Annotated in this window: 109 protein-coding genes, 1 pseudogene and 1 riboswitch (2 of these 111 cut by a window edge); of the genes and pseudogenes, 4 read left to right on the forward strand and 106 right to left on the reverse strand. The window is 45.7% G+C overall.

Annotated elements, in window-relative coordinates:
* From HP570_RS14625 to HP570_RS14650, 6 genes are all read right to left on the reverse strand, one after another.
* A protein-coding gene (locus HP570_RS14625; protein ID WP_173626195.1) for an IPT/TIG domain-containing protein crosses the window boundary here: on the reverse strand, positions 1 to 1,311 show its 5' portion. The gene continues 2,157 nt to the left of window position 1, outside the view; the window shows 1,311 of its 3,468 coding nt (coding positions 1-1,311); its start codon is at positions 1,309 to 1,311; its stop codon lies beyond the left edge, outside the window.
* Positions 1,312 to 1,522: 211 nt separating this feature from the next.
* Complete coding sequence (locus tag HP570_RS14630; protein ID WP_173626196.1) at positions 1,523 to 1,870, reverse strand: hypothetical protein; 348 nt, start codon at positions 1,868 to 1,870, stop codon at positions 1,523 to 1,525.
* Between the two features lie 20 nt (positions 1,871 to 1,890).
* The gene (fliS, locus tag HP570_RS14635) at positions 1,891 to 2,274 is read right to left on the reverse strand and encodes a flagellar export chaperone FliS (RefSeq protein ID WP_217364667.1); all 384 of its coding nucleotides are present in this window, start codon (positions 2,272 to 2,274) and stop codon (positions 1,891 to 1,893) included.
* A 10-nt stretch (positions 2,275 to 2,284) separates the two neighbouring features.
* Positions 2,285 to 3,757: a flagellar filament capping protein FliD gene (gene fliD, locus HP570_RS14640; protein WP_173626198.1), complete on the reverse strand. Its 1,473-nt coding sequence runs from the start codon at positions 3,755 to 3,757 to the stop codon at positions 2,285 to 2,287.
* 14 nt (positions 3,758 to 3,771) lie between these two features.
* Complete coding sequence (flaG, locus tag HP570_RS14645; RefSeq protein ID WP_254495296.1) at positions 3,772 to 4,128, reverse strand: flagellar protein FlaG; 357 nt, start codon at positions 4,126 to 4,128, stop codon at positions 3,772 to 3,774.
* Positions 4,129 to 4,265: 137 nt separating this feature from the next.
* On the reverse strand, positions 4,266 to 5,087 hold the full coding sequence (locus HP570_RS14650; protein WP_173626199.1) for a flagellin N-terminal helical domain-containing protein: 822 nt from the start codon (positions 5,085 to 5,087) through the stop codon (positions 4,266 to 4,268).
* Positions 5,088 to 5,330: 243 nt separating this feature from the next.
* On the opposite strand from HP570_RS14650, the gene fliB reads away from it, so the two are divergent.
* Positions 5,331 to 6,566 carry a flagellin lysine-N-methylase gene (fliB, locus tag HP570_RS14655; protein WP_173626200.1) on the forward strand — a complete coding sequence of 412 codons (1,236 nt, stop codon included), beginning with the start codon at positions 5,331 to 5,333 and terminating at the stop codon, positions 6,564 to 6,566.
* A gap of 105 nt (positions 6,567 to 6,671) precedes the next feature.
* Here the strand turns inward: fliB and csrA are convergent, their stop codons facing one another.
* The 31 genes from csrA to HP570_RS14810 all read right to left on the reverse strand — a co-directional run bounded on the left by csrA (position 6,672) and on the right by HP570_RS14810 (position 45,168).
* Positions 6,672 to 6,920, reverse strand: a complete 249-nt coding sequence (gene csrA, locus HP570_RS14660) for a carbon storage regulator CsrA (protein WP_173626201.1) — start codon at positions 6,918 to 6,920, stop codon at positions 6,672 to 6,674.
* Between the two features lie 4 nt (positions 6,921 to 6,924).
* Positions 6,925 to 7,344 carry a flagellar assembly protein FliW gene (gene fliW / locus HP570_RS14665; protein WP_173626202.1) on the reverse strand — a complete coding sequence of 140 codons (420 nt, stop codon included), beginning with the start codon at positions 7,342 to 7,344 and terminating at the stop codon, positions 6,925 to 6,927.
* Between the two features lie 14 nt (positions 7,345 to 7,358).
* Positions 7,359 to 7,931, reverse strand: coding sequence for a DUF6470 family protein (locus HP570_RS14670; protein WP_173626203.1), 573 nt, complete (start codon positions 7,929 to 7,931; stop codon positions 7,359 to 7,361).
* A 25-nt stretch (positions 7,932 to 7,956) separates the two neighbouring features.
* Complete coding sequence (gene flgL / locus HP570_RS14675; RefSeq protein ID WP_173626204.1) at positions 7,957 to 8,844, reverse strand: flagellar hook-associated protein FlgL; 888 nt, start codon at positions 8,842 to 8,844, stop codon at positions 7,957 to 7,959.
* A gap of 32 nt (positions 8,845 to 8,876) precedes the next feature.
* On the reverse strand, positions 8,877 to 10,337 hold the full coding sequence (gene flgK / locus HP570_RS14680) for a flagellar hook-associated protein FlgK (RefSeq protein WP_173626205.1): 1,461 nt from the start codon (positions 10,335 to 10,337) through the stop codon (positions 8,877 to 8,879).
* 13 nt (positions 10,338 to 10,350) lie between these two features.
* Positions 10,351 to 10,842 carry a flagellar protein FlgN gene (locus tag HP570_RS14685; protein ID WP_173626206.1) on the reverse strand — a complete coding sequence of 164 codons (492 nt, stop codon included), beginning with the start codon at positions 10,840 to 10,842 and terminating at the stop codon, positions 10,351 to 10,353.
* 18 nt (positions 10,843 to 10,860) lie between these two features.
* On the reverse strand, positions 10,861 to 11,136 hold the full coding sequence (flgM, locus tag HP570_RS14690) for a flagellar biosynthesis anti-sigma factor FlgM (protein WP_173626207.1): 276 nt from the start codon (positions 11,134 to 11,136) through the stop codon (positions 10,861 to 10,863).
* A gap of 99 nt (positions 11,137 to 11,235) precedes the next feature.
* On the reverse strand, positions 11,236 to 11,664 hold the full coding sequence (locus HP570_RS14695) for a TIGR03826 family flagellar region protein (RefSeq protein WP_173626208.1): 429 nt from the start codon (positions 11,662 to 11,664) through the stop codon (positions 11,236 to 11,238).
* 86 nt (positions 11,665 to 11,750) lie between these two features.
* A complete protein-coding gene (locus HP570_RS29635) occupies positions 11,751 to 12,644 on the reverse strand; it encodes a ComF family protein (protein ID WP_254495298.1) in 894 nt (297 codons plus the stop codon).
* Positions 12,641 to 14,626: an ATP-dependent helicase ComFA gene (locus HP570_RS14705; RefSeq protein WP_173626209.1), complete on the reverse strand. Its 1,986-nt coding sequence runs from the start codon at positions 14,624 to 14,626 to the stop codon at positions 12,641 to 12,643. The genes HP570_RS29635 and HP570_RS14705 overlap by 4 nt, the downstream gene beginning before the upstream one ends.
* Positions 14,627 to 14,770: 144 nt before the next feature.
* Entirely contained in the window at positions 14,771 to 15,145 is a 375-nt protein-coding gene (locus tag HP570_RS14710) for a glycosyltransferase family A protein (protein ID WP_254495299.1), read from the reverse strand.
* A 61-nt stretch (positions 15,146 to 15,206) separates the two neighbouring features.
* Positions 15,207 to 15,914 (reverse strand): response regulator, encoded by a 708-nt coding sequence (locus HP570_RS14715; RefSeq protein WP_015893575.1) that lies wholly within the window; start codon positions 15,912 to 15,914, stop codon positions 15,207 to 15,209.
* Positions 15,915 to 15,947: 33 nt separating this feature from the next.
* Positions 15,948 to 17,090 carry a sensor histidine kinase gene (locus HP570_RS14720; RefSeq protein ID WP_173626210.1) on the reverse strand — a complete coding sequence of 381 codons (1,143 nt, stop codon included), beginning with the start codon at positions 17,088 to 17,090 and terminating at the stop codon, positions 15,948 to 15,950.
* A complete protein-coding gene (locus HP570_RS14725) occupies positions 17,087 to 18,103 on the reverse strand; it encodes a polysaccharide deacetylase family protein (protein ID WP_173626211.1) in 1,017 nt (338 codons plus the stop codon). Before HP570_RS14725 ends, HP570_RS14720 begins: the two co-directional genes overlap by 4 nt.
* 148 nt (positions 18,104 to 18,251) lie before the next feature.
* Positions 18,252 to 19,457, reverse strand: coding sequence for a methionine adenosyltransferase (gene metK / locus HP570_RS14730; protein ID WP_217364668.1), 1,206 nt, complete (start codon positions 19,455 to 19,457; stop codon positions 18,252 to 18,254).
* 133 nt (positions 19,458 to 19,590) lie between these two features.
* Positions 19,591 to 19,692: riboswitch (SAM riboswitch) on the reverse strand.
* A gap of 61 nt (positions 19,693 to 19,753) precedes the next feature.
* Complete coding sequence (locus HP570_RS14735; protein WP_173626212.1) at positions 19,754 to 22,330, reverse strand: S8 family peptidase; 2,577 nt, start codon at positions 22,328 to 22,330, stop codon at positions 19,754 to 19,756.
* A gap of 179 nt (positions 22,331 to 22,509) precedes the next feature.
* Positions 22,510 to 23,505: an SLAP domain-containing protein gene (locus HP570_RS14740; RefSeq protein WP_173626213.1), complete on the reverse strand. Its 996-nt coding sequence runs from the start codon at positions 23,503 to 23,505 to the stop codon at positions 22,510 to 22,512.
* Between the two features lie 40 nt (positions 23,506 to 23,545).
* Positions 23,546 to 24,493, reverse strand: a complete 948-nt coding sequence (locus HP570_RS14745) for an SLAP domain-containing protein (protein WP_173626214.1) — start codon at positions 24,491 to 24,493, stop codon at positions 23,546 to 23,548.
* Between the two features lie 91 nt (positions 24,494 to 24,584).
* A complete protein-coding gene (locus HP570_RS14750) occupies positions 24,585 to 25,532 on the reverse strand; it encodes an accessory Sec system S-layer assembly protein (RefSeq protein ID WP_173626215.1) in 948 nt (315 codons plus the stop codon).
* A 631-nt stretch (positions 25,533 to 26,163) separates the two neighbouring features.
* Positions 26,164 to 27,570 carry a sugar transferase gene (locus HP570_RS14755; protein WP_173626216.1) on the reverse strand — a complete coding sequence of 469 codons (1,407 nt, stop codon included), beginning with the start codon at positions 27,568 to 27,570 and terminating at the stop codon, positions 26,164 to 26,166.
* Positions 27,563 to 28,510, reverse strand: a complete 948-nt coding sequence (locus HP570_RS14760; protein ID WP_309139199.1) for an NAD-dependent epimerase/dehydratase family protein — start codon at positions 28,508 to 28,510, stop codon at positions 27,563 to 27,565. Before HP570_RS14760 ends, HP570_RS14755 begins: the two co-directional genes overlap by 8 nt.
* Positions 28,511 to 28,530: 20 nt before the next feature.
* A complete protein-coding gene (locus HP570_RS14765) occupies positions 28,531 to 29,634 on the reverse strand; it encodes a glycosyltransferase family 4 protein (RefSeq protein WP_173626217.1) in 1,104 nt (367 codons plus the stop codon).
* A 61-nt stretch (positions 29,635 to 29,695) separates the two neighbouring features.
* Positions 29,696 to 30,781 (reverse strand): glycosyltransferase, encoded by a 1,086-nt coding sequence (locus tag HP570_RS14770; RefSeq protein ID WP_173626218.1) that lies wholly within the window; start codon positions 30,779 to 30,781, stop codon positions 29,696 to 29,698.
* The gene (locus HP570_RS14775; RefSeq protein WP_173626219.1) at positions 30,778 to 31,698 is read right to left on the reverse strand and encodes a glycosyltransferase family 2 protein; all 921 of its coding nucleotides are present in this window, start codon (positions 31,696 to 31,698) and stop codon (positions 30,778 to 30,780) included. Before HP570_RS14775 ends, HP570_RS14770 begins: the two co-directional genes overlap by 4 nt.
* The gene (locus tag HP570_RS14780) at positions 31,691 to 33,118 is read right to left on the reverse strand and encodes an O-antigen ligase family protein (protein WP_173626220.1); all 1,428 of its coding nucleotides are present in this window, start codon (positions 33,116 to 33,118) and stop codon (positions 31,691 to 31,693) included. Before HP570_RS14780 ends, HP570_RS14775 begins: the two co-directional genes overlap by 8 nt.
* Entirely contained in the window at positions 33,115 to 34,557 is a 1,443-nt protein-coding gene (locus tag HP570_RS14785; RefSeq protein WP_173626221.1) for a lipopolysaccharide biosynthesis protein, read from the reverse strand. The genes HP570_RS14780 and HP570_RS14785 overlap by 4 nt, the downstream gene beginning before the upstream one ends.
* A gap of 113 nt (positions 34,558 to 34,670) precedes the next feature.
* A complete protein-coding gene (locus HP570_RS14790; RefSeq protein ID WP_173626222.1) occupies positions 34,671 to 36,974 on the reverse strand; it encodes an O-antigen ligase family protein in 2,304 nt (767 codons plus the stop codon).
* 30 nt (positions 36,975 to 37,004) lie between these two features.
* Entirely contained in the window at positions 37,005 to 37,724 is a 720-nt protein-coding gene (locus HP570_RS14795) for a tetratricopeptide repeat protein (RefSeq protein WP_173626223.1), read from the reverse strand.
* A gap of 171 nt (positions 37,725 to 37,895) precedes the next feature.
* Complete coding sequence (locus HP570_RS14800) at positions 37,896 to 40,229, reverse strand: Ig-like domain-containing domain (RefSeq protein WP_173626224.1); 2,334 nt, start codon at positions 40,227 to 40,229, stop codon at positions 37,896 to 37,898.
* Positions 40,230 to 40,347: 118 nt separating this feature from the next.
* Positions 40,348 to 43,509: an S-layer homology domain-containing protein gene (locus HP570_RS14805; RefSeq protein ID WP_173626502.1), complete on the reverse strand. Its 3,162-nt coding sequence runs from the start codon at positions 43,507 to 43,509 to the stop codon at positions 40,348 to 40,350.
* 450 nt (positions 43,510 to 43,959) lie between these two features.
* Complete coding sequence (locus HP570_RS14810) at positions 43,960 to 45,168, reverse strand: TolC family protein (protein WP_173626225.1); 1,209 nt, start codon at positions 45,166 to 45,168, stop codon at positions 43,960 to 43,962.
* 272 nt (positions 45,169 to 45,440) lie between these two features.
* Here HP570_RS14810 and HP570_RS14815 point away from each other — a divergent pair, with 272 nt between their 5' ends.
* The gene (locus tag HP570_RS14815) at positions 45,441 to 46,100 is read left to right on the forward strand and encodes a YigZ family protein (protein WP_106779554.1); all 660 of its coding nucleotides are present in this window, start codon (positions 45,441 to 45,443) and stop codon (positions 46,098 to 46,100) included.
* Positions 46,101 to 46,489: 389 nt separating this feature from the next.
* Here HP570_RS14815 and HP570_RS30120 read toward each other — a convergent pair.
* From HP570_RS30120 to HP570_RS15080, 54 genes and pseudogenes are all read right to left on the reverse strand, one after another.
* Positions 46,490 to 46,582: pseudogene (locus tag HP570_RS30120) on the reverse strand (reverse transcriptase domain-containing protein); the annotation flags it as partial.
* A 69-nt stretch (positions 46,583 to 46,651) separates the two neighbouring features.
* The gene (locus tag HP570_RS14820; RefSeq protein ID WP_173626226.1) at positions 46,652 to 51,148 is read right to left on the reverse strand and encodes an S-layer homology domain-containing protein; all 4,497 of its coding nucleotides are present in this window, start codon (positions 51,146 to 51,148) and stop codon (positions 46,652 to 46,654) included.
* 174 nt (positions 51,149 to 51,322) lie between these two features.
* Complete coding sequence (locus HP570_RS14825; protein WP_173626227.1) at positions 51,323 to 52,423, reverse strand: glycosyltransferase family 4 protein; 1,101 nt, start codon at positions 52,421 to 52,423, stop codon at positions 51,323 to 51,325.
* Between the two features lie 27 nt (positions 52,424 to 52,450).
* Positions 52,451 to 53,188: a WecB/TagA/CpsF family glycosyltransferase gene (locus tag HP570_RS14830; RefSeq protein ID WP_173626228.1), complete on the reverse strand. Its 738-nt coding sequence runs from the start codon at positions 53,186 to 53,188 to the stop codon at positions 52,451 to 52,453.
* A gap of 70 nt (positions 53,189 to 53,258) precedes the next feature.
* Positions 53,259 to 53,717, reverse strand: a complete 459-nt coding sequence (gene fabZ, locus HP570_RS14835) for a 3-hydroxyacyl-ACP dehydratase FabZ (protein ID WP_173605649.1) — start codon at positions 53,715 to 53,717, stop codon at positions 53,259 to 53,261.
* Positions 53,718 to 53,892: 175 nt separating this feature from the next.
* Entirely contained in the window at positions 53,893 to 54,414 is a 522-nt protein-coding gene (locus HP570_RS14840) for a CDP-alcohol phosphatidyltransferase family protein (RefSeq protein ID WP_015893596.1), read from the reverse strand.
* 133 nt (positions 54,415 to 54,547) lie between these two features.
* On the reverse strand, positions 54,548 to 54,802 hold the full coding sequence (locus tag HP570_RS14845) for a DNA-directed RNA polymerase subunit beta (protein ID WP_015893597.1): 255 nt from the start codon (positions 54,800 to 54,802) through the stop codon (positions 54,548 to 54,550).
* Between the two features lie 35 nt (positions 54,803 to 54,837).
* Complete coding sequence (locus tag HP570_RS14850) at positions 54,838 to 55,686, reverse strand: flagellar hook-basal body protein (protein WP_173626229.1); 849 nt, start codon at positions 55,684 to 55,686, stop codon at positions 54,838 to 54,840.
* Between the two features lie 15 nt (positions 55,687 to 55,701).
* Positions 55,702 to 56,697: a flagellar hook-basal body protein gene (locus HP570_RS14855; protein ID WP_173626230.1), complete on the reverse strand. Its 996-nt coding sequence runs from the start codon at positions 56,695 to 56,697 to the stop codon at positions 55,702 to 55,704.
* A gap of 7 nt (positions 56,698 to 56,704) precedes the next feature.
* Positions 56,705 to 57,721 (reverse strand): rod shape-determining protein, encoded by a 1,017-nt coding sequence (mreB, locus tag HP570_RS14860; protein WP_015893600.1) that lies wholly within the window; start codon positions 57,719 to 57,721, stop codon positions 56,705 to 56,707.
* 81 nt (positions 57,722 to 57,802) lie between these two features.
* Positions 57,803 to 58,087, reverse strand: coding sequence for a sporulation transcriptional regulator SpoIIID (spoIIID, locus tag HP570_RS14865; protein WP_003388385.1), 285 nt, complete (start codon positions 58,085 to 58,087; stop codon positions 57,803 to 57,805).
* Positions 58,088 to 58,267: 180 nt separating this feature from the next.
* Entirely contained in the window at positions 58,268 to 59,002 is a 735-nt protein-coding gene (locus HP570_RS14870) for a M23 family metallopeptidase (protein ID WP_015893602.1), read from the reverse strand.
* Positions 59,003 to 59,089: 87 nt separating this feature from the next.
* Positions 59,090 to 60,106, reverse strand: a complete 1,017-nt coding sequence (gene spoIID, locus HP570_RS14875) for a stage II sporulation protein D (protein ID WP_015893603.1) — start codon at positions 60,104 to 60,106, stop codon at positions 59,090 to 59,092.
* A 175-nt stretch (positions 60,107 to 60,281) separates the two neighbouring features.
* Positions 60,282 to 61,598: a UDP-N-acetylglucosamine 1-carboxyvinyltransferase gene (murA, locus tag HP570_RS14880; RefSeq protein ID WP_064200416.1), complete on the reverse strand. Its 1,317-nt coding sequence runs from the start codon at positions 61,596 to 61,598 to the stop codon at positions 60,282 to 60,284.
* An 18-nt stretch (positions 61,599 to 61,616) separates the two neighbouring features.
* Complete coding sequence (locus HP570_RS14885; RefSeq protein ID WP_015893605.1) at positions 61,617 to 62,360, reverse strand: YwmB family TATA-box binding protein; 744 nt, start codon at positions 62,358 to 62,360, stop codon at positions 61,617 to 61,619.
* 97 nt (positions 62,361 to 62,457) lie between these two features.
* On the reverse strand, positions 62,458 to 62,688 hold the full coding sequence (locus HP570_RS14890) for a DUF1146 family protein (RefSeq protein WP_015893606.1): 231 nt from the start codon (positions 62,686 to 62,688) through the stop codon (positions 62,458 to 62,460).
* Positions 62,689 to 62,791: 103 nt separating this feature from the next.
* Positions 62,792 to 64,324 (reverse strand): NADH-quinone oxidoreductase subunit NuoN, encoded by a 1,533-nt coding sequence (nuoN, locus tag HP570_RS14895; protein ID WP_064200414.1) that lies wholly within the window; start codon positions 64,322 to 64,324, stop codon positions 62,792 to 62,794.
* A gap of 3 nt (positions 64,325 to 64,327) precedes the next feature.
* Positions 64,328 to 65,860 carry a complex I subunit 4 family protein gene (locus HP570_RS14900; protein ID WP_173626231.1) on the reverse strand — a complete coding sequence of 511 codons (1,533 nt, stop codon included), beginning with the start codon at positions 65,858 to 65,860 and terminating at the stop codon, positions 64,328 to 64,330.
* Entirely contained in the window at positions 65,853 to 67,766 is a 1,914-nt protein-coding gene (gene nuoL / locus HP570_RS14905; protein WP_173626232.1) for an NADH-quinone oxidoreductase subunit L, read from the reverse strand. The genes HP570_RS14900 and nuoL overlap by 8 nt, the downstream gene beginning before the upstream one ends.
* A 27-nt stretch (positions 67,767 to 67,793) precedes the next feature.
* Positions 67,794 to 68,105, reverse strand: coding sequence for an NADH-quinone oxidoreductase subunit NuoK (nuoK, locus tag HP570_RS14910; protein ID WP_007722089.1), 312 nt, complete (start codon positions 68,103 to 68,105; stop codon positions 67,794 to 67,796).
* Positions 68,102 to 68,611, reverse strand: coding sequence for an NADH-quinone oxidoreductase subunit J (locus HP570_RS14915; RefSeq protein WP_015893611.1), 510 nt, complete (start codon positions 68,609 to 68,611; stop codon positions 68,102 to 68,104). Before HP570_RS14915 ends, nuoK begins: the two co-directional genes overlap by 4 nt.
* 1 nt (position 68,612) lies before the next feature.
* Positions 68,613 to 69,026 carry an NADH-quinone oxidoreductase subunit NuoI gene (nuoI, locus tag HP570_RS14920; RefSeq protein ID WP_064200411.1) on the reverse strand — a complete coding sequence of 138 codons (414 nt, stop codon included), beginning with the start codon at positions 69,024 to 69,026 and terminating at the stop codon, positions 68,613 to 68,615.
* Positions 69,027 to 69,161: 135 nt separating this feature from the next.
* Positions 69,162 to 70,172 (reverse strand): NADH-quinone oxidoreductase subunit NuoH, encoded by a 1,011-nt coding sequence (nuoH, locus tag HP570_RS14925; RefSeq protein WP_173626233.1) that lies wholly within the window; start codon positions 70,170 to 70,172, stop codon positions 69,162 to 69,164.
* The gene (locus HP570_RS14930) at positions 70,169 to 71,317 is read right to left on the reverse strand and encodes an NADH-quinone oxidoreductase subunit D (protein WP_173626234.1); all 1,149 of its coding nucleotides are present in this window, start codon (positions 71,315 to 71,317) and stop codon (positions 70,169 to 70,171) included. The genes nuoH and HP570_RS14930 overlap by 4 nt, the downstream gene beginning before the upstream one ends.
* Before the next feature lie 3 nt (positions 71,318 to 71,320).
* Complete coding sequence (locus tag HP570_RS14935; protein WP_173626235.1) at positions 71,321 to 72,490, reverse strand: NADH-quinone oxidoreductase subunit C; 1,170 nt, start codon at positions 72,488 to 72,490, stop codon at positions 71,321 to 71,323.
* Positions 72,487 to 73,005 carry a NuoB/complex I 20 kDa subunit family protein gene (locus HP570_RS14940; protein WP_007725455.1) on the reverse strand — a complete coding sequence of 173 codons (519 nt, stop codon included), beginning with the start codon at positions 73,003 to 73,005 and terminating at the stop codon, positions 72,487 to 72,489. Before HP570_RS14940 ends, HP570_RS14935 begins: the two co-directional genes overlap by 4 nt.
* Positions 72,996 to 73,367, reverse strand: coding sequence for an NADH-quinone oxidoreductase subunit A (locus HP570_RS14945; protein WP_015893615.1), 372 nt, complete (start codon positions 73,365 to 73,367; stop codon positions 72,996 to 72,998). Before HP570_RS14945 ends, HP570_RS14940 begins: the two co-directional genes overlap by 10 nt.
* Before the next feature lie 342 nt (positions 73,368 to 73,709).
* Positions 73,710 to 74,450 (reverse strand): DUF6042 family protein, encoded by a 741-nt coding sequence (locus HP570_RS14950; protein WP_016740193.1) that lies wholly within the window; start codon positions 74,448 to 74,450, stop codon positions 73,710 to 73,712.
* A 221-nt stretch (positions 74,451 to 74,671) separates the two neighbouring features.
* A complete protein-coding gene (locus tag HP570_RS14955) occupies positions 74,672 to 75,070 on the reverse strand; it encodes a F0F1 ATP synthase subunit epsilon (RefSeq protein WP_016740192.1) in 399 nt (132 codons plus the stop codon).
* Between the two features lie 27 nt (positions 75,071 to 75,097).
* Complete coding sequence (atpD, locus tag HP570_RS14960) at positions 75,098 to 76,507, reverse strand: F0F1 ATP synthase subunit beta (RefSeq protein ID WP_015893618.1); 1,410 nt, start codon at positions 76,505 to 76,507, stop codon at positions 75,098 to 75,100.
* A gap of 48 nt (positions 76,508 to 76,555) precedes the next feature.
* Positions 76,556 to 77,419 (reverse strand): ATP synthase F1 subunit gamma, encoded by an 864-nt coding sequence (gene atpG / locus HP570_RS14965; RefSeq protein ID WP_015893619.1) that lies wholly within the window; start codon positions 77,417 to 77,419, stop codon positions 76,556 to 76,558.
* A gap of 74 nt (positions 77,420 to 77,493) precedes the next feature.
* The gene (gene atpA / locus HP570_RS14970; RefSeq protein WP_015893620.1) at positions 77,494 to 79,005 is read right to left on the reverse strand and encodes a F0F1 ATP synthase subunit alpha; all 1,512 of its coding nucleotides are present in this window, start codon (positions 79,003 to 79,005) and stop codon (positions 77,494 to 77,496) included.
* 42 nt (positions 79,006 to 79,047) lie between these two features.
* On the reverse strand, positions 79,048 to 79,575 hold the full coding sequence (locus tag HP570_RS14975) for a F0F1 ATP synthase subunit delta (protein ID WP_015893621.1): 528 nt from the start codon (positions 79,573 to 79,575) through the stop codon (positions 79,048 to 79,050).
* The gene (gene atpF, locus HP570_RS14980; RefSeq protein WP_015893622.1) at positions 79,572 to 80,075 is read right to left on the reverse strand and encodes a F0F1 ATP synthase subunit B; all 504 of its coding nucleotides are present in this window, start codon (positions 80,073 to 80,075) and stop codon (positions 79,572 to 79,574) included. Before atpF ends, HP570_RS14975 begins: the two co-directional genes overlap by 4 nt.
* A 113-nt stretch (positions 80,076 to 80,188) precedes the next feature.
* Entirely contained in the window at positions 80,189 to 80,410 is a 222-nt protein-coding gene (gene atpE / locus HP570_RS14985) for a F0F1 ATP synthase subunit C (protein WP_016740190.1), read from the reverse strand.
* Positions 80,411 to 80,467: 57 nt separating this feature from the next.
* Positions 80,468 to 81,283 carry a F0F1 ATP synthase subunit A gene (atpB, locus tag HP570_RS14990; protein ID WP_015893624.1) on the reverse strand — a complete coding sequence of 272 codons (816 nt, stop codon included), beginning with the start codon at positions 81,281 to 81,283 and terminating at the stop codon, positions 80,468 to 80,470.
* A gap of 68 nt (positions 81,284 to 81,351) precedes the next feature.
* The gene (locus HP570_RS14995; RefSeq protein ID WP_041749692.1) at positions 81,352 to 81,720 is read right to left on the reverse strand and encodes an ATP synthase subunit I; all 369 of its coding nucleotides are present in this window, start codon (positions 81,718 to 81,720) and stop codon (positions 81,352 to 81,354) included.
* An 11-nt stretch (positions 81,721 to 81,731) separates the two neighbouring features.
* The gene (locus HP570_RS15000) at positions 81,732 to 81,941 is read right to left on the reverse strand and encodes an AtpZ/AtpI family protein (RefSeq protein WP_081437281.1); all 210 of its coding nucleotides are present in this window, start codon (positions 81,939 to 81,941) and stop codon (positions 81,732 to 81,734) included.
* Between the two features lie 137 nt (positions 81,942 to 82,078).
* Complete coding sequence (locus HP570_RS15005) at positions 82,079 to 83,269, reverse strand: acetyl-CoA C-acetyltransferase (RefSeq protein WP_173626236.1); 1,191 nt, start codon at positions 83,267 to 83,269, stop codon at positions 82,079 to 82,081.
* Between the two features lie 96 nt (positions 83,270 to 83,365).
* The gene (gene bioC, locus HP570_RS15010; protein ID WP_173626237.1) at positions 83,366 to 84,202 is read right to left on the reverse strand and encodes a malonyl-ACP O-methyltransferase BioC; all 837 of its coding nucleotides are present in this window, start codon (positions 84,200 to 84,202) and stop codon (positions 83,366 to 83,368) included.
* Positions 84,171 to 84,908 (reverse strand): alpha/beta fold hydrolase, encoded by a 738-nt coding sequence (locus tag HP570_RS15015; protein WP_173626238.1) that lies wholly within the window; start codon positions 84,906 to 84,908, stop codon positions 84,171 to 84,173. The genes bioC and HP570_RS15015 overlap by 32 nt, the downstream gene beginning before the upstream one ends.
* A complete protein-coding gene (gene bioF / locus HP570_RS15020; protein WP_173626239.1) occupies positions 84,905 to 86,104 on the reverse strand; it encodes an 8-amino-7-oxononanoate synthase in 1,200 nt (399 codons plus the stop codon). The genes HP570_RS15015 and bioF overlap by 4 nt, the downstream gene beginning before the upstream one ends.
* 7 nt (positions 86,105 to 86,111) lie before the next feature.
* Complete coding sequence (bioB, locus tag HP570_RS15025; protein ID WP_087341750.1) at positions 86,112 to 87,107, reverse strand: biotin synthase BioB; 996 nt, start codon at positions 87,105 to 87,107, stop codon at positions 86,112 to 86,114.
* A 20-nt stretch (positions 87,108 to 87,127) separates the two neighbouring features.
* Positions 87,128 to 87,847, reverse strand: a complete 720-nt coding sequence (bioD, locus tag HP570_RS15030) for a dethiobiotin synthase (protein WP_173626240.1) — start codon at positions 87,845 to 87,847, stop codon at positions 87,128 to 87,130.
* Positions 87,848 to 87,852: 5 nt separating this feature from the next.
* Positions 87,853 to 89,235: an adenosylmethionine--8-amino-7-oxononanoate transaminase gene (bioA, locus tag HP570_RS15035; RefSeq protein WP_173626241.1), complete on the reverse strand. Its 1,383-nt coding sequence runs from the start codon at positions 89,233 to 89,235 to the stop codon at positions 87,853 to 87,855.
* Positions 89,236 to 89,660: 425 nt separating this feature from the next.
* Entirely contained in the window at positions 89,661 to 92,825 is a 3,165-nt protein-coding gene (locus HP570_RS15040; protein ID WP_173626242.1) for a phosphodiester glycosidase family protein, read from the reverse strand.
* A 223-nt stretch (positions 92,826 to 93,048) separates the two neighbouring features.
* A complete protein-coding gene (wecB, locus tag HP570_RS15045; protein WP_173626243.1) occupies positions 93,049 to 94,197 on the reverse strand; it encodes a non-hydrolyzing UDP-N-acetylglucosamine 2-epimerase in 1,149 nt (382 codons plus the stop codon).
* Between the two features lie 18 nt (positions 94,198 to 94,215).
* Positions 94,216 to 94,845 (reverse strand): uracil phosphoribosyltransferase, encoded by a 630-nt coding sequence (upp, locus tag HP570_RS15050; protein WP_015893638.1) that lies wholly within the window; start codon positions 94,843 to 94,845, stop codon positions 94,216 to 94,218.
* A 183-nt stretch (positions 94,846 to 95,028) separates the two neighbouring features.
* Entirely contained in the window at positions 95,029 to 96,279 is a 1,251-nt protein-coding gene (locus HP570_RS15055) for a serine hydroxymethyltransferase (RefSeq protein ID WP_015893639.1), read from the reverse strand.
* Between the two features lie 19 nt (positions 96,280 to 96,298).
* Positions 96,299 to 96,868, reverse strand: coding sequence for a TIGR01440 family protein (locus HP570_RS15060; RefSeq protein ID WP_064200391.1), 570 nt, complete (start codon positions 96,866 to 96,868; stop codon positions 96,299 to 96,301).
* Positions 96,869 to 97,324, reverse strand: coding sequence for a ribose 5-phosphate isomerase B (gene rpiB / locus HP570_RS15065; protein WP_007725502.1), 456 nt, complete (start codon positions 97,322 to 97,324; stop codon positions 96,869 to 96,871). It lies immediately after the preceding gene.
* 140 nt (positions 97,325 to 97,464) lie between these two features.
* Complete coding sequence (locus tag HP570_RS15070) at positions 97,465 to 97,935, reverse strand: low molecular weight protein arginine phosphatase (protein WP_172139183.1); 471 nt, start codon at positions 97,933 to 97,935, stop codon at positions 97,465 to 97,467.
* A gap of 33 nt (positions 97,936 to 97,968) precedes the next feature.
* The gene (locus HP570_RS15075; protein WP_041749695.1) at positions 97,969 to 98,529 is read right to left on the reverse strand and encodes a manganese efflux pump MntP; all 561 of its coding nucleotides are present in this window, start codon (positions 98,527 to 98,529) and stop codon (positions 97,969 to 97,971) included.
* 56 nt (positions 98,530 to 98,585) lie between these two features.
* Entirely contained in the window at positions 98,586 to 99,665 is a 1,080-nt protein-coding gene (locus tag HP570_RS15080; RefSeq protein ID WP_173626244.1) for an L-threonylcarbamoyladenylate synthase, read from the reverse strand.
* A gap of 230 nt (positions 99,666 to 99,895) precedes the next feature.
* Between HP570_RS15080 and HP570_RS15085 the strand changes: the two genes are divergently transcribed.
* A complete protein-coding gene (locus HP570_RS15085; protein WP_064200388.1) occupies positions 99,896 to 100,693 on the forward strand; it encodes a DUF3298 and DUF4163 domain-containing protein in 798 nt (265 codons plus the stop codon).
* A gap of 59 nt (positions 100,694 to 100,752) precedes the next feature.
* Here the strand turns inward: HP570_RS15085 and spoIIR are convergent, their stop codons facing one another.
* From spoIIR to HP570_RS15160, 15 genes are all read right to left on the reverse strand, one after another.
* Positions 100,753 to 101,511 carry a stage II sporulation protein R gene (gene spoIIR / locus HP570_RS15090; RefSeq protein WP_173626245.1) on the reverse strand — a complete coding sequence of 253 codons (759 nt, stop codon included), beginning with the start codon at positions 101,509 to 101,511 and terminating at the stop codon, positions 100,753 to 100,755.
* 111 nt (positions 101,512 to 101,622) lie between these two features.
* A complete protein-coding gene (gene prmC, locus HP570_RS15095) occupies positions 101,623 to 102,513 on the reverse strand; it encodes a peptide chain release factor N(5)-glutamine methyltransferase (protein WP_173626246.1) in 891 nt (296 codons plus the stop codon).
* Positions 102,497 to 103,573 carry a peptide chain release factor 1 gene (prfA, locus tag HP570_RS15100; RefSeq protein WP_015893647.1) on the reverse strand — a complete coding sequence of 359 codons (1,077 nt, stop codon included), beginning with the start codon at positions 103,571 to 103,573 and terminating at the stop codon, positions 102,497 to 102,499. Before prfA ends, prmC begins: the two co-directional genes overlap by 17 nt.
* A 236-nt stretch (positions 103,574 to 103,809) precedes the next feature.
* A complete protein-coding gene (locus HP570_RS15105; RefSeq protein ID WP_064200385.1) occupies positions 103,810 to 104,313 on the reverse strand; it encodes a hypothetical protein in 504 nt (167 codons plus the stop codon).
* 94 nt (positions 104,314 to 104,407) lie between these two features.
* Positions 104,408 to 104,983, reverse strand: a complete 576-nt coding sequence (locus HP570_RS15110) for a thymidine kinase (RefSeq protein WP_015893649.1) — start codon at positions 104,981 to 104,983, stop codon at positions 104,408 to 104,410.
* A gap of 28 nt (positions 104,984 to 105,011) precedes the next feature.
* On the reverse strand, positions 105,012 to 106,466 hold the full coding sequence (locus HP570_RS15115; RefSeq protein WP_173626247.1) for a cryptochrome/photolyase family protein: 1,455 nt from the start codon (positions 106,464 to 106,466) through the stop codon (positions 105,012 to 105,014).
* 86 nt (positions 106,467 to 106,552) lie between these two features.
* Positions 106,553 to 106,750 carry a 50S ribosomal protein L31 gene (rpmE, locus tag HP570_RS15120; protein ID WP_015893651.1) on the reverse strand — a complete coding sequence of 66 codons (198 nt, stop codon included), beginning with the start codon at positions 106,748 to 106,750 and terminating at the stop codon, positions 106,553 to 106,555.
* Between the two features lie 106 nt (positions 106,751 to 106,856).
* Complete coding sequence (locus tag HP570_RS15125) at positions 106,857 to 108,122, reverse strand: radical SAM family protein (protein WP_026043394.1); 1,266 nt, start codon at positions 108,120 to 108,122, stop codon at positions 106,857 to 106,859.
* A gap of 70 nt (positions 108,123 to 108,192) precedes the next feature.
* Positions 108,193 to 109,095, reverse strand: a complete 903-nt coding sequence (locus tag HP570_RS15130; protein WP_087341772.1) for a M23 family metallopeptidase — start codon at positions 109,093 to 109,095, stop codon at positions 108,193 to 108,195.
* A 75-nt stretch (positions 109,096 to 109,170) separates the two neighbouring features.
* Complete coding sequence (gene rho, locus HP570_RS15135) at positions 109,171 to 110,451, reverse strand: transcription termination factor Rho (RefSeq protein WP_015893654.1); 1,281 nt, start codon at positions 110,449 to 110,451, stop codon at positions 109,171 to 109,173.
* Between the two features lie 67 nt (positions 110,452 to 110,518).
* Positions 110,519 to 111,472 carry a class II fructose-bisphosphatase gene (glpX, locus tag HP570_RS15140; protein WP_015893655.1) on the reverse strand — a complete coding sequence of 318 codons (954 nt, stop codon included), beginning with the start codon at positions 111,470 to 111,472 and terminating at the stop codon, positions 110,519 to 110,521.
* Between the two features lie 28 nt (positions 111,473 to 111,500).
* The gene (locus HP570_RS15145; RefSeq protein ID WP_142498007.1) at positions 111,501 to 112,784 is read right to left on the reverse strand and encodes a UDP-N-acetylglucosamine 1-carboxyvinyltransferase; all 1,284 of its coding nucleotides are present in this window, start codon (positions 112,782 to 112,784) and stop codon (positions 111,501 to 111,503) included.
* Positions 112,785 to 112,863: 79 nt separating this feature from the next.
* A complete protein-coding gene (gene fsa / locus HP570_RS15150) occupies positions 112,864 to 113,508 on the reverse strand; it encodes a fructose-6-phosphate aldolase (RefSeq protein ID WP_015893657.1) in 645 nt (214 codons plus the stop codon).
* Between the two features lie 14 nt (positions 113,509 to 113,522).
* Positions 113,523 to 114,377, reverse strand: coding sequence for a class II fructose-1,6-bisphosphate aldolase (gene fba / locus HP570_RS15155; RefSeq protein ID WP_173626248.1), 855 nt, complete (start codon positions 114,375 to 114,377; stop codon positions 113,523 to 113,525).
* A 103-nt stretch (positions 114,378 to 114,480) separates the two neighbouring features.
* Positions 114,481 to 114,855, reverse strand: a complete 375-nt coding sequence (locus tag HP570_RS15160) for a response regulator (protein WP_007725537.1) — start codon at positions 114,853 to 114,855, stop codon at positions 114,481 to 114,483.
* A gap of 171 nt (positions 114,856 to 115,026) precedes the next feature.
* Here HP570_RS15160 and HP570_RS15165 point away from each other — a divergent pair, with 171 nt between their 5' ends.
* Positions 115,027 to 115,343, forward strand: the 5' portion of a protein-coding gene (locus HP570_RS15165) for a lipid II flippase Amj family protein (protein WP_015893659.1). Its footprint extends 478 nt past the window's final position; only the first 317 of its 795 coding nucleotides appear in the window; the start codon lies at positions 115,027 to 115,029; its stop codon lies beyond the right edge, outside the window.

Consider the following 115,343-nt stretch of genomic DNA (forward strand, 5'->3'; position numbering starts at 1 on the left):
ATATTGTCCTGAGCCTTTTTGACCATCTGTATTCAAAACAGTTACGGCTACATTCCCTTGGGGACCTGGCGGGGTAGTAACCACTATTTTATCTGAACTCAAGATTTGAACATTTTTTGCTGCAACTGCACCAAAATTCACAGTTGCTCCTGTTCTAAAATGCTTACCTGTGATAGTTACAGTTTCCCCACCATCTGGGTGTCCAACATTCTTTTCAATAGAAGTAATTGCTGGTGCTGGATACTTCACTTGAAGAGTTACATTTGGTATTGATTTTGTACGAGATGCGCCAGCATAGTCTTTATAGGAAACCATTGCATCATTCGTCGAAATGGATAAGATACCAACTTTATTAGGATCCTTTGGCTTTATCTTGTATTTGAAGGTAAGAGTATTATTCTTTAACTCAGTAAATTCCCATGTTAATGTATTCCCTTTTACAGTTGGTTTGGGAATATTATTATCGTAGGACCCTGGTACAATTTCAAAGTCTGGTGATACGATATCGTTTAGCACAACATCGTACGCAGATGCCATCCCAATTTCTTTCACGATCGCTGCGTATATTTCCTTCAAGCCTGAAGAACCTAACACGAAGTGATGATGAGACGATGTAGTCGCCATTTCTTTCAACAATTGATTGGGACCACTAGCATTTGGATTATCCGAAGATTTTAAGAGGGCAATTGTATAAAAAGTAATCCCAGCATCTTTTGCTGATTGTGCCCACTGTTTCGCATAGTCGTAGGCATTTTTTTGAGGCTCAGTTGCATCACCATCTGTCATAATGACAATAACGGGCCTTGCTTCTGGTCGATGATTCTCTAGTTCGGCCATAGCTTTTTCGATCGCATATCCAGTGGCAGTACTACCGTTTGCGGTAATGGTATCAACATATTCTTTTGCCGCTGAAGCATCTGTGGTCAATGGGAAAGTTTTTGTCAAACTCGACGAGCTAAAATCCACAATTCCCACCTGATGCTTTGTTAAATCCATCAAGTCAATAAAGCCTTTCGCTGCATCTTTAGCTGCTTTCATTTTATCTTCGCCGTTGTTAGCTCCAGGTGCCATACTTCCTGACTTATCAATGATAAGTATGACATCATTAGGCTGAACAACAGTGACTGGTGGAGTACCCTGAATATTCAGAGTGACTTCTGCTTCTTCCTCAGTCGTTACTGACGTTGGATCAACACTTTTTGAAACAGTTACATAATCATTAACTGCTGCAAAAGCTGAATGAAGCGGAACACCAGAAAAAACGAGAAGCAAGGACAACATAATCGTAATTTTCTTCATGATTGTTCCCATCCATTTTTCCTCCCAAAAAAATATATAAAAAAACATTAGTAATTTTTTACTACTGTTTTTCTATTTAATCGCTACATATCGAGACCTATTTCCTAATCTCAACATTTCACTACTACTAGTATCGGTCTCAATGTCTTCTTCCTTTAGATATACATAGAAAAAAACGCTTCCGTAATAAACGGAAGCGCTCCTTACATTACATTCACAATTTCTATTTTTTCTTATCGAAGAAAAAGCCATATTCAGCTGTAGGATTATTATAGTGATAACTATTCGAGGCTGCTTTTAATTGCTTAATTTCAATAAGCTTCGAGCTAATTCGCTTCTGGTGAGCTAGCAAGTCTGAAAGCAAACCGGAGTTTACTTCTTCAGCTTGCATTAAGTGTTTCCTTTGCTCATCATTTAATGTCGGAAGAACGGGTGTTAATTTGTCCATGATTACTTCTCTTTTTTCAAGAATAGTAATTAGCTCTTCTGGTTCTACCTCGTTTTTATTTAACGTGTCTTTTAAATTTAGTGTCTCTTTCAGGAGCTCGTACACTAAGGCTTCGATAGTCACCGACATCGTCCCCCTCCTATCTATGCCTCTTTCTTTGCTATCAACATAGCTTCCTTCCACGTGTCCCGAAATTGGATAAAAAACTCTTCCACTTCATCTAGCATGACCGTATCTTTTCTTATATTTGATTCAACTAATCGTGACAACATAAATTCATATATCGCCATCATTTGTTCAGCCAACGGATACTCTTTATTTAAAGTTAGTATTAATTCTTGCAAGATATCCTGTACTCTCTTGCTATATTCGTTAGCTTTTTCCAAATCACCATTATTGATTGAAGTGCGTGTTTGTTTAATAAATTTTATTGCTCCATTATATAACATGAGTGTTAATTCTGCCGGAGTTGCGGTTGTAACTTGGTTATTTTGATAGGTCTGTGCAGCACTTTGGTACACAACCATCTCCCCTTCTTTACTGTCCACTTGACATATTTGCGAACCATGAGTTCTGCGAATTATATTTTGATAAAGCCTTCTCCATGGCTGTGAACTTCTTCCAATGTCGATTTTCTATTTCAACTAAACGATCTTCCCACCTATCAATATCTTTGGTTATTTGGGTAATACTTTTCCCAATTACACTATCGTCAACAGCAAGTGTTGTATTTCCTGCCTTAGCTGAAATTAGTTTAATGCTCTTGTCGAGTTCATCATATAATCTCTGAGCGAGACCAGTTTCCTTCGGATCTTTTGTGCTACTGTACTGTGTAAACAATTGTACTACTTTATCACCATTTTTATTTATTGCATCTCGTAATTTTGCTTCGTCAATATACAGTTTTCCTTTATCTAAATACGCATATTTGCTATTGGGTGCCCCTGTTATTCCTATTTCACTCAACGTATCAAATTTAGGGTCAGCACCCTTTAGAGGATTAGTCAAAGCAAACCGCAAGGCATCCAGACCGCTCGTAAGAATAGAATCACGTTGTAGAATTCCACTCTTAGCCATTTCTTCTAGCTTATCAGCTGTCTTTTCAGGAAGCTTTTCACGATCTTCGTCAAGGAGGGGTTCATACCCACGGTTTTTCTTTTCAGAGGTCTTTGAATTTACTTTATCCAATACCTCATTATATTTTGTGATAAAGTTTTTAATACCATTGAATACCGCTTCCTCATCTTGTGTTACATTCACACCAACTGTGCCTGTGGTTTTTTGTTTAACGGTAATTTCCATACCATCATAAGTAAACGTGTTTCCCTTAAATGTATGAACTACACCATTAATTTCTACTTCAGTATCCGTACCGGGTGTTCCAGGAGTAGCCGCTTTTGTACTGCCCACCCCGCCTAAACCAATCTCTGAGGCATTCCCATTGGTGACTTCCAAATTAAAAGTAGTACCATCATTATTATTGAGAACAAGCTTGTTGTTAAAATAGGTAGCTTTTATCCCAGTAGTAGATTGATTTATTTTTCGAATCATACTATCAATTGTGTCAGAGGTCGTTACGTTAATAGTAGTATCTCCCGCACTAGAAGAAAGCTTGATAGAAAAATCACTTGTAAATAAAGTTGATGAATTTGCTAGTGTAGGTGAAAGCTGAGCTGAAGCTGGTACTGCAGTTTCTCCCATTTGATTAACTTTTATTGCGTAATTGCTCAGTACTGGTTTCCCCGTTGTTTTAACTGATACTGCAGCATCATTGTCGGATACTGCCTTTTTCTTATCGAAATTTGCTGCAAAACGCAAGTTATCTAAGGATTTTTGGAATTCCAACAGGCTCGAGTTCATTTCACGATAGGAATCACGTCTCCATTCCTCTGTTTGTTTCTTCCTTTTTAGTTTATTAACCGGTGCACGTTCCGCATTCATTAAATCCTTAATCATTTTTTCAGTATCAAGACCTGATGCCAACCCGCCAAAACGAATATTACTTACCATCCTACCCATTCCCCCTATCTTTTTTCGTCAACCAATATCCCAATCATTTCCTGAAACTTTGCTGCTAAATCCAGAATTTTTTTAGACGGCACTTCTCTCACTACCTCATTCGTCTCATTGTCCACGATCTGCACGAAGTACTCGTTTAACTTTTCATGGAGTGTAAATTTCAAATGTGTATCCGTTGTTTGAACAAACTTATTGAGAGTATCTAATTGCCTTTCTAGGTGTTCTCTCGCTAATTGAGTGTCTCCCTCTGTCCCTACAGGAATGTTATTTTGTATGCCATGTTGTCGACCTGCACTGTTCAGAGACATTTCTGATACAAGCTGATTTGCCTTTCCCTGTGGATTGACCGAGCCAATATTCATGCCTCTCCCCCTAAAAACATATCTTATTGATGTTATCGGATTGTTTCTATGAAAGTTTGATACGTTTTTGAATGCTTTTCTATAAATACAAAAAAAAAGAGAGCAGGGAAGCCCGCTCTCTTTTTTGACGTTTTCTATTAACGCAACAGTTGCAGAACGCCTTGTGGCAATTGGTTTGCTTGTGCCAACATAGCTTGTGCAGCTTGAGTAAGGATGTTGTTCTTTGTAAATGTCATTTGCTCTTTTGCCATATCCAGATCACGGATACGGGATTCAGCTGCTTGCAGGTTCTCAGAAGTGATGTTCAGGTTGTTGATTGTGTTCTCCAAACGGTTTTGGTTAGCACCGAGGTAAGAACGCGCCGCACTCACCGCGTTAATTTGTGTTTCAATATCAGCAAGCTTACCATTAGCACCTGCTTGAGTAGAGAAATCATAACCTTGAACAGCAGTTTCAACTGTATCGATTTTGAATTTAGTTCCATCAAGTTTCAACACTTGGCTAGCTTCGATACCGATTTGGAGATCGATAGTAGCTTTAGAACCATCCAGCAATTTGATACCGTTGAATTTAGTGTTGTCTTTAATATTTGTGATCTCAGAGGACAGCTCTTTTACTTCTTCATTAATACGAGCCAAGTCTGCACCAGCATCATAAGTTCCGTTAGCTGCTTGAGTAGCCAATTCTTTGATACGAACGAGCATGTTGTTTACTGTTTGCAGTGCACCCTCAGCTGTTTGCACGAGAGAGATACCGTCTTGGGCGTTGCGGGATGCTTGATCCATACCACGGATTTGGGAACGCATACGCTCAGAGATGGAGAGACCAGCAGCATCGTCAGCAGCACGGTTAATGCGGTAGCCAGAAGACAGTTTCTCTACGTTTTTAGAGAGGTTACCAGAGTTTACACCGAGTTGACGGTGAGTATTCATAGCAGAAAGGTTGTGGTTGATAATCATGTCATTTCCTCCTTGAGTATAAAGGCCACGTCCCTGTGACCTATTTTTGGGGGTTAAGAGCAATCGCGCGCTTGTTCTTCCCCCTTACACTACTATTATCGGAAGGGACATTTAATTCTTTTAGTACTTTTTACAAAAAAATTTAAAATCGTTTTTGCTCTATGCTTGAAATCAATACTCTCTAGATAATACAAGATTTCCGATATATTATTTAAAAGAGAAACAAGTAGGAGGAAAGCAACTATGAAACAAAAACGAAAGATCTTAGTCCCTAGTTACTTGCGTGCTTTTTCATGTATCGGTTCAGCATGTGAGGATACTTGTTGCTCAGGATGGCGTGTTGACATCGACAAGTCAACCTATTTCAAATACAACAAAGTAAAAGATCCTGAAATGAAGCAATTATTTTCAATTCATATAAAACGAAATCGGACTAACCCCACTGAAAAAACGTACGCTAAAATAGATGTCCAAGCGCACGCAGGTTGTCCCATGTTGAATGAAGAAAAGTTATGCAAAGTACAACTTCAGCTTGGGGAAGATTATTTGTCAAATATTTGTATGTCTTATCCTCGGGTCAGCAATATTGTCAATAATGCAGTAGAACGTTCCGCAACAATGTCTTGTCCGGAAGCAGCTCGATTGGCATTACTAAATCCGAATAAAATGGAATTCGATGAGATTGAGGAACCTTTACATACTAAGCATGCCATGCAAGGTTTTATCGATACTAATTCTATCAACAACAAACTGTCCTCCTATTTCTGGGACTTGAGGATCTTTAGTATTCGCCTTCTGCAAAACCGCAACTACGATTTGCCTGATCGGCTGATGATCTTAGGGATTTTTTTCCAAAATATTCAAGATCTTATCCTTGATAATAAGGAGGCAGATATCCCGCTCATCATCAATCACTATGACACTCTTATTGATCAGGGCTCGTTAGATGAAATCCTTCAGACAGTGCCAGTAGAATGGACACCACAAATCTTGCTTATCAAGAGCTTAATAGATCTAAGGGTGACCTTAGGTATCTCTAATCCACGTTATCTTGAATGTCACCACGCACTAATCAGCGGGATTGGATTCACAGAGGAAACTTCGATTGAAGATTTAACGATACGGTATCAGAACGCTTTTATTAATTATTACCAACCCTTTATGAATACCCATCACTACATCCTGGAAAACTATTTGGTTAATCACATATTCAAAAATCTATTTCCATTAGGAAGCGGAATGGAGTGCATGACAGACTATATAAAACTAATCGTTCAATACGGAATTATTAAAATGTACCTGGTTGGTATGGCAGCCTACTACAAAGAATCTTTTAACTTAGAGCATGTTATTCTATGTATACAATCTATTGCTAAAACAATTGAGCATAATGACAGCTTTTCAAAACTTGCCCTTGAGGTCTTAAAAGCGAATGATTTCCATTCCCTTGCAGGGATGGCAATTCTTATGAAAAATTGATTGATTAAAAGCATAACCCGTAAAGGAAGCTTTTAAAAGCGTTCCTCTTACGGGTTTTCTATTGGATTTCTTTAAAATGAATGTAAAAAAGGTGACCCCAATCTCTTAATTGGAGTCACCTTTTAATTTACCTTGATCAACTAACTGTTTTAAAGAAGACCACTCTACCTTATTTTGTGTAGCCAGTTTGTTTTCTTGCTGGATGGCTATATAGATTTCTTTACGGTAGATGTCATAGTCAAGTGGAGCCTCTATACCGATACGTACGAGGTCTCCATCCACTGAAACTATTTTTATCTCGATTAAGTCTCCAATCATGATAGACTCATTTTTTTTCCGGGATAGGACTAACATACCGTCACCTACTTTTTTCCAGCTGTTTTTGAAACAGTGGTTGACGAACGTCATAATTTTCCTCGTTAAGAATTACTTGTTTCGCCATTCGATTACCTTGATTAACAACTATAGGTGCCTTTAAGTTAACCGTGATATTATTTTCTCCCCGTATAGTAACAATGTTCACGACGAGGATAGAATGATTCTCTTCTATATGCAGCGCCATCTTTGCTTGACTATGGAGTGTAAATTCATACTCTGGGAAAAAATAGAACGGATCAACTACCCAAAAGCTAATCTGGTTATCTTCCAATGACTGAAGTAAGTAAAAGGGACTTTCGTTTTCTTCTTTCACTAAGTGAAAGAACTGCAACTGCTCAAATCCGAGAATACCTTCTTCAAAAAAAAACTTTCCTATCTCTATTTTTTGCTCACTAGCCATAGCAGGTATCCTCCTTATAGAGATTGGTCCATATTCAAGCCTACGACTTCAATACGTAATTGTTGATATTGCTTCATATACACATTTACATCACCAGGTTTATATTTAAAAATAGGAGGTCTGTAGACGGGATCCATTTTCATCCCTCCCCGTTTTACATGAATCTCAACAGGCTTGGCCTGATAAGTAACATCCACGCCTTCATCTGGACTCGAAGGTGTTGACAGCGGAGTAGGGCTGATCCCGATCTTATCAAAAGCCAAGGCAGCAATTGCATTTCCTGGATTTTCAATTGCCCGCATGCTGTCGCCTTCTTGACTTATTCTGGAAATGGCATCAAGCAACTGCTGCTTCGAAAATTGGTAATTTTCATCGCTAAATTGCATGGGCGAGCGTAATCCGCTACTCTCTCTCGCTCTTGAGGAATCAATGAAAAGAACTCCTGCATCCTGACTGATCTGTAGGATGGCTGGTTCTTGTCGAAGATTCATCTCTGCCTGCGGTTGCTGTATTTCAAGAACTGAATTACGTGTAGTGAACCCGATTTGAGCCGAAGTACTTTGCATTTGGATTCTGGCTAACTGCATATATGTTCCTCCTCCTTATTATATTCTATCGGAGGAAATCTAACAAAGAAGGTTGGATAATTCTGGCACCTGCTGACAATGCTGCCCTGTGAACATTTTCTTGTGTCTTCAATTGCGTAATAGCCTCTGCCTCATCTACATCTTCATTTTTTGATTTCAATGCCGTAATGTTGACTTCACTGTTAGCCAATCTCTCTTGAACCAATTCTATACGATTTACACGAGCTCCTAATGCCGCTCTTTCTGTCAATATATTCTCGAATTGTCCCTTTACATCGTTCATGAGAGGCATAGAGGATACACCTGTTTGCAGATTTGAAATCACTTTATCCATGATCATAAAAATATTGTTTGTTGCTGGAGAATTAAATACTTTTTGAGCATCTATATTAATAGCTGAATAAGTATTTTGGCTAATCTCAACGTTTATTTGAGAACTATTTGTATTGGTAAATTGTCCAGTTGCAACATCGTAAGGAGGCTTGTCCGTATCTGTACCAGCAAAAATGTAACGTCCATTAATGGTTTGATTTGCGACTGTTCCAAGATGGTTTTTAAGCTCAACGATTTCACTCGCCATTACTTTACGATCTTCTACAGAAAGATCATCATTCCCTGAAGCCACCATGAGTTCCTGTACTCTTTTTAGCACATTTCCTACATCGTCGAGTGCACTATCTGTAGCTCCCATCCATGATTCGGCTTCATCTACATTTCGAACGTATTGATCATTTTCCATTAGAGCTGAGCGATAGTACATTGCTCTTGTAGCTAGAACAGGATCATCTGATGGTTTAGATGTTTTTTTGCCGGATGAGAGTTGCTCCTGTAATCTATCCATATTCCCCATGGAATTATTTACATTACGAAGCATGTTACTGTTAAGCATGCTCTGTGTTACACGCATAGACATTTATACAAACTTCCTTTCGTAACAGATTGTTATTACAATCCTACTCGTCCCATACCATTAATAACCTTATCCAATATCTCGTCCACACTGGTAATAGCACGTGCAGACGCGTTATATGCATGTTGATATTTCACAAGATTAGACATCTCTTCATCAATCGAAACACCCGAAACGGATTGCCTTTGATTTTCAACCATCCCAACGATCGTTTCTGCATTTTTTTGATTCCTTGTAGCTTCTTGGCCGTAAACACCGATTTGACCAACTGTATTTCGATAAAAGTCATCCATTGTAGTTGCTTCTTTAAAATCGTTTGGACCAAGTCCAGGAGCAATTATCTTAAACTTGATGGAAGCAATGGCCAAGGCATTCTCATTATTTCCTACAGATGGCTGTTTTCCTACCGCGATCGCATCCAGACTACCTAGAATAGCAGGATTAATCTTAATTTTACTAGCGCCTGTCGGATTAGCACCACCAACGACAGAATCTACGAAAAACGGTATACCTGACGATCCCCCACCATTTTGGATATCCGACAAACTAAAACCCGTTTTATGAATTTCATTGATTTCTTTTGTCAAATTAATTGCCAAGACATCAAGACGCTTCATTGTTTCAGGGAGCAACTGATCTCGTGCTTCTACTAAGCCGGCAAGACCGCCTTGTCTAGGAGTAAATGCTGCTCCCCCAAGTGTAATATCGTAGAAACCTGTGATTCCATTGCGAACTGTAGCCAAAGGTGTAGTTCTATCAGCAGTAACAAATGTTGAGCCTTCCACTAATACATCAACCATACCATTGTTAGTCTGAACTACCCTGGTATCTGTCAGCTTGGATAGTTTATCTAGCAAAACATCCCGTTGATCATACAAATCATTAGGTGTATAGCCGTGAGGTACTACCTCATTTATCATTTTATTCACTTGTGCTATTTGTTCCCCAAGCGAATTAATTTCCGCAACTTTTATTCCAACGACATTATCAAAATCTCTCTGTATCGTTTGCAGGTGATTGTAAATCCCACTAAAAGTCTCGGCCACCGCATTAGAGCGTTCTCTTACTACAGCACGAGCAGATGAACTTGTTGGATCTTTTGACAAATCTTGCCAAGCCTGCCACATTTGATCCATTACCTTTTGTAATCCCGTCTCGGATGGTTCATTCATAATTTGCTCAATCTTGTTAATTGCATCTACACGTTGATCCCAATATCCCAGAGTCTTGTTTTCATTTCTAAACTGCAGGTCCAAAAAACCTTCACGTAATCGCTGAATATCAGTTACTTGTACTCCTGTGCCTAGAATTCCAGGTTCTTTACTAGCATTCAATGATGGGTATGGAATACCAGTCGTCGCCTGCATATTTACTCGTTGTCGAGTGTATCCTTCAGTGTTGGCATTGGAAATGTTATGCCCTGTCGTATTCAATGCAGTCTGTTGAGCGAAAATCCCCCTCTTCGCTACTTCCAATCCGTGAAAAGTTGATCGCATGTTAACCCCCCATTTATGCTTTGTTATTTATAATGGCACGTTTCGAAACTTGCAAATTACTAATTGTAGGTTTTTTATAAATGAAGTCTTCTTCTGGTGTATCCAATATCATATCCAATTGAATATTCACAAACGAAAGGGACTGTCCAAGCAATTGCTGATTCAGCTCATTCGCATCTCGCAAATCAGAGACGATCCGAATAAGATCATTGCGATAATTGGTCAACTGATTTTTTTCTTCAGCACTTGTCGTCCATTTAATAAATTCAGCCAAAGTATAGTCTTGCAGAGCTATACTTTTTTCAGATACGATTTGTTTAATCAACTTCTGCCGCTCTTCTTCCGCTTCAATTACACCTTTAATCAACTTCTGTTCCTTACTCGTTATGGCAATAAGGTCATCGACATGTCCCTTAATTAAGACGCTTTTTTTCTGCATCGCCAACGTATATAGTGCTTTATGAAACTGCAACAAGTTTTCCAGCAATTCAAAAAGTTGTCTCATAAAAATATCTCAGCTCCTTTAGAGCTTTTTCCAAAAGGATAGGAATTTCTCAGCAATCTTTTCACTTGAAACTTTATAAGAGCCTTCCTCCACCTGCTTTTTTAACTGTTCTACTTTTTCCCTACGCGCTGGGGCATTGGGCTCCTCCACTTGCTTTAACATTTCCAATGCTTCCCTTGAAATGTTAACCTCATCTTTTCCCATAGGGATTTTTCCACTTTTGTTCAACGGGTTTGAACCGGTTTTATTATAAGTATTGATCATCCCCGCACGGTTGGGTTCATTAATACGCATTAAAATCCATCCTCTCAAGCAACCAAAAATAAAACCGATGATTCTCTTAGTAGTATCATCGGCATATTTCTGACATTTAATTAGTTTTTTTCATCGGAACTATTCGTCAACATTCTGCTTTCTTCGATAAGCAGCTTGGGCCAAAAGATCGCGTTCAGCCTGTTCCAACCGTTGCTCCACTTCGGCTTGTTGAGTAATTTCATGCCTTAATCCCTGCATGCACATATCACATATATTCCCGGATCGAATCATAAAACCACAACGCTCGCACGGATATCCAAGACCGGGATTTCCTGCTACGGAGATACGCCCTTCTTTAATGAATTTTGTAATTTGTTTCACACTCACGCCAGTGGCTTCGCTCACCTGATGGATATTCGACCCACGATTTTCACGCTTGCGCAAAAATCGAACGCATTTGTCATATTCCTGTTCTACTTGTTCATAGCATTTGGGGCAAATGTCACGGACAGCTTGTACAAATAAAGAATCACACCGCGAGCAGTTTGCCAACTTGCCCATAGACATATCGACAACCCCTTTGACATTCAAAAAGTTCATACGGTTCTCAAACTGATGTATGCCTCCATAATAGCGTAATTTTCCCAACCTGGCTATCTGAATATTGTCAAGGAATAAATTTCACATTTTCTCCCCAAATGTGTTCGCAGTATCTTGGCACATGAGCGAAGGGTCGAACCTGTCGTGTATATATCGTCAATGAGCAGAATTTTTAGTGGTGGATTCGGACAAACTAAGCCGACATCTGCCACTCTCGACTTCAGTATATTCTTTTTTCCGAAAAAACTAGCGACAAAGTGACAGGGTATCCTGCTGTTATCAGTTACACAAGGTACCCCGGAATCCCCGGCCCACGCAAAGGCTTCCCGCATACTTTCTAATCGGGCCACACGCCCTGACTGTTTGCTTAGCTTCGGCGTGTCTTTTATTCGGAGCAGCAATGTGCGAACTGGAACATGGATCACACCTTCCAAATATCGAGCCAGTAAATCCACCTGATTGAATCCGCGCTCCTTCAGGCGCTGTGGATGCAAAGGTACTGTTGTAATACAGGAGAATTTCATATGTGAATAGTAACGATGTATCGCGATGGCCAACAACGCCCCAAAATAAGCAGCCAAGCTCTCGTCACCTCTGTATTTGAATATTCCGAGCAACCTCTTCCCTTTATCGTCATAGCAAAGAAGACTCCGATTTGCCTTCAAATCTACCCCTTCTTCATGCACGTTGTTGACGCAATCTCGGCACCGCCCGTTATATTTTCGAATCTCGCTTTTCATATCCCGACCACACACAAGACACACCTCTTCTCCGATAAAAGGCATCTCTTCCAAGCAGCTTCCACACAACATCAGGCCCTTCAGCAATCGATAAACAACAGGGTAGCTCGCTCGGTTGATTAGAAAACTCGCTCGATCTCGTACCCTCCCCTCCCTTTCAGGTTGCGATATAAACCTTCCGCAGGCGACACAGCTTTCTCCTTTCATGAGAAAACTCCTGGCCCTGCCAGCTTTTGAGCCAATTGATTCATCTGATTGATTTGCCGCACTGCCTGCTTGGGGGCATTAGCCCGATCAGCTTGCAAAAACAATACACTACCTGTCGGGTCGTCAATCGATCTGCCTACCCGTCCTGCGATTTGAACCAAGGATGCCTCGTCAAATACAGGAACTTCAGCTCCCAAAACCACAACATCGCTCTTCGGTATCGTCACACCCCGCTCCAATATCGTTGTGGTTACCATCAGGGCAAAGCGCTTTTTTCGAAATGCTTCTACCTTCTCTTCCCGCATTGGATCGGCTGCATGGACACTTGTCATCTGTGCTGCATGTAATGGCATCCAAATCTGAAGATACTCGAGCACCCTTTCCACTTCTGCAACTCGTGGTACAAACACAAATACTTGCCTGTCCGCATCAAGAGAACGACACAATGCATGAATCAACTCATACACAGGCCGACCTGCCAGAATGCGCTTGTGCAATCCTCTTACCGTAAGAATCTTGGGAACAGGGAGAGCCGAACCGTGATAACGCCCTGGGAGCAAAACATGCTTCTCGGAGAAGAGTGGTATCACTCCAGAACGATTGTCAGTTGAACTTGCTTTTTCCATAAGTCGCTTGCATAAATACTTAGGAGGTGTCGCGCTCAAGTATAACAGCTTGCCATTACTCTCGACGGCCCGGGACAGTGCGCGGTACAAAACAGGATTATTGTGATAAGGAAATGCATCCACCTCATCGAGTACCACCAGCGAAAACCTCTTGTAGTAGCGCATTACCTGATGAGTAGTGGCAATCGTAATGTCGCTCTCCTCCCACTTCTCGGTACTGGAACCATGAACGGCAATCACTTTTGCTTTTGGGAAAACTCGGCGAATACGCGGTGCCAGTTCAAGAACGACATCCTTCCGTGGAGTTGCAATCAGCACACGGCCTCTTGCAACGAGCGCCTCCTCGACTGATGGAAACAGGAGCTCTGTTTTGCCTGCCCCGCAAACCGCCCAAATCAAATACTCCGACAACCCTATTCTCGGATTGGCAACAAAGGAGCGCGCTCGCTCAGCTGCCCGTGATTGATCTGCCGAATACTTCCCCGTCCACTCCACTCTCTTTTCATTCTCTGATTTGTCTGAACGAGAAATCGTCCCACACACTGCCATTAAGAAATACGGAGTGCAGCATTTACTCTTGCCCATTCCCAAACAGACTGTACAGTAGGCACAGCCTTGCTCACAAGTATGGCAATAGGTAAGCTCTACCTTCTCTCCCACACTCCCGCAGCGTTCACAAACCAGTTCTAATCGATTGCGCAACCATCCTTTTGCAACCGAAAACCGAATGCCAGGCCGCCACTCCGCTTTGTTTGCGAGCACAAACGAATGCAAAATGGCTGATAAATCTTCAATGTCCACCGCTTGCTTTTTCAGCAAGGTCTCAATCTCGTCCCAAAAGAGCGCACGCCCATTCAGAAGCCCACTCAAAACAGTCGCTTCCGAATGCTCTAGAAATGAACTTCTACGTAGAAGCTGGCGCCCTAAAGGACATAACTGGTCATTGAGGAGTTTTTCCCCTGTTCCTCTATCTCGATTCGTAACTTTTACAATCTCCTCGATCGGCTCCCAGGTAAACCATCCCTGTTGTTCTCGCCGTCCCCTCACATACTCTACATCCCGTCCATACAGGCGGCTTGCTTCGCACACAGTTGTTGCCGCAAGCGACCTCAACTCGTTTACATACCCATCCGTCAGCATCCGTTCTTCCCCGACGTTAGCTAAGTACCCGTTCACCTTCTCACGCAAGGAAAAAGCCAGCGCAAGTGACGCCGTCTTACCAATGACATGTAGTTCGCAGCCTTCCCTCTCCTTCCAAAAGGAACAATCAACAGAAAAGCTCGGTGTGACATAAGCCTGCACCTGATGTGTAGATCCGCTACTGCCAACTTTGATATACAGCAAATACTCGTGCATACGCTCTCCCCTCCGCCTCTTACCAACAGTTTGCAAAAAGACAAGCAGGTCCAGCAAATTTTTTTGGGCACAGTTTCCGAAAGAAAAAATAAAAGAGCCGCCGACATGCTGGTCGACAGCTCAAAATATTTACTCTACAAAACCTTATGCTCCCTCTTTATTCTCCCGCAGATCAATGACGATGGTTCCAGCCGCCATCTCCTCTTGTACGTCACCCAAACAATATCCGTACGGATAACGTTTCAAGACGGCAGTCATCCGTTTCGTATCATCGTCAGACCCATCATCTATCAAGGTAATTCGGATCGGTCTGCCACTCCAATACGAGCGAAACAGCAGACTCCTCACTACACGTTCCAGCACCTGTTCCGAATTGCGCACCAGCAACCGATAATGCTCATGCGGGAGCTCGCTCGCGGTATCCGTCCGATTGGTCCAGCGTTCCGCGATCATTACCAACAAAGAGGAGCAGCCAAATGCTGCCAAAAGCCATACAATCAGCTCTTCCATCACGGTCATACCTCCTCCTATACCAAGGTATGCCGCACGGCTTGAACAGAGTGCAAATCGGAAGCGCTTCCTACAATTTCACCCAGCCGTTTTTAATGGAGATGACAACAGCTTGTGTCCGGTCTTGAACATTGAGCTTTTGCAAAATGCTGCTGACGTGATTTTTAACCGTCTTTTCACTAATAAACAGGAATTCCCCAATGGCACGATTGCTTTTCCCTTCTGCCATCAGCTGCAATACTTCCCGCTCACGACGGGTAAGCGATTCGATCACTTTTGGATCGATGGCTTGCGATTCATCTACAGAGAAGCTACGCTCTGCCGTCCCTTCCTGCTCGCTCAGACGACGGAATTCTTCAATCAGCTTGCCCGTCACCTTCGGATGTATGTATGCACCACCACTCGCCACTACACGCACAGCGTCAACGAGGTCCGACGTTCCCATTTCCTTCAGCAAGTATCCAGACGCTCCAGCTCGGAGTGTACGATACACATATCCCTCATCATCATGAATCGAGAGCATAATCACACGAGTAGAAGGGCTTACCGAAATCACATTTTCCGCAGCAGAAACGCCATTTATGTTTGGCATGTTAATATCCATCAACAAGACATCCGGCTTGTGCTCTTCCGCCAATACTGTGGCTTCTCCTCCATCCGCACCTTCCCCGACGACCTTGAAATCTTCTTCCATTTCCAATATTCGCTTTACGCCTTCGCGAAATAATTGATGGTCATCCACAATCACAATGCGGAGTTCTTGCTGTCTCTTATCCATGGTTCATCCCCCAGTACTTATTTACGTATCACGTCACAATTTTATCGGTATTTGGAATATAACCTTGGTTCCCTCTCCCGGAGCGGATTGCAACTCGACACTGCCCTCTAAGAGCTGTACACGCTCACGCATTCCCAAGAGTCCAAAAGAGTTGCCATTCGCCATGCGTTTTTCCAGATCGAATCCGACCCCATCGTCTTTGACGACAAGGCTTAACGAATCTTGTACAAATTCCAGCTTCACTTGTACGGTCGTAGCGCCTGCGTGCTTCTCCACATTGTTCAGACATTCCTGAACCAAACGGAAGATCGCCGCCTTTACCGAACTGCGCAAAGGAGGCTCCACACCGAATACTACCAGATCGATGGAGGACTGAATACGGTCTTCGCATGTTTGAATATATTTTTGCAAGGTAGGTACTAGCCCTAAGTCATCTAATGCCATCGGACGCAAATCAAAAATAATACGTCGAACATCCGCCAAGCTCAAGCGTACCATTTCCTTCAGCTCGTGAAGTTCCATTTGCGCTTCTAAAATGCGTTCGTTCTTCAACATGCGTTCTACAATTTCCGAACGCAGCACGACATTCGCCATCGATTGAGCTGGACCGTCGTGAATCTCGCGCGCGACACGCTTGCGCTCTTCTTCCTGAGCCTGGATTACCTTTAAGCCCATCAACTGATGCTGCTTAGCCGATTCCAGCGCCTCGCCTATCTTGCTTAAGTCACCCGTCAAGTAACCAAGCACGACGCCCATTTGAGAAACCAGCTTTTCTGCTCGGACGATGGTTTCTTCCAAGGTACGCAGTTGACGCTCCAAATCATTTCTTCTACGCTTCAAATTGTTTTCCCGCTCACGGTAAATGGACAGTTCTACCTGAATACGGCTCGCCTCTTCATACGCAACCCGAATGTCTTCCTCCGTGTACATATGAAAATTACGACTGACCAAGACGAGCTTGTTGCGCGATTTGCGATACGCGAGTTCAAGCGCATCGACTTTTTGAATCACTTTGGAAATCTCTTGTCGAAGTTCATGTAAATCAAACTTCAATGAGTTACCATGCTGTCTGGCGTTTTCAGCTATATCAAATATTTGGGTTTTACTCGTTTCTACGGTTTCAATCGTTCGCTTGATCACCCCGTCCAGCACGCTGATGTCTATCGCTTTGTTCATGATTGCTCTCCTTCAAACTCATTTTTAGCCTTCGTGAACAACTGTTGGAGGTGCTCTTCTTCTACGTCTCGCAGTCCCATATCATTGCGTGGAATGGCAAACGGATCTGTTCCCTGTTTTACGAATCCACGATTAGATGTAAACACATAGCGGTAGCCAGCTTCACGTGCTGTCTCCAGTACGATTGGACTCGTGTATCCAAATGGCAATGAGATGACTTCGATCTCTTGCTTCATCCATTCGCTTAAGCTGATGCGGGATATACGAAAGTCCACGTAGAGGCGGTCCCTGTACTCTTTTTCGTCCTCTAAACGATGCAAGTCCTTCAGATAGACCGGAGCTGTTTCCGGGCCAAGATCGCCCCACTCATTTCTTTCTTCCTCTTCATGCAGACTGTACGTATGGGACCCGATTGTAACCAGTCCCGATTGAATCATTTCGTTAACTTGTTGACGCGTAAGTGGTGGCGTCATATTCTCCCGTTTTCGGTCAGCTACATCTCTTAAGCGCCCCGCAATCGCGAAGTTCACTGAAGGGTAGCCGTATGTACGTAAGATCGGAAATGCTTCTTTGTAGTAACTCTCATACCCATCGTCAAACGTAATCAAAACAGCATTCTCAGTCGGTAAGGTACCCGTCTCCATAAATCGCAGGAATTCCTCCAGCGAAATCGGATTCAGGTCATTATCATGCAAAAATTTCATGTGTCGGGCAAATTGATCAGGAGCTATGACATACCGCTGATTCGATTGATCCGTGACATGATGGTACGTCAAAACAACAACCTGATTGTTATACCACTTTTTCGTTTGAACCACTGCTTCTTCTGTTGGTGTGACGTTTGGCTCAGCATTTTTTGTCTCACTTATGCTTATAGACGTATCCACTTGGGGAAAAGGTTGCACTTCTTGTTTATTCTTTTTTTCCAGAAAAGATTCGCCTAAGAACCCAATAGCCACTATAAAAAACAAAAAAGTAAGAAACACGATCAGGAAGAGCCTTCTGTTCGGCAAAAAAACCCCTCCTCTACTTCCTCACTAGGAGATTCGACACAGTCATACAAATTCCTGTGCAACAATTGACCCAATAATTGGATGACTCTGCTCCTAAAAGAAAAAGAGCCCAGTAGCAACACCAGGCTCTTTTTATGTCTTTCGAATATTAGAGTTGAGCAGCCTCTTGCTTCAGAACTTCTGCTTTGTCTGTTTGCTCCCAAGGAACATTCAGGTCATTGCGTCCGAAGTGGCCATATGCAGCTGTTTGTTTGTAGATAGGACGACGCAGGTCGAGCTGCTTGATGATACCAGCAGGACGCAGGTCGAAGTGTTTGCGAACCAATTTCACCAGAGCTTCTTCGGAAATGGTACCTGTGCCGAATGTATCTACTGCGATGGAAACTGGTTGTGCTACACCAATTGCGTAAGCAACTTGCACTTCGCATTTGTCTGCGAGGCCAGCAGCCACGATGTTTTTCGCTACATAACGAGCCGCGTAAGCACCGGAACGGTCAACTTTCGTCGGATCTTTACCAGAGAACGCACCACCGCCATGACGAGCATAACCGCCGTAAGTATCTACGATGATTTTGCGGCCAGTCAAGCCAGCATCCCCTTGTGGTCCGCCAATTACGAAACGGCCAGTTGGGTTGATGAAGTATTTGGTTTCAGCGTCCAACAGTTCAGCTGGAACAACTGGTTTAATTACGTGTTCAACCAGATCTTGCTTGATTTGCTCCAAAGTTGTTTCAGGAGCATGTTGGGTAGAAATAACGATTGTATCGATACGAACTGGTTTGTCGCCATCGTACTCAACGGTTACTTGTGTTTTTCCGTCAGGACGGAGGTAAGCAAGTGTTCCGTTTTTACGTACTTCAGTCAGACGACGAGCCAATTGGTGAGACATGCTGATTGGAAGTGGCATCAGTTCAGGTGTTTCATTGCAAGCAAAACCAAACATCAAACCTTGGTCACCAGCACCAATTGCTTCGATCTCAGCATCAGTCAGTTTGCCTTCGCGTGCTTCCAATGCTTGGTCTACACCAAGTGCAATGTCAGCGGACTGCTCGCCAATTGCAGTAATAACACCGCAAGTGTCAGCGTCAAAACCGAATTTCGCACGGTCATAGCCGATTTCACGAATGGTTTCACGAACGAGCTTTTGGATATCCACATAAGTGTTTGTAGTGATTTCACCTGCTACGAGAACCAAACCAGTAGTTACGGAAGTTTCGCAAGCTACGCGAGCGTTTGGATCTTTGGACAGGATCGCATCCAAGATGGAGTCGGAAATTTGGTCACAAATTTTATCCGGATGTCCTTCAGTTACAGATTCGGATGTAAACAGACGACGACCTTTTTGCAAAGCCATGAGAAAATACCTCCTTTGACCTCATACAAATAGTGTGGTAGCCGAGTTAGGATTTTATCTACGTAAACGCAAATAAAAAACCTTTTCCGTTTTTTAGGAGGAAAAGGTTTGAGCGTTTTTTGCTTCCTTCATCCTCTTATCGGCCAGAACAGATGTCCGTTCTGCTGGTTAGCACCGCTCTAGCTCGGTTGCCGGGCTTCATAGGGCCAGTCCCTCCGCCTGCTCTGGATAAGAGTATCCATTACGGATAATAGAATAATTGTTTTTTTCAGAGATGTCAATAGGAAAAATTTTACTTATAATTGATAGGCTTTTGAAAGTACCACCACTACCTCGGCGCGAGTTGCTCTTCCATTCGGTTTAAAGGAAGAACCGTACCCATTAACCCAATTTCTCGATGTCAAAGCCTCGATGGCAGGAGAAGCCCAGTGACTCGTTGGCACATCCCGATAATTCGAGGTACCGTGATTATACATCAACACATTACGTGCCCGAGCGATCATTACCGCCATCTCTGCACGCGATATCGGCTGATCCGGCTTCATTTCATTCTTCGGGTACCCTTTCAAAATTCCCAATTGATAAGCTACACCTAAGTTGTGATATGCCCAGTGTCGCTTTTGCATATCCCGGAAGGTCGTTTTTCCTGTGTAGGTAGTCGCTACCTTAGAACCGGTCGCACGCATCGATTTAAGCAGCATCGTCGCAAATTCCGCACGGGTCACTGCCTGGTTAGGCTTGAACGACGCATCATTAAACCCATTTACAATATCGCGAGAGCTAAGTCTGACGATCTCTGAGCGCGCCCAGTGCTCCGAAATATCGCGATAACCCGCTATCAATTTCTGCTGCGTCACCGTGAGTCGGTACGATTCATATTTGAACGAAGTACCACTATTAAGGCGTACATAATATTTTCCTGGCTGCAAACGCAAACCGATAATATCGTTTCCTCGCTTAGACAGCTCCGCTACCTCATTCGTCGAAGCAAGCGCATAGTTCATGTTTCGATCGCTATAGAGCGCGAAACGAAAGCCGCTATCTACAGGAATGTACGGCGCTCGGAACGTCACATACGATTCACTATTCACAGTAAATTGGAACCAGTCGGAATCGGTAGCTGTCGGTATCGTGCCTGACATCACTGTCCCACCGCTTAAAGGAGACGCTGTTTGATAGGTGTCATTCGGCTCATTAAAATCTTTTTTTACTGGCGTGTATCCCAGATCTAGCTGATATTCGCCATTCATCGCATTGCGATTGTACTCACTCACACGGATGTAATACTTGCCTGGTGACACTTCTTTTTGGACGCGCTCTGTCGGATTGTCTTTTGTTCCATTATCGTAGGTAGGGTCCCAGACAACCATCTTTTTACCGAGCTCTTGTTTACCGATACTCAGCAATAGATCGACACGCTTGTTATCAGGACTAACAGTGACATCCAAATGCCCGTATTCACGAACATAGTAGGAGAACCAATCCTGATCCCCTTCATCGTGAAAATTGCCTGTTACACTGATTTCGTTGCCTACGAGTGGCCTTGCTGTCTCTTGCGTATCGTTCGGTTCGTTACGGTCCGGATTGATGGTAAACTTACTCGTCAGCACGTAGGTAAAAGCGTTGTTGACCCCTCCGTTACGCATTAACCGGATATTCATATTCCCCGCTTTGACCGGGACAGTTATCGTATCCCCATTCCCGAAGTACTGCGTAATCGGCGGACGATTCTCTGGGTAAAAGGTAGCTGCCATCGCGGAAGAAACACCGGATGTCACTGACGCTGTGAAGCTGACCTTCCCATCGTAAGGGATGTCCATCTTCAGCCAGTCTATCGTATCTTTTGGTCCCAAATTTCCACGTATCTGAGATTCGATCGGGAACGCTTTTGCTGAGTACGTTTGATTATTCGGTTCTAAAAAGTCATAGGATAAGGACGTTCGAACTGCCTTGTCGACATTTAGCAACCCGTAGCCCGTTTTCCGGTCCCATCCCTTTTCCCCTAAGTCCGTAGCCGTTTGATAAAGCAATTGTCTTACATCAAATGGACTTAGTTTGGGATGACGCGCTAGTATGAGAGCCGCTGCACCCGCTACTTGTGGTGCGGCTGCTGAAGTACCGCTAAAGGAACCGTATCTCCCCCCTAGCTTGGTCGTATAAACATTGAAACCGGGCGCTACCAGGTTAAGCTCAGGTCCCGTATTGCTTTGATACAGCACTTCATTGTTACTCCTTACCGCCCCTACCGCTACCACCGTGGGATAAGCTGCCGGATAAGCCACTCGGCTACTCTCATTGCCACTCGCTGCAATCAGAACCGCTCCGCTTCTTTCCGCTCGTTGCACAGCATTCGCCAGTTCCTTGGAGTAGGACATACTGCTGAGCGACATCAAGATGACTTTGGCACCACGATCCAAGGCAGTATTGATACCCTTAGCAAGAGTCTGCACCGTAGTATCTCCATTTTTGGCCAAAACTTTAATCGGCAAAATCTTGGCATTCCACAAGACACCGGATACACCAATACTGTTATTCCCGCTAGCAGCCAGTACACCAGTTACTTCTGTTCCATGTCCGTTATCGTCCTGGGCAGATCTCCCGGGATTGACCAGATTCACACCCGGCAGAAGATTGTCCTTCAAATCAGGATGCTTATAATCCGCACCAGAGTCTAGCACCGCGATGATAATCTGTTCATTACTATTTACGACTGACCAGGCCTGTTGAGCTCTAATCTGACTCAAATGAAGCTGGTTACTTAAATAGTAGTCATTCGATGCTGGTGGTGCTGCAGCATAGATTGTTTGGTTGTTTGCCATCACTAGCGCGACACTTATCGCAGTCGCTACTGACATGTTCACTGATTTTTTCATGTAAAACAGTCCTTCCTTCTCTCCCCTGCAAAATCAGCAGTCTAAAAGGAATTCAGGTATTTATCTTCTCGTCCTAGCATAGCGGATGAAAAGGGAGACATGCAACCCTGATTAGCCAATATTTGGAACGTTAGAAAAGTACAAAACCCTTTTCACCATGGGCAAAAAGGGGTTTCTCCTTACTGTAACAAACCTTTATTGTCTTCCACTTCAGGTGCTACCTGAGCTTTTTCTTTTTTTCTTTGCTGAGCTTTTGGAATAAAAGCAGTAACTTCCGCCAGATTTACCTCTTCCTTTTTAATGGAGGAGAACGGAATATCAAATGCCCATATACGATGGCTATTTGCTTCTACCTTCATATTTTCCAGGGTAAAGTGTACACGTGCTACAGTATCGCCATCCTTATCATGAACGATAATCGGCACTTCGGTAAATTCCAGACGTTTTGCCAGACCGTTACGGAAAGCAACGATGACTTTCAGGCCGTTATCTTCACCTGGCTTGATGTCGAGGACTTGCAAATCTACTTCTCCCTCTACAATCGGAGCCTTTTCTGCTGCCTGCTGCATGTATTGCTTGGATTCATCTGCACTCAGACCCAGATTAAAGTTTTGATTCTCTTCTACTTCGTTCTTTTCCGGCTTGATAAAGGCCAGCTTCAATGGAACCTCTTGTTCAGGAATACGATCGAATTCATCCCAGCGGAACATGAATTCCATCGGACGGCTGGACATTTCCATCACTGGACCAGATGTAATCAGATCAAAAGTCTTTTTCGCGACTTCCTCTCCATCCTCCGTCACCAAAGACAACGGAAGCCTTTGCAGCAAAATGCTGCGGTCAGTCGCATTACGAACGTAGGTAAGAACCAAAAAACCATCATTGGTAACCTGTGTAAAGAAAGGAATGATACCTACTTCGTTACGAACAACCGGAGGCATTTCATCATGCGCGTATTGCAAGAGCTCATGCTCCGCTTCGTCCAATTGATCATCCCACGGACCGTTCAGCACCAAAAACAATTCCTTGGATTCCACACGGTTCGCAGATTGCTGCGGATTCTCTAATCCGGATACACCCAAATAAAACTCTCTATGAAGATTTTCATGAATATCTTCGCGTACTTGCTCCAAGCTCTCCTTGGAACCGAACCAATTTTCCAATAACCAACTCATAAGTCAACCTCCTCTTTCCCAACCTCAAAAGTATTGCGCCCTATTCTACCTCAAGCGTCCATCTTTTCAGGTCGGCATCAGGCTTTTTCACTAAATTTGACGGGAATACAATCATCCATGGACGGCTGTAACCCGGCTTCACATTAATGCTGCTTGCGTCGAGTACACCTGTTGCTACCAGATCACCATTAGCATCAGCAATCGTCAGCTTGATTTCATCTGGACGGTATTCATGGCCCATCCCATTGCGGAAGAGCATCGCTGCTACCAAATGCCCTTCCTTTGTCATTCCGATGTCGAATCCTGTAACCTGTACGGTATTAATCGGAATCATTGGCAAAGACTGCGTCAACGCTTCTAAACGATCCTTTTGGCGATCAGTCATGCGGCTTTCCATTTCAGGATCGAGCTCCAGATTACGCGGCCATACATGCGAATTTCTACCAGCCTTCATAACCACTTTCCAACGGTTAAAGGTGAAGTTTTCATGCAGATAGCTCTCTTCCGGGAACAATACCTCCCACGGACGGCTGGTATGCGGCGGAATTGCGCCCATATCTGACAAATCCACCTTGATCCTTGCAAATGCATTATCATCAAGATAAATCGCTAACCCAACGTTTTTGATCCGCACTGGCTTATTCGTGGAGTTACGGAAGAACATCGCTACCGTCATGCCATTTGGCTGGGGAATCATACTGAATCCCGTTACGCTAATCATGCCTTTACGCATCTCTGGCAATTCTTCTTGCAAAAAGCGAAGCGTATACTTTTTCTCGGAATCCAGCTCGCTCTCCCAAATCGGGCTCAGGGACAATTCCGTACGAATTTTTTCAACTCCACCTACAGACTCTTCCTGTTGCTCGTTGCTTTCCATTTCGACCTCGGTGTTTTTCAATTCAGCGACATCGATAGCAGACTCTTCTTGAATATCTTTTTTCAGATCCTGTTGATCCTTACCTAAAAAATTCTTCATAAAGGAAAACATAGGCTACCTCCTCAAACGTCCGGACACGAACGAAGCTTCTCTTATCATGATAAACTTTTTTGACTAGCCCATGCAAATTTGCTCTCTTGCATTAGGCTCCTTGGGGAACGCTCACTTTCCAACGGGACAAGTCCAGCTCTTCCTTTTGAATGCTCTCAGGTGGGAAAATAAACAGCCACGGCTTGCTCGTATTTGCATTTACAGTCAGGCTTCCTAGTTCAAACAGACCCTCTGCCACTTTATCCCCACTTGCGTCATAGAGCGCCAGCGGCAACTTCTCGATGGATAGTGATTGAGTAGAGCCATTGCGAATCAAAAGCATCGCATTCAGGGCACCATTTTCTGTTCGACGAATCTGCACGCTCTGTATATTTACTTCTCCCTCATTTAGAGCAGGGAGTTTCTTCGCTAGTTCAATTAAGGACGTTTTTTGCTCATCAGTCAGCGCCTTAATCCAGGATTCCTCCAGTTCCAGCTGCTGTGGAAGAACCATTTTCTTCTCCGCCATTTCAAAAGCGATCTTCCAATTCATCAAGAGAACATCTACCTGTAAAAAGTGTTCTCTAGCAAATACAAACACCCATGGCCTTGCAGAGCGCGGCGGAATTTCGCCGAGTTCGCTCAAATCAAAGGATTGACGTGTAAACAGCTCCTGATCACCAAACAGTACCACCAGTGTCATTTCACCCATACGAATCGGTTTGTCCGTGCTATTCCGGACAAATGCCGTCACTTCGATCCCGTCATCATGTGGGACGAGCGTAGTTCCGGCCAAAGAAATATTCCCTGGCTGTAACGGCTCCAGCTCCAGAGCCATGAAAGAGAGCGAATATTTTTCTTGCTCACTAATCTGGCTCTCCCAAGATTCATGCAGAGAGAGTGTTGTTGTGACGCCAGTTGATTCAACCTGTTCTTGTTGTTCTTCCTGATGTGACTGTTCGGTATCAGCAGCGGAAAGGATCGATTCCTCCTGAACCTGCTCACGCACCTCATTCGTTGTCGGTTTATTCCCCATTAAATTCTTCAAGAAGGTTAACATATCGCCGCTCCCAACTTTTCTCTACATCTATATATAGTTACATTCGTCATCCACTATAGCATAGTGACATCCTTTTGCAACATAGAAAACTTGGCATTCCAAGCTGAAAACAAACGGTTTTTGCAACCTTTTCACAGTGCAATTCGTACTGTTAGTTATGTTAGGATACCCGTACGTAGCATGCGATGTCAAGGAATGGAAAAATACACGTCGCCAGGACTTCTGTATGACATTTCCATAATGAGTTAAAGTTTACAACCTTGTTTATTATTGATAAAATAAAAGAGTCTAAACAAATAACTTGGGGAAGCATTCTTTTGCCAATTGACAAGCTCAATTGGCTCTTTTTTCTAATTAGGACAAAATGAAAAAGCATGAGCCTGGGATTATTCCGACTCATACCAAGTTCGAGTTACAAGGATGGTCAACCCTTTGATTGAACCATGTCTTTTTTTTTACAAAATAATACATAAAACTCGACATTGAAAAACCATTAAGTAAAAGCGCAGACCTAACGGAGAAAAGTCGTTAAGTCTGCGCTTTCTCTTCACAATCAGATATCAACGCTTTAAGCTAGTTAATAAATATCAGGTACTCAACTCATATCTGGGTTCTAAAAACTGCTAACAAATCAATATTCTTTTCCAGCAGCTACTTCTTGCTCATTAATATTTAACAGCCCAAGCAATATTTTTTCCTTTTCGGATCCTGCGTTCTGAACACCTGCCGATTTTTGCTTTTGGACAACTACCAAGAGAGTTTGAAACAGGATCTTCAAGTCAAAAACAAAGGAATAGTTATGAATATACATTAAGTCATAACGAAGTTTATCTTCGACAGTTGTACTATATTTCCCCATTACCTGTGCCAAACCTGTGATACCAGGTTTTACTGCTAAACGATATCCATACTCCGGAATCGACTTTTTAAATTGATCTATAAAATGCTCTCTCTCAGGACGAGGTCCTACCAGACTCATGTCCCCCTTTATGACATTGAACAATTGAGGTAACTCATCTAGGCGAGTTGTCCTAATAAAGTGTCCGATTTTAGTAATCCTTGAATCTCCTTGTGTCGCAAGAACTGGGCCTGTGTACGCCTCAGCATTATTAACCATACTGCGAAATTTCAAAACTTGATAACGTCTCCCACCAAGCCCTATTCTCTCTTGTTTAAAAATCGCTGAACCTGGTGAAGTTAACGGAATTATCACATATAAAGCAATCATTACCGGGCTTGCTAATACAAGCATTATGAATGATAAACACAAATCCATCATCCGTTTTGTTGTTCTTTGCATTGTAGAGAGCTGCGAGGGCTTAATCGATAGGACTGGCATGTCATCAATTTGTTGCGCTTCAGCACTCAGCATAAATAATTCATAGGTTTCAGGTACCAATAGAATTTCTTTATTTTGCTGTATCGTATGATGAATAATGTTAACTTTTTCATCTTTGGGTATATTTGGACTGAGAATTACTACCTCTGCCTGTGTAAGTGAAAGTAAGAATTTTGGTTGATCATGGTAGGGAACAAACTCTTTTACTGTAAACCATCCCTTATTGTGGTCGAGAACCTTGTTTGCGATCAATAGACCATCGTTTACATCCTGACCTACAATAAGCACTTTTTTCTTCCCAAACGTTAAGCGTTGAGCGTACCAAACCGCTGTATGAATGATTCCAATCAAAATTAGATTAAGAACTCCTGACAATAGAATGACACTCCGCGGAAACGCAAACTCACGATACCAAAAAGAGACAGCCATTGTAAAAACCATCATTAACCCGACAGAAATACATACTGAGTATATGAGTTGATGGTAACTCTTCCTTGCCCAATTAGAATACAACTCAAAAAAGTAGAATAGAATAATGGAAACAATAGAGAGCCAAAGTGCTGTTTGCTGATATGCTACCAAGTTTTCTTCGTGTAAATTGTTTTGAAACCGTATAAAGAAAGCCATGATAAAGCCTGCATGTATAGCAAGAGTGTCCAATAATATTATTAAGGCGAGATAGGTTTTCTTGTTATACATATATTTCCCTCTTCTCGGTTTCGATGAAGTTTTGATAATAGTGGATGGTTCTTTCCAATCCCTCCGCTAATGTGACTCTAGGCGTCCACTCCAGCCCATTTAGAGCAGAGCCATTATCTAAACTACTATGCTTGATATCTCCATAACGTTCACTCACATGTGCAGGAACAATGTCACTTCCAGCAACCTTTCTCATAGTGTCATACAATTCAAGAAGGGTTGTACTTGTATTTGTACTAATATTAAATGTTTGTTTGCTTCCTAAACTTAATGCGGCCAAATTTGCATCAGCTACATCCCCAACATAAATGAAATCACGTGTATTTTTACCGTCCCCAAAAATAGTTGGTGTTTGATTTGTAATAATTTTATCTGCAAAAATAGAAATTACCCCCCCCTCTCCTTTGGGGTCTTGCCGCTCGCCATAAACATTGGAATAACGCAAAATGGTATAATCCAGCCCGTAAAGTGAAGAATATACCTTAATATAAGATTCCGGAACTAGTTTAGAAATACCGTAAAACGATATTGGAGTTGTGGGATGACTTTCACTTATTGGAAGTTCTAAAGGAGTACCATAAACAGCGGCTGAGGATGCGTAAACAATTTTTCTCACGTGATACTTTGCACACGCCTGAAGTAGATTGATTGTACCCTTTATATTCACATCCGCATCAAACATAGGGTCTTTCAATGATAGCTGCACATCAATTTGAGCAGCGTGGTGTATGACAACTTCCGGCATACAGGTTGCAAAAATAGAATTGATTTCTTCAGAGGTAATATCAGCCTTGTACACTTTTACATTTGAAGGTACATGAGATAACTTCCCTGAAACCAAATTATCAAGTACAAAAACTTCGTGACCACTCTTTACCAATACTCCCACAATATGAGAACCTATAAATCCTGCACCACCTGTTATTAGGACTCTCATCATCTCTACTCTCCTTCACATAATCATCTCTCTGATATAGCAGTTTTATATACTTGCATCGTTTTATCTACCATTTGAGGGACAGTAAAATACTTTTCATATCTTTCTCTTCCGTTACTCCCCAAGTCATTTCGTAATTCAAACGAATCAATCAGTTTATGTAATTTTTGTTGCAGTTTAACCGAATCTCCTCTAGGTATTAAGTACCCTGTGACTCCTTCAATTACAGACTCACTTACACCTCCGACATCTGATGCAATAACAGGCAACCCTGCTCTCATAGCCTCCAAAATGCTTAGCGGAAATCCTTCATAATTTGAAATCAGAACAAATATTTGTGCCTGAGCCAATATTGTAGCAACATCATGTCGGGCGCCCCAAAATCGTACTCGATCAGTGAGATTCAAATTTCGAACTACTTCCTCTGCTTTTGACTTCAAAGGTCCGTCTCCTATTAAATCAACGGTCCAATTCAAATGACGAAGAAATGCTAGGTTTTCGAGAAGTGTAATCTGATCTTTTGGGGATTCAAACCTAGCCACCATAATGATTTTGGGACATTCTGTTTTCTGGTTTGCCATCAAAGCTATATCAGAATCAGGAACTCCATTATAAACAGTGACTAGTTTATCAGTAGAAGCAACTTTGTTTTTTATGGCAATATTTTTATCGTATTCTGACACCGTAATTATTTTTTGGGCTAATGGCGCAGTGACTCTTTCGACGAGAGTGTATATCCGACGCTGTAGAGGTGGTACACCATCAGTAAAAGCCCATCCATGAGCAGTAAATACAGTAGGTATTGACATAATTTTACCAGCAAAACGCCCCAATAATCCGGCTTTAGATGAATGGGTAGCCAGCAAATCAGGCTGTATTGCTTTTAGTGCTCTAACAATTTCAATGAGAGCAACTCCATCATAATATGGATGTATAGAGCGTTTCAAATTAGGAAGGATTTGATATCTAATTTGATTCTTGCTGAGAAGGTCAATAAATGGTCCATCCCCGCCGACTAATACGGTTACATCATGACCTATCTCAAGTAGGGATTTCGATTGATCCAGCACATGGATTTGTGCACCACCAATTGAATCTGCTCGAGTTATTAGCTGCGCTATCTTCAATCCTGCCCCTCCTCATACCTTTTTCGCTTTTGACGAAAGCACATTACTCGCACTTATATACTTAACTTTTTGTTTTAAATTTTTGATTATAGAGCTTAACATACTCTAAAGCACTGCTTTTGATATCGAACTGCAATGACCGAGCAGTTCCCTTACTTGATAATTGTTGGCGATAATCCTCATCATTCAGAACAATTTTCAGCTTATTTGCTAGCTCTTCATAATGTCCTGGTTCAAACAATATTCCAGCGTTTTCAACAAGTTCCTGAAGTCCAGAAACCTTGCTAGCAATGACAGGAGTTCCCCCCGCCATTGCTTCAAGTGACGCAATACCAAACCCCTCCCAAATTGAGGGTTGCACATAAACATCTGCCAACTTTATTAACTCTGGAACATTATTTCTTCTTCCCAAAAAGTGTACTCTATGTTTTATATTGAGATCATCAGCAAGTTGTTTCATCTCTTCCAGTAATACTCCGTCACCAACTAATAGTAAATGGGCCTCCTCAACCAAAGCAACTGCCTTGAGCAGAGTTTGATGATCCTTTTCCGGCTGAAATCGACCAATGCTTAGGATGAGTGGAGCGTCAACTCCAATGATATCAATCTTGCTTTCTTTTGCTTTGGCACTTGAGAACTTAGTTACATCGATTCCGTTATTTATTACTATTACTTTATCGGAAAGATTAGGAAGCCACTCTACTAAACTATGTTTCGTTCCATCACTAATACACACGATAGAATCCATCCTGTTATACATCCATCTGTCAATTGGACGAAACCAAGAAACTCTTCTACGGTTATGGGTGCTATGTTCAGTGGTAATAATCGTTCGCTTACATCTGGAGATCATCATGGAGATAGCCATCCATAATTGTGATGGAAACAAGTGTACATGGATAATATCGTAATTCTTAATAAGCTTGATAAGTGACGCTACATGTAAAGGATTATATATACTTTTTTGATCCAAATAATGAATCTTGATTCCGTTGTTCAATAACTCTTCTTCCAATTTCGAATCTAGCTTTTGTAATATCGCAACGTCTACTATTATTCCAAGCTCTCGAAACTGGCTGATCAAATCTTTTAAAAGGACCTCTGCCCCACCATAATCTAGACTATTTATTAATTGAAGTATTTTCACTTTGCCCTCACTTTCTTAGCAAAGACAAACATTTTTTTGCATAGAGCACTTGGCATATAGGAAAAGAATAAAAGCAAGCAATACAAAACAGAGGTAGAGACTACCCCTTTTTCTCGTGCTGCTCTTAACCTGTCAACAGCGTTTTGCTTAGACCCAGCTAATTTCCAGTAAACGATGGACCCAAGCCATTTATCTCTAAGTTTAGAACGAGAAAACAGTAATAATTCTTTTTCAAATAACTCAATAGTTTTGTCCTGTAATTGAGCGTATTCCAAAGCTCTTCTTGCCTGTGCCTCAAACGAGGTTAATCTTATAGGGGCATCGGAATGTACCTTTGCTACACGTTTCGCCCAAGTAGGGATACCGTTATTTTTAGCAATCTGCCACCAAAGGAGATGCTCGCCTCCTATTTTTGTATGGGGGTAAGCATATTTCAACTCCAGAAACTTTTTCACTTGAACTACAGGTACAAAATCCCCTTGAATCTTATCTTCTAAATAGTCTTGTATGGAAAAACAATGAAAATCGCTTTGAATCGTTCCATTTGAATGGGCAAAATTAAGTACAGGATATTCTTCCAGAGACTCAAAATTCTTCATTGTCTCCCAAATTAGTGATAGACTACCTGGCAATAGTGTATCATCGTCATCAAATAGAATTGCCCAACTTTTTGTCGCTTTCTTCAATCCTCTGTTTCTTGCCGGGCCAGGTCCCAGATTTTCCTCCTGTTTCATATACGTAACCATTGGATACAGTTCATTTACAACTTGTTGAGTGTTATCTGATGAATGATCGTCAACAACAATAATTTCGAGCTCTGCCTCATTCTGTTGTTGAAGAACTGAATCGATGGCTCTTCCAATTAAATGAGCTCTATTATAAGTAGTAATGATGATAGAGAAACTGGGCTTATCCATGAACAGGGACCTCTTTTCTTTTTGTACATCCCCAGTATATAGCAGAAGCAATAATGAACAAAATCCATTCTGACCATTCTGTGCTTAGCGGATGGAATAGTGCACTAAATGACATATAGAGAAGGATAAAAATTGAATTGTAATATAAAGAACGCTCTTTCACGTTTATTGAACTTTGAATATATCGCATCACAGTAGGTAATTTGATAATCCAGCCAAAATATAATCCTATAAGAGCAAGTAACCCTAAGATACCAAGGTCAGCCCAAGTTTGCAGATAGGCATTGTGAACGACAATGGGACCTGTTTCTGTTTGATATTTTGTAGTCCCAATACCTTGTCCCACCCAAGGATGGCTCACAATTTCATCTAGTGCTGTTATGATCATTTGAAAACGAATCGGGTCACTTGAAGCAATTCCGGCTAAGATTCCATTCGTACTCATGTTAGCGAATACAGATCCAGTTCGATCGTTGCTCTGTTTAAGTTCATCTGAAGTGGGAACTTCAACTGGAGCAGTGCTGACCTCTTCTTGCTTTACAGAATTTGAAGTAGGTTTTTGTTTAGCTAATTCTGCTTCTTTTGCAGACTCGATTTTGGCTATCTCTATAGCACGCTTGGTTTCAATAGATAAGGTGATTTTGTCAACCGATACCTTGGCTACGCTTAATACGAGTGCAAGCACTAGGACTGATACGACAATGCTGGAAAACCTAGGCCTAGAAATGTTTTTAACATACTCAATAAGCAATATAACGAACAAATAAATCGTCCCCAGTATCAGGGAAATTTCCGAGGTACGCGACCCATCAAAGTAAACAATGAATACAGAGCTGATTAAAAGCATGATATTGCTTATAGAAAGAGCAGTCCTGTTAAATAACTGAAAAGCAGCATACACGTAAACAACTACCCCTACTTTACTTAGAGAACCAGGGTAATTCAAAAAGGTTCCCCATCTTCCATCTAACGTCATAATAGAGGCCAGTTGAGTAAAGGACAAAACACCCAATACTAATAGAATAAAATTCATATATGCTGAAATGATAAATCCTTTAAAAGCAAGCTGTGCTAGTTCAGATCTCACCAAAAAAAAGAGATAACACCCTATCAAAATCGCAGCAATTTTCCCAGCTTGAAAGAAATCATACAAGTAGTTATGACTATAAAAACTACTGATGAGGATTGAACTAATCAAAAGAATTGCAGGAACAAGTAAATACATAACAAATTTGTTGTTACCGATTTTTTTATCATTCAACAAAAAAACGGGGAGAAGAAACAATAAAGAAACAACCCAATGCACCTTACTAAAGAGCGTAATTTTTAGATCAGCTGACATTATTGAAACAACCCATATCAATAGGAAACCTTCTGTTACGATGCCATTGTCACGAATGTAGTTCAATTGCGTTTTCATGTCCTATCTCCTGTTTTTATGTAGTAATATGATTTAAGAAAAAGGTAAAAAAACCATACTAGATTCGGCAGCAAAATAAGACAAATCATAATCCCTGATAGACTCTCCTTGTTCAAGGAATAGAACACACAGAGTAAAATTGTCAGCAGCTTGAAAACAAAATCAGGTAGTATTCGTTTTATTATATACCTTTTTATTTCCATCATAATAATGTAATCGGCAACTAATGCATAGATCAACATACTAACCATCCACGCCCACCCAATTGAATTAAAACCGGTATGTTGGAGCATGAAAAAGTAACTTATAAAAAGAATACCAAGAGCAAGAAACGATAGTTTAAGCGTCTTCAAATAGTTTCCGCCTGCCTGCAGATATTCGTAGCTGAGATTGGCATGAGCGTTCAGTATTACACCGATTAACAATAACGCGAATAATTCGTTTACATCTGATTCAGGAAAATTAAATATCCCAAGTATATAAGGAGCAAGCATAGTCCCGAAAAAACCCACCAAACAGTAGAAAGCCCAGCTTAAATTCAAATATTGAGGGATCTGGTTTAACGTCCTCAGATTCTCTGTAGGTTTATGTAGTATTTTAGCGAACATAGGAAAAGTAACTAATCCTAACACATTGGAAACTAACCAAACTTTACTTACTAAATCAAAAATCGACCTGTACAATCCTAGTTTTTCCACTCCGAAATTCTTCCCTACTAAGATTGAACCTATTGAGATGATCGTAATCTGTAATGCCTGGGACCCTGAAAGCGCCGCCGACTCAGATACCAAACTTTTAAACTTTAAAACATGGAAGACCGGCTTCCAATAACTTTTTGGTAACCCGCCCATAAGCTTATAAGCGACAACAAAATCAATTGCTTTTCTTGACACTAAAAGACCGATAACATATACGGGATTTTCAAATAATAGTATCCCTACGAACATTAATGCATATCTATATAAACCCGATAAAAAAGTAAACTTCGAGTAATGATTAAACCTTTCATTAGAAATGCAATTTGCTTGTAACAATGATGTAGGGATCCCTAAAATATACTCTAGTACCGAAAGAACAGCAATCCATGTAATAACATATTGTAACTCTTCCCCATACGAAAACCACTTCGTCAATAAATGACTAAGCGCAGGAAGAAGTATGAGAAGAAGTAAAATAACAATCGTATACAAACCTACTACGACCTGAAAGTGTTCTCTTCTTTTCGTCTCATCTTTCTCCGATGCTAATAGTCGAGTTAAGTTCTTAGATATTCCCAATTCTGCTAAACTCATATAAGAAACAACCGTAATATAGATTGAATATAATCCGTATGCAGTAAGTCCCATATTATTAATAAACACAGGAATAAAGATAATTCCTAATATGCCATTAATAATATTGACTACATAGACAGAAGCTAAGTTTTTTAAAAATTTCATGACAACCTCATTGGTTCGATTTTGTCTTTCGCAAAACTCGTCTTTTAAAAAGGGGTCTCGGTCGATATAAATCGACCAGAGACCTTTCTTCTTGCCTATCGATGAATGACAACTTATTTACTAACCAGTGGTCTCAGTAAAATCACACGCTTTGGAAACTCATTTGATTTCTCCAGCATGATTTTTGTAAGGCGTCCTGCCTCAGAGTATTGGCCTAACGCTTCAGTTGCCACCACTCGCACTGCATAGGCTGTCTCGAGAATATCGTATGGATTGTCATCCGTAATCATATACAAGTGTTCAATTGCTTTTTTATACTCCCCTACTATTAAGTAGCATTGGCTTATGAAGAGTTGTGTTGATTTCTGTAATTCAAGTGGCCGTTTATCAGGAATACTTTGGTCAATAAACGGGTCAACTGTCTTACGATATTGCTTATAGTCTTCAAGTGCTTTTGTTGCCCAACGTTGAGCATCCTGATTCTTTTGGTTTTGTTTCAAGTAAATCGCCAATTGTGCTTCCAGTTGGATGACACTATCATACGCATTAATATTGAACCTATCTATCAGCAACGATTTTCGCAAACTTGCATCGGCCTTTTCTATTTCACCTAATAAAGCATATACTTTACCAGCCAGTAAGAAATTAGTTGAGTTATTTGGCTCAAGCTCTTCTGCTTTTTGCAAGTGTTTCTCGACTTGTTTCACATTATTTTCTCGATTTTGCAGATTAGTTTCACTTGCATATACTTCAGCCAATTTGATGTGATAATCGCTTTTATATGGGTTAGCACTTATCGCATTTTCATACTTCTGTTCTGCTTCTGCAAGAGATGTATTTTGTGATAATGAACGTACTTGTTTGTCTGCGTAATAGAACCTAATAGAAAAGAATACACTTCCCGCCACTAACAAGATACAACAAATATGAGCAAGTCTCATAATATGTATCTTTTTGTTTCCTGCGAGCACCTTCGATTCTAAACTTTTAAAAGCATCCTCTGGGACTGCCATGATAAAAAGCCAGAATATAATAAACCAAACTGAACCGAATGAAAAATCAAAGTCAATGAAAGCGTGTATGAACAAGATTGACAATGATGTTAGGGAAGCTGTAATGAGTACAAATTTATCGTTATCCTGAGTAGATTGTCTGCTTCGAAATGCCAAGAAAAATAACATTGCAAAGAAGCCCACAAAAATCAGCAAACCTACCCAACCATAACTAATGACAACTTCTAAGTAGCCACTATGCACCTCATTACTAATGTATGGAACTGTTTGATACTTGGGATAAAGTATCTTCCACGAATCGCCTCCAAAACCGAATAAAGCAGACTCCTTACTTATACGCAATGCATCTTCATAGAAACTTGTTCTTCCCAATACACTACTTGTTTCCATGTTGGTATTGGAAATCGTAACTTGAATACTTTCTGGTAGGTTTTGATATAACAAGCCTTTGTTTTGCAAATCAAGTCCGCCAGCAATTCCAAGGGCAATAACAATTACTGGCAATATCCACTGCCTATAGAAGCTCTTCTCTTTTGTCCTCTTAAAAATAGCAAGTAGAACAATGCGAGAAATTAGTAGTATCCCCACTAAAAGAACAGTTGCTATTATGAATACATTCATCACTGAAGTGCCTGCCCCAGAGCTCAACTGATTTTTCATTTGATTATATACGAGCAAGGAGGCAACTATAGACACGATAGAGTAAACAAAATAATTGATTTGATTTTTACCCCTTAGTAAGCACAGCCCTACTAGCCATGCTACTGGGAAGAAAAGCATAACTCCTCGAGAATCCGCGAAAAAAAAGGAAACACCGAAAGCAAGTATAGGTAATCCATAAAAAATAGAGTATAGGTAAGAGCCATTCTTCTTCGAAAGCATAATCATGGAAAATAACCAGAAAGCTGAGATAACAGCAGCAAACGTATTTGGGTACTGAAAAGTTCCAGATAACCTGTTCCCTAAAAAAATGTCCTGGTACTCCACCCAACCACCTAAACCAAAGATTGCAAAAAAGGCAATCCATATACCTGTTATTTGAAAAACAACCGGTAACATTCTCTCCAATTTTCGAGATTTATCAGATTGCTTTATGTAAACTAATAGAATGAAAAATGCTGAATAAGTAAACCACTTGATCATGTTATCTAAAGAACCTGATAACGTTTCAGTACCAAAAAAGGAAAAGATCTGAGAAAGCGGGATTACAAACACCAGTAAATAAGGTGACAATTGGATTTCTGGTTGTTTCCATACAACAACGATATTCATCATGAATAATGTACATAAGATGAATTGAACCAAATACATATCATTATCAAAAAATAAACCCCGTAGGTACGGAGTGTAGATAAAAAGTAAAGAAATAACAATTAGGCTAATTAGGTTTATTACTCGTCCCATTGTAACCTCCGGACTGATAAAGTCATGAAACTACTTGCCTTTTTCCAATTCAGCAACTATTTGTTTAACAGTCTCTTTAAAAGGCACACCTTCAGGCGCTAGTTTTAAATAAGCGTTAAAATGTTCTAAAGCTTTTGCCTTATCCCCTAGGTTATTATAACTTAATCCCAAAAAACGATTGGCTTCAAAATACGCTGGATCTTGTGCTAACGGGGCTAATAATGCTATGGAATCTTTGAATTGCTGTTGAACATAGAGAAGCTGTGCTTTTTTAAATTGTAAATCCTTGAAATCTGGTTGTTTACTCAACCCGTCATTCACAGTTTGTAGAGCTTGGTCAAAATTTTGAGTGGCCATTTGAATAGCTGCACTATTATTATAAGCCTCGATCAATTCAGGTGACTTTTTAATCGCGTTTTGATAGTTAACTAGAGCATTTTGAAAGTCCTTCTTTTTACGCATGATGTTCCCAATATAATATTCATATTGTCCACTTGCTGGATCTTGAGCGATGCATTCTTGGAATACATTTAGTGCCTCATCCAGTTTCTCTTGGTTATACAAACTTACTCCCTGCTCAAATTTTTTTGCAACTTCGCTCGATCCCGTTCCCTTTTGTCCACTTTGAGACGATGGCGCAGTATTAGATGCTCCTCCATCTGGAGCAACTTTGTCATTATCACTACATGCTGAACTAATTATCATTGAAGTAACCAGCAATAAAGAGTATATCGTTCTTTTTATATACATGAACTTTTCCTCCACTTACAAAACTATGTATAAATTGTAACAGACTTATTTATTCTATCATAATTCTCACCTAAATAATATGTAAATACAATGTAGCTATAATGAATCTACAGCGTGGCTTTCTTGACAAAGAAAAAAGGCCCGATTACTCGGGCCTTTTACTTCCTGTTATTACTTGCTTACAGGAACTACTACATCGCCTTTCAGAGCGTTCTTGATTGCAGAAGCATCTGTTGCGTTAGTTGTAGGAAGAACTTTGATTTGGATGTCTTTGTTCAAGTCATCCGGTGTGAAGTAAGTTTCACGAGTTACAGTGTAAGTTGTACCGGAACCAGTTACGGACAGAGTTCCAGCAGCTTTCACGCCACCAATCAACAGTTCGAAATCATTGTTGTCTGTCAGGGATGCAGCATCCATGCTTTCGCTGAAAGTGATGGAGAGAGTATCTACACCAGCAACAGCTGCAGTTTTAATTGTAGGTGCTACATTTTCAGTGAACGGTTGGATGAATGTTACAGCATCCATTACGTTACCTGCAGCATCTGCAACATTCTTCACTTGGAAGGAGTAGTTTGCAGTTGCTTTGATTGCCTCTGGTTTCAGAGTCAATTTCACAGTCTTCTTGTCGCCAACGAATACAGCTTTCTCAAATACTGTGTCGTTGTCAACAGTGTAGTTAGCAACGTTCAGAGCAGTTGCATCTGTTACTTCCTTGTTGAAAGAAACTGTGATTTCGTTTGGAGTACCAGCTTCTTGACGTTTCACACCGTCAGCGCCGTTGTTAGGGTTGTTATCGCTATCTACTACTTTTGGCTTGCTGGAGCTAGTAGTAGGGTTGTAAGTGAAGCTCAGGGAACCAGAAACGTTTTTCAGGCCACCCAAGTCTTCAACTACACCAGCACCAAGAGTTACAGTGTAAGCTCCGGATTTCGCAGGTGCTGGAAGTGTAATGCTCAACATGTTGGACTTGCCATCGCCATCTGGATCGTAGAGGTTGGACGCACCAAATGCAGCAACAGCGTACTCAACGTTTTCAGAAACAACTTTACCGCCAGTGATAGCGTAAGCTGGAGCTGAACCAGATTTTTTGATTTCTTCATCGAAAGTAACAACGATGCTGTCAGTACCATTCACTGTTTGTACAGTAGTGCCAGTTACTTTTGGAGCAGTAGTATCTGCGGTGAAGTTAACCAGTTTGCTGAAAGCAGTCTCTTGTTTGTTCAGAGAAGCATCAACAAAGTTGTTTACAGCTACAGTGTGCAGACCTTGAGACAAACCTGCAGCCAGCTTAACTGTCAGTTCAGTACCTGCTTCATTCATAGTCAGTTCAGCTACATCTGATCCAACTACCAGAGGGAAAGCAGTTTGACCGTCGATGGATACTGTACCATAACGACCTTGGTTCTTAGCATCTTTTACTACTTTCTCATTGAAAGTAACTTTGAACGTATTCAGACCAGTTGCTGTGATTGCAGTAGCAAGAGGTTTAGTGATATCGCTAGAAGTTTTCACTACAGTGAAAGTCTTCGTACCAGCTGCGTTGCCGGAAGCATCAACTGCACCATATACTTTTACAGTATATGTTTTGCTAGGAGTAGCATTAGTCAGGTCGAGAGTGATAGTTTTGCCGCCATCTGCAATAGCATTGCCGTTAACTACAACAGGACCAAGACCATCAGCAGTTACATCCGCACCAGTTTCATCGTAAATGCGGATAGAAGAACCAGCCAGTGCAACCATTGGCTCAGAGAAGCTTACTTTAGCAGTGTTGATGTCCTCATAAGTTACAGCGCCCAGAGTAGGTGCAGTAGTATCTGTGAAAGAAATTGCTTGGTTAAATGCAGCTGCCAATGGTTTTTGGTCTACACCAATCACGCCAGATACAGACATCAGATAAGTACTGTTATTAGCAAGCTTGTTAGCAAACGGCAAAGTGATCAATACTGTTTTCTTGTCAGCTTGCAGTTCATATTTGGTAGCATTTCCACCTTGAATAGCTGCGCCATTCAGCTTGTAGTTATCTGCGTTTTGTGCGGAATCAAGGCGAACTTCTTTGTTAAATTTAACTTGCAATGTAAGAGCGTCAACTGCACTTACAGAATCAACTTTCAGGTCGCCTGTAGGAGTTGGGTCAACTTTAGATTTTGCATCTTCTGTACCGTTAGTAGTACCGTTGAGAGTTACTACATCATACAGGTCGATGAAATCTTCTTTTACCAATTTTTCTTCATAAGCTTTTGCGCGACCTTCATCAAGAATCTCTTGAAGGAAAGCACCGCGGCCTTGGTTGTCAACTTGTACAACCGCGTTCGGACCAGCAAGGCGAACATTTTCCAAGTAAGATTTTCTAGCTTCTTTGGTCATGTTCAATACTACATCAGTAGAATAGTATTTTTTGACGTTTCCGCCCATGTAAATACCAGCTTTAGGTGCTGCAAAAGCGGAAGCCGCCATGCTAGCTACTACTGCAGTCGAGAGAACTGAAAGGACTACTTTTTTATTCACGTACTACCCCTCCGTAAGTTTGATAGGAAGTTCTATTTTTATAGGGCATTTAGAACATAGAGGGGATATCCCCCCTCTATGCTCCCATTGCTATATTTCTTTGATAAAAGTGTTACTCTTAAGCTTCTTCGAATTTAACAGAAGCTGTATCGGTTTCACCTTTAGCGTTAGTAACTTTGACTTCGCCTTTAGTTACTTTAGAATCGTCTTGAACGTAGTATTGAACTTTCCAACCGTTACCGTCTTCGATCATGTCGTAAGTAGATTTGTCTACTTTTTTGCCTTCGATGTAGAGAGCGAAGTCTTTAACATCGGAACGAGTAACGCCTTTGTTCAGTTCAACAACTACTTGATACAGGCCAGCGCTGCTTACTGCTTTACCAGTGAAGCTAGATGGAATTGCATCCCATTTATCTGGATTTGTTGGCTCAGTTGGCTCTTGCTTCAAGAATGCTTCTGCGTCATCTTCCAGTTTGTCTTTACGAACTGTCTTCGCGTCAGAAACGATCAGAACGTAGTCGTATTTAGTACCGGAGATGTCACCGCTGTCGATCATTACAACGTAGTCGCCTTCGTTAACGCCATCTGCTTCACCGAAGTCATCGAACAGATCGAAGTAAACTGTAGCAGATTTGATGCTAGCTTTCTTCTTGTTGTCGTCAGCATCTTTGTAAGTGATGGTGTCTTTGCTTACATCAGAAACCAAACCAACGACCATTTTGTCGATGTTTGCATCTTTCATGCCTTTTTCGTCAGTTACTTCTGCGAGCATGCCTTTAGCATTTTTGTTAACTACTTCAACTACATCGTCAACAACAACTTCGTCGTTGGAATCCACTGTGAATGCGATGAAGTCGTTACGACGGATGTCCTCATCCTTCAGATCGTCTTGATCGCCATCCAGTTTGTATTCTTTCTCAACAACTTTGTCGCCATCTTTTTCCCATACTCTGATGGTGTCTTTACCGCCTTTGCGACCAAAGTCGATCACTTGACCGTAGTGAGCATCACCAGTCAGACCATCACCTTCAACAACGAAGATTGCTTCTACTTCGTCTTTATCGTTTACAGTGTAGATTACAGACAGGTCGTTTTCGTCAGCAACGTCTTTGAACTTCGCAGTTTTAGCGTTTTTCAGTTCTTTACGTTTGCTGCTCTCTTCCAATTTACCAGTCATGTTGAAGACAGCTGTTTTGTCAGTAACTTCGTAGTCGCCAACCATGTCGTCGTCTTCATCAGCGAGGTCATCCCAAGCTTTACCGGATTCTTGTTCAACTTTTACAGGTTTCAGGAATTCAACTTTACCTGGTTTGCCATCTGCATCAAGAGTTACTTCTAAGAGCAGAGTGTCTTTGTCTTTGCTAGGTACCAGGATGTCTTCCAGATCATCTTGATTCTTGTTGTCTCTGGAGAAGTTTTTACCATCGAAGTCATAGATATTTTTAGGTTCGAGGGAAACAGTAATTTCCTTACCTTTTTGAGTCAACACACGGAAATCCCAAGTGTCTTTGCTGGAGTTGAAAACAGCAGAACGAGTAACGATTGCTTTTTGTTTGCGATCGTCGATAGCATCCTTAGTTTCGATGTGACGAACACGACCAGAAGCATCCAGGTACAGTTTTACTGTTTCGTCGTCCAAGCTGTCAACCAGATCCCAGTGGTCTTTGTCGATGTCTTGAACATCTTTGTTACCGTCATCGGAGAAAGTAGCACCTTCGTAAACGCGGTATGTTTTGTCGCCGATAGTCAGGCGGTAGTCGTTGTTGTTACGGCTAACAACTTTGTCTACTTTACCTTCCACTACTGTGTCAGTAGCGAATACCAGCAATTTGTCTTCGTCGCCATCAGCGTAGTATACGCTGTAAACCATGCCTTCTTTCAGATCGCTGAATTTAGCTGGTTTACCGTTGAGGAATACCAAGAAGTCTTTACCTTCTTCTTTGCCTTCCAGGTCGTTGAACTTGTCGTTATCACGGTTCGTGATTTTCTTTTTATCAGCATCGATTTTGGAGATAACTTCGGAACCGTATTTAACGCCTTCGTCTTCTTTGTTCATGGATTGGTCGTCAATAACGTGGATGTAAGCAATCTCGTTATTGTTGTCAAGAACAACTTTTGCACCGAAAGTGAATCCGCCATCAGCGTTGTCCTTGATGATTTCTTTCAAACCATCAACTGGATCGTTGAAGCGAGTGAAGTTGTAAGTTACTTTAGTGTTTTTGTTGAAGCGGTAGCTTTTTTCGCTAGCATCCAACTCCAATTTCAGATCAGCCAGATCAGAGTTGCTCAGATCTTTTGGATCTTCGAAAGTTTTACCTTTCAGAGTGAACTCGCCAACGCGGTCCATGATAACTTCTTGGTCTGTGGAACCTTCCATCCAAACGATTACGTCTTCTTTGTCGTCTTTGATCCACACTTGTACGTGTTGACCATCGAAATCGTTAGCGTTGATACCGTCAGCTACTTTGTAAGTAGTGTTGCCGATACCAGCGTCTTTACCATTCAAAGTAACTTCGTTAGCTTTGATTTTGCCCAGACCGATAGCTGGTACGTTAGTTACCAATGGCAGGTCTTCGCTGTCGTTGCCAGCTTCTTGAGCCCATTCCATGTCACGAACAGTAACTTTCAGGTATTTAGTCAGGAGAGTTTCTTTCGTGATTTCATGACGGATGTCAGTACCGAATTCAACTTGCTCCATCAGGTCTACGCGAAGAGCGTTGTCGAGCATTTTGAAGATGTCGCCACGAGTTGCTGCATTGTTAGGAGTAGTGATGCTTCTAGCAATGTTCAGCTCGGAAGCTTTGGAGATCATGCTGTTAGGCCATACACCCTTAACGGATGGCTCATAACCCAGTGCACGAACGATCATAGTTACAGCTTCAGCATAAGTAACTTGGTTTTGTGGTTTGAAAGATTTGTCCGGGAAACCTTTTACGATTTCTTCGCCGGAAGCTACGTTTACGAAACCAGCAAACCAATCAGTAGATTTCACATCTGTGTAAGTATTGCTGAATTGTGCCAATTTCGCACCTTGCTCCAGTCCGCGAGCGCGAACAACCAGAGTAGCGAACTCTGCACGAGTGATAGTTTTGTCTACACCGTATTCGCCGTTGCCATAACCTGCTACCAGGCCAAGAGCTTCCAGACGTTTTACGGTTTTTTCCATATCAGCGTCCATTTTTGGAGCTGTAGTAGTTGCTGCTTCTTCTGCTGCGAAAGCCATTGGAGCAACAGTAAGTGCGAGTGCACTAGCCAATACACTGTTAACGACCTTTTTCATAACCTTGTGTTCTCCTCCTCTAGTATAAACAAATTGTTCTTGGGGAATATTTGTTGTTAATCTATCTTTCTTTTTAAAGCCCGAATCCTGCAAGCGCGTGTCACCTCCTTTCGCAGGAAAGCCTCGCTTTTTGTGTTAAAAATCTCTAGTATATTCAGTATTGTGTAAAATGCAACAATCACTAGTGTAACACAACTGCTAGAATTCGTGAATCTTTTTTACACAATTCCCCGTTTTTCGTGTGACATCCTATTAAACGCCTGAGCGAATCAAAAGTTGCGGCGCCTTCGAAAAAAATTTAAAGTTTTTTTCGTGGTTCGTTATTCACCTGTCCATTATGTACGAAGTGACATCCGCCACAATCCGTATTATAGGGGACATATGGCGAGCTGTCACGACTGAACCTTTTTCCAATTTGGTTCAAAACCTCATAATCTTGCTTGAATTAGGTTAATTTCCTAATGCATTTTCAAAGTTTACGACAGCCAAGTTGTAAGACAGGATAGCTTTTTGGTACGCATTCTCACGAGTAGACAATGCTTCTTCCGATTGAATGACCTCTAAAGTCGTCGCAAGTCCATTTTCATAACGCAAATTTTTCAAGCGATAGCTCTCAGCTGCGGAATCTTTTGCTGCTTTTTGGAAGTCAATCGCCTCGCGAGCTGCGTTTAGGTTGAGGTATGCCTCTGCAACGTCCTTCGAAACGGTACGTTTTGCCTCATCAATGGCAAGCTTCGATTTCTCAACGTTGTTGCGAGCTTCTTGACCAGAAAGAGTTGAAGCCGCCGTATACTCGGCGATCAGCTTCACATTCAATTCTGCCAGCTTGAGCTCTTCTTCTGCTTTTGTAATCTCCAAGCGTTTAGAGAGGGCCTCCTTCTCGGCATCTTTCATGGTGATCGAGATTGGAGCCATTTTCTTATTGGCTGAGACGATTTTCCATTCTTTTTGAAGATCAACGCCGAGGAAATCATTCAGATTCATCACGGCAATTTCCAGGTTATTTTCCGCGTTCGTCAACTCAGCTTTTGCACCAGCTACGCCCATTTCCGCTTCAAGGACGTCTGTTTTCGCGTTCGTCCCAACATCAAATGCAGCCTTAGCTACTTTCAGTTGTGCTTCAGCACGGTCTAAGCTTTGTTTTTTTAGGTTCACGTCATCCTGAGCAAAAATCAGTTTGTAATAGACATCTTGTGCGCCTAACTTGATTTTTCCTTCTGTAGACTTAACAGCGAGGGCATTCAGCTTCTTGGTCATTTCACTTTGGGCGCTTCTCACATACTTTGCTTGCGCAGCATCTAAGGAATCCAGCATATCTGCTGTCATTTGTGCCGTGCTTCTATAGATGATCGAGTCGTTAATATCTGCATTTTTCGCATCCAAACGAGCATTTTGTAATGTGACGTTGCTTTTCAAGGCTTGTTCAATCGCTTTTTCCAGCGTCAACTCATCTGTTGCGGCAGTATCAGTCGTTGTCGTATTCGCTTTGCCTGCCTCAGCTGCTACTTTATCGGTAGGCGCTTGTACAGTCGTAGGTGCCTTTGCTTGATCGGAGCCTGTATTCGCAGATGCTGTCAAAGTTCCTGCGCCAAGGGCTGTTGTTAATAATGCCGCCAAACTGATAGACATCCATTTCTTTTTCGAATATGGAAAATTCACTGACTTCCACTCCTTTATTTTATATTGAGCATAAAATTATTAACCACATTAAATATGTGGTTTGTCCCAAGATCACTATATCACAGAGTTATCCTTCTCACACGCAAAATTATGCCATACCAGCATTTTCATAAGGGAATCATAAGGAACTCCTCCCTTTCCTTTTTTATTCCACAAGCACCACATAGAGTACTACGATTATGTGTCAAAAACATTTCAGTGTTCGCCAACATTTCTTTGGCATGCTATCCTTTTCTTGAGGTGATTGTACGATGCTTACCCAATACAAAACCATCGCTGGCTACGGTGAGGATTATATCGTCATTGAGCGCTCCCGTTTTATCGGATATGCCCAGCGGGTTACCACTGAGGAAGAAGCTACAGCGTTCATCGCGATGATCAAAAAGAAGCACTGGGACGCTACCCATAACTGTTCTGCTTTTGTCATCGGTGAAAACGATCAGATTCAGCGCTCAAGCGATGATGGAGAGCCTAGCGGTACGGCGGGCAAGCCGATCCTGGAATGCATCAAGAAAAACGGCGTGAAGGATACGGTCGTAGTTGTCACTCGCTATTTCGGCGGAATCAAGCTTGGGGCTGGTGGACTTGTTCGGGCTTATACAGCTGGAACCGTCACTGCATTGAAAGCTGCAAAGATCGTGGTGCACACGCTGCATCAGACGATCTCTGTCAGCGTGGACTATACGTGGTGGGGCAAGGTCGAGAACGAACTGCGTCTGGGCGAACATCGCGTGAGTGGTACGGATTTTACAGACAAGGTTACGGCGCATGTGTTGATCCCTGAGGGGGAACAGGATGAGTTTGTCGCAAGGATGGTTGATTTGACGAATGGACAAGCTCAGATCGTGCTGGGGGAAAAGGAATATGTGGAGGTTCCTGTAGACGCGGTTGGCGATGTAGAAGAAGAGTAATTTCTCCAATCGAGTAGCAGGGAGTGACTAACTCCCGTCCTCTCACACCACCGTACGTACCGTCCGGTATACGGCGGTTCAAGCTTGACGAATGACAAAATATCGTTGTACTAAGCTTTTCAGCCCTTGGTGTTGCCAATATGCAACTCCGAGGGCTTTGTGTATTTGAGGGGTCTTTGTGGTATGCGATAGACCCAGAGAACGAAGTTTTTCCGTATCTATTCCTCGATGAATTTTAGTATTTTCTTTGCATCCGCGAGAGCGAAATATCCGATCCATCCCATAAGTACTGGTTTATCTTCTGAATCCTTTCATCCATAGAGATACTCCATACCGGATTTGTGATGAAGCTGGTCACCTTGTGGTGTGCCCTCTACTACCGAGAGTCAGACACCATTAACCATAATGCCTGCTTGTAAGTATGCGCGAATAAGCTTCAACAAAGATTTATCATTTACTTTTCGAGCCACCTCTGCGAACAACTGAAAAAAGCTGAAGAGGCGATGACCTCTTCAGCTTTTCTTCTATTATATATGGCGAAATATCTCTACTTACTGCTTGGGCAGTTTTTTGAGTTGGACCATGGCACGGATGGTGATGACAGCCATCTCAGCACGAGTCAGGTTGTTAGTCGGTTTGAAGCTGTAAGTTGACTTTTTGTTACCTGGGTTGTCCAATTCGCCATTCATCAGTTTTGCCTTGCTGACAGCAAGTACGGAAGGAGCTGCATAGTAGCTAACGTCTTTGGCATCTGAGAACATTTTGTTCAAAGCCAGTTTGGAAGCATCGAGTGTGCCCAATTTGAGATTAAGCGCACGTGAGATCATGATGGCAGCCTCTTCGCGAGTAAGATTGTCATCTGGACGGAAGTACCCTGGTTGTTTTCCACGAATAATTCCAGCGCGAGCTGCTGTCTCAATGTATTTGTACTGGTAATCCCACGAATCGCGATTCGGGCGAACATCGGTAAAGGTTGGTTCTGCCGGATCACGCTCGTTGCTATCCCGATATGGGCCTGCGTTGATTGGCAAATCCAACGCTTTGGTCAGCATCGTTGCGAATTCTCCGCGTGTCATGTCACGGTTTGCCCCAAAGCTGCTTCCACTGTATGCCGGCATGATTCCTTTGGCGTACAACGTTTCAATGGCATCACGGGCAAAATCGTGAGAAATGACATCGTCGTATGTTTCTCTCGTTTTCATGACCATGTAAAAACCAAAACCAGCAAACGGTACTTGTACAGTCTTTTTGCTTGTATTCACTACACCACCAATGTTTTTCCATTCGTCCCCATTGTGATAGTAAACGGTCAGGATGTTATTCGCTGCGTTTACGATGGATGGATCGTATTTGATGGTTAGTGTACCGCGAAGGCTTGGAACCAGGTTGTCTTGCCAACGGCTCTTGAAGTCTTCTGCATCGCCTTCATCGTAGTATGGATCGCGTCCACCTGGTACTTCTGTGTCACCTGCATCCACATAGTACAGTGGGCTTGCATAGTTGAAGTTGGCTTCCAGAACCAGTCGTTCTTCCAGATTATCCTCATCGATGTTTATTTGTCCGGTTGTCCGGTCTGCCATACCGAAGTATAGAGGTACATCGACAAAAATATCTCCGTTCGGATTCTTCACTTCTTGACCAGCACGGCTATCATCCGGCGAAAGCAAGACAGTGCCTTTCGGGAACTTCAGCTCAAACTGCTTGTCAAATACACTGAATGTAGTTTTCTTACCTAATACATCACGATATTCTGCACCATTTACAGTCGAGCTCGCATTGTAAATTTTGATTTCGTCTTTATAGGTGCTACCGCCTACCACAACCGAGAATTTAATTGAGTTTAGACCTTTTTTAAGTGGAACAGTAGATGTAAAAACATAATAAGTCTCTGGTATGGTCTTGCCCTGTTTGTCATCGTAATAGAAGTCAGGGTTGCTTGTATTGGTTACTTTTGCTTCTGTTTTGCCGAACAGTACTTTGTCTGCATTTTCAGCAAACACTTTCACCACTGCACTGTTGCTATTTACGATGATGTGCGGATCGGATTCTTTTGCTTTTACGGGGGACAAAACTTCCCAGCTGGAATACTTCTGATCGATATTGATGTCATAGCGAATGACAGTTCCATTGTCATCTTCTGCTACGATTGTGTAGACAGTCGTGCCACCCTTTTTCAGTGTCAGTGGGAAGAGGGCCAGTTTTTGTTCCTGATCTTTGGCATTTGTCACAGCATCTTGTACTTCTTCAACAAGATCGCCATATTTCTTCGTGCTCATCTTCCCTTCAAAACGGGTGCGAGATTGTGAATCAATGTTGTGATCGTCATACAATTCTTCCAAATCGTTATTCAACGCTGCTTCGAGACGTGCTTTTACGTACTCTTGGTTCGTCGTATCTTGGTCCCAATCTCCACTCTTGTAGCGGAAATCATTGATACGCTTCCCGTTCTTTTCAATGTAGACATGTGTTGCATCATTTACTGTAAAGCTCAAGTTAGTCAGGAAGTTGGCACCTGTCTTATAAGATGCATCTCCAGCTTTCTTGGTCAGTTCTTCACTTTCACCATTGGATATAATTTCAAGCTTCACATCCTCGACAGATGGCGTCTTGGATGAGTTGTAAGAAACGTTATAGGTGAATACTGTTTTTGGATCGTCTTTCAAGGTGATTTTCAGGACGTTGTTGCCTTTTTTGTAATCGAGCTGATTTTTTGGGATAAGGAACGTACCCTTAGAAGTATCAATACCACTAATATTGATTTTCGAACCATTTAAGGTTGCCTCAATATTATCTGACTTCAAAACATAGTTGTACACTTTCCCGTCGAGATTGCGGATGTCATTCTCACTTTTTACTTGATATCCATCTTCAAAGCTACGCACTTGTCCTGTTGCATCTACATAGGTGATTTGAGCAAAAGGGGTAATGCGAATATCAAGGGTGTAAGTAGCAGAACCTGTTCCACCAGGATATCCAATTACTAATTTCCCCTGACCCTGTGGCAGCTTTTTCAAGGTAAGTGTAAATCCATCAGTAGCTGACGCAATTACATAGTCAACCCCAGAAGTCAACGTCTGCCCGTTATACGTAATAGTTGAATTAGCAGGAGTCGGAATATTTTGCGTGACTGCCTTCAACTCCAACGGTGAAGTAACAATGATATTCGTAGCCGTCTGAGACAATACTTGTGCATTTGCTAAGTTTATCACTTGTGATATGTTTGGCTTGGAGTTATCCAAGTATTTGAATTCGTACTCGTAGTTCGCGACATTAATAAAGCCCGATGGAGACGTTATTGTATTATCCGATGCCTTTGTCAGGTATTGATAACTCAAAGATACTTTGTACGTTTTTCCATCTTGGAATACTCCAGCAGGTACCGCTAGAGAAACCGCATATTCGGTAAAGCCGCTTTGTGGATTACCGATCGGCGTAAAGGTTACTCCGTTTCCACTCTTGTATTCAGTCTTACTTCCGCCTTCAGAAATCGTGACCTTGAATTCTTGGAACTGTTGCGCACCAGCAATATCTACAAATTTCAAAAGGGCCGCACCATTCAAAGTCATCGCTGGAGAATACGTTGAACCTGTTACCGTAGATAGCTGGTTAGGCTGCAGCGCCACGCCACCCAACGTTACTTTGTAATACTGATCAGAGCTTCCGGATGATGTAGTGGTGACCAACAACTTGCGGACGAATGTCCCCACTTCTTTATTTTGGTTAAATACTCTGATTTCCAAGGTATTTTCACCAAGCTGCGATGGTACGCTCAACCCAAAAGATCCAGTGCGGTTCACCTGCGATTTGACCACATCACCTGTACGTAAGTTTTTCACTTCAACGGTATCGGCATTGAGGGCTTTCCCGTCCACATTCAGATTCAGACGGTTAACCGATGGAACCGTGATATAGGTTGGATTCGAATTGACATTCGGATCGTTCAGCGGTGTATCATTTACTTTCAAATCACTGACAAGTGGTGTGTTATTGTATTGCACAAAGAACTGGTAATGCTCTTTCGTTACATTTCCTACCTTTTCGTAGAAAGCGATCTGGTTCAGACCGGGCTTCAAACCGATGTTGCTAAATGTAAAGGTACTACCATTAATTGCTGGCGCTGTATTGGCCAAGTCTTGAATGGTGGTGCCGTTGTTCGTGATCAACTTCAGTCTCAAGCTACTTCCTGTTACTCCACTACCATAGGTACCAATCAATGTAATCGTAGAGTCTCCATAAATCACTGGGGTATAAGCTGTCGTTCCTCCAGAGAAGTTGGTAATGGAAATTGGGCTGTTTTGCGAGTTGTACTCGTAGTAGATAATGTCACGTTCGCCTGTATTTGGAGCATACAACTGAACGGCATTCAACCCTGGTGATAAATCAATATCTGGCAAAGTGCCTCCAGGTCCGTTTACTGTTCGAACAGTGACTCCGTTTACTTGAACTTCTACAGCCTGAGTCTTATCAACTGCAACTGTAACATCATACAAGTATTTCAAATTAGATACTGTTCGGCTTGTTACTTTAATAGGGTCACTTTGATGCTCACCTTGCCCTGAGTTTAAAAATGTTAGCTTACCTAATCCAGGAGCAGACGGATTTGGTGTGTACTGAAAGAAAATATCTGCTGCATCGTTCGTTGGATCAAGTGTTACTTTTGGCCTCACAGTTACTTTTGTTACTGCTCCACTGCTGTTCAATTGAAAATCTGGTAGTGTAATTTTGTCGTTTACGAATAGTTGATTGTTCGCAAGCGGAACATTATCAACTAGTACATCAACACCTTGACCATTTTTGGAGATATCCTTGTAAGTAAGCACGACTCCATGTACCAATTTGGAAATGGTCTTGATCGGCGTGCTGTAGATTTTACCATCCCCACTTCCTGACGCAAGATAGTCAGCAGGCGTCTGAATACCTGTCGTATTGTTCCAGTTGGAGCCTAGCGCAGCAGAAGCTGGCACTGCTGGCAACATACCAGTAACAATTAACATCATCGTCAGGCACATGACCAGCCAACGACGGAATTGTTGATAGGACTTGTTCATATTTTCACCTCTCCGTTTATTTTAAGAAACCTCTTATGTGTCCCACACTAGTAATGAGACAATGTAAATCTCCCTATCTTTATCGGACAATTCCCTTCTGCACTTAAGTGTTTCCCCCTAAATTTTGGCGAAAAAAAGCCCTAGCACCATTAGATGCTAGGGTTCTGTTTGTTTTTAGTTCGTCCGACGCTGTTGCTCGGTCTGTTTAATTTTGATCCGTCGATACGCATTAATCAGTGGACGGTGACGGCGGCTAACGAGTCCAACGATCTCCGTTCCGAGATGAATGACAATCAGCAGCGCGACCATGACAATAATCGTAGTCCACTTCGTCGTCTTCGTCAGCAGGATCGCCATTGTCCCGAAGAAAATACTGATCGAGTAAATCGTGAGTACAGTCGAGCGGTGCGACAGACCCATGTTCAGCAAACAGTGATGCAAATGCCCTTTGTCTGGGCTCGAAATCGGCTTTTTGTTCACGATCCTGCGCACAATGGCGAAGAACGTATCCCAGAGCGGTACACCCAGCACGACGATTGGAATGATAAAAGAAACGAACAACGCTTCTTTAAAGCCCATGATGGATAGTGCAGCCAGGTTGAAGCCCAAGAAAAGCGAACCGGTGTCGCCCATGAACAGACGAGCCGGATGAAAGTTAAAGTAGAGAAAGCCCAGGATCGCTCCAAGGAGCACGAAGCAGTAGGCTGATACCTTGTAATCATCCATCAACAAGGCCATGACACCCATTGTCCCTGCAGCAATCGCTGACACACCTGCTGACAAGCCATCGAGACCGTCAATCAGGTTCACTGCATTGGTTACACCAACAATCCAAAACATCGTGATCGGAATCGCGAGCCAGACAAGCCACCCACTGCTAAAATCAATGCTTCCGCTATACGGCAGATTCACGACGCCGATCTTCAAGCCAAAAGGTATGACGACAATCGTTGTTGCGACTAGCTGTCCGAGTAGCTTCCATTTTGGCGAGAGCTGGTATTTGTCATCGAGCATACCGACGACCATAACAATCGTACTTCCGATGAAAATTCCCAGCATTTCCGACATGCTTGTATGCGGGACAAATAGGAAGAACGCAACCAGATAGCCGATATAAATAGCCAAGCCACCCATACGTGGCATGATTCGCGTGTGTACCTTGCGCTGGTTCGGGGCATCTACTGCACCTACTTTTACAGCCAGGTTTTTTACATATGGTGTTGCAATAAACGATATGATCAGCGAAGTCAGAAATCCGAGGATTAGTGTAGACATCGACTGTTCTCCTCTCTACGGATGCATCTAGGAACGGCTACTCCATTTTTCTTTCAGTACGGTTAGAACAAACCGAGGAATAGCCAGTTGACGCTTCCAGCGGGAAGGCTCAGAAGCAAGTCGATAAAACCATTCCAAATGCAGTTTTTGCCAAATCTCGGGAGCGCGCTTCACTTTCCCGGAAATGACGTCAAAGCTTCCGCCTACCCCCATCATCAGGGAGGCATTTAACTGATCGCGATACTTCGCCATCCATTCGTCTTGTCTGGGCGCACCCAGCGCGACGAACAGGAGCTGCGGTTTCGCTTCGGCAATTTCCTGTACAATTTGAGTTTCTTCCTCTGGGCGAAAATAGCCATCCCGACATCCGACGATTCGGGCGTTCGGGTAACGGGCACTCAGTTTGTCTTTTGCCAAATGAATAACATCTGGCTTGGCGCCGAGTAAATAAACGCCCCACTGATGCTGATCGGCTTTCGCCATGAGCGCTTCCAGAAGCTCCACACCGGTAACGCGCTCATAAATCGGCTGATTCGTCCATTTAGCAGCGTACACGATTCCAATTCCGTCTGGAACGACATAGGCTTGTTCTACAATAGAACGGAAAGCGCGATTCTCTCTCGCTACCATGACGATTTCCGGATTGGCTGTCACCACGTGAGTCTTTTGACCGCTTTGTATGCGCTCAGTTATATGATCGACAGTCTCACGAAAACCGTGAGTCGTAAATGGCACGTCTAATATGGTTGCGACCTGTTTGGTCATTTCTTCACCTTCAATGCATGGAGTTGCCCATTAGCCATTCTACCCGAAAAGAAAGACACATTCAAGATGATCATGAATGTGCCTTATTTCCTGCCGTCAGGGCAAACATTAATCCACCCTCTGCTACTACTTTCCCATTTACCAGTGCTCTTCCATGCCCTTTGCCGACGGTACCACGTACACGAGTAAGCTCAACCTCTAGTACCAATGTATCTCCCGGCTTCACCTGATCTTTGAATCGGAATTCATCAATACCTGCAAACAGCCCGATTTTTCCTTGATGTTCCTCCATGCTGAGCATCGCTACTGCTCCAACCTGTGCTAACGCTTCCACAATAAGGACGCCAGGCATGACTGGATAACCAGGAAAATGACCTTGGAAAAACGGTTCATTTACCGTGACATTTTTAATTCCAACTGCTCTTTTTCCTAACTCCAGCTCTTCAATTTTGTCTATCAACAAAAACGGGTAACGGTGCGGAATGATTTCCTGAATTTGCATAATATCCAAAGGCGCTTTGATTTCCATTATGTATCGCTCCATTTCCATACTTAACTAGACTTGTCTATGCATGAATACCCTTTAACTGACGAAACAATATACATAACTCCCGCCCCAGTTAAACGGACAAGCGGGGTTAAGATAAAAGGGGCACTTCCTCCCAAAAAAGCGGGAAGTGCTCTTTTTCAACGTGCAGGAACCCTTACACGCGGTTCAATAGTCGAGCCTTTGCCAGATAAATCGCACTCGCAATAAATGAGAACGCTATAACCGACCAAAGTATCGCTTCACTGTACTCATAACGGTACATAACGAGCGGAATGACAAGATACAAAAGCACGGTTGTCAGCTTGCCATAGGCATTTGCCGGGACAGTTTTTTTTCCACGGAAATGGTAAACAGCTCCTGTTACTATCATAGCCAGATCGCGTACAAAGAAAAACAGGGCGGCCCATACACTGATTCGATCCGTCAAAAATAATGAGGCGATGACCGCCAGCATCATTAATTTATCTGCCAGAGGATCTAACATCATTCCAATGGTGGTGACAAGCTTATGCTTCCGCGCGATGTACCCGTCCGCAACATCGGTCACTCCCGCCAAAATCAAAATGCCTAAAGCGATTTCAACATGATACGGAAACTCCGAAAAAAAGACATACAGGTACAAAGGGATGAGCACGATGCGAAAGATCGTAAGCAAATTAGGAAGATTCACGGACATCATCCCTCCGTATTCAAATCGTCACTTCCTTTTTCAACCACTCGACCTATTATACTCTGTGGACAAACACCACAACAAGTCCTCGAAAAAATAGGAGCCCCAACCATAGGTTCGGGCTTGTCCAGCTTCGTTTTTACGTATCTTCAAACATTAAATCCCACATATGTTTGTAGGTTCCTGGATCGAATACATCAGACATTGGCTTTTTGCCAACCCCACCATATCCGATCATCAGACCAATGACCAGTGAGAAAAACAGCAGGAGTGGGACCAGCACCATCTTGGCAACTCTCAGCCGCCAATTTTTGCCGCTCCGTTCCCGCTCTCTTGCTTTTGACTTAACCTCTTCGGTCTGACGCGGGAAACGTTTGCTCTTCCCTTGTTCCATGCTCCTCTCCTCCGCCATGTTGAAATGATATGGGTTTATCTGCTTCTCAGTTGGTTGGCAATGCCCATCATTTGATCACTGATGCCGATTGCGCGTGAGTTCAACTGATACGCACGTTGAATGTTCACCAGTTGGGACATTTCCTCTGTCATGCTAACATTGGAACCTTCCAGTGCGCCCTGGCGAACTTTAGCGATACCTTCATCGATGGCATTGACGTATTTATCAGATGGTTGCTTAACCGAGTCAAGCTCAGCATCAAATAAATTTTTACCTACTTGCTCCAACTGATCTGGATTATTTACTTTCCAAACCTGAATGGTATTGATCGGATTCGGATTATCACCGACTACGATGCCACCATCAGAATTGATGGTAAAAGGCTTTGTTGGATCTGGGATCGTAATAGGTTCCCCATTATCTCCAATGAGAAAATCTCCATTAGAATTGGTTAAAACAAATTCTTTATTAGGATCAGTAGGATCCGTACCATACTCACTTAATTTAAAATTCCCGTCGCGAGTAAAATAGAACTTTTCTTCAAGGTTTCCATTTATCATGGTTCGACGGCTGACAGCAAAATATCCGTCGCCCTCAATCATCAAGTCAGTTGGCACATCAGTAACCTTGACAGTTCCTGGCGAGAGATCCAACTTGGACAAGCCAAGGCGAGCACCGCTGCCGATTCGAATCCCCTTAGGGGAATTTCGATTCACGATGTCTTCTGCTGGCTGCTCGTTCATTGAATCGGAAAGTAGTTCAGAGAACGATGCGACTCGACGCTGATAACCAGCAGAATCTATATTCGCGAGATTATTGGCCGTATTGTCCAATGCTTGCTGAATCCCGCGCATTGCTGATGTAGAGATATTTAGTGATTGCATCCTTTTCCCCTCCTATTATCCGTTTACTCGACCAATTTCATTAACAGCCTTTTCCAACGTGCCATCGATCGTAGTAATTACTTTTTGATTGGCTTCATAGGCTCGCAAAACACTCATCATGCTCGTCATTGTTTGGGCTGGGTCTACATTTGAGCGTTCCCGCCATCCCTGTTGCGTTCCATAGCGTCCCTTGACTTTTGAAACATCGTAGTCTCCTCTAGTAAGGGCATCCTGATCATCTTGTTCTGCTGCCTGTATTCCCTGAATGGCAAAATCGCCTTCGTAGCGAAAGACGTTATTGCCTTCCCGCATCAGCTTAGAAGGATCCGTAATAACATTCAATCCAAGCTCAATGTTCATATCATCGAGTACTGTTTCGCCCGTTCCACTGTTAAAGTACTCATTCCACAGCTTGCCTTTTTCATCAATCTTTACATTCTTGCCGGCATTTTCGTTAGGCTGTGCATTACTTGCGTCGTTCTTATTGATTCGAATTGCCTGATTCCGATTATCCAGCACATGATACCCTTCCGCTGTCACCAGATAACCAGCGTTATTCACGCTCCAGTTGCCATTCCGTGTGTAGCGAATATCCTCTTCTTGCACTGGCTGTGCCAAATTTGCTTGCTCAATCCGCGCCACACTGTAAAACAACCGCCGCTCATTGCCATTCTGATCTGGTTGAATATTGTCCATCAACGCAAGATCATACGGATTGCGTGTCTCTTCAATATCCCCCTGCGCAAAATTCGGTAGCGCCTCCGACATGTATACCCCTGTGTTTAAACGCCCGATAATGGCAGGCTGTCCAGGCATAGTAGGGATGCCCGGAACATCCAGTCCTTCCTTATCATTCATGCGCGAGAGCAATTGCTCCGGAAATGCACGCATGACACCCACGTCCTGTTTGAACCCGGGTGTATTGATATTTGCTAAATTGTTCGCCAGCGATTCTTGCCTGTTTTGCAAAGCCAGCATGCCAGATGCAGACGTATACAAGCCTCTGATCACGTAAATCTTACCCCCTGAATAATCGCTTATTCGAGTGAGCCGGCATCTTGTCCAAATAGTCCAGCATCATTCCTGTTCCTTTTGCAACGCACATCATTGGCTCGTCCGCTACCAGCACAGGAACCTTCAGCTCCTCTGCCAGAATCTCGTCAATACCGTGCAATAATGCGCCGCCACCGGTCAGGAAAACACCCTTATCAATTATATCGGCAGAAAGCTCCGGAGGTGTTCGTTCTAAAACAGATTTTGAAGCTTGTACAATTGCACTCACCGACTCAGCCAGGGCTTCCTGGACTTCATTGGAGCGAATGGTAATCGTTTGCGGCAAGCCGCTTACCATGTCTCGACCCCGAATGTCCATTTCGTCCTGGCGTCCGCCGGATACGGTTCCAATCTGAACCTTGATATCTTCAGCCGTACGCTCTCCAATTAGCAATTTGTATTTATTTTTTATGTAACGCATAATAGCCACATCGAATGTATCGCCTGCTATTTTAATGGAGGAAGACGTAACAATATCGCCCATCGACAATACCGCTACATCGGTCGTTCCCCCACCGATATCCACTACCATATTACCGGACGGCTGAAAAATGTCCATACCTGCCCCAACTGCGGCAACTTTCGGTTCTTCTTCGATAAATACTTCTCTTGCTCCACCGCTGCGCTCAGCCGCTTCACGAATTGCCTTTTGCTCAACCGAGGTGATGTTGGTCGGGCAGCAAATCAAAATACGCGGACGGGCAAACATGCTCTTTCCACCAATTTTGTTTAAGAAGTGCTTCAGCATGGCCTCTGTGATTTCAAAATCCGCGATAACCCCTTCTCGCAAAGGTCGGATCGCTACGATATTTCCCGGGGTGCGGCCTACCATGCGATAGGCTTCATTTCCTACGGCCAAAACTTTTCTGGTTTTACTATCTATTGCCACGACAGATGGTTCGTCTAGGACAATTCCCTTGCCTTTTACAAAAACCAAGACATTGGCCGTGCCCAAGTCGATTCCGATATCTTTGCCAAACATGAAAGGTCCTCCCTGATTACCAGTTACATTTCTACCTAATATCATAGGCTCTTCTACGTGAGAGGACAAGGAAATTCTTTCTTACACACTCTCCTCCTGTTCTACTCGTACTTTTTTACTACGTCGTTTGTACTTAATTTTGGTCGCTTCGCCCCCACGAAGATGTCTGATGGCTTTGTGGTATTCCAAAATTTCCTTAACCTGGTTCGCCAACTCTGGATTTATCTCAGGCAGCCGCTCAGTCAAGTCCTTGTGCACAGTACTTTTCGAAACACCGAACTCTTTGGCGATCATCCGAACCGTATTTCTTGTCTCTACAATATATCGGCCGATTTTGATGGTCCGCTCTTTGATGTAGTCGTGCACATTACTCGCCTCCTCGTATCTACATTGTCTGATACAATATATGGGTGGGTAGGGACACATATTCTACGTTTCCAAGCCTGACAAGCCAGCACGGCCGCATCTTTTTTCAACAGTTTGTACTACATGCAAAAAAACACCTGCAATTGTTGTTGTTTGCAGGTGTTTTTCTACATTCATTGGTTATTGATTTTTTACTTCCGTATCAGCCTGAATCAAGTATTGCTCTGGATTGACAGGCTTGTTATCGATGCGAACTTCAAAGTGAAGATGTGCGCCAGCGTCTTTTTCAAGGGTGTTGCGTCCAGCAGACCCGATTACTTGACCTTGTGTCACTTCATCGCCTGGTTTGACTGTAACGCTTTCCATACTTTGATATACCGTAATCATTTTGCCAGCGTGCTCAATCTCAATCTCGTTGCCGACAAGTGGATCGTTCACCACTTTTACTACTTTACCCGCAAGAGCTGCGATGACATCAAAGCCCTTTCCATCCGTGGATACGAGGTCAATACCTGTGTGCGGATAGAAGGTGTTGTCGAAGCTGACCAATGCTTTTTGCTGATTTTCCTTGGAGGCTTTTTCATCGTAGTAGTTCATGCCCACATTGTACTGTACGCCTTTTCCTACTGGCCAAGCGAGTGGCTGTACGCCACTTGTAGCAGGTACCGCTTCTTCGTTTTGCGGTGTAGTCGTCTCAGGAGCTGTAGGAGTTGTCACTGCCACGCCATCTGTGCCATTCGTCATTTTAGATACCGTGTCCATGACATTGCCCTGATACCACATCACAAAAGCGAGAATGATTGCTGCGGTGCCGATGTAGATTGCAGGAAACGCCCATTTCTTGCCCAAAACTTTTTTCCAAGAACTTGCCTTCTTGAATGGAATCGGTTGATTTTGATTTTTTTGATCTTCCATTTTATTCATCACCTCATCCCTCAGTATCGCCAGAATTTTGGCGTATAAACCTGAGAGAGTAGGGAAAAGTAAAAATTTGCTTTTCTTTTAGGCTGGGATCACTCTTTTATACTCTTGCAGACTAATTCCTTGATAGAAGTGTTTGACGATTTGCTCCGCACTTTTGCCGCTTTTGGCCATTCCATTTGCTCCCCACTGGCTCATCCCGACACCATGACCGTACCCTTTAGTCGTAATGAAGACCTGATTGCCGCGCAAGTCCAACGTAAAGGAGGAGGAATTCAAGTTCAGCTTTTCACGAAACTCTCGTCCAGTAAATTCCTTGCCGCCAATGCTGATGGTTCCTACGCGGTTTCCGGTTGTACGCGATTCGATCCGATACCAGGAACCACTGGTAGAAGCCTCCTGTGTGAGCTTGACGCCCAAATTCTTTTCTAGCTCCACTGTGGACAGGACGACCGTTTCCTCATAACGAGGAGACTGAATATCCCAAGGACTCGCAACGCTCTTCAAATAAGGAATGGGCTTTTCCCAATATTCATCCGAGTTCTCTGTAAAACCATTACTGGTGGAAAAAAACGTCGCGTCAATGGGCTCGTTCTGATAGGTCAAGATCACCCCTGCTGTCGCCATAACTGCTTGCTGGATGCGTTTGTTTTTCCATTCGTACTGGTCTCCCCAACGTTCACGCCGTTGCTTTTCATCCATATAGACTTGATGCTGCACCGTATCCAAGACCTGACCGCCTGATGGCACATCATCAAACTTGCCCTCTTTTAAACGGCGCACGATATAGGTCCTGGCCGCTAACGCCTGTGCTTTTAAAGCCTCCAGCTCGAACTCGGCTGGCATTTCCGCCGCTACGACTCCCGTAATATACGTTTCTAGCGGTAATGTTTCCACGGCCTTCTTTTCTGTACGGTACACCTTAACCGGCAGAGAGGAAGCGGACTCCTTCATCGCAGGTATGGCAGGCTCCGGGACGGCCACAGTAGGCTGACTGACAGGGCTTATTTCTGGTGAAAACCAAAAGACCAGAGCAGCAGGCATCAGGACGAGCAAGATCGGCAAAGCGATAAACCACATGAGTAGATAGCGTTTCATGCAAGAGATCCTCCCCGTTACGTACTAGACACGAAAAGTCTTAAATAACCTACTAAAGTCTATGTCCTGCAACAGAGCGGTAGAACGAGAGAATGAGAGAGTCGAGAGAACGAAAAAAAAGACCCCCTGCATACGCAGAGAATCTTTCGTTTTTGCCATATGGTTGACGCATTTATCAAGCAAAATTAGGAGAGAAGCTTACTTTGATGGTTTCGGAAACTGCTTTTTCACGAGCTGGAACCACGCGTTCTACATCTGCTCCCAGAGCCAGCAGCTTTTCCGTAAAGTTCACGTAGCCACGGTCAATATGGTGCAGGGCAGAAACCTCAGTCTCTCCCTCAGAAACAAGCCCAGCCAGTACAAGTGCTGCACCCGCACGCAAGTCAGTTGCTGCTACCTTGCTACCTGTCAGCTTGGAACCGCCTTCGACGATGGCACTGCGGCCTTCGATCTTGATGTTTGCATTCATGCGACGGAACTCTTCCACGTGCATGAAGCGGTTCTCAAATACTGTTTCGGTCACAATGCTCGTTCCTTCTGAAACAAGCAAAAGCGCCATCATTTGCGACTGCATATCCGTCGGGAAGCCAGGGTATGGCAGCGTTTTGAGGTCAACTGCTTTCAGTGGGCCTGTGCGGCGTACACGAATGCCGTTTTCTTGCTCCTCAATGTCCACGCCCATTTCACGAAGCTTGGCGGTCACGGATTTGAGATGATCGCAAATCGCACCTTCCACAAAGACATCCCCACCAGTAATCGCTGCAGCCACCATGAAAGTACCTGCTTCAATGCGGTCAGGAATGACACAATGTGTGCAGCCCTTCATCTTTTCCACGCCTTCGATGCGGATCGAACCTGTACCCGCACCGCGGATTTTTGCTCCCATTCTGTTCAGGAAGTTCGCCAAATCAACGATCTCCGGCTCTTCTGCCGCATTTTCGATCAATGTGGTTCCCTCTGCCAAAGCAGCGGCCATCATAATATTTTCTGTTGCACCGACGCTAGCGATATCCAGGTAGATTTTCGCACCCTTCAATCGTCCTTCTACCGTCGCTTCAATAAACCCTTGTCCAATTTCGATTTTGGCTCCCATAGCCTCAAACCCTTTTAGGTGCTGGTCGATCGGGCGTGTACCAATAGCACATCCACCCGGAAGAGCGACACGAGCTTGTCCTTTTCTGGCTAAAAGCGGCCCCATCACGAGGAAAGATGCGCGCATTTTGCGGACCAGTTCATAGGACGCTTCTACACTCGTAAGCTTGGAAGCATCGATCGTCAGCACTTCATGATCATATGTAAGGGAGATTCCCATCGATTTCAAAAGGTCGCATATCGTCCGGACATCGTCGAGGCCTGGTACGTCTGAGATGACGCAAGTCCCTTCTTCTGCCAAGATAGATGCTGCAATAATAGGGAGTACGGCATTTTTGGCGCCAGATACTTTTACATTTCCAGCCAATGCCTTACCACCACGGACAATAATTTTATCCAATGTGTACCCCTCCGCGTGCTAATATTCCACAGTGATGATTGGTGTACCTACCGTAATCCATGTTCCAGAATGGCTGTCACGATGAGTAGCCACCTGTAGATTCATCTTTTGACCGTTTAACGCGATGAATGATTCCCACATAGGGGTATACCCTGAAATGCTGACAACCGTCTCATCTTGCAAACGTTCTAATTCTGTTGCCTGGAGAGTACCAAAAATCGACAATATTTTACCCTCCTGTTGGTCAACACCCATCTTAACATTGTACAATCCGCGAATACAAGTGCTAATTTGCGGAATAAAGTCGGCGCTTTGCAGGGCATTCGTGAAGGTTTCCTGTACTTGTCCAATATATAGTAGCGAATCACGGTTTCCAGATAACTGAAGTACTAGATATACAGAAAATGCTCCATTTTTAGGCACTCCTGTCACCTCGTAGCTCAGATCCACGCCGTTTTGTGTGTATGTAGTCCTATATGCGAGTATGTTGTGTTTACGCGATTGTTCGCTTGGGGAAAACGGAATCTCAAGTTGTTGTGCCCATTTCGTCGCCAACTCTTTTACTTGTTCAGGAAGCAGGCCTTCTCCCATCGCCGTACGCATACGTACCTGAACCGATACACCCGTTGCGCCCGACTCTTCTAGTACTTTCATCATTTCTGTCACAACCGGCTTTTCTTCCTTTGCTTCTGCAGGCATCCAATACACGGCCCCCATCACGAGCAATAGAGCCAGCACGCACCAACCAGACCATTTCCCCATTGATATCCTCTCCCTATGCTTACATGTATCTCTTTGTACTTCTCATTTTGTACATGTAGCTGGGTGGATATACCAGCGAATCGTCGTCTTTGGGTATTTAGTTGAACAAATTCCCGAATGTCAGGGACCAGCCCAAGTAATCAAGGAAAAAGCGGGACAGTTCATATCCAATCACAATGGAAAGAATAATTTGCAACAGCTTCGCCTGAGCACCATTTGGTTTTTTTAAAATCTTATCAAAGCGAAAGGATTGCAACGCCCACCAAGCGAGCCCAATAAACGCAATCGATAAAATGATGCTCAACAAGCCATATACTTCTTGTGACATGCTCGTTACCTCCTCATTGCCCAACCGAGAATCATAGAAAAAGGACGGCCCGATTACGAGCCATCCCTTCTATTGTACCTGAAGTGCTATTCAGTTACGAGTATCACTGAGAGCTGGGAGAGAGCATGTTCCCAAAATCAAAGGACGGATTGAAATGAATCTGGATGTAGTCGGTGACCAGACCCGGGAAAGCACCGAAGAATACGGTAGCGATTGCCATGATGAGAATAAACGTCCAAATGCCTTTTGGCACAACCATCGGTGCTTCAGTCGTCCCAGGACGCATGTACATTTGACGAATAATCCCAAAGTAGTAGTAGTAGGAAATGACGCTGGTGATGATCATAATTGCCGCCAGCCAGTAGTTTTCTACCACTAATGTACCCATGAACAGATAGAACTTCCCGAAGAAGCCAACCGTAATCGGGATACCCGCCAGGGACAAGAGGAAGATGCTCATCGCAATGGCCATCACTGGTGAGCGATGATACAATCCGGCGAATCCTTTCAAATCCTCTGTCTCTTGCTCACGAGATACAACCATAATCACAGCGAAAGCCCCAAAGCTGACCAGCAAATAACCGAACAGATAGAAGATTACCTCGCTGAAAAAGAGAGAGGTCGGCGGTACAAACGGCACGAGCAAATAGCCCGCTTGCGCAATACCTGAATAAGCCATCATACGCTTGACGTTTGTCTGCCTGAGCGCCATCGTGTTCCCGATAATCATCGAGGCGGCTGCCATCAGCCCCAGATAGAGGCTTCCCTCTTCGAAAAAGAACCGTCCTGATCCCGTTCCATCGGAAACGTTGAAAAACGAGATCATCATCACGCGAAAGATCAGCGCGAAACCTGCTGCTTTTGACACAACTGCTAGGAAAGCAGTGACCGGGGTAGGAGCACCCTGATAAACATCTGGCGCCCACATGTGGTTAGGCGCTGCAGATATTTTGAATGCAAGACCTACTGCGAGAAACGCAAACGCCGTATAGACGAGGAACTGATAGCCCGCCATTCCCGCTTCTGCCAACCGGAATGAGATTTCATAAATATGTGTGGTTCCCGCGAGTCCGTATACGTACGACATCCCGAACAGGAGCACAGCCGTGGCAATACTTCCCGAAACGACGTATTTGAACGCCGACTCGTTGGAAAGCCGCGATTTTTTTCGCAATCCGACCAATACATAGGACGAGAGAGACAATAGCTCCAGTCCCACGAACAAAGTAATCAAGTCAGCCGACGAAGCCATGACCATAGCCCCGAGAAGCCCGGTCAGCAGCAAATAGTAGTACTCGCCTCTGTGCTGGACTTCTCCTGCTTTCAGATAGGACAGCGAGATGAGAATGGCAAAAGCTGTCCCTGCCAGGAAAATCAGCTTGAACGCATTACCGTAATCATCGATTCGGATCATGTCGATCATGTAGCTGTATGGCTTATCGAGAGCATTCATATTGATGATCACAAAGATCGCCGCTATGACCGTTCCCAGGAAGGATAGCCAACCAATGACCTGCTTGCCAAGGCGCTTGCCCGCAAAAAGATCCAGCAGTGATAAAAAGGTAGCAAAGCCAAGAATGATAAACTCGGGCAGAAGGTAGCTCCAGTCATATGAGAAAATATCTTTAACCTCCATGGATTACCCTCCTATTCCCGTTACGATAGGTACGATCGTTTTCAGCGCCTGCTGCATCGGATTCCCCAGAACTGCCGGATAAACCCCGATGAGAATAATACATCCCAATAGGACTACCATCGGAATGACTTCCATCGGCTGTGCATCAGCAAGTCCTGTACATCTACCCGGAGTAGGGCCAAAAGTCGTTTTCAAGATCGCTCTGAGTAAATAAACCGCCGTGAGGACAATCCCGATCGCTCCCACTGCTGCCATTACTGGCAAACGACCAAACAGACCGAGGAAGGCAAAGAACTCACTAATGAATCCGGACATGCCCGGAAGTCCGAGTGAAGCCATCCCGCCCGCCAATAGCACGCCGCTGACAAACGGCATGGATTTGGCTAAACCGCCCAAATCGTCGAGCATCGATGTCTGCGTCCGATCCCAAATGACACCGATCAAGAAGAAGAGCAGTGCTGAGATAAAGCCGTGCGATACCACCTGGAACATCGCGCCCTGAAATCCGATCGTGTTCATCGATGCGAAACCGAGCAAGACGATACCCATATGGCTAATACTGGAGTAAGCCAGCACCATTTTTAAATCCTTTTGTACGAAGGCCAACACCGCCCCATACAAAATGTTGATAATCCCCAAAACGGCTATCCACGTAGAGAAGTCATAGGCCTGCTCTGGGAAAAAACCGATTCCCATCCGCAAAAGACCGTACGCCCCCATCTTCAGCAAAATACCGGAGTGAATCATGACGATAGAAGGTGGAGCCTGTACGTGAACGCGTAGCATCCACGTGTGGAACGGAAATACTGGCAGCTTGATCGCAAAAGCGATAAATAGCACTAGGAAGATGCCAAAACGCATTTCCGGCGTAAGGATTTCAGTTATCGGATGCCCTGGTGTCGTCAGGATCGCCGTTATTTCATCGATATTGAGCGTCCGCATGATGACAAAAATCACGATGAAAGCCAGCAGCATGATCCCTGAACCGATTCCGTTATACAACAGGAATTTGTTCGCTGCTTGTTCGCGCTCTCCATATCCCCAAATCCCGATGAGGAAGTACATCGGTACGAGTGTCAACTCAAAGAAAATGAAGAACAGAAACAGATTGTCTGCAGCAAAGACTCCCAACATGCCGATCAACAGCAGGTGAAACAGGATAAAATACTCCTTCTGCCTCTTCTTGATCTGCCACGAAGCAATTGATGCGAGGGTACCGATAATCGCCGTCAGCAAAATCAATGGCATCGAAATACCATCTATACCGAGTTCATAGTTGATCTCAAAAGCAAAGACTGTGCCTGCCTGAGCCATTCCAATCGGAATCGAAATCCAACTGTGCTTTTCTACGAACTGCAGATTGGCTGTCTCGTAATTAAACATGCCGAACATCCAACCTGCCAAGATAAGTGCCGGCAACGTTCCATAAATCCCGACCTGCTTGATCACACCTGCATGTCGACTGGGGATAAAAGCCATGACGATAATCGCCAGCAGCGGAGAGAACACCAGTGATGACAAAAGGATATTACCCAAAGAGTCCACCTCCCTTGGCCGTCAAACTGATGGCGATGATCAATAGTAACAGACCGAATATGACCATTGCCCCATAGGACTGGATCTGCCCACTTTGAACTCTTGCGTGCAAAGATCCGATTCCTTGGGTAATTTTTGCTGTCAATCCAACCAAACCATCCACAATGTACTTATCAAATACATCCAGGACGAATCCAATCCAGCCAAGTGGACGAACAATGACGTTGTGATACAGCTCATCGATGTAGTACTTCTTGTATGAGAGCTGATAGAGCCACGGCATTGTTTCTGGAATGGTGTCCGAGGAGATGGATTTCTTGCCGTACATCAGGTAAGCCAACACGACTCCGAGAATAGAGATCAACAGTGCCACAATCTGCAACCAAGCTGCTGCGTGCTCACTGCCGCCCCCAAATATGCTCGTGATCGCCGTCCCCGTGTTCGTTGACATCAACCAATCAGAGAGTAATGGCGCGTACGGTGTATTCACAAAGCCTGCAACAACCGCAAGCAATGCCAAGACCAAGAGCGGGCCTGTCATGACTCCTGGAGATTCGTGCGCTTCGTGCTTGCCACGTGCCTTCCCTGCAAATGTCAGGAAGAACAGACGGAACATATAGAATGCGGTAAAGAATGCTGCGAGCAGCGCGATGAACAGCAAATCGTAGCGATGCGCTCCGTAAACAGCCCCCAGAATCGCTTCTTTCGACCAGAAACCAGCGAACGGAAAGATCCCCGCAATCGCCAAGCAACCGATCAAGAAAGTCAAAGCGGTAATCGGCATCTTTTTCCACAAGCCACCCATTTCGAATACATTCTGCGTATGTACGGCATGGATGACACTACCTGCTCCAAGGAAGAGCAATGCTTTGAAAAACGCGTGCGTCATCAAATGGAAGGAACCTGCTACATAACCAGCAGCACCAGCTACACCCAATGCCATCATCATGTATCCGAGCTGACTGACTGTGGAATAAGCCAAGACACGCTTGATATCCCGTTGGGTCAGGCCGATCGAAGCTGCAAATATGGCGGTGAATCCTCCTACATACGCCACAACTGTCAAAGCCGTATCGGATGCGATAAACAGCGGATAGGTAGCAGCGACCAAATAAACACCAGCCGCGACCATCGTTGCCGCGTGAATTAATGCAGACACAGGTGTTGGACCTTCCATGGCATCAGGCAACCATGTATGAAGCGGAAATTGACCTGATTTCCCCATGGCCCCAACGAAAATGAGGATCGCCGCTAGTGTAATCATCCATGGTTCCAATCGTCCGAGTGCGATACTCTCAAAAATCGCCCCGTACTCGAAGCTTCCGGTCCACCAGAACAATAGACATATCCCGATGAACAGACCCAGATCCCCGATGCGTGTAACGATAAAAGCCTTTTTGGCAGCCGCTTTTGCCTCATTCTTGAAGTAGTAGTAGCCAACGAGCAGGAAGGAGCATACCCCGACCAGCTCCCAGAAAATATATACTTGCAACAAATTTGGCGAGATGACTAATCCCAGCATAGAGAACGTGAACAGCGCCAGGTATTGATAAAACACTGGAAAGCGTTCATCCCCATGCATGTAGCCTTTGGAATAGATTTGGACCAACAGACTGACCAATGTCACAATGACGAGCATCATGGCATTCAGCGGATTCACTTCGAATCCCATGTTGATCACGATATCGCCGATATGCAGCCAATCAATCACATAATTGTAATCAGTTCCCCCACCCTGGAATCTCTCCCAGAAGATGAGCACTGCGATTCCAAAAGAAACAGCCGTCAGGGTAATGCCCACTATGGCCGCTCCTTCTTTCAATTGGCGACCAAATGAGACGATCACGATGAAAGCAAGAAGCGGAAACAGAGGGATCAGCCAGGCATAGTGCATTAGAGTATCCATCTTTGTCCTCCTTTTCAGGTTTCCCTCTTATCGTTTCATTTGGTCCATTTCGTCTACATTCACGGTCTCCTTGTTGCGGTACAGCGCAATCAGAATCGCTAGCCCTACGGCAACCTCGGCAGCTGCAACCGTCATCGTAAACAAGGTAAAGATTTGTCCCGTCACGGATGGATACAGTCCGAATTTGGAAAAGGCGACCAGGTTAATATTCACAGCATTCAGCATCAGCTCGATTGATAACAAGACGACGACTGCATTTCGCTTCGTCAATGCGCCGTACAGGCCTACACAAAAGAGAATCAGAGCGACCATTAAGTAGGAGGAAATGCTTACTGTCATTCGTTATCCCCCTCCTTTTTCGCCATGATGATCGCACCAACCAACGCGACCAACAACAGAACAGACAACAGCTCAAATGGTATGACGAATTTGGTGAATACTTCGATACCGATTTCTTTTGCATTGTTTACAGGAGCATCTGCAGGTGGCGGTGGCGCAGGCCACGGTGTATTCTGCACACCCCAGAACAATAATCCGAACAGAACGATTACGAAGAGCAGGATAAAACGGTTTTTCCATGTCCGGCCTGTTCCCTCATCGTTCGCATCGTGCTTGGTCAGCATGATTCCAAAGAGCATCAAAATGGAGATAGCCCCTGAATAAACTAGAATTTGTGCGACCCCGACGAACTCCGCTCCCAGCAAAACAAACAGACCTGCAATGCTGATAAACGTAACACCCAATGAGATGACCATGTGAACGACGCGCGTAAAGCTGATCATAAACACCGCGCCACCGATCGTCAGAAGGGACAGGATAAAAAAGGCAACGAATTCGCCTGTCATACTAATTCTCCTCCCTGACGTTCGTATTATTGTCGTCCAGCCATTTCAAGTCTTTGTACAATTCATCCCGGCTATAGGCAGCCAGCTCGAAGTTATTTGTCATTACAATTGCTTCAGTGGGACAAACCTCTGTACACAGATCGCATAAAATGCACAACTCAAAATTGATATCATACGTATCGATAATCTTTCCCTTTTTCTCCGGATCAGGATGGGGCTTCCCTGTCAGTTGAATGCACTCCGTCGGACAAATACGTGCGCATTGGTTACAGACAATGCATTTTTCAGGAGAAAAGTGCTGAATACCGCGAAAACGAGGCGGCATTGGAAAGGGCACATCCGGATAGAAATGGGTTACTTTTTTCTCCGTGAGCTTTTTAAATGTATACCCCAGGCCTTTGGCCAGTCCTAGCATGTGTGTCACCCCTCAGGATTTGAGAACTTGGCTGCACCACGTTTTTGACGAAAGCTAGCTTTTGACGAAGTAAGCCTATGGCGAAGCCTGCGCTATGAAAACAGTGGGACGTAGTCGTTTTCGATCAAGTCGCTACTAGAACATGCCATTTTGGTAAGAAACCACTACAGCTGTAAGCAGGATGTTGAACAATGCCACGGGCAACAGCACTTTCCAAGCAAACGACATCAGTTGATCGACACGTAAGCGCGGCATCGTGGCGCGAATCCAAAACTGGAGGAAGACGTAAACAGAAAATTTAAGGATAAACCAAACGATTCCCGGAATGAAGTCCAGCGATGGATGAATCGGCAACCATCCACCAAAAAAGAGAATCGTGATCAAGGCACCCATCCCGAACATGTACACATACTCCGCCAGCATGAACATCGCAAAACGGAAACCGGAATATTCGACGTGGTAACCACCAACGAGCTCCGACTCTGCTTCCGGCAAGTCAAACGGCGTACGATTCAGCTCGGCCTGGGCAGCAATGATAAATACAACAAATCCGATAAACTGCGGAACAATATTCCAGACATCCCGCTGCGCCTCGACAATATCTTTGAGATTCATACTGCCCGTCAATAGAACGATACCCACCACGGACATGACCAGCGGTACTTCATAGCTGATCATCTGCGCAGCGGAGCGGAGACCCCCGATCAGCGAGTACTTGTTATTCGAGGCCCAACCAGCCGTGATCACACCTAATACGGTGATCCCAGACAAGGCGATGTAGTACAACAGCCCTATTCCCAGATCAGCGAACCGAATGCTGTCCGTAAAAGGCATGACCGCCAATACGGCAAAAGCAGGGGCATAGGCCAATATTGGTGCTAGAGTGAACAACGCTTTATCAGCGTGTTGTGGACGAATATCTTCCTTTAATAGCAGCTTGGCAACATCCGCAACCGTCTGGAGAAGTCCCAATGGCCCTACTCGATTCGGCCCGATGCGCAGCTGCATCCACCCAATCACTTTACGCTCGAAGTAAATAGCGTACGTAACGAATCCCAACACGACGGCAAGCAGTAATACTGCCGCTATGATAAACCAAAGTGTGGTCCCCCATGAGGGTGCTTGCTGCAAGAGAGTATTCATCAACAGTCAACCTCCCCGAGCACGATGTCGATACTGCCCAGGATGGCAACCATGTTCGAGAGGTTTTCCCCCTGCAACAGCTTAGGCAGAATTTGGAGATTGGTAAACGAAGGCCGTCTAAACTTCAATCTCCACGGTTTATCCTTACCTTGACTGGCAATGTAACAACCAATTTCTCCCCGCGGTGACTCGATGCGCACATATGTCTCCCCAGCAGGCGGGCGAATCACACGTGGTACTTTGCCCATGACTTCACCTTCACTCGGGAATTGTTCCAATGCCTGCTCTAGAATTCGCAGAGATTGTTCAATTTCAGCCATGCGCAGATGATAGCGCGCCATGCAATCTCCCTCAGTTGCTGTTGGCACATCAAATTCAAAACGATCGTAAATGCAATACGGTTCGTCCTTGCGCAGATCCCACTTGACACCTGTCGAGCGGAGCATGACACCTGATAGCGAGTAATCCAACGCCGTTTTTGTATCGAACTTGCCGATTCCATTGAGACGGTTAATAAAAATCTCGTTACCCGTCACCAGCTGATGGTAGTTATTCAATTCCTTCTTCATATATTGGACAAATTCTTTGGCTTTGTCTGTCCAGCCTAGAGGTGCATCCCATTTCACTCCGCCTACGCGCATGTAGTTAAAGGTCATCCGCGCTCCGCACAGTTCATTAAACAAATCCAGGATCGTCTCCCGATCACGGAATGCATATAGGAAGGGCCCCATCGCACCAATATCCAAAAGAAACGTTCCCCACCAAACCAAATGGCTCGCCACCCGGTTCAACTCCATTGCGATCAGTCGCAAAAACTGAGCTCGTTCTGGAATCTCCAACCCCATCATCGTTTCTACTGCGTGACAGAGAACGTAGTTGTTGGTCATGGCGGACACGTAGTCCATGCGGTCTGTATAAGGAATAATTTGCGTATAGGTCAAGTTTTCTGCCAGTTTCTCTGTACCTCGATGCAGGTAGCCCATAACCGGAATCGCTTCTTTAATGGTTTCCCCATCGATTTTTACTACCAAACGAAATACTCCATGTGTACTCGGATGCTGTGGACCTACGTTTAATAACATCTCTTCCGTACGAAGTCCTGTTTCAGAAGAGGTATCAACATGAGTCGTGAGGATGTTATGGTTCATCTGCTAAACCTCCTCGTCGTATTGCACATAATCTTTGCGCAGCGGATACCCTACCCAATCATCCGGCAACAGGATTCGACGTAAATCCTTATGTCCCGGGAAATGAATACCCAAAAGGTCAAAAGTCTCTCTTTCATTCCAATTTGCGCCATGCCAGAGGTCCATTACAGAAGCAACTTTTGACTCTTCTCTGCTCGTTTTGACCTTTACTGCCAAGCTTTGACGATTTTTGTAGGAATAAAAGTGGTAGTATACCTCCAGGCGATCCTCGTAATCGACACCGTGAAGATCGGACAGGTACTCAAAACTCAATTGCTCATCATCTCTTAAAAATTGGGCAACTTGATGCCAACGTTCATTTTGAATGGTGAGAGTTGGAACTTCCTTACCTAGCTCGTTAATATACGAAGCCTCGATGACTTCCTGTCCAAATGCTTCGGAAATTCGTGAAACGTATTTATCAAGATAGGGCTGGTTTTTGGAAGGCGCTTTCGGCGCTTCCTCTGCCGGGGTCTCATCCCCAGTTGCTTGCGTTGCTTTTGCCTTCGCTGCTGCTGCGGCGGCTGCTTTGGCTTTTGCGGCAGCTGCAGCCTTTGCCTTGGCGTCGTCATCACCGGATTCATCGCCGCCTGCTTCACGTGCAGCTTTTGCCTTAGCAGCGGCCGCGGCGGCAGCCTTGGCTTTTGCGGCAGCGGCGGCCTTCGCCTTGGCATCCGCATCTGGAGCGGAATCAGCTGTATCTGCTCCATTTTCCGCGGCTTCTTTGGCTTCTTTTGCTTCCTTCGCTGCTTTTGCCTTGGCTAGTGCTGCTGCGGCAGCCGCTTTCTTGGCTGCGGCTTTTTCTTCCGGCGTCATTTCCGACACTGGTTTTGCTAGCGGTGGAGTAGCTTCCGCCTGTTCCTTCGCCGCTTTTGCCTTGGCAATCGCTTCAGCCGCTGCGGCTTTCTTGGCTGCGGCTTTTTCCTCAGGTGTCATTTCCGACACAGGTTTTGGTTTCGGTTCCGGAGCAGAGACTTCCTCTTGGGGCTCTTGCGGTGCCTCCATTTGGCTCGCCTCTTGGGAAGCCTGGGCTTCCTGTTCTCTTAATTTTCGCAAAGCTTCCGCCTTGGCACGGGCTTCAGCCGCTGCCGCTGCCTTTTCCTCCGGCGTCGGCTTACGTTTCTCGTCGCTCATAGATTGGTCACCTGCTTCCCAGTCTTCGCTTCGTAACGGATTTTTTCTTGGAGCTTATTGATTCCGTAGATCAAAGCGGCAGGGTTAGGCGGACAACCCGGAATATATACGTCGACAGGAACAATCTGGTCTACACCTTTTACAACGCTGTACGAGCGCACGTACGGGCCTCCCGCTGTCGCACAGGAGCCCATGGCAATCACCCACTTTGGTTCAGGCATTTGATCATACAGCCTGCGCAGCAGTGGTGCCATCTTTTTCGTGACGGTTCCGGCTACGATCATGACATCAGATTGTCTTGGGGATGCTCGAAAAATAACGCCAAACCGGTCGAGGTCATAACGCGCCCCACCCGTTCCCATCATCTCGATTGCGCAACAGGCCAAGCCAAAAGTTAATGGCCACAACGAGTTACTGCGAACCCATCCCTTCACTGTTTCCAATGTCGTGAACATAACGTTGCGATTCAATTCTTCTTGCAATTCAGGCGCAATGCTTGTCAGATCTAGTTCCATTCCAGCACCTTCTTTCTCCACGCGTAAATCAATCCTACGACGAGCAAGGATATAAAGATGACCATCTCGACTAAGGCAAAGAGCCCCAGTTCTTTGTAAGCGACGGCCCACGGATACAGAAAGAGTGTTTCTACATCAAAGATGACAAACATGAGGGCAAAGATGTAATACTTCACGTTGAAACGCACCCAACTGTCACCAACAGGAATGTTACCGCTTTCATAAGTAGTTTGCTTCTCCCGTGTCGGTTTCTTTGGACGAAGTAATGGACCAACAAAACTGACTGTAGCCACGGGCAACAGCACACCAAGAATCAAAAAGATCGCGACAATCACATAATTGTTGGTATAGATGTCACTCACCCACGTTCCCTCCGCTCTTGAGAAAGGTATGAATCGTCTTGCGCTGTCCTCCAGAAGAAGTCGAGACTCCCTCAAAAGGGTACTGCTCGCAGCATCAAAGGTGTAGGTATGAACGCTGTCGCTAAATGATACTGCTAAGGGTTGTTCAATAGTCGTCTTTTGAACCAGTGTTGCTAGAAAAAAATACCTTTATCATTATAGCAAATAGCCAATAGGGTGTCTAACGAAAGCCTTCCTTTTGTGCCATATAAAGGGAAAAAACTCAGAGATTTCTCCCTGAGTTTTTCCAGCATAGTATGATGACCAAACGAATATGCCCGTCTGGCCCTGCTATTCTCTTAATTATTGAACATTGTTAGAAAATTGCTGTCCGAGGAAATCCTCGTAAATGCGCTCCCATACAATCGTGAAGTTCATCTTCTCGTCTTCTGGGATTTCCAGCATATTTTCAATCGCTTCTTCCATATATGGAGTCAGCTTGATCAGAACCTCTGCCAGCATTTGATCATTGGTGTTCAGCAATTGCTTCATTTCTGCTTTGGACATGCTGAACGTATTTTCTTCTTGCTCGTGCAGCTTCATCACAAGGCGGCTAAACATCGGATGAACCAATGCTTCCAATTTAATATGAGCCAATGCAAGAGATTCTGCTTCACTCAGCTTGAACAACTCAGATGCATCTGGGAATGGATAAACCGGTACATCCCAAGCATCTCCATTATCGATTACCAGACCCCACTTCACGAAAAGCTCAATCGCTTCGTCAAGAGATGTCGGATATGCATATTCGGAACGACTCATGAATGCTTTGAATCTGTTCAAGAGGTTTACATAGCCTTTAAAATCCTCTTCAGATTTAAAGCCTTCTTGAACAGGCTCGGTGAATGTGCCTTTCAATGCATCGAACTCGTCCAGAGCTTTTCTCATCTCTTCTTTAGACTCATGCTTCGTTACCACATAGCACATTGCTTGGAAAAGAACATTCATTTCATGAGATAGCACGCTTGTCCAGCCATTAGCCGCAAAGCTGCTAGGAATCACTACGCCATCTTGATTGTGGCGGATATCGCGAACGGTTTGCATCAATTACACTCTCCTTTAATCCCAATAGCCAATGCCGCTTTTTCCCGCTGTTTATCATGATAACGTAGCTCGTCGGCAGGGCATTAGGTCTATTATACACAGAAACATTAGGCAATTACCAACTGGAAATATCATGCCCGATTTCCATGGCTCGTCATTCATTACCCTATAACCGAAAAATCCCCGCAGCCACATGGGCGCGGGGATATCAAGCTTACGCTTTACTTCGATACGTCGAGACGTGCCATCGCACGTTGCAGCGCGCGTTCTGCACGCTTGACGTCGAGCTCGGCATATTTCTCAGTCAAACGCTTTTCAGCACGCTCTTTCGCTGCCTTCGCGCGTTCAACATCGATGTCTCCCGGCAATTCAGCCGTTTCAGCAAGGATGGTCACTTTATCGCCGCGCACTTCCATGAAGCCGCCGCTTACAGCCATCTTTACTTCTTTATCGCCTTCTGTCTTAATCCGAACTGGCGCTGTTTTCAGCGGGGTTACCAACGGCATGTGGTTCGGCATAATACCAATTTCCCCTTGCAAGCCGCGAGCAATCACCATTTCAGCCTGACCGCTGTAGACAACCCGTTCAGGAGTTACGACTTCAACTGTCATCTTACTCACTTACTCGTCTCCCCTTTCCAGGGTGTCTTACGCCATTTTCTTCGCTTTTTCTACCGCTTCTTCAATTGTACCTACGTACAGGAACGCGCCCTCTGGCAGGTGGTCATGCTTACCTTCGAGGATTTCCTTGAAGCTGCGAACAGTTTCCTTCAATGGCACGTATTGGCCTGGGTTACCAGTGAACTGCTCGGCAACGTGGAAGGACTGGGACAAGAAACGTTGAATGCGGCGTGCGCGTCCAACTACTTGCTTGTCGTCGTCGCTCAACTCGTCCATACCGAGAATCGCGATGATATCTTGCAGTTCTTTGTAACGTTGCAGGATTTTTTGAACGCTACGAGCCACATCATAGTGTTCTTGTCCTACAATATCAGGAGCCAGAGCACGGGAAGTGGATGCGAGTGGGTCTACCGCAGGGAAGATACCCAACTCAGCGATGGAACGCTCCAAGTTCGTTGTAGCGTCCAAGTGAGCAAACGTAGTAGCAGGAGCCGGGTCAGTGTAGTCATCCGCTGGTACGTAGATCGCTTGAATGGACGTTACGGAACCTTTTTTCGTGGAAGTAATACGCTCTTGCAGCTGACCCATTTCGGTAGCCAATGTTGGTTGGTAACCTACCGCAGATGGCATACGGCCCAAGAGAGCAGAAACTTCGGAACCCGCTTGTGTAAAGCGGAAGATGTTATCAACAAAGAGAAGAACGTCGCGGCCTTCTTCATCACGGAAGTATTCCGCCATAGTCAGACCAGTCAACGCTACACGAAGACGTGCACCAGGCGGTTCGTTCATCTGACCGAATACCATCGCAGTTTTCGGCAGTACGCCTGCGTCTTTCATCTCGTGGTACAGGTCGTTACCTTCACGGGTACGCTCACCTACACCAGCGAATACGGAAATACCACCGTGCTCTTGCGCGATGTTGTTGATCAGCTCTTGAATAGTAACGGTTTTACCTACACCCGCACCACCAAACAGACCGATCTTACCACCCTTGATGTACGGAGCCAAGAGGTCAATAACTTTGATACCTGTTTCCAGGATCTCAACAGTCGTTGCTTGGTCTACGAACTCAGGAGCTTTACGGTGAATTGGGTCACGACGATCTACTTGACCGAGTTCTTGCAGGTCGATCGGCTCACCCAATACGTTAAATACGCGTCCGAGGGTGATTGCACCCACTGGAACGGAGATAGCTGCACCGGTATCAACTGCTTCCATACCACGAACCAAACCGTCAGTGGAAGACATTGCAACGGTACGAACCAAGTTATCGCCCAAATGAGTAGCAACCTCAACAGTCAAGTCGATGTCGCGCTCACCGGCACTTTGTGCTTTATGTTGAATCTTGATCGCATTGTAAATGGCAGGCAGGTGTCCGCGGTCGAACTCGACGTCAACAACCGGACCCATTACCTGAACCACACGTCCATTCGCCATCTTACTTCTTCCCTCCTGTAAAGCTAAATTGGGAGCTATTCGCTGCCACTAAGCCTGTGCGTTTGCACCTGCAACGATCTCGGAAATCTCTTGTGTAATGGCTGCCTGACGAGCACGGTTGTAGCTCAACGTTAAACGGTTGATCATATCCGTAGCATTGTCTGTCGCGTTGCCCATTGCAGTCATACGGGAACCTTCTTCAGAAGCTTTTGCTTCGAGAAGTGCACTGTAAACCAGTGTTTCCGCATATTTCGGCAACAGGTCCGCCAATACTTCTTCCGAGGACGGCTCATACTCGTAATTGATTGCGCGCGCATTGTTACTCTCGGGAGCTTCCAATGGCAGCAATTGTTTTACGGTAGGTATTTGCGAAATTGCACTTTGGAACTTGTTGTAGCACAGGTACAGTTCGTCAATCTGCTCGTTCTCGAACATTTGGACTGCTGCACCGGCAATTTTCTTGATATCAGCAAAGGCTGGGCTGGTTGGCAGACCTGTCACTTCATCCAAAAGCGGGTAGTTTCGTTTGCTGAAGAAGTCACGACCTTTGCGGCCAATCACAAAAATACCGTATTCATCCTTGGACTTGTGCTTCTCGTTAATGGTATTTACCACTTTACGGAGAATGTTGGCATTGTAACCCCCAGCAAGTCCACGGTCGGAAGTGATGACAATATAACCAGTCTTTTTCACAGGACGATTTTGCAACATTGGATGTTTGGAACCAGAAGTCCCACTCGCGATGCTTGCGATCACTTCTTGGATCTTGTCAGCATACGGGCGTGCCGCCTCAGCTTTATCCTGGTTACGGCGAAGCTTTGCAGCCGCCACCATTTTCATCGCTTTCGTGATTTGGCGCATATCTTTCTTGCTTTTGATACTGCGTCGAATCTCACGTATTCCTTTAGCCACTCGTTTTCACCACCTTGAGGACGCATGCACGGGCAAATCGCCCGGCATGCATCTGATGTCTATCAGGTTAACGATTAGCGAGTTACCGAAAAGCCTTTTTTGAACTCTTCGATCGCTGCGTTGAATTCTTTTTCATCTGGAAGGTCTTTCGTTGTGCGGATGTGCTCCAACAGTTGCGGTTTGTTGGAATCCAAGAAAGACAACATCTCTTTCTCAAAACGGCGCACTTCTGCTACTGGAATGTCATCCAGGAAACCTCTTGTAGCGCTATAAATAGAAGCAACTTGCTTCTCAACAGGCATTGGATCGAATTGACCTTGTTTCATGATTTCCATCAAGCGCTCACCACGGGTCAGACGAGCTTGGGTCGCTTTGTCCAGATCGGAACCGAACTGAGCAAACGCAGCCAACTCACGGTATTGAGCCAACTCGAGCTTGAGTGGACCTGCTACCTTTTTCATCGCCTTGATTTGCGCGGAACCACCTACACGGGATACGGAAAGACCGGTGTTAACCGCTGGACGTTGACCTGCGTTGAACAAGTCTGTCTCCAGGAAGATCTGACCGTCCGTGATGGAGATCACGTTCGTTGGAATGTATGCGGAAATGTCACCCGCTTGGGTTTCGATGAATGGCAGAGCCGTAATGGAACCAGCGCCCAGATCATCAGACAGTTTCGCAGCGCGCTCCAGCAAGCGGGAGTGCAAGTAGAATACGTCACCAGGATATGCTTCGCGACCTGGAGGACGGCGGAGCAAGAGGGACATTTCGCGGTATGCAGCAGCCTGTTTGGACAGGTCATCGTATACGCACAGAACGTGTCCGCCTTTGTACATGAAGTACTCAGCCATTGTTACACCTGTATATGGAGCCAGGTACAACATTGGAGCTGGGTCAGACGCAGTAGCAGAAACGATGATTGTGTATTCCAGAGCCCCTGCTTTACGCAGAGTTTCTACGATGTTTGCAACAGTAGATTGCTTTTGACCGATTGCAACGTAGATACAAATCATGTCTTTACCTTTTTGGTTGATGATCGTGTCGAGCGCCACTGCTGTTTTACCAGTTTGGCGGTCACCAATGATCAACTCACGCTGTCCACGACCAACTGGGATCATCGCGTCAATCGCTTTGATACCTGTTTGGAGTGGTTCGTGTACGGATTTACGTGCCATAACACCAGGAGCTGGGCTCTCGATTGGACGGAAACCGTTATTTGCAATAGGGCCTTGACCATCGATTGGTTGACCCAGTGGGTTTACAACGCGGCCGAGCAGCGCTTCCCCTACTGGAACTTCCATAACGCGGCCGGTACGTTTTACAGTATCGCCTTCCTTAATGTCGCGGAAAGGTCCCATAATAACGACACCCACGTTATCTTCTTCCAAGTTGAGTACCATACCCATTACGCCATTTTGGAACTCGAGAAGCTCCCCTTGCATGGCCTTTTCCAAACCGTGAACACGAGCAATACCGTCACCTACTTGGATGACTGTGCCTACATCCACAACTTCGATTTCAGATTTAAAGTTAGCGATCCGCTCTTTAATGAGGGAGCTAATCTCTTCTGGTCTGATTGCACTCACTTAATTCACCCCATTCATCCAACTTCTAAAAGCCATCGAATTTTACGCTTTTTGCGCAAAGGTTTCCAACTTCGTTTTCAAGCTGCCATCGTACAGACGGTCGCCAATTTTGATAATAACGCCACCGAGAATCGCTGGATCTACGACTGCTGTCATACGCAGCTTTTTATTCAGCGTTTGTCCGAACTTCTCAGCCAGCTCATTTTGCTCTTCAGTAGAAAGCGGTTTTGCACTTGTCACAATCGCATCTGCAAATCCACGAGCTTCGTTCGCCAATTGTACAAAAGAACGGTAGATATCAACCAGATCAACTTCGCGTCCGTTCTCAATCAGGACGTTCAGAAAATTAAAGGCTTCTTCCCCTACATGGCTTTTGAACAATTCGTCAGCGAGCGTAGCTTTCGCATCTGCTGCGATGTGAGGGTGCAGCATGATCTTTTTCAGATCTTCATTGCCTTCAACCGCTTCCACGATTGCACCCAGGTCTGCTTCTACCTGATCAATCTTGCTACGTTCACTCGCTACTTCAAAGAGCGCACGAGCATAACGTTTTCCTACTGCGCTACTCATAGGCGATCTCCCACTTGTGCGAGAAATTTATCAACAGTAGACTTTTGAGCTGCTTCGTCCAGTTCTTTCTCGATGATCTTGGAAGCCAAGAGCACGGACAGGCTGGTCATTTGCTCACGCAGTTCGAGTTTTGCTTTTTCCACTTCACGTGCCAGTTCAGCGCTTGCTTCCGCTTTCATACGCTCGGATGCAGCTTGTGCTTCTGTCACGATTTTGGTTGCTTCATCAGACGCTTGCTTTGCAGCGCGGTCAATGATTGCTTTTGATTCTGCACGCGCTTCATCCAGCACGCGACGTTGCTCAGCTAGAAGAGCTTCCGCTTCAGTGCGGTTCTTCTCAGCCGAGGAGATTTGACTTTCGATATGCTGACGACGTTTTTCCATGATCCCTACGATCGGGCCCATAGCCAATTTACGAACAAGCAGCAACAACAACAAGAACACAATTGCCTGGGTTAACAGCGTTCCCCATTCCAGGGATACCGCTCCAAAGTCGAGCATTCGTTTCACTCCTTCCTGCGAAAAGAAAGATGTATATCAAGGTTATTAATTGTCTTTGTCAAAAATATAGGCGGGTATCAAGTGCCCGCCTATTGTTACTAAATGCTCGCTGATTACAGGCGACCGAAGAGAATGAAACCGATCGCTACAGCGATGATCGGAACTGCCTCTACCAGACCAAGACCCAGGAACATGAGACCCATCAGGCTACCACGTGCTTCTGGTTGACGAGCTACACCTTCAATTGTACGAGAGATTACCAAAGAGTTACCAATCGCTGCGCCAAGAGCAGACAGACCAAATACGATACCAATTGCAAGAGCCAAACCTTCCATTGTTTAAAAACCTCCTTAGTGTTTAAAAAGCGAAGATAAAATCGGGTAAGCGCAAAATTAGTGATCTTCATTCACTTGCTGTGACAGGTAAACCATCGCCAGCGTTGTGAAAATGAATGCCTGTACGGAACCGACGAACACCGAGTAGCCCAACCACAGGAACAGCGGAATGCTTCCGAAGATCCCTACACCCAGCAGGAAGGCAATCAAAACCTCACCCGCAAAGATGTTACCGAATAGACGCAAAGGCAGCGTCAACGGCTTGATGATGAACTCCTCCAGAATGTGAATCGGGTTCAGGAATGTATGTTTCAACCATCCCGTGAAGCTCTTCTTGATGCCCAGATAGTGAGCGTAGAGAAGAACGATGAACGCCAGAGCGAAAGTTACGCTAGGAGTCGCTGTTGGTGATTTCCACCACCCAATGACAACGCCATGCGAGGACGGATCGGTAGAGTTCAGCTCTTCTTCAAGCTTGGCCACCTTTTGTTGCTTCATTTGTTCATTCGTGGAAGCCGTCAACATGTCTTTAACCTTTTCACTTACTTGATGGTCAGGACCGTTGTGGTGAGCCGTGTTTACGTTAAATACGAGACCCAGTTGGTTTCCAAGGAAAATGTAAAGGAACAAAGTGAGTGCCAGCGAGACAAAGCCCGCAGCCTTCTTCGGTGTGATGTAGCTTTTTGTAATGCCGGTAACGAAGTCCACAATCCATTCCATCACGTTTTGCGCGCCGCTTGGAGTTGCGGAGGTCAGGTTGCGGGTCATCCCGATACACAGCAAAAGCACCACCAGAGAGGTAACCAAAATCATAAGAATAGTGGAGATGTCAAATACCATGCCCAACCATTCAAACCGCAGAGAATAATGCATGTATTTCACCCCTTTCTTCCGCGCGAATCTATTGCTTACGTACGTTGTAAAGAAAAAATATCTACTATCTATTTAAAGGAGCGATACACAAAAAGGAAACTGAGAATCTGAAAGAGGAATAAACCTATCAATACGCCAGCGATTCCAAATAAATGGGGAAAACGCATTGTCAAAAAGACTGCAAAGCCTGCCACAGCCAGTCGCTGCAGCATACCAGTCCCTTTTGGCCGGACGTTTGGATCAACAGCCATCTGACTAATGCGCCAGGTTTTGCTGAAGAGAACCGTGCCATTTACCAAGCTGCAAACCATCCCAAGCAGGAGGCTTTGCAAAAAGAAACGATACGATGGCAACACCGCCCAGAGTATCGAGGCAATTGCCATACAGAAAAAGGCATAGCGAAAAGTGGATCGCATTGCCGAAGAAAACGTTTGCATGTTCCATCTCCCTAGAGGTAACCGCGAACGATGCGGTAGACGCTATACACGCCTATTCCTAATCCCGCGAGCAGCCCAACCATCAAAAAAAGCGGATTGGTAGAGAAAAGACTATCCAAGTATTTTCCCAGAAGGACTCCCGAAATCACGCAAACGGCCATATCGACACCGATCAGGGTGACCAATGTGATCGCTCGCCACGGATTATCCAATTTCGACACAGAGTAACATTCTCCTTTCATACATAAGGAGAGGGCTGGTGTCAAGTGCCCCTTTGCCCTCATTCATATTAACGAAGAATTATTCCCTTTGTCAACGTTAGGCTCAGTCTGTACACAAAGCGTTCACAATTTGAAATTTAAATTTTCTCGACAATTGTAGAGACGCCTTGTCCACCGCCAATGCAAAGTGTTGCTAACCCATATTTTGCCCCTTCGCGTTTTTGCAATTCATGCACTAGCGTGACCAATATTCTCGCTCCACTCGCACCAATTGGATGTCCCAAGGCGATGGCTCCGCCGTTGACATTCAGCTTCTCGCGATCAAAGCCTAGTGCTTTGCCAACAGACAGCGATTGAACAGCAAAAGCTTCATTTGCTTCGATCAAGTCCATGTCAGCAATCGACAGACCCGCTTTTTCCAGTACGCGTTTGGTCGCAGGAACTGGACCGTACCCCATGATGCTCGGATCAACGCCTGCACTCGCATTGGCTACGATACGGGCAAGAGGCTTCACACCCAGCTCTTCCGCCTTCTCGCGTGTCATAATCAAAAGAGCTGCTGCTCCATCGTTGATACCAGATGCATTCCCGGCTGTCACAGTTCCATCCTTTTTAAATGCAGGCTTTAGTTTGCCTAGGGCTTCGGCTGTCACGCCAGCACGCGGGAATTCGTCTACGGCAAACAGCACCGGGTCACCCTTGCGCTGCGGGATCGGAACCGGCACGATTTCTTCTTGAAAACGACCACTAGTGAGCGCTTGCTGAGCCTTTTCCTGGCTCCACGCTGAAAATTCATCCTGCTCTTCGCGTCCGATTTCGTATTTGGTGCAAAGGTTCTCTGCTGTAATGCCCATGTGGTAGTCGTTGAAAGCACACCACAGCCCGTCGCGAATCATGGAGTCTACCACTTTCTGATCTCCCATGCGGTAGCCTGAACGCGCACCTTCCATTAAGTATGGTGCTTGACTCATATTTTCCATCCCACCAGCCAAGACAACCTCTGCCTCACCAGCAAGGATGGACTGAACGGCCAGATGAACGGCTTTTAGACCTGAACCACAAACTTTGTTAATTGTCAGGGAGGGAACTTCATGAGCAAGGCCCGCGTGAATAGAAGCCTGACGCGCCGGGTTTTGACCCAAGCCTGCTGACAGTACGTTCCCCATAATCACTTCATCGACCGCATCCTTGGAAACACCTGCACGCTCTAGCGCTGCTTCCAGTACAATTCCGCCCAGCTTTGTCGCGCTGACACCTGCAAGCGTTCCTTGAAAGCTACCTATAGCAGTGCGCACAGCACTCGCAATGACGATTTCTCTTTGACTCATCTTCCACACACCCCTCAAATACACAGGATAGGCAACCTTCTTAAGATTCCATCTCTTCATGATAATTCCTGCTAGGAAATCGCTTTCTTTTCCAGTTTATTTAAAAAACGTCACGGCTCTTGATGAAACAGCACGAACGTAAATAACTTCGTAGGTGACAGGGATGCCCGCTTCTCTTTTATACGTCTGCTCATAGTAACGAATCATTTCTGCAAGGAGTTTTCTGCGCCCAAGACCGCTCCCTTGCTCCATACTTGCGCTGGCCCCCACGGCTTTCACAGCATGCAGGAAATCCCGTACACCCGGGTAAGTTAGCCGTTCATATTTCCTACTGATCTCTATATCCGTAAACCCTGCTTGCTCCAATTGCTCATGCCAATCACGTGCAGAGAGAAACTCCAGACCATGGCGTACTCCCTTTTCTCCCAAAATCACGTGAGCATTCGTAAACGAATCATGCAGCTCCCAAAAAGTATCAGGTCCAAATGTCGAAAAAACCAAAGGTGCTCCCGGCTTCAGGATTCTTGCCAATCCTCTTAGCGTATGCGCTGGCCTGGCAAACCACTGAAAACACGCTCCTGAAACGATCAAATCCTTTGACTTCGCCTGTTGTTCCCAAACCCATTCTTCGGCATCAGCTTGAGAAAATGAACAAATCAGGCCGTGCTGCTCCAGGTTGTTCTTCGCCTGCTCCAGCATACCTGGCGCAATCTCTACCGCCTCGTAATGGGCAGTAGAAAAATGGCTGCGAATGACGCGGGTTAACCCCCCTGTTCCACAGCCAATCTCTAGGATGTTTCGTACGTCATTCTCGTTCGTTATCTCTGTAACCATTTGACTCAAATGATCGGCCATCTTCTTTTGCACAAGTGCGTATTTTTCATATGAGACAGCCTTCTCACTAAATCGGCTGCTGATTGCCCTCTTCTGCAAGCTGCTCCACCATCCTCTTTAGCGAATCTCCTACAACCTCCGGAACAAATACATGCGGGGCATGACCACAGTCAGGAATTTGTACGAAATTGGCACCTGAAATGCTACCCGCCAGTTCTTCTCCTGCTGCGAGCGAACAGATAGCATCCTCCGTTCCATGAATGACGAGAGTAGGAGTAGTCAGCGAAGACAAGAACGGGCGGCAATCCTCTTCTTCTAAGTAGGCCAAGCCCGCAATCAACGCCGCCGTACTCCACTTCAGGCTGTCCAGTCTCACATGCAGACCTGTTTGTTCACGCTCACCCGGTGTGAGCATCTGTTCGACAAATGCGTCCATCACCCGCTCGCGTGCTACAGAAAGCTGCCTTTTCATCCTTTGTAAAACAACAGGATGCCACCCAGCGCGAAGGTCATGCCGTTCGCAGATAAATCGAGCTGTTGTGCCGATCAAAACAAGTCCTGAGACCGGGTACTGGGCAGCGAGGCGTATTCCGAGCATTCCTCCCATAGACCACCCCACTACAATCAGCTCCTGCGCTGCTAGAGAGTGGACTTCCTCTACTACTCTCTCGTAAAATTGCGAGGAATCCGTGACGTTCGAATAAGTAGGAATGATGTGCTGATAGGAAGGGAACTGTGAGCGAACCGCATCCCAGCTGAAATCTGGCATTCCCCACCCGGTTAGCCACAACATCACTTTTCTCACGATATCGTCCCTCCTTTCTGAAGCTCGTCCCTGATTACGCTCACTTGCTCGCAAGCCCACTCCAGCTCTTCGCGCGTATGAGCAGCCATCACGGTAAAACGGATACGTGCGGTTCCTGCTGGCACAGTAGGAGGTCGAATCGCCACTGCTGCAATCCCTCGCTGCCTAAGCCTTTTGCTGAACTGCAAAGTCCACTCATTCTCTCCTAACGTGAGCGGGATGATTGGCGTATCTTCTTCGTCTACAGTAAACCCGCGTGAGCGAAGCAACTGGCGAAACATGAGCGCATTCTGCCTCACTGCTTTTCTGCGCCAAGAGTCTGTTTGTACCAAAGACAACGCCGCCAGGTTCGAGCCAATCACAGCAGGAGGCAGAGCTGTGGAATAGACCAGCGAGCGCGCTTTTGTCATCAAATAACGAGTGATGATCTCATCTGCGCATACGTATGCCCCATAAACACCAAATGCCTTGCTGAAGGTTCCCATCAACACATCGACTTTTCCGGCGATGCCGAGCTCGTGGCACAAGCCCTGCCCTTTTTCACCACGCACTCCCCCTGCATGGGCTTCGTCAACCATCAGCATGGTATCGTAACGATCACGTAGTTTTACCAATTCAAGTAGGGGAGCTTTATCACCGTCCATGGAGAATATGCTGTCCGTGACGATCCACTTCCGTCTTGCATCCTGGTGCTTTTTCAGTAAAAACTCCAGATGCTCCAAGTCGTTATGTCTGTATCGAAAATGCTCCGCCCGACTGAGCACGATCCCATCTACAATGCTGGCGTGATTCAATCGATCACTAAAAACAGCGTCGCCTCTTCCAGCAAGCGCTGCAATTACCCCTGTATTTGCCTGATAGCCGTTTGCAAAAACAAGCGCCGCTTCTCTCTCTTTCCACGCCGCCAATCGTTGTTCCAGCTCGTCGTATAACGCGTAGTTGCCATGGACGAGACGAGAGGCAGTTCCTCCTGCCCCCCACTTCTCTGCCGCCAATTTGCCAGCTTCCACGATTCGTTGATCGTGGGCCAAGCCCAAATAGTTGTTCGATGACAGATTTAATAATGGTTTCCCTTCGACTTGAATCCACGTGCCTGCACGATCACTGGCTGACTCTACGGTGTTCCACTCTCTTGCCAACGATTGTTTCCGCAATGAATCGTATTCTTCTTCCAGCCATGTGTAGCGTTTATTCATAACTGACCTACAGCGCACACAGCTCGATTTCAAACCCGAGGTCTTCAATCATCTGATGGTCTGTCGTGATTTCTTGCCCGGGTGTCGTCAAATAATCGCCCACAAACAACGAGTTAGCCGCATACAAGGAAAGAGGCTGCAAGGTGCGCAAATTCACTTCGCGACCACCCGCAACACGAATTTCTTTATCCGGGCAAATAAATCGGAACAAAGCGAGAACACGCAGAGCCTTCATTGCCGGGGTGCGTCCCTTATCCTCCAACGGGGTTCCTGGAATCGCATTTAAAAAATTGATCGGGATCGAATCTGCGTCGAGATTGCGCAGGGAAAATGCCATTTCGACGATCTCCTCATCGCTCTCCCCCATGCCAATGATCACGCCTGCACAGGGCGACATCCCTGCTCTTTTCACGGTATCGACTGTCTGTATACGCTGGTCGTACGTGTGCGTTGTCGTAATCGCTTCGTAATGGTTGCGACTCGTGTTGAGATTATGGTTGTAACGGTGAACACCTGAATCTTTTAGACGCGTTGCTTGTTCGTCGCTTAGAATCCCTAAACACGCGCAAATTTTCAGCGGCATCGTCTCACGGATTTCTTTGACGGCCTCGATGACTTGGCCCAGCTCTTTTTCAGTGGGACCGCGTCCAGAGGCAACAATACAGTATGTACCTGCTTTTCGATTCATGGCTTCTCGCGCACCTGCGAGCAATGTCTCCTTGTCCAGCATCGTGTACTTGGATACGGGAGCATTCGAAACAATCGACTGTGAGCAGTAACCGCAATCCTCCGGACATAGGCCGCTCTTGGCGTTGATGATCATGTTCAGTTTGACCTTTTTTCCGAAAAAGTGCTTTCTGACGCGAAACGCTTCGTTCATGACCAGCAGCAGCTCATCATCCGGCGCTTGCAACACCTTCATTGCCTCTTCGTGCGTAAGCACTTCCTTGCTAATTGCTTTACGAGAGTATCCCTTCCAATCCAAACAGGTGCTTTGCTCCATTTTCTCGTCTCCCCCTCTTATTATTTATGGCTCCACTGACACAGCTGTCCGATGTCTACACATTCTTGGATCAGCTGCGTCAAGTGCTGGCGCTCTAACGGTTCGTTTATCCATGGAAGCACGCCCCATACGGGAACTCCCCCATAGCTCTCAATCATGCTCGCGTTTGTCTTGACACTCTCATCAATGACACCAGCTGAGTTGTTTTGATTCAGGATGACACCCACAACCTCGATCCCGAGTTCCCGTGCATACCAAACGGACAAGAGCGTATGGTTAATTGTACCGAGCCCAGCCCGAGCCACGATGAGCATGGGCAGGTCCAGCCGAGCAGCAAGATCCGCCATCGTTTCGGTTGGAGTCAATGGAACAATCAGACCACCCGCTCCTTCGACAAGGAGTGCCGGATAACGTTCCATCAAGGGTCGCCCGCAAGCGATTACTTCCTCCATAGTCAAGCTCTTCCCCTCTGCTTCCGCAGCCAGATAAGGGGTAAGCGGTGCTTCAAAACAAAGTGGGGCTATCTCCTCACACGCGTCAGGCACTCCGCTCCACGATCTCAAGTGCATAGCGTCACTGCCCTCATCATGTGCTCGTGCTCCTGACTGGACTGGCTTCCAAACTCCGATGTCCACTCCTGTCTCACGCAACACGGATGCGATTCCGGCAGTCACAATCGTTTTGCCTACCCCAGTATCTGTTCCTGTGATGAACAATCCGGAAAAGGGGCGATCAGCCATATCAATCACTCCTCTACTTCACCTGTCGTTACATCCTGAATCGATTCCGCCAAAATCCGAACCATGTCAGCCAATTCTTCCGTTGTAGATACAAGCGGTGGGATAAAAACGATGATGTTGCCCAACGGTCGTGTCAAAAGCCCTTTTTCTCTCGCTACCTGACAGACACGCACACCCATCCGCTCATTCCAGTGATAAGGCTCCTTGGTCTCTTTATCCCGAACCAACTCGATTCCCGCCATCAAGCCTTTTTGCCGGATATCTCCTACATGAGGCAGGTTGTACAGCGGCCCTAGCAATTGCTCCAAAACGATTGCCTTTTGTGCTACTTGTTGAACAACTCCGCGCTCCTCCATCAGCCGCAGGTTGGCGAGAGCAACTGCACAGCCGAGTGGATTTCCTGTAAACGAATGTCCGTGGAAAAAGGTTTTCTGTTCCTCATAGTCAGCGAAAAAGGCATCATAAATCTGCTCGGTTACTAAGGTAGCCGCTACAGGCAAATACCCTCCCGTAAGCCCTTTTGCAACTGCCATGATGTCTGGCACGACCCGATCATGCTCACAAGCGAACATTTTGCCCGTTCGTCCAAATCCTGTCGCTACTTCGTCTGCGATCAGCAATACATCATGGGCGCGCAACAGCTCCGCGATTTTTTTCAAGCAACCATCCGGCATGATAATCATGCCACTCGCTCCCTGCACGACAGGCTCTACGATCATTGCCGCAATCTCATGAGCTTTATCCCTAAGCAAACTTTCCAAGCTGCTCAATGTTGCCTGAACGGCTGCTTCTTCGCCGCCTTGCCTGTACGGATAAGGGTATGGAATGACATGTGGAGAAAAGAGCAGCGGTTTGTAGACCTGATGGTAGAGAGGAATGGCTCCCACACTGGTGGCTCCAATCGTATCCCCGTGATAGGCATTGTTCATCGTGATAAACGAATGCTTTCCGGTCTGTCCGCGATTTTGCCAGTATTGGAACGCCATTTTCAGTGAGATTTCGACCGCAGTTGCCCCGTTGTCAGAGTAAAAAACTTTACTCAATCCTTTTGGAGCGAGATTGATCAGCTTTTCCGCTAATAAAATGGATGGGACGTTTGCCATGCCGAGCAAAGTAGAATGGGCAATCTGGTCGAGCTGCTCCGTGATCGCCTGATTCAGCTCGGGAACGTTGTGGCCATGGACGTTCAACCACACAGAGGAAAAACCGTCGTAGTAAGCTTTGCCGTTCACATCGAATAGCTTGATCCCTTCTCCTCTCGCAATAATGAGTGGCTCCTGTGCGACGTAGTCTTTCATTTGGGTGAAGGGATGCCAAACGTATTGCTTGTTTTTGGCAGATAGTTCTTCATAGTTATTTAACAACCAAATCACAACCTTGGTTAACATATATTTGTTAACCGTTATTTTAAAATGGTTAACCTATTTTGGCAAAGCTTTTTTCTCGACTTTGAAAAATCAGTAACATCTAACATCTAAGAAGGGCCTTCTAGTTTGAGTCAACATAGTGGAGGAGAAGAAAAAGCGCAGTTCTCTTCGACTCTGACACGCCAGCTGGGGGATTTACTGTCCGTCTCCACTTCCAAAAGGGGACCGTCGAGCCAAAGCCACCCTACGGGCGGAAGGTTCTCGAGGAAGAAGTGTTCGACAAGCGTGGTCCCCTTTTGGAAGTTCCGACTGGGTAGGCGTTGTCAAGGTCTACGAGCCCTGCGCTTTTTCTTCTCACCAGCTTTGTCCGTTCATCGATACCTCCTAAAACTCAAAAAGGTCAAGCTCCTCTTCGTTAGAGGAGCTTGACCTTTTATATTCCGATTCTATTTAACTTGATGCAGGATGCGATAAAGCGCTACGACACACACTGCTCTCGTCGTCGGTTTATTCGGCTGATAATTTCCTCCAACTGGATCAATCAGACCAAGTCCGACCATGTTGTTGATGGATGTCGATGCCCAGGAAGGCCAGGTTCCTTTATCGGAGACCTTTTTCGTCGCTCCCTTTTTATTCACGAGACGATCGAGAATGACTGCGGCCTCTGCGCGAGTCACCGGCTGATCCGGACGGAAGGTATTATCGTTATACCCCTTCACCAGACCTTTGGAAACGGCAACCTGTACGGCACCTTGCGCATAGGAAGGCACCTTATCCTTGAATTTCAGCTTTGGTGAGGAAGGGAGCTCCCATTCAAAAGAGCGCGCGAGCAGGGTGACGAACTGTGCTCTTGTCAGAGAAACCTCTGGGCCAAACGTCGTCTCCGTCAAACCCTTCACGTAACCCTTTTCCGCCATGTAGGTGATTTCTGCCTTGGCTGGATGCTTCGTGATATCTGTAAATCCAGCGCTGCTCGTGCCTGCATTGTCCAGGTAGTACGGAATGTACTTGCCGTAGCTATTGACTTCATATACCCACTGACCTTGAGCATTCATGGTTCCCAGAAGCGGATCCAACGTATTGTTTACTTGGTTTACGTACAAGAGTCCAACGCCTTTTCCAGCGAGCCATTGCTTCGGTGCCAAGGTCAATCGAATCGACGAGGTTGAAATCGCGTCCTCTTGCCCTGCTTTTAGTTCGCCCGGCTTAATCGTAAACGAGTAATCAGCAGGTACATATCCTGGCATTGGTTGGGTCACGATCGACTCCACATCAATCAGTGCACTGTCCAGATAAGATGCAGTATTTTCAAAGGAGTAATGGAGATCAAGCTCCGCTCCGAGTGACATGCTGCCTGGCAGTTCAGGGACAACGGCCACATCGCTCGGTTGACCTGTCTTGTTGCCTAAGAGGAGCGAGAATTCGTCGAAGTACAGTGTTCCTTTGTCGTGTGTAATGCCATCATTGGCTTGGTCAACGACATACACACTCTTCAGATGCAATGGATAGGCAACATTGCTCGGGAAGTAGCCTTTCACTTGCTTCCAGCCTGTCCAATTGATCTCTTTTGCCAGATCGACGTAGACCGGCTTGCCGTTTGCATCAATTGCTTCTGCACGGAGCCAATGTCCGCTGTTGTCCCCATTGACCCATAAGCCCAATCCGAGCGGCTTGCCAGGAATCGTCACAGGGTTTGCCCCCAGCATACCGTACGAAATCCGCATGTTGTTCGCTGGTGCTCCTGAGAAGTTGTACACTAGCTTCGCTGCTTTTTTCGTGCGGAACGTCTGATCGGAGACGAGCGCGAACGAACCAGCCGAACTGATGCTGGACGGATTTGCCGCATGGTACATGCCTGCCTGATTATCGAAGGTGAGCCATGGCTGCTCGAATTGTCCAACGGCAAATGGTACGGTTGTCGCCACGCCATCATACGTAATCGTCAGGTTTCCGTTGCCCGGCTCATTGCCTGCTACCAGTTGCAGATTGTCGTTAATCGTCGCTACAGAAGAATCTACACTCGCTTTTACGCTAAGTGGCGTCGCTTGTACGGTAGAGCCCTTTTTCGTTTTGATTTTGACATCGAGATTAATGGATTGTCCCGGTGCAATGGTAATCGGATTCGGGGAAACGATGATTTGCTGCACATCGATGCCGGAAATGACTTGAATGTCTTTATTTTGCGTCACATTGCCCAATCTCGCAGTCAATGTGATTTTGCCGGAGCGAGCTGGTGTGAATTGCTTGCCATTTACGGTTCCTGCTTCAGACTGACTAGCATCCCAGCTCACATCGCCTGCATTGATCGCATACGGTTGGAAATGCACATCGTAACCTTTGGATGCGCTGAGCGGGATAGATTGTCCGATAAGCACGTCTGCCGGTACATCGATTTGGAAGCCTCTCAATTCTCCAGCAGGTGCCGTATTGTATACGGCCAGTCCAGTAGGCACTCGACGCTCAGCACCGCCGCTTGGCTTATTCGCCAGATTCGCGTGTGTCTCACCCAGCATGCGGGCTGCCATAGTCGTAGAGCCACCACCGTCAAAGTTTACAGCCCGATAAGAACCGAGCTCCGCCATGATTTTTGCCAGCTCGTCCAAATAAACGCCTTGGCTCGCATCGATCGTGACCATGTACAAGGTCTTCCCGTCCTGGGAAACTCCGACCGATGTGCGTGCCGTCTTGTTGATGATAGACTTGTCCGCTTGAAAGGAAGTGAGCGCTTTCCCTTGATCAACCAAAATCACATTGCCGCCTACCGCTTGTTTTAGGTTGAGTGTCTGTGGTGTCGTTTGGTACTCAACCGCTGCAGTAGCGCCGACAGGGAAGTTTTGCTTGAGGAATGCTCCTGCTGCTCCATGTCCCCAAAGGACATAGCCGTTGTAAGGTATGTATACGCCTGGTTGATTCACACGAACTTCTTTGGCTACATTGTCTACAAACAAAATCTCGACGACATCTTTGTAGCCCGGTATCGTCCCCAAGCTGGTTTTGCCAAAGGAAGGGGTATAGACGTTCAGTTGGTTCTGGTGACTTTTTCGTGAATCACTCGGGTTGTACTCTTCCTTGTTGACACCCTGAATCGAATAGGTAGCACCATTAGGGGCAGTAACCTTTCCGCCAAAGCCAAACTTGTCGACAATGGCCATCTTGTCTCCGGTCAAGCCCAGTGCGTACCAGTAGGAGACCAAACCCATGGAAGAAATCAGTTCATCGTCTTTCATGACAATACCAAACGGCGCTCCCCGCTTGGACATGTTAAAAAAGTCGGCATTGATCGCTGCTACAGCTCCGGTTTCACGCGCCATTTGTGTAACCGTCTGCCTGTCTGTCAGCTTGCCCTTCGTTCCGTATACCGGTTTTACCTCAACATAAGGATTGTTCAAATCAACCTTGGTTACCATGATCGTGACTACTTGATTGGCAAATGATTTCGTATATTTCTGCAAAGTGGTCCCCTCACCAATTGGGGTTTGCCACATCATATTTAATGCACTTGTCTCCGCTCTGGCGTGTGCGACATTGGTCGCAAACGGCACAAACGGAACAAAAGCTCCCCAGGCCATGGTCGTAGCCGTGAGCAGCGTCACTATCCTTTGCGCTCTCATGTTGATAACTCCTCTCCGTATTCCAAACTCTGTCTTTCTACCATCTAAGCTAAGCAACTAAATATTAGACGCAAAAGGTCATGGATAGTTTCGCCAATTCTCTCGATTCCCTATTAGAAAAACATACCAAATCGTCAGTCATAGAAAACAACAATATCCCTCTACAACAAGAAACCCGCCCAGTTTTGATGAACGGAACCTGGCGGGTTTTCCTAGCTGTATGTTACTGACCTGGTTGGAACGGCTCTGGTTGTTCAGCCCGCAAACCAAAATGATAGAGGATTGCTTCTACAATACGGCGTGAAGCCTCGCCATCCCCATATGGGTTGACAGCATGCGCCATTGCATTGTAAGCCGCTTGGTTGGTCAGCAATTCTTTTGCCATTGCATACACTTGCTCTTCGTCGGTTCCCACGAGCTTCAACGTGCCTGCTTCAATCCCCTCAGGACGTTCTGTCGTATCGCGCAGAACCAGGACTGGTACGCCAAGAGACGGCGCTTCCTCCTGTACCCCGCCGGAATCGGTCAGGATGAGATGGGAACGACGAGCGAAGTTGTGGAAATCAAGGGCATCCAATGGTTCGATCAATGAAATGCGATCATGGTTTCCGAGAATCTCCTGCGCCACTTCTTGTACAGCAGGATTCAAGTGAACCGGATACACAACAGAAATCTCGGGATGCTCATCCACCAGTCTTCGAACTGCACGGAAAATACGGCGCATTGGCTCGCCCAAATTTTCGCGGCGGTGTGCCGTCATCAGCACCAGCTTCTGACCAGCTACGCGATCAAGCACCGGATGCGTGTAATCCTCGCGAACCGTTGTTTTCAACGCGTCAATCGCTGTGTTTCCTGTCACGTAGATGCTCTTTTCCGGCTTTGCTTCGCGACGAAGATTGTCAGCCGATCCATTGGTCGGAGAGAAATGAAGATCAGCCATTACACCTGTCAACTGACGGTTCATCTCTTCCGGGAACGGCGAGTACTTGTCCCATGTGCGCAAGCCCGCTTCCACGTGACCAATCGCGACTTGATTATAAAAAGCAGCCAGACTCGCCACAAAAGTGGTTGTCGTATCCCCGTGTACAAGGACGATGTCCGGTTTTACTTCCTTCATTGTTTCATCCAGGCTCTCCAATGCGCGAGTGGTCACGCCTACCAGCGTTTGGCGATCCTTCATAATGTTCAAATCAATGTCTGGTTGAATATCAAAAATGTCCAAAACCTGATCGAGCATTTGACGATGCTGGGCCGTCACGCAAACGACAGATTCGATCTGCTCGCTGTACTTGTTCAATTCATGGACAAGCGGTGCCATTTTGATCGCTTCTGGACGTGTGCCGAATACCGTCATTACTTTTACAGTTTTCATCCGTTTTTCCCTCTCCGACTACTTCGTGCCGTACAAGCGGTCACCCGCATCGCCCAAGCCTGGCACGATGTATCCATGGTCGTTTAAATATTCATCAACAGCCGCTACGTAAATATCTACATCAGGATGCTCGTCCTGAACTAGCTTGATACCTTCTGGAGCAGCGATGAGGCACATCAGTTTCAAGTTTTTCGCTCCACGTTTTTTCAAAGCAGTAAGAGCGGCAACAGCAGAGCCACCAGTCGCCAGCATCGGGTCAGTTACGATCAACTCACGCTCAGCAACATCGGATGGCAGCTTCACATAATACTCAATAGGCTGTAGGGTTTCCGGATCACGGTAAAGACCTACGTGTCCTACTTTGGCAGCAGGGATCAGCCTCATCAGGCCATCCACCATACCAAGACCAGCACGCAGAATCGGTACCAACCCTACTTTTTTACCAGCGATTACATTCGACTGACAGGTAGCCACTGGCGTTTCGATAGTGATTTCCTCCAAAGGCATATCACGGGTAATTTCATAGCCCATCAGAGTAGTCACTTCATCTACCAGTTCGCGAAATTCCTTGGTCCCTGTATTCTTGTCACGAATATACGTAACTTTATGCTGAATCAGCGGATGGTCAAACACATATACACGGCTCATGTCATTTCCTCCGTTTCCCTATCAATACATCCTTTCTATAATAGCTGGTGAGAGTGGCTCAGTCAATTTGCCTAATCTTCGTACTTTTTCTCATCCTCGATCCCTACCTACAGCCGCGAAGTAAAGAAAAAAGCAGACCCGTATAGAAAAATTTCCACTGGGTCTGCTTCACGTAGCCTTACCTTAGATATTCAAGCCTTCATACATCGGGAAACGTTGGCACAAAGCTGCCACACGTTGGCGTGCTTCCTCATGTTTCGCAGCATCCTCCGGATTTTTCAATGTCAGAGCGATAATCGCTGCTACTTCTTTCATTGCTTCCTCATCAAAACCGCGGCTTGTCACTGCTGGCGTACCCATGCGCACACCGCTTGTAACAAACGGGCTTTGTGTATCGTAAGGAATTGTATTTTTGTTCGTAGTAATGCTTACTTCGTCCAACAGATGCTCAGCTACTTTACCTGTCAGGCCGATTTTGCTTACATCAATCAATACGAGGTGGTTATCCGTTCCGCCGGAGACAAGCGTCAGACCTTCAGCAGTTAAGCTTTCCGCAAACGCACGTGCATTTTTGATGATGCGAGCTGCGTAATCCTTGAACTCTGGTTGCAGGTTTTCGCCGAAGGCAACCGCTTTTGCTGCGATGACGTGCATCAACGGACCACCTTGAACGCCTGGGAACACGGATTTGTCGATGCCTTTCGCAAACTCTTCCTTGCACAAAATCAAACCGCCACGTGGTCCACGCAGAGTCTTGTGCGTCGTAGAAGTAACGAAATGCGCGTGCGGTACTGGGTTTGGATGCAGACCTGCCGCAACCAGACCAGCGATGTGCGCCATGTCAACCATGAAGTACGCGCCCACTTCGTCCGCGATCTCACGGAACTTGGCAAAATCAATCGTACGCGGATAGGCACTCGCACCAGCAACGATCAGCTTTGGCTTGTGCTCCAATGCTTTTGCACGAACATCTTCATAGTTGATCAGGTGAGTATCTTCGTCTACACCGTAGTCAACGAAATTGTACAGAGTACCGGAGAAGTTTACTGCACTACCATGCGTCAAGTGACCACCGTGGGACAGGTTCATTCCCAGTACGGTGTCGCCAGGCTGAAGAATCGTGAAGTATACAGCCATGTTCGCCTGCGCACCAGAGTGTGGTTGTACGTTTGCATGCTCAGCGCCAAAAATTTCTTTTACGCGGTCACGAGCGATGTTTTCCACGATATCCACATACTCGCAACCACCGTAATAGCGGCGACCTGGATATCCTTCTGCGTATTTGTTCGTCAAAACGGTGCCCATTGCTTCCATAACTGCGCGGCTTACGAAGTTTTCAGAAGCAATCAGCTCAATCTTGTCGCGCTGTCTTCCGAGCTCCAGTTGAACGGCTTCCATTACTTGCGGGTCTTGTTTACGCAAAAAATCTAGCATAGTAGTTTCTCCTCCTCTTTTACGTGCAGCTTTCATTTGGTGGTGTCTTCTCATACACGGCACGCGGTCCGCCAATCAGCTTGGGACGTGTGCGCGCTGCCGTAACATGTGCTTGTCCAACGAGACGCTGTGTCGGACGCACCGGTACTGCCACATGCTTCAGATGCATGCCGATAAGCGTATGGCCGATATCTATGCCTGCATGTGCGCGAATTTCCTCTACAACAGCTGCATCCGTGAACTGTGTAAACGCATGCGCAGCCATAGAGCCTCCAGCGGTCGGAACGGGAACAACCGAGACTTCTTCCAGTCCGTATCGCAATGCAACCTCGCGCTCGACGACCAAAGCCCTGTTCAAATGTTCACAACATTGAAAGGCAACAGCAAAGCCGCGCTTCCCTACAACAGATTGAATCCCACGATATAGAGCTTTCGCTACATCTTGGCTGCCAGCCTTTCCAATATGCTCACCGAGCACCTCGCTGGTACTGCACCCAATCACCATAAGTTGTCCGGCTGCAAGCTCTGCCATATCAGCTACTTCTTCGACAATGTCACTGATTTGTTTTTCGATAGCGGATAAATCCACTTACTTCACTCCCGCATGCTTCGCTTCGATTTGGGAAATCTTTTCCACGCGACGCTCGTGGCGACCACCTTGAAACTCTGTTTCCAACCAAATTTTCACGATATCAAGCGCAAGACCCGGTCCAATGACCCGCTCACCCATCGCCAACACATTCGTGTTGTTATGCTCACGGGTAGCGCGTGCGGAAAACGTATCATGCACAAGTGCACAACGGATGCCTGGAACCTTGTTGGCCGCGATCGACATGCCAATACCTGTTCCGCAAACGAGAATGCCTCGATCAAACTCCCCCGCTGCTACCTTTTCCGCCACTGGCAAAGCATAATCGGGATAATCAACCGATTCCTCGCAGGTGCAGCCGAAATCTTCCGTCTGGATGTTCATGGAGGCCAGCAGAGTCTTGATCTCCTCTTTTAGCTTGTATCCACCGTGATCAGCAGCAAGTGCTACTTTCATCTGTCATCCCTCGCTTGTCTCATAATCTTCGTCTAGTATACATCAAAACACAATAAGTAAAAAGTGAACATTTTTATCAGGCAACTAAAAAATTGTTCGTACTCTCACAAAAAACAAGGTCCTGGCTATACACCAGCACCCTATTCATCCACTGATTTACGAAGACCTGGGTCCTTAAGCATCAATGAGAGCCTTTCCAGTGACTCTTCGATTTCTTCGGCACACCTGCGATAATCCATCAGTGATCCCCCATACGGATCAGCAATATCACTAAAGCCTTCTATCCCAACGAACTCTTGGAGGGTATGCACCTTTTCAGTGGCTGAGGGGAAATACGTCAAGATCGCGCGCTTGTGACCATGCGTCATCGTCAAAATGACATCAGACCATTCGATCAACCCTTCGTCTACCTTGCTGGCCTTATGATCGTGAGCAATTCCTCGCTCTTCTAATACTTGTTTAGCGTGCAAGGAAGCATCCTGACCAGCAGATGCCGCTACGCCAGCCGAGCGTATTTCAAGCCCCTGTCCGTCTGTCTTCGTACGGAAAATCGCTTCTGCCATGGGGCTTCGGCACGTATTTCCCGTACAGACGAAAAGTATCCGTTTCACGTATGGTTCCTCCTCACCTATTAATTAGTCCGGTTATATCATAAATTTTAACCCAAAACCAAACAAAATAAGTCCACCTATTAATTCGCTATAATCCCCAAGCCACCCTCCCACACTCCTGCCTAACAATAAACCGAAGTAGGACATCGTGGCACCCATTATTCCAAAAAGAGAGATGGCCAAAATTCTATTGACCTCGATCAAGCCGAACGAGAAACCGACGGTGAAAGCATCCAGGCTAACACTAAATGCGAAGAGAAGGAGTCCGAACCCTTTTGTCTTCCATACACTTTTTTGTTCCCCTTGAACGAAGCCATTCCATAGCATATGCAAGCCGATGATCATCAGGACCCCGCCACCAATAAACACGGCAATATCTCCAACCAAATCGGACAAGTACGCTCCAACGACAATCCCGATGATCGGCATCATAATATGAAACAGTCCGATGGTAATACTCACCTTGATAATCTCTCGTAACCGAATCCCAACCATACCTACGCCAATTCCTAACGAAAAGGCATCCATACTTAAGGCGAAAGCAATAATGAGCAAGGTCAAAAATTGCCCCCATTGGAATAACACCTGATCCAAGCAGCTCCCCTCCCGTCTCTTCACCTTATGCGGACGAGGGGGAGTTTAGGACAGGTTTACACGGACAAGACACGGCCTCCAGCAGCCTTTTCCAAGCGATTCATCACGGCCATACCCAACCCGTTTCGCGGGAAAGTCTCACCGACAATATACTGCACTTCTTGATCGTCGAATTCTCGCAGCACTGCATACAGCTGTTGGGCAACCCCTTCCAGATCCGCTTGTGATCCAACCACGAGAACAACATCTACCGATGCGTGGCTTTGCCAAAAGGGAGCTGTTTCTTCCGTTGCCAGCACGCCCGTTTTTTGACCGTGCTGCTTCGCCTGTTGTAGCATGTCTTCCATTTTTGCCCGGACTTTTTCACACTCTCCTGATACTAGCCACATTTCCCCTTCAGGAGCGTAATGCGTATATTTCATCCCTGGAGAGCGCGGTGCCTCGGCTGCTCCCACTTGAAAGGAAGGGTCCAGCTCCACATAGCCAATTACTGGTTCCATTTGCTCCCGTGTGATGCCGCCTGGGCGCAGAATCATGGGCGGGTCCTGTGTCACATCAATAACAGTAGACTCTACCCCAACACCTGTTGCCCCTCCATCGACCACACCCGCTACGCGTCCATCCAAGTCAGCCAATACATGCGCCGCAGTCGTTGGACTCGGACGTCCTGAGCGATTGGCGCTCGGAGCCGCAATCGGTACCCCCGCTTCCTTGATCAAAGCCAAGGCAATCGGATGATCAGGCATGCGAACGCCGACTGAATCCAACCCTGCCGTTACTAGCGACGCTACCTGATCTGTTTTTGGCAAAATCACCGTCAAGGGTCCAGGCCAAAACGCCTCCATCAGCTTTTTCCCTTTCTCCGGAACCTCACTTGCTACTGTGGATAACTGGTCCCACGCTCCAATATGTACAATCAGCGGATTATCGCTGGGTCTGCCTTTTGCTGTAAATATCTTTTCCACTGCTTCATTCGATAATGCATTCGCTCCCAAGCCGTAAACTGTCTCCGTGGGAAACGCGACAACTGCCCCTTCTCGAAGAAAACGGGCTGCATCCACAATCTGTGCACAACTAGGCTGATTTTCCACATCGTTATCCACAGACCAGACTTTTGTCACACCATTCATTTCCATCGTTAAAAAATCCTTTCTCTAGCTCGTTTCTTTGTAAGGAGTGCCTTAAGTATAGATGTGCACCAAAAAGTTTTCAACAGGCTGTGGGTAACTTGTGAATAACTTTTCAGAACAGCGTGGAAAAGAGAACATTGTTACCTTTTTTTAACTTCCTGCGTCTTTCCCTTGTAGTAGAATGAACACGAAAACAAAACAATAACTTTCCCTTTATCGAAAGGACCGTGAATGAAATGTCATCTTTTAAATCCTTAGCTTCCAGCCTGCTTGGCACAGCTGTATTGTTAACAGCCGTCGCTGCTCCAGTATTTGCAGCACCTGCTTCACCTGCAACCTCCACAAAGCCTGCTGTACAAGCGCCAAAGCCACAAGCTAACGGTGTCGTGTTCACACCAAAAACCATTACGGTCGATACGAAAGAATTTCAAGGTAAAGTATCCATCCCAGTGATTAGCGGGATGAAGGATAAAGCTTTTGAAGCAAAACTGAACGCTACTCTGCTGAAAGAAGCACAAACAGGCTTGGCAGAAGGACAAAAAGCCGGCAAAGAAGATGCGGCAGACGCGAAAAAGAACGGCTGGGAGCTACGCCCTCATGCACTCGACATCTCCTATGAGGTACACAATGCCGGCAAGCTCGTTTCTTTCTCCGTACAGACATACATTTATACAGGCGGAGCACATGGCATGACGGATGTTACGTATTACACCATCGATAATCAGGCCAAGGCAAAACAACTGAAGCTGGCTGACCTGTTCCATCCTGGCTATGACTACCGTACCATTCTCAATCAAATCATTGCACAGCAAATCAAAGCAGAGACTCAGGCGGATGGCTTTAACCCTTACGATGCATTCGAGGGCATCAGAGAGGATCAAGGCTTCTCCTTTAAAGACGGCAACCTGATGATCCATTTTGGTCAATACGAAATTGCCGCTTATGCAGCAGGAATGCCTGAGTTTGCGATCCCAGCTCATCGTTACCAAAGTCTGTTGAAGCCTGAGATTCGTGAGGCTTTGCTCAAAAAGTAATTGTGGCAATTCAAAACGACACCTGCACATGCGGCGGGTGTCGTTTTTTCATGTCCGGCTTAGGAGAGCCAGGCCTCGATTTTTTCCCATAAGTAAAATCGCACTTCTACTTCAGGAGCAGAGGCAGTTACTTTTTCTGCTTCTTCTGCTTTTTCTACCTCTGAGGACTCTTCTTCCTCTGCTTTTGTTTGCTCAACGTCCACTCTATTTGTTTCGGAATGATTCCCTACTTCGTTCTCTTCCAGGGGTAAGACTTCCACTTCCTCGGATACAGCTGCTGTCGTTGGCTCAGGTTCTTCCGACTTTGGAGTTGGCTCGGCTTTTACAGCGTCGCCATTGGACATGTCAATAAAGCAGAGCGGCGGGAACAGGACACACCACCAGTTTTGCCCTTTTGCCTCTCCAATTTGTACACGGACCGCTCGGTAATTACCCGCAGGATACACATAGGAGCCGTACAGCTTCGTTGGAAAAGGGACTTCGCCGAAATCGACTACCGCTTTGTATGAAAAACCGCGTTCCTTGACCGTCTTGTCCACGACTTGTTGAAGGACAGGCAATTGTGTGTGAATCATTTGCTCTGCTTCCTCCAAAGTTTCGATATCGTCCGCCCACGTATTCATTTGAGCGACAATCGCATCTCTGACTTCGCGCTTTAACCATTGATCTTGGACAGAATCGCTGTTCGCAATAATGCGCAAGCGAACGGATTCCTGAGGGATTGGCCCATTATCCAACACATTGGCCGAAGTAAGCTGCCCCTCCCAGCTCATCATAAGCATAAACAGGCTAAATGCCATTAACAACATCCGTTTCATCGTTATCCGTCTCCCTCTATACTGATCTTCTCTCTTTAGCAATCAGTATGGACGGATTCACACGATTTCAAACATTCATTCCCTATGTAAAAAAGGCGAGACGAGCTCTTGCTATCGTCTCACTCCGATAACAACCCGCTCGATCCCCGCCAAATCTGGAACAATCTCAACCTCATCCATGACACCGGATGCCCTCATCAATGCTGCTACATCCCCAGCCTGATAAATGCCTACTTCAAACGCTACGACCGCTCTTTCTTTCAATAGATTCGGCAGCGCCTCACACAGGCGACGATAGCAATCCAGACCATCTTCGCCGCCATCCAGAGCCAAGCGAGGTTCATGTACGCGCACCTCATCGTCCAGCTCCTCGACATCACGACTCGGGATATACGGTGGATTGGATACGAGAACGTCTACCTTTTCGCCTGCTTCCAAAAGCGGTTGCACCAAATCCCCTTGTAGAAAGCGGACATCTGCCCCAAGACGACTTGCATTTTCTCGTGCAATTGCCGTCGCCTCAGGAGACAGGTCCACCGTAGTCACGCGCCATTGCGGTTTTTCTAGCGCGAGCGTAATGCAGATGGCTCCGCTCCCTGTGCCGATATCCACCACCGCTAGCTCTTCGCTCTCAGACCAGAGCTTTGTAGCGGCAGCCATCACTTGCTCAACCAGTACTTCCGTTTCCGGTCTGGGGATCAGCACGCCTGGTCGCACCGTAAAAGGACGCCCGTAAAACTCCTGTTCGCCAAACATGTATTGCAATGGCTCGTTATTCGCCCTGCGCACGCACAGTCCGTCCAGCTTCACCAATGTTTCTGCATCGATTGAATCCGGCATCGCCATTAAAAAGCGCGTCCGATCCCAGTCGAGACAATGACGAATCATTAGCTCCGCTTCGAACAAAGGATCCTTTGTCCCTTTTTCCCGCAAAAAGGAAGAAGCCCGTAATAGGGCTTCTCGAATCGTCGTGACATCAGACCAATCAAGCTGAGTGTGCATGGCTTTTCAAAAGCTCCGTTTGTTCATGCATGATCAGGTTGTCGATCACTTCATCCATTTCGCCTTCCAATACCGATTCCAGTCGGTGCAGGGTCAGACCGATGCGGTGGTCGGTCACGCGGCTTTGTGGATAGTTGTACGTGCGGATGCGCTCGCTTCGGTCACCAGTACCCACCAAGCTTTTGCGCGTAGCATCTGCTTCCGCATTTTGTTGTTGCATGTAGAAATCATACAGACGAGCACGCAATACACGCAACGCTTTGTCTTTGTTGGAATGCTGGGATTTCTCGTCCTGACAAGAAACCATGATCCCTGTAGGAATATGCGTTACGCGAACCGCAGACTTGGTCGTGTTAACGCTCTGACCGCCCGCACCACTGGAGCAGAACGTATCGATGCGGATATCTTTTTCGTGTACTTCCACTTCCACGTCTTCTGCTTCTGGCAGAACCAGTACAGTCGCAGTAGAAGTATGGATGCGTCCACCGGACTCAGTAGCCGGGATACGTTGCACACGATGCGCGCCGCTTTCGAATTTCATTTTGCTGTAAGCACCGCGACCAGACAGCGAGAAGACAATTTCCTTGTATCCGCCGATATCGGTTGGGCTTGCCTCCAGCACTTCAATTTTAAAAGCGTTACGCTCCGCAAAACGTGTGTACATACGGAAAAGCACGGCTGCAAACAGTGCAGCTTCATCGCCACCCGCAGCACCGCGGATTTCCACAATCACGTTTTTCTCATCGTTCGGGTCTTTTGGAAGCAACAGGATCTTCAAGCGATCTTCTAGTTGTTCCTTGCGTGCTGACAATTCATTGAGCTCGAGCTTGACCATTTCACGCATCTCGTCATCCAGCTTCTCTTCCAGCATCGCTTTGGCGTCATCGATTTGACTCACCACTGATTTATATTCACGGTATGTCGTTACCGTCTCTTCCAACGAAGATTGTTCCTTAGACAGTTCTCGCAAGCGTTTTGTATCACTAATGACGTCGGGGTCACATAGGAGGTTGGTTACTTCTTCAAAACGCTCTTCGACTGCAGATAAGCGTGTAAACATTTTTATTTCACCCCATCGCAAAGAATAATTGCCTTTTGGCGCAGGCGAAGCCTTGGTAGCATGTATGTTAGATATGAATTGCGATAAATATGCTATCTACCATAAAAACGGTTATAACAGATAAATTATAGGAGGAAAGGCGCAAGAAGTCAAAGTGCATTATAACTGGAAATGTTTTACCGATGCCAAACAGGCCCGGCAATGCCGAGCCTTGCTACATACGTCCTGCTCACCTGTCAGCGATGGTAACCGTCATGCGAGGTTAAGTGAAAATCGTAACGCGGGAGTCTTTCCTGAAGAAGCGAAATCACCTGCTGCTCGATGGTTCGCGCCTGATTCGCAGTGATGTTATGCACAAGGTCAAGAGTAACATATGCATTGGCATCGCTGAGTGTGATGCGAGCGTTTTCCACACCTTTTACCGACATGGCCATTCTCTCCATATTAGTCACGTCGACTGGGGTATTACGTGAGTTCCAATGGCCGATAATCATGTTCGGATTTTGGTTGCGTCCCATTAACGAGTCACGATCCGCCGCTACAGGTGCACGGCCTTGAAGTGTATGGCCGCTTTGATCCCCTCTGATCTTCATATTGTGCTGCGTATTCCTCACATCGGTACTATAGCTCTGTTGCTTAGCCGTATTTCCCCCGCATCCAACAGTTAGGACAGTTGTAAGTACAACCAAGCCCAGAACGACACGCGAGCTGCTCAAAAGCCAATTAGGCTGTGTCCGCATGAAAAAGCCACCTCCTGTTTTGCTTAGTCTGTGCATCGCCTCTAGGGCTCATGCACGGGACAAACAGGGGGTGGCTTATGCTTGCTTTCTTTATTTATTCGACAACTGGAGGGGTGTAGTAATGCTTGCGACAGACGCTGCTGTATGTATCATTTCCAGCAATTTCAATCGTCTCCCCAGAGTAGACGGGCTGTCCATTTTTGAACTTGAGAATATGCGTCGCCTTTTTATTGCAATACACACAAACTGTTTTTATTTCTTCTACTTTATCAGCCTCGCACAAAAGGGCGGCGCTGCCAGGGAAGAGCTCATTCTTGAAGTTTTTCAACAAGCCATAGACGATGACGGGGATTCCCAGCTTGTCCACGATCCTGACGAGCTGATCCACATGGTGGCGGCTGATGAACTGAGCCTCGTCAACCAACACGCAATGCGGCTTGACTGATTCTGCCTCTACGATTTGGTACAAATCGGTCTCTTCGCTAATCGGAATCGCTTCTCGGCTAATCCCCACACGTGAAGCAACTTTTCCCACGCCATAGCGATCATCAACTGCTGGAGTAAACACTACTACTTTTTTCCCCGATTGCTCGTAGTTGTGGGCAACGGTCAATAATTGAATGGATTTGGAAGCATTCATCGCTCCATACCGAAAATATAGTTGTGCCACGTCTCTATCTCCCTTTGCCTAAAAGTTGTTACTCAGTCTTTGCATGGCGATCTTTTGCCTCCTGGAACAAGGCCATGGCCAGCTTTCTTCTTTGTGCATGGTCCACACAAGGAAGCGGGTAGTCGAAGCCAATCTTGCAGCCTGCTTGCTCTTGGATATGCTCCGGCATGTCCCATGGTTTATGAATATATTGTAGAGGTACTTCACGCAGTACGGGAAGATATTTTTTGACGAAAACACCGTCTCGATCAAACTTTTCCCCTTGTGTAACAGGATTAAAAATCCGGAAGTACGGTTGCGCATCGGTACCAGTGGAAGCACTCCACTGCCAGCCCCCGATGTTTGCCGCTTCATCGAAATCAATCAACTGCTGTGCAAAATAGGCCATTCCCCAACGCCAATCCACAAGCAAATCCTTTGTCAAAAAAGAAGCAGTAATCATCCGCAGCCGATTGTGCATCCATCCTGTCTCATTCAACTGCTTCATTGCAGCATCCACAATCGGATAGCCCGTCTCCCCTTGACACCAACGGACAAACAAATCCTTCTTGTTTTCCCAAGCGACCTCTTCAAATTGTGGCAGGTAGGCATGGTTAGTCGTGTGGGGATGGAAATAAAGCACCTGCTGATAAAATTCTCTCCAAATGAGCTCTGTAAGAAAAGCTTCAATTGAAGTAACCTGCTCACCCCGCGCGGAAGCAAGCACTTCCTGTACGCGATGATACACCGTTCGTATAGACAGCGTACCTATGTTTAAGGCAAAAGATAATCGGGATGTCGCATTCACCCCTGGCATGTCGCGTTTTTCTTTGTACGTATAAATGTCTCTATCTAAAAATTGCTGCAATCGTTTACGTACGGCTCTCTCCCCGAACTGCTCCCTTTCCCACTCGGTGCCCATCGGTCGGTTTCGTCCAAACGCTTCCACAGTAGGAACTGGCTCACTCGACAACTCCTTCAACCGATCAAATAGAATCCATTCTGTCGGCTGAGGGAATGGCCGGTCTTTGGGAAGCGTCTGCCAAACGCGGCGATACGGGGTAAAAACCGCATACGGCGTTCGCTGCTTCGTCATAATTTCCCCAGGCTCATGCAAAACCAAATCCTTGCATGCATGGACAAACACGCCGTGCCTGCTCAACACTTCTGATACGAGCTCGTCTCGCTTGCGAGCGTCTGGCGTATAATCCCGATTGAAAAACAGCTTTCCTGCACCCGTCTCTTGCGCTAATTGACAGAGCATTTGCTGTGGTTCGCCGCGGCGAATCAATAGACGACCTCCCAGTTGAACCAAAGCGTCGTCGAGTGCAGCTATTGCGGAAAAATGCGCATGGAGTCGCTTATCTCCTACAGCCGCAGAAAGACAAAGTGAATCCTCCACTATATAAACAGGAATAATCGGATCACCTGTGAGCATGGCTGCGTGCAGAGCAGCATGGTCGTGCAAGCGCAGATCCCGACGGAACCAGACTATAGCAGTCATCGTTTGTCCTCCCGAAAAAATCAGTGCCAGAAAAAGACAAAACCAGGCAGATTGCTCTACCTGGTTGCTCCCATACATTCTGATTATTACAGATTGTATTTGCGTTTGAAACGGTCTACACGGCCGCCTGCATCAACGAATTTTTGTTTTCCTGTGAAGAAAGGATGGCAGTTGGAGCAGATCTCCACTTTCAACGCTTGTTTCACGGAACCCGATTCAAATTCGTTACCGCATGCGCAGCTAACTGTTACTACGTTGTACTTAGGATGAATGTCTTGTTTCATCTCTTCTACACCTCTTTCCGCCCTGAATCGTTTGCCGAAACAGAGTTATATAAACACATATCAGATAGTAGCATGAAACACTGTCGAAATGCAACTGGTTGGCCGATTACGCCATGTTTTTCCTACGCTGGAGTTGATCTGGTGGAATATGTGTAAACGAACCGATCACGACATCTGGCAGTTCCTGCTGATAAATTTCGATAGCTTGCTTCATGCCGAATACTTCGCCTTGTGCTTTTGGAATCATCGCCAAGTAGCTCTCTGGATCGATATTCAGATTTCGCAGCTGAATCAGCTTAATGCCTGTTCTGCGGATGAACTCGATCATCGCTTCCATTTCCTCTTCGCGGTCAAACACGCCAGGGAAGCACAAGTAGTTAATGGACGTATACACGCCCTTGGATGCAGCGTACTCAGCAGAACGTGCTACATTTTCCAACGTGTAGTTGCGTGGGCGGTAGTAAGCATTATAGTGTTCGTCAATCGCACTGATAATACTCACGCGCATCAGATCAAGTCCGGCATCAACAATGCCTTTGATATGATCCGTCAAGCCAGCATTCGTATTGATGTTGATAAAGCCCATATCTGTCGTTTCCCTTACTCGACGCATAGCAGGAACAATGATGGAAGCCATCGTAGAAGGCTCACCCTCACAGCCCTGTCCGAAGCTGATGATGCTCTCCGGTGTTTTCAGGTGGTGCAGCATGACTTCCACCAGCTCGTCCTCTGTCGGCTTGAAGTTCATCCGCGTCTGTGGAGAAGGGAATCCACTGTCATCTGGTTGCTCGGAAATACAGCCGTAGCAACCGGCGTTACAGGTATAGGAAACAGGTAAGCTGCCTTCCCAGCGGTTGAAAAAGTTATTGGAGGCCGTCAAGCATTCGTACTCCAACGCACAGTGGGACAAGTGGTTCAAAATGCGGTTTTGCGGAAACGTCTCCAACGTCTTTGCCACTCGCTGGCGCAGCTCATCCATCGGGAAGTTCAATGGGTCCCATTTGTAAATATCGTCACTCGCACGTCCCGTTACCCAGAAACGGTTATCCTTCCAGACGACTGCGGAGTAACCAAACAAAGGCAGCTTGCTTTCCTTGTTCGTTTTCACGTAGCCTGGCAGCAAGAGCCTTGTAATTCCTTGTGGCACAAGTGCACCTACTGCTGTACAACCATCCAACTTGACCATTTCACCTGTGTCAGGGTCCATTCCGATCGGCTCGGTGTCCGGCAAACTGACCAACGTCGATCCTTCCGGGAGCGGGATCAGTTCTTCTTCCAGAATTTCTGTCAATATATCTCCGTTACGAGCCACTGCAAAAAGACCTGGGTGGTCGTATACATTGCCTTTTTCATCTGCGTAAACTAAATACATGGGAAAATCGCCTCGCTTCTTTGCTTTGCCCATTGTATCGCATTGAAAAAGTAATGTAAATTGTATAGGGTTACCTGCCAAGATAGGGAAGTGGATTGATTGGCACATCATCCTGTCGTACTTCAAAGTGCAAATGGTAGCCCGTAGAGTTCCCCGTTTGCCCCATGTATCCCAATACCTCACCCGCTTCTACGGTTTGACCTGGTGACACCAGCAGCAGACGCATATGCGCATAAAAGGTTTGCAAGCCATCTCCGTGATCTATCACAACCATCCGCCCGTAGCCTGACCGATTGGCGCCAGCCTCCACAACAACTCCTGCCCTCGCTGCCAAAATCGGGGTCTTTGATTCCTGTTCATTCCACAAATCTACACCCTTGTGTGTCTTTCCCCAACGTGCTCCAAATCCACTTGTAATCGTAGCTTCTCTGACAGGCCAACTTAGACCGCCGCGAATCCTCGTGATGACTTGCCGACTTGCTGCTTGAACGGCACTTCGCTTCTGCTCCGGATCATTGCCCAACATCGGATTGCCTTTAGCGATAGGAACATACACGACCTGTCCTACATACAGGTTGTCCGACAGCCATTTTAGCAGCGGGTTTCGTTCGATTAACGATTCCCGACTCACACCGTACCGCCTTGCTATGTAATCCAGCGTTTCTCCCTGTTTCACCATATGTCCGACTTCATCACGCTTGATGATTAGCTTCATGCCTACGCTTAACAGATGGGGATTCGTAATGCTATTCGCTTCTACCAGATTTTTCAAAGAAAGACCGTAGCGCTGGGCGATACTGGACAGCGTATCTCCTTGCCGAACAGCGTACACCACTGAATTTCCTTTCGTTGCTGGTGCAGGTGAAGCCAGACTGGCATAGGGATTAAACGCTTGAAATAGCGCTTGCTCCACGACCGCTTGTTTCGCTTCCATCTGTGACTCCACCGGAGCGCTAACTTGCACGTACTCCATGAAGCATCTCCTCCTTCTTTTCCAGCTCCCTTCCTAACGGTATGCCAACGCCACAAAAAAAATGACGGTGAGTCATCATGAACTCACCGTCGTGCTAGCTGCTTTCCCTCTGCCTTGTTGCTTAGACTCAAGGGTTTGCAAAAATTCTTCGTTTGTTTTTGTATCTGCCAACTTTTTAATAAAGGAGTCTACAAACTCATTTGTTTCATTCATGTTTTTCCGGATCATCCACAGCTTATCCAGCTCTTCTTTGGTGAGCAGAAGCTCTTCGCGGCGCGTACCCGAACGGCGGATATCGATCGCTGGGAAAATTCTGCGCTCCGCCAGCTTGCGATCCAAATGAAGCTCCATGTTTCCGGTTCCTTTGAATTCTTCATAGATCACATCGTCCATACGGGAGCCGGTCTCAACCAAAGCAGTCGCCAAAATGGTCAAGCTACCGCCTTCCTCAATATTGCGCGCTGAACCAAAAAAGCGCTTCGGACGATGGAAGGCTGCCGGATCAATACCACCGGACAACGTTCGACCACTTGGAGGAATAACCAAGTTGTAAGCACGAGCGAGACGTGTAATGGAATCCAGCAGGATCACCACGTCTTTTTTGTGCTCAACCAATCGCTTTGCACGCTCCAAGACAAGCTCAGCAACTTTGATGTGATTCTCAGGCAACTCGTCAAAAGTCGAGGCAACTACCTCTCCTTTGACAGATCGCTGCATATCCGTTACCTCTTCCGGGCGTTCATCAATGAGCAAGACAAACAAGTGGATATCCGGGCGGCTTTCGGTAATGCTGTTGGCAATTTCTTTGATCAGCATGGTTTTCCCCGCTTTTGGCGGAGCCACAATCAATCCACGCTGACCCAGTCCAACAGGAGAGAGAAGATCCATCAGGCGAGTGGAAACACGTTCAGGGGCTGTCTCCAGTACGAGCTTGGTTTGAGGATACAACGGTGTCAATGCGGGGAAATGAAGACGCTCTGCGGCTGTCTCAGGGTCTTCTCCGTTCACTGCCTCTACTTGAAGGAGTCCAAAATAACGTTCATTCTCCTTCGGTGGTCTTGCTTTTCCTGATACCACATCCCCCATCCGCAGATCAAAACGGCGAATCTGCGACTGGGAGATGTAGATATCTTCTGAGCTGGGTAGATAGTTAATGGGGCGGAGGAAGCCGTATCCCTCCGGCAATATTTCGAGAACCCCCTCCATAAACATAAGACCATCCCGCTCCGCTCGTGCCCGAAGAATCGCGAAAATCAATTCCTTCTTCTTCAGCTGGGAGTAGTACGGAATATGGTATTCCTTAGCCAGCTTATAGAGGTCGGTCAGCTTCTTTTCTTCTAGTTCAGAAAGTAACATACATCCACCACTCTTTATTTACTCTTGAAAAAACCTAGCTCAACTAATACATGCAAAAATGATTTTCTTACAAACCGTTGCGTTCTAAGCGGTGGTTCCCTTCAATGAAACGTACCGTTCCTGTTTTCGCACGCATAACAACGGAATTGGTCGTCGCACGAGTTCCCTGGAAGCGAACCCCTTTGAGCAATTCACCATCCGTTACACCTGTCGCTGCAAAAATGGCGTCATCACCTTTTACCAAATCATCCATGAACAGGACTTGATGAGGGTTCGTCAATCCCATTTTGACACAGCGTTTAATCTCATCTTCATTTTGTGGCAAGAGCTTGCCCTGAATTTCTCCCCCGAGACATTTCAAGGCAACTGCAGCAAGAACACCTTCAGGAGCTCCTCCAGAACCGAACAAAATGTCTACACCTGTATCTGGGAAAGCGGTATTGATCGCAGCGGCTACGTCTCCGTCAGAGATGAGGCGAATACGCGCGCCTGCCTCACGAATTTCGTGGATCACCTTAGAGTGACGATCACGGTCAAGTACAATAGCAACCAAATCGCTGATATCTTTCCCTTGTGCCTGCGCTACCGCCTTCAGGTTATCGCGAATCGGTGCGTTGATATCGACCTTGCCGACTGCTTTAGGCCCTACTGCCATTTTCTCCATATACATGTCTGGAGCATGCAACAAATTTCCCCGGTCTGCGATTGCAATGACCGAAATCGCTCCCCATGTACCTTTTGCGAGAATATTTGTTCCCTCCAAAGGGTCTACAGCCACATCGACTGCCGGAGCCACTCCCTGGCCCAGACGTTCACCGATGTACAGCATTGGCGCTTCGTCCATTTCGCCCTCACCAATTACTACGACGCCATCCATTGGCACTTTCATAAATTCATTGCGCATTGCGGTCGTTGCCGCATCGTCAGCCTCATCTTTTTTTCCGAGACCCATCCAACTGGCAGAAGCCAAAGCAGCAGCTTCAGTCACACGTACCAGTTCAAGTGTTAAACTGCGTTCCATTCTGGAAGACTCCTCTCCTGGTGATTGGTTAACGCTGGTGGTTTTCCATGCTCTGCAGGCCTACCCGAGTAATATCGGCTCCCAAGGCTTGCAACTTGCCCACCAAGTTTTCGTAGCCACGATCTATATGTTCGAGTCCTTCTAATTCTGTCGTGCCGTTCGTTGCCAAGCCGGCAATGAACAAAGCTGCTCCCGCACGCAAATCTGAAGCTATCACCTTGGCACCATTCAGTTTGCTGCCGCCTTCGATGACAGCGGATCTTCCTTCAATCTTCAAGGAAGCTCCCATGCGGCGCAGTTCATCTACATGTCGAAAACGCGAGCTGTAAATATTGTCCGTCACGATGCTTGAGCCTTTGGCAAGAGTCAGCAAGGTCGTGATCGGCTGCTGGAGATCCGTTGGAAAACCCGGATACGGACTCGTTTTCACATCGATTGATCGATAAGAATCATGTCCGATGACTTGAATACTGTCATCCTGCTCTACCACTTGCGCACCGATTTCGCGTAGCTTGGCCGTTACAGACTCCAAATGTTTCGGAATAACATTCTCCACCATCACGTTGCCGTTCGTAGCCGCTGCCGCAATCATGTACGTCCCCGCTTCGATCCGATCAGGGATAATCGTATGACGGCATCCGCGCAAACGTTCTACGCCTTGAATGCGGATCATGTCCGTTCCGGCACCTTTGATGTTTGCTCCCATATTGTTGAGCAAGGTTGCGACATCGACGATCTCAGGCTCACGGGCAGCGTTTTCAATAATGGTCACACCGTCTGCTTTGGCAGCAGCCAGCATGATGTTAATGGTCGCACCCACACTGACCAGATCGAGATAAATTCTTGCACCCTGCAAACGTCCATTTTGGGCACGGATAGTCATGACGCCGTTTTTGTTCTCCACTTCGGCGCCCATCGCTTCAAAGCCTTTGATATGCAAATCTACTGGACGCGGGCCCAAATCACAGCCACCTGGCAAGCCAACCTGGGCTTCGCCGAACTTGGCGAGCAAGGCTCCCCACAAATAGTACGAGGCACGAAGCTTTTTGATGCGACCATTTGGCATGAGCATGAGCCTCATACTGCGTCCGTCTACTTCCATCCAGTCTTCTTCGAACAGCACGTCAGCTCCCATTTCCTGCAAGAGCTCGTGATAAATACCTACATCCTGAATACGGGGGAGATTCTCAATAACAACGGGTCCATCTGCCAGCAACGCTGCTGGTATGAGTGCGACTGCGCTGTTTTTTGCTCCGCTGATGGTCACCGTCCCCGCGAGCGGTTTTCCACCGTTGATGATCAGCTTATCCATGCTTTGCTCTCCTCAGGCGTAATCGGGAAAGAAGCACCTTCCCCAATGGAAAAGGTGCTTGGACTTTCAACACGTGTCCTTATTTTTGCATGCTTGCCCAGTCTGCTAGGAATTTCTCCAAGCCACTGTCTGTCAGTGGATGGGCAATGAGTTGTTTGAAAACTTTCGCTGGAATGGTAGCGAAATGAGAACCACGGCGGGCTGCCTCCGTTACGTGAACAGGGTGGCGCACAGATGCCGCAATGATTTCAGTATCGATACCGTGAACGGAAAAGATTTCTGCAATATCTTCGATCAATTGCATACCATCTTGACCAATATCATCCAAGCGTCCCAAGAACGGAGACACGAAGCTCGCACCTGCGCGCGCAGCCAAAAGTGCCTGGTTCGCGGAGAACACCAATGTTACGTTTGTTCTGATTTTGCGTTTAGCAAAATACTTGGTTGCCTTCAAACCTTCTGCGGTCATTGGCAGCTTGATGACGATGTTTTTCGAGAGAGCAGCGAGCTTCTCTCCCTCTTCGATCATGCCTTTTGCATCTGTACTGATGACTTCGGCACTGATCGGACCGTCAACAATATCGAGAATTTCTTTCAGGGTTTCTACAAAATCGCGTCCTTCTTTGGCAACCAGAGACGGATTTGTCGTTACGCCCGCCAGAACTCCCCATTCGTGAATTTCGCGGATTTCTTCAACGTTTGCTGTATCAATCAAAAAACGCATGATTATCCTCCCAGTTACGCGCGGTTGCTGCTTCCGAACAAGCGCATTTTTCCTTTGACTACTTCCTTGATCGCATCGCGAGCAGGGCCTAGGTATTTGCGTGGGTCGATCTCATTCGGCTTGGCAGCCAGCACTTTGCGAACTGTTTCCGTGCATGCGACTTGGCTTTCTGTATTTACATTGATTTTTCCTACGCCCAAACGGATGGATTCGATAATCGCTTCGTCTGGTACGCCGGAACCACCATGAAGAACGATCGGCGCTCCAATGTTGCTCGCTACTTTTTCGATAATGTCATAGCGGATTTTTGGAACCCCTTTGTACATACCGTGTGCTGTACCTACAGCAATCGCTACGTAGTCTACTTTTGTTTCTTCCCAGAAGCGGATTGCTTCCTCAGGATTTGCCAGAGTGGCATCTTCCTCGTCAACAGACAAGTCGTCTTCCACCCCGCCGATGGTACCGAGTTCACCTTCTACCGATACGCCAACAGCGTGAGCAGCCTCTACAACCTGTTTGGTCAGGCGAAGGTTATCTTCAAACGAATGATGGGAACCATCGAACATAACAGAAGAGAACCCTGCACGAATGCACTTCATAACCATGTCGAAATTGCTACCATGGTCAAGATGCAAAGCAACAGGAACTCCTGCGCGTTCAGCAGCCACTTTTGCAATCGCTACTGTATAATCGATCCCCATGTATTTCAATGCACCCTCAGAAACACCAAAGATCACAGGCGATTTTTCTTCCATCGCAGCTTCCGTAATCGCTTGAGTAAACTCCAGATTGTTCAGGTTAAATTGTCCGACGGCGTATTTATGCTTTTTGACGTCTTCGATAAAAGCGGTCATAGGTACCAGTGGCATTTTGTAAATCCTCCTCTAGCAGACTTCAGTCATGTGGCTTATTATACCACAGACAAGCATTTGTTAACAGGGACGCTTGTACCCTGACCTTTGCAGTCTGTTCCTAACAAGCTAATTGCTGATGTACTGCCATTCGTAGTTCATCAATATCAAACGGCTTTGTAAAATGAGTCAATGCTCCCAGTTGTGTTGCTTCTTTGATCATGTCCAGCTCTCCGTAAGCTGTCATCATGATGACTTTGATTTCTTGATTGATCTTCTTGATGTGTTTCAAGATCTCAATACCATCCATCCCAGGGATCTTCATGTCGAGGATAACCAAATCTGGTGATTCTTTTTCCACGATTTCCAATGCCATTTTCCCGTTTGCTGCCTGAAAGGTCTTGTACCCTTCTTTTCCCAGCACCTCATACAGTAAAATGCGAATCCCATACTGGTCATCCACAACCAGTACCTTTTTATCTTGTTTGTCGAACATTCTGATTCCCCCCTGACGAATGCGTTTTCTTAATTATTATGGGTTCGCCTAAAATCAGGAAACTCCTTCACGTTTTTTGCTGAACGTCAACTTAAAATTTCCTATGGGCTTCTTTTCGAGTATAATGGGAAAAACCAATTTCCCCTACACACAAGGAGCCAGATACTCACTATGGATGCTCTGTGGCTGATTTGCTTGTTAACTTTTATTATCCATACGACAGAGACACTTACCTTCGGAATCCGTTTTGCAGGGGTACAAACGGGCAGGATCGCTGTAGCGTTGTCTCTGGTCGGGATTGTATTGCTCCTCTCCCGTACTTCCAACCTGATTCAAGGACCATTCACTGGGGGATTTATGGACCAAGCTGCAATCCAACACTTTGATCCTAGCATGTATTTGCACGTGATTATTGCAGCGTCCTCGCTCGGAACCTTAGCAGCTATCGTACTGTTTCCCACTTTCGTCCAAATATCGAAACGAATGAT

It is taken from the genome of Brevibacillus sp. RS1.1 (genome assembly GCF_013284365.1).
Lineage (GTDB): Bacteria > Bacillota > Bacilli > Brevibacillales > Brevibacillaceae > Brevibacillus > Brevibacillus brevis_D.

Excerpts from the sequence above, each read along its gene's own strand:
- fliS (WP_217364667.1), bottom strand. The coding sequence starts at position 2,274 with ATGGTTGTGTACCAAAGTGCTGCACAGACCTATCAAAATAACCAAGTT.
- fliD (WP_173626198.1), bottom strand. The coding sequence starts at position 3,757 with ATGGTAAGTAATATTCGTTTTGGCGGGTTGGCATCAGGTCTTGATACT.
- flaG (WP_254495296.1), bottom strand. The coding sequence starts at position 4,128 with ATGAATATTGGCTCGGTCAATCCACAGGGAAAGGCAAATCAGCTTGTA.
- HP570_RS14650 (WP_173626199.1), bottom strand. The coding sequence starts at position 5,087 with ATGATTATCAACCACAACCTTTCTGCTATGAATACTCACCGTCAACTC.
- fliB (WP_173626200.1), top strand. The coding sequence starts at position 5,331 with ATGAAACAAAAACGAAAGATCTTAGTCCCTAGTTACTTGCGTGCTTTT.
- csrA (WP_173626201.1), bottom strand. The coding sequence starts at position 6,920 with ATGTTAGTCCTATCCCGGAAAAAAAATGAGTCTATCATGATTGGAGAC.
- fliW (WP_173626202.1), bottom strand. The coding sequence starts at position 7,344 with ATGGCTAGTGAGCAAAAAATAGAGATAGGAAAGTTTTTTTTTGAAGAA.
- HP570_RS14670 (WP_173626203.1), bottom strand. The coding sequence starts at position 7,931 with ATGCAGTTAGCCAGAATCCAAATGCAAAGTACTTCGGCTCAAATCGGG.
- flgL (WP_173626204.1), bottom strand. The coding sequence starts at position 8,844 with ATGTCTATGCGTGTAACACAGAGCATGCTTAACAGTAACATGCTTCGT.
- flgK (WP_173626205.1), bottom strand. The coding sequence starts at position 10,337 with ATGCGATCAACTTTTCACGGATTGGAAGTAGCGAAGAGGGGGATTTTC.
- HP570_RS14685 (WP_173626206.1), bottom strand. The coding sequence starts at position 10,842 with ATGAGACAACTTTTTGAATTGCTGGAAAACTTGTTGCAGTTTCATAAA.
- flgM (WP_173626207.1), bottom strand. The coding sequence starts at position 11,136 with ATGCGTATTAATGAACCCAACCGTGCGGGGATGATCAATACTTATAAT.
- HP570_RS14695 (WP_173626208.1), bottom strand. The coding sequence starts at position 11,664 with ATGTCTATGGGCAAGTTGGCAAACTGCTCGCGGTGTGATTCTTTATTT.
- HP570_RS29635 (WP_254495298.1), bottom strand. The coding sequence starts at position 12,644 with ATGAAAGGAGAAAGCTGTGTCGCCTGCGGAAGGTTTATATCGCAACCT.
- HP570_RS14705 (WP_173626209.1), bottom strand. The coding sequence starts at position 14,626 with ATGCACGAGTATTTGCTGTATATCAAAGTTGGCAGTAGCGGATCTACA.
- HP570_RS14710 (WP_254495299.1), bottom strand. The coding sequence starts at position 15,145 with ATGACCGTGATGGAAGAGCTGATTGTATGGCTTTTGGCAGCATTTGGC.
- HP570_RS14715 (WP_015893575.1), bottom strand. The coding sequence starts at position 15,914 with ATGGATAAGAGACAGCAAGAACTCCGCATTGTGATTGTGGATGACCAT.
- HP570_RS14720 (WP_173626210.1), bottom strand. The coding sequence starts at position 17,090 with ATGAACAAAGCGATAGACATCAGCGTGCTGGACGGGGTGATCAAGCGA.
- metK (WP_217364668.1), bottom strand. The coding sequence starts at position 19,457 with ATGGCTTTGCAAAAAGGTCGTCGTCTGTTTACATCCGAATCTGTAACT.
- HP570_RS14735 (WP_173626212.1), bottom strand. The coding sequence starts at position 22,330 with ATGAAAAAATCAGTGAACATGTCAGTAGCGACTGCGATAAGTGTCGCG.
- HP570_RS14740 (WP_173626213.1), bottom strand. The coding sequence starts at position 23,505 with ATGAGTTGGTTATTGGAAAATTGGTTCGGTTCCAAGGAGAGCTTGGAG.
- HP570_RS14745 (WP_173626214.1), bottom strand. The coding sequence starts at position 24,493 with ATGTTTTCCTTTATGAAGAATTTTTTAGGTAAGGATCAACAGGATCTG.
- HP570_RS14750 (WP_173626215.1), bottom strand. The coding sequence starts at position 25,532 with ATGTTAACCTTCTTGAAGAATTTAATGGGGAATAAACCGACAACGAAT.
- HP570_RS14755 (WP_173626216.1), bottom strand. The coding sequence starts at position 27,570 with ATGTATAACAAGAAAACCTATCTCGCCTTAATAATATTATTGGACACT.
- HP570_RS14760 (WP_309139199.1), bottom strand. The coding sequence starts at position 28,510 with ATGATGAGAGTCCTAATAACAGGTGGTGCAGGATTTATAGGTTCTCAT.
- HP570_RS14775 (WP_173626219.1), bottom strand. The coding sequence starts at position 31,698 with ATGGATAAGCCCAGTTTCTCTATCATCATTACTACTTATAATAGAGCT.
- HP570_RS14780 (WP_173626220.1), bottom strand. The coding sequence starts at position 33,118 with ATGAAAACGCAATTGAACTACATTCGTGACAATGGCATCGTAACAGAA.
- HP570_RS14785 (WP_173626221.1), bottom strand. The coding sequence starts at position 34,557 with ATGAAATTTTTAAAAAACTTAGCTTCTGTCTATGTAGTCAATATTATT.
- HP570_RS14790 (WP_173626222.1), bottom strand. The coding sequence starts at position 36,974 with ATGGGACGAGTAATAAACCTAATTAGCCTAATTGTTATTTCTTTACTT.
- HP570_RS14795 (WP_173626223.1), bottom strand. The coding sequence starts at position 37,724 with ATGTATATAAAAAGAACGATATACTCTTTATTGCTGGTTACTTCAATG.
- HP570_RS14805 (WP_173626502.1), bottom strand. The coding sequence starts at position 43,509 with ATGAAAAAGGTCGTTAACAGTGTATTGGCTAGTGCACTCGCACTTACT.
- HP570_RS14815 (WP_106779554.1), top strand. The coding sequence starts at position 45,441 with ATGCTTACCCAATACAAAACCATCGCTGGCTACGGTGAGGATTATATC.
- HP570_RS14820 (WP_173626226.1), bottom strand. The coding sequence starts at position 51,148 with ATGAACAAGTCCTATCAACAATTCCGTCGTTGGCTGGTCATGTGCCTG.
- HP570_RS14825 (WP_173626227.1), bottom strand. The coding sequence starts at position 52,423 with ATGTCTACACTAATCCTCGGATTTCTGACTTCGCTGATCATATCGTTT.
- HP570_RS14830 (WP_173626228.1), bottom strand. The coding sequence starts at position 53,188 with ATGACCAAACAGGTCGCAACCATATTAGACGTGCCATTTACGACTCAC.
- fabZ (WP_173605649.1), bottom strand. The coding sequence starts at position 53,717 with ATGGAAATCAAAGCGCCTTTGGATATTATGCAAATTCAGGAAATCATT.
- HP570_RS14840 (WP_015893596.1), bottom strand. The coding sequence starts at position 54,414 with ATGTCCGTGAATCTTCCTAATTTGCTTACGATCTTTCGCATCGTGCTC.
- HP570_RS14845 (WP_015893597.1), bottom strand. The coding sequence starts at position 54,802 with ATGGAACAAGGGAAGAGCAAACGTTTCCCGCGTCAGACCGAAGAGGTT.
- HP570_RS14850 (WP_173626229.1), bottom strand. The coding sequence starts at position 55,686 with ATGCAATCACTAAATATCTCTACATCAGCAATGCGCGGGATTCAGCAA.
- mreB (WP_015893600.1), bottom strand. The coding sequence starts at position 57,721 with ATGTTTGGCAAAGATATCGGAATCGACTTGGGCACGGCCAATGTCTTG.
- HP570_RS14870 (WP_015893602.1), bottom strand. The coding sequence starts at position 59,002 with ATGGAAGATCAAAAAAATCAAAATCAACCGATTCCATTCAAGAAGGCA.
- spoIID (WP_015893603.1), bottom strand. The coding sequence starts at position 60,106 with ATGAAACGCTATCTACTCATGTGGTTTATCGCTTTGCCGATCTTGCTC.
- HP570_RS14885 (WP_015893605.1), bottom strand. The coding sequence starts at position 62,360 with ATGGGGAAATGGTCTGGTTGGTGCGTGCTGGCTCTATTGCTCGTGATG.
- HP570_RS14890 (WP_015893606.1), bottom strand. The coding sequence starts at position 62,688 with ATGTCACAAGAAGTATATGGCTTGTTGAGCATCATTTTATCGATTGCG.
- nuoN (WP_064200414.1), bottom strand. The coding sequence starts at position 64,324 with ATGGAGGTTAAAGATATTTTCTCATATGACTGGAGCTACCTTCTGCCC.
- nuoL (WP_173626232.1), bottom strand. The coding sequence starts at position 67,766 with ATGGATACTCTAATGCACTATGCCTGGCTGATCCCTCTGTTTCCGCTT.
- nuoK (WP_007722089.1), bottom strand. The coding sequence starts at position 68,105 with ATGACAGTAAGCATTTCCTCCTACTTAATGGTCGCTCTGATTCTCTTT.
- HP570_RS14915 (WP_015893611.1), bottom strand. The coding sequence starts at position 68,611 with ATGACAGGCGAATTCGTTGCCTTTTTTATCCTGTCCCTTCTGACGATC.
- nuoI (WP_064200411.1), bottom strand. The coding sequence starts at position 69,026 with ATGCTAGGACTGGCCAAAGGCCTGGGGTATACATTTAAAAAGCTCACG.
- HP570_RS14930 (WP_173626234.1), bottom strand. The coding sequence starts at position 71,317 with ATGAACCATAACATCCTCACGACTCATGTTGATACCTCTTCTGAAACA.
- HP570_RS14935 (WP_173626235.1), bottom strand. The coding sequence starts at position 72,490 with ATGAGCGACGAGAAACGTAAGCCGACGCCGGAGGAAAAGGCAGCGGCA.
- HP570_RS14940 (WP_007725455.1), bottom strand. The coding sequence starts at position 73,005 with ATGGAACTAGATCTGACAAGCATTGCGCCTGAATTGCAAGAAGAATTG.
- HP570_RS14950 (WP_016740193.1), bottom strand. The coding sequence starts at position 74,450 with ATGCAAACCGTTCGCGATATCCGCCACAATCAAGATGGCGTAGTGATT.
- atpD (WP_015893618.1), bottom strand. The coding sequence starts at position 76,507 with ATGGCGAATGGACGTGTGGTTCAGGTAATGGGTCCGGTTGTTGACGTC.
- HP570_RS14975 (WP_015893621.1), bottom strand. The coding sequence starts at position 79,575 with ATGAGTAGCGCAGTAGGAAAACGTTATGCTCGTGCGCTCTTTGAAGTA.
- atpF (WP_015893622.1), bottom strand. The coding sequence starts at position 80,075 with ATGCTCGACTTTGGAGCGGTATCCCTGGAATGGGGAACGCTGTTAACC.
- atpE (WP_016740190.1), bottom strand. The coding sequence starts at position 80,410 with ATGGAAGGTTTGGCTCTTGCAATTGGTATCGTATTTGGTCTGTCTGCT.
- atpB (WP_015893624.1), bottom strand. The coding sequence starts at position 81,283 with ATGCATTATTCTCTGCGGTTTGAATGGTTGGGCATGGTATTTGACATC.
- HP570_RS14995 (WP_041749692.1), bottom strand. The coding sequence starts at position 81,720 with ATGCAAACGTTTTCTTCGGCAATGCGATCCACTTTTCGCTATGCCTTT.
- HP570_RS15005 (WP_173626236.1), bottom strand. The coding sequence starts at position 83,269 with ATGAGTCAAAGAGAAATCGTCATTGCGAGTGCTGTGCGCACTGCTATA.
- bioF (WP_173626239.1), bottom strand. The coding sequence starts at position 86,104 with ATGAATAAACGCTACACATGGCTGGAAGAAGAATACGATTCATTGCGG.
- bioB (WP_087341750.1), bottom strand. The coding sequence starts at position 87,107 with ATGGAGCAAAGCACCTGTTTGGATTGGAAGGGATACTCTCGTAAAGCA.
- bioD (WP_173626240.1), bottom strand. The coding sequence starts at position 87,847 with ATGGCTGATCGCCCCTTTTCCGGATTGTTCATCACAGGAACAGATACT.
- bioA (WP_173626241.1), bottom strand. The coding sequence starts at position 89,235 with ATGTTAACCAAGGTTGTGATTTGGTTGTTAAATAACTATGAAGAACTA.
- HP570_RS15040 (WP_173626242.1), bottom strand. The coding sequence starts at position 92,825 with ATGAGAGCGCAAAGGATAGTGACGCTGCTCACGGCTACGACCATGGCC.
- wecB (WP_173626243.1), bottom strand. The coding sequence starts at position 94,197 with ATGAAAACTGTAAAAGTAATGACGGTATTCGGCACACGTCCAGAAGCG.
- upp (WP_015893638.1), bottom strand. The coding sequence starts at position 94,845 with ATGAGCCGTGTATATGTGTTTGACCATCCGCTGATTCAGCATAAAGTT.
- HP570_RS15055 (WP_015893639.1), bottom strand. The coding sequence starts at position 96,279 with ATGCTAGATTTTTTGCGTAAACAAGACCCGCAAGTAATGGAAGCCGTT.
- rpiB (WP_007725502.1), bottom strand. The coding sequence starts at position 97,324 with ATGAAAGTAGCACTTGCTGCTGATCACGGTGGATACAAGCTAAAAGAG.
- HP570_RS15080 (WP_173626244.1), bottom strand. The coding sequence starts at position 99,665 with ATGGAAATGAATGGTGTGACAAAAGTCTGGTCTGTGGATAACGATGTG.
- HP570_RS15085 (WP_064200388.1), top strand. The coding sequence starts at position 99,896 with ATGTCATCTTTTAAATCCTTAGCTTCCAGCCTGCTTGGCACAGCTGTA.
- spoIIR (WP_173626245.1), bottom strand. The coding sequence starts at position 101,511 with ATGAAACGGATGTTGTTAATGGCATTTAGCCTGTTTATGCTTATGATG.
- prmC (WP_173626246.1), bottom strand. The coding sequence starts at position 102,513 with ATGCACACTCAGCTTGATTGGTCTGATGTCACGACGATTCGAGAAGCC.
- prfA (WP_015893647.1), bottom strand. The coding sequence starts at position 103,573 with ATGTTTACACGCTTATCTGCAGTCGAAGAGCGTTTTGAAGAAGTAACC.
- HP570_RS15105 (WP_064200385.1), bottom strand. The coding sequence starts at position 104,313 with ATGCGGACACAGCCTAATTGGCTTTTGAGCAGCTCGCGTGTCGTTCTG.
- HP570_RS15115 (WP_173626247.1), bottom strand. The coding sequence starts at position 106,466 with ATGACTGCTATAGTCTGGTTCCGTCGGGATCTGCGCTTGCACGACCAT.
- rpmE (WP_015893651.1), bottom strand. The coding sequence starts at position 106,750 with ATGAAACAAGACATTCATCCTAAGTACAACGTAGTAACAGTTAGCTGC.
- HP570_RS15125 (WP_026043394.1), bottom strand. The coding sequence starts at position 108,122 with ATGTATTTAGTTTACGCAGATGAAAAAGGCAATGTATACGACCACCCA.
- HP570_RS15130 (WP_087341772.1), bottom strand. The coding sequence starts at position 109,095 with ATGGAGTACGTGCAAGTTAGCGCTCCGGTGGAGTCACAGATGGAAGCG.
- rho (WP_015893654.1), bottom strand. The coding sequence starts at position 110,451 with ATGTTACTTTCTGAACTAGAAGAAAAGAAGCTGACCGACCTCTATAAG.
- glpX (WP_015893655.1), bottom strand. The coding sequence starts at position 111,472 with ATGGAACGCAGTTTAACACTTGAACTGGTACGTGTGACTGAAGCTGCT.
- HP570_RS15145 (WP_142498007.1), bottom strand. The coding sequence starts at position 112,784 with ATGGATAAGCTGATCATCAACGGTGGAAAACCGCTCGCGGGGACGGTG.
- fsa (WP_015893657.1), bottom strand. The coding sequence starts at position 113,508 with ATGCGTTTTTTGATTGATACAGCAAACGTTGAAGAAATCCGCGAAATT.
- fba (WP_173626248.1), bottom strand. The coding sequence starts at position 114,377 with ATGCCACTGGTACCTATGACCGCTTTTATCGAAGACGTCAAAAAGCAT.
- HP570_RS15160 (WP_007725537.1), bottom strand. The coding sequence starts at position 114,855 with ATGTTCGACAAACAAGATAAAAAGGTACTGGTTGTGGATGACCAGTAT.